Annotated in this window: 90 protein-coding genes, 2 tRNA genes, 1 rRNA gene, 1 other RNA gene and 2 riboswitches (1 of these 96 running past the window's edge); of the genes, 58 read left to right on the top strand and 36 right to left on the bottom strand. The window is 56.0% G+C overall.

Annotation, left to right across the window (positions count from 1 at the left end; genetic code table 11):
- A protein-coding gene (locus WMO26_RS06180) for a pyridoxamine kinase (protein ID WP_349218956.1) crosses the window boundary here: on the top strand, positions 1-824 show its 3' portion. It extends 43 nt beyond the left edge of the window; only the last 824 of its 867 coding nucleotides appear in the window; its start codon lies off the left edge, out of view; its stop codon occupies positions 822-824.
- 148 nt (positions 825-972) lie between these two features.
- On the opposite strand, the gene trxA is transcribed toward WMO26_RS06180, so the two are convergent.
- Positions 973-1302, bottom strand: a complete 330-nt coding sequence (gene trxA, locus WMO26_RS06175; RefSeq protein WP_349218955.1) for a thioredoxin — start codon at positions 1300-1302, stop codon at positions 973-975.
- Between the two features lie 446 nt (positions 1303-1748).
- Here trxA and WMO26_RS06170 point away from each other — a divergent pair, with 446 nt between their 5' ends.
- Positions 1749-5060 (top strand): rhamnogalacturonan lyase family protein, encoded by a 3312-nt coding sequence (locus WMO26_RS06170; RefSeq protein ID WP_349218953.1) that lies wholly within the window; start codon positions 1749-1751, stop codon positions 5058-5060.
- A gap of 539 nt (positions 5061-5599) precedes the next feature.
- The gene (locus WMO26_RS06165) at positions 5600-9376 is read left to right on the top strand and encodes a rhamnogalacturonan lyase family protein (RefSeq protein WP_349218952.1); all 3777 of its coding nucleotides are present in this window, start codon (positions 5600-5602) and stop codon (positions 9374-9376) included.
- A 412-nt stretch (positions 9377-9788) separates the two neighbouring features.
- Here the strand turns inward: WMO26_RS06165 and WMO26_RS06160 are convergent, their stop codons facing one another.
- The 7 genes from WMO26_RS06160 to WMO26_RS06130 form a co-directional block, all read right to left on the bottom strand.
- Positions 9789-13358 carry a hypothetical protein gene (locus WMO26_RS06160; RefSeq protein ID WP_349218951.1) on the bottom strand — a complete coding sequence of 1190 codons (3570 nt, stop codon included), beginning with the start codon at positions 13356-13358 and terminating at the stop codon, positions 9789-9791.
- Positions 13359-13787: 429 nt separating this feature from the next.
- Positions 13788-17270, bottom strand: a complete 3483-nt coding sequence (locus WMO26_RS06155) for a rhamnogalacturonan lyase family protein (RefSeq protein ID WP_349218950.1) — start codon at positions 17268-17270, stop codon at positions 13788-13790.
- Between the two features lie 636 nt (positions 17271-17906).
- Positions 17907-17982, bottom strand: a tRNA-Lys gene (locus WMO26_RS06150).
- A gap of 164 nt (positions 17983-18146) precedes the next feature.
- Entirely contained in the window at positions 18147-19757 is a 1611-nt protein-coding gene (locus WMO26_RS06145; protein ID WP_349218949.1) for an ABC1 kinase family protein, read from the bottom strand.
- Positions 19723-20070: a phasin family protein gene (locus tag WMO26_RS06140; RefSeq protein WP_349218947.1), complete on the bottom strand. Its 348-nt coding sequence runs from the start codon at positions 20068-20070 to the stop codon at positions 19723-19725. The genes WMO26_RS06145 and WMO26_RS06140 overlap by 35 nt, the downstream gene beginning before the upstream one ends.
- 229 nt (positions 20071-20299) lie before the next feature.
- On the bottom strand, positions 20300-21853 hold the full coding sequence (locus WMO26_RS06135; protein WP_349218945.1) for an oligosaccharide flippase family protein: 1554 nt from the start codon (positions 21851-21853) through the stop codon (positions 20300-20302).
- 106 nt (positions 21854-21959) lie between these two features.
- Positions 21960-22262: an MGMT family protein gene (locus WMO26_RS06130; protein WP_349218944.1), complete on the bottom strand. Its 303-nt coding sequence runs from the start codon at positions 22260-22262 to the stop codon at positions 21960-21962.
- Positions 22263-22373: 111 nt separating this feature from the next.
- Here WMO26_RS06130 and cysK point away from each other — a divergent pair, with 111 nt between their 5' ends.
- Positions 22374-23318 carry a cysteine synthase A gene (gene cysK, locus WMO26_RS06125; protein ID WP_349218942.1) on the top strand — a complete coding sequence of 315 codons (945 nt, stop codon included), beginning with the start codon at positions 22374-22376 and terminating at the stop codon, positions 23316-23318.
- Positions 23319-23593: 275 nt separating this feature from the next.
- Here the strand turns inward: cysK and WMO26_RS06120 are convergent, their stop codons facing one another.
- Together WMO26_RS06120 and WMO26_RS06115 are read right to left on the bottom strand one after the other, a co-directional pair.
- The gene (locus WMO26_RS06120; RefSeq protein WP_349218940.1) at positions 23594-24541 is read right to left on the bottom strand and encodes a glycosyltransferase family 2 protein; all 948 of its coding nucleotides are present in this window, start codon (positions 24539-24541) and stop codon (positions 23594-23596) included.
- A gap of 6 nt (positions 24542-24547) precedes the next feature.
- On the bottom strand, positions 24548-27220 hold the full coding sequence (locus WMO26_RS06115; RefSeq protein ID WP_349218938.1) for a YfhO family protein: 2673 nt from the start codon (positions 27218-27220) through the stop codon (positions 24548-24550).
- A gap of 280 nt (positions 27221-27500) precedes the next feature.
- On the opposite strand from WMO26_RS06115, the gene WMO26_RS06110 reads away from it, so the two are divergent.
- From WMO26_RS06110 to WMO26_RS06065, 10 genes are all read left to right on the top strand, one after another.
- Positions 27501-28043 (top strand): DUF2284 domain-containing protein, encoded by a 543-nt coding sequence (locus WMO26_RS06110; RefSeq protein ID WP_349218936.1) that lies wholly within the window; start codon positions 27501-27503, stop codon positions 28041-28043.
- A 165-nt stretch (positions 28044-28208) separates the two neighbouring features.
- Positions 28209-28325 (top strand): 5S ribosomal RNA (rrf, locus tag WMO26_RS06105).
- 42 nt (positions 28326-28367) lie between these two features.
- Positions 28368-28523 (top strand): hypothetical protein, encoded by a 156-nt coding sequence (locus WMO26_RS06100; protein ID WP_349218935.1) that lies wholly within the window; start codon positions 28368-28370, stop codon positions 28521-28523.
- Between the two features lie 20 nt (positions 28524-28543).
- A complete protein-coding gene (locus WMO26_RS06095; RefSeq protein WP_349218933.1) occupies positions 28544-29542 on the top strand; it encodes an asparaginase domain-containing protein in 999 nt (332 codons plus the stop codon).
- A 191-nt stretch (positions 29543-29733) separates the two neighbouring features.
- Positions 29734-30627 (top strand): dipicolinate synthase subunit DpsA, encoded by an 894-nt coding sequence (gene dpsA / locus WMO26_RS06090; protein WP_349218932.1) that lies wholly within the window; start codon positions 29734-29736, stop codon positions 30625-30627.
- A complete protein-coding gene (locus tag WMO26_RS06085; protein ID WP_349218930.1) occupies positions 30615-31199 on the top strand; it encodes a dipicolinate synthase subunit B in 585 nt (194 codons plus the stop codon). The genes dpsA and WMO26_RS06085 overlap by 13 nt, the downstream gene beginning before the upstream one ends.
- A gap of 182 nt (positions 31200-31381) precedes the next feature.
- Positions 31382-31594 (top strand): helix-turn-helix domain-containing protein, encoded by a 213-nt coding sequence (locus tag WMO26_RS06080; protein ID WP_349218928.1) that lies wholly within the window; start codon positions 31382-31384, stop codon positions 31592-31594.
- A 272-nt stretch (positions 31595-31866) separates the two neighbouring features.
- Entirely contained in the window at positions 31867-32157 is a 291-nt protein-coding gene (locus tag WMO26_RS06075) for a hypothetical protein (RefSeq protein ID WP_349218926.1), read from the top strand.
- A gap of 135 nt (positions 32158-32292) precedes the next feature.
- A complete protein-coding gene (locus tag WMO26_RS06070; protein WP_349218924.1) occupies positions 32293-33015 on the top strand; it encodes an NAD-dependent protein deacylase in 723 nt (240 codons plus the stop codon).
- Between the two features lie 11 nt (positions 33016-33026).
- Positions 33027-33278, top strand: coding sequence for a TfoX/Sxy family DNA transformation protein (locus WMO26_RS06065; protein WP_349218922.1), 252 nt, complete (start codon positions 33027-33029; stop codon positions 33276-33278).
- Between the two features lie 97 nt (positions 33279-33375).
- Here the strand turns inward: WMO26_RS06065 and hflX are convergent, their stop codons facing one another.
- Positions 33376-34632 carry a GTPase HflX gene (hflX, locus tag WMO26_RS06060; protein WP_349218921.1) on the bottom strand — a complete coding sequence of 419 codons (1257 nt, stop codon included), beginning with the start codon at positions 34630-34632 and terminating at the stop codon, positions 33376-33378.
- 217 nt (positions 34633-34849) lie between these two features.
- Here hflX and WMO26_RS06055 point away from each other — a divergent pair, with 217 nt between their 5' ends.
- Positions 34850-36082, top strand: a complete 1233-nt coding sequence (locus tag WMO26_RS06055) for a uroporphyrinogen decarboxylase/cobalamine-independent methonine synthase family protein (protein ID WP_349218919.1) — start codon at positions 34850-34852, stop codon at positions 36080-36082.
- A gap of 183 nt (positions 36083-36265) precedes the next feature.
- Here the strand turns inward: WMO26_RS06055 and WMO26_RS06050 are convergent, their stop codons facing one another.
- The 8 genes from WMO26_RS06050 to WMO26_RS06015 all read right to left on the bottom strand — a co-directional run bounded on the left by WMO26_RS06050 (position 36266) and on the right by WMO26_RS06015 (position 44754).
- Positions 36266-37729 carry a DUF4340 domain-containing protein gene (locus WMO26_RS06050; protein ID WP_349218917.1) on the bottom strand — a complete coding sequence of 488 codons (1464 nt, stop codon included), beginning with the start codon at positions 37727-37729 and terminating at the stop codon, positions 36266-36268.
- Entirely contained in the window at positions 37726-39186 is a 1461-nt protein-coding gene (locus tag WMO26_RS06045) for a GldG family protein (RefSeq protein ID WP_349218915.1), read from the bottom strand. The genes WMO26_RS06050 and WMO26_RS06045 overlap by 4 nt, the downstream gene beginning before the upstream one ends.
- Before the next feature lie 15 nt (positions 39187-39201).
- Entirely contained in the window at positions 39202-39906 is a 705-nt protein-coding gene (locus WMO26_RS06040) for an ABC transporter permease (RefSeq protein ID WP_349218913.1), read from the bottom strand.
- Positions 39906-40856 carry an ABC transporter ATP-binding protein gene (locus WMO26_RS06035; RefSeq protein WP_349218911.1) on the bottom strand — a complete coding sequence of 317 codons (951 nt, stop codon included), beginning with the start codon at positions 40854-40856 and terminating at the stop codon, positions 39906-39908. Before WMO26_RS06035 ends, WMO26_RS06040 begins: the two co-directional genes overlap by 1 nt.
- Before the next feature lie 187 nt (positions 40857-41043).
- Positions 41044-41835, bottom strand: coding sequence for an amidohydrolase family protein (locus WMO26_RS06030; protein WP_349218909.1), 792 nt, complete (start codon positions 41833-41835; stop codon positions 41044-41046).
- 147 nt (positions 41836-41982) lie between these two features.
- Positions 41983-43425 carry a PH domain-containing protein gene (locus WMO26_RS06025; protein WP_349218907.1) on the bottom strand — a complete coding sequence of 481 codons (1443 nt, stop codon included), beginning with the start codon at positions 43423-43425 and terminating at the stop codon, positions 41983-41985.
- A complete protein-coding gene (locus WMO26_RS06020; RefSeq protein ID WP_349218906.1) occupies positions 43422-43859 on the bottom strand; it encodes a PH domain-containing protein in 438 nt (145 codons plus the stop codon). The genes WMO26_RS06025 and WMO26_RS06020 overlap by 4 nt, the downstream gene beginning before the upstream one ends.
- 145 nt (positions 43860-44004) lie before the next feature.
- Complete coding sequence (locus WMO26_RS06015) at positions 44005-44754, bottom strand: hypothetical protein (protein ID WP_349218904.1); 750 nt, start codon at positions 44752-44754, stop codon at positions 44005-44007.
- 240 nt (positions 44755-44994) lie between these two features.
- On the opposite strand from WMO26_RS06015, the gene WMO26_RS06010 reads away from it, so the two are divergent.
- From WMO26_RS06010 to WMO26_RS05980, 7 genes are all read left to right on the top strand, one after another.
- Positions 44995-45900 (top strand): substrate-binding domain-containing protein, encoded by a 906-nt coding sequence (locus WMO26_RS06010; protein ID WP_349218902.1) that lies wholly within the window; start codon positions 44995-44997, stop codon positions 45898-45900.
- Between the two features lie 101 nt (positions 45901-46001).
- Positions 46002-46865, top strand: coding sequence for a phosphate ABC transporter permease subunit PstC (pstC, locus tag WMO26_RS06005; RefSeq protein ID WP_349218900.1), 864 nt, complete (start codon positions 46002-46004; stop codon positions 46863-46865).
- 11 nt (positions 46866-46876) lie between these two features.
- Positions 46877-47761 carry a phosphate ABC transporter permease PstA gene (gene pstA, locus WMO26_RS06000; protein ID WP_349218899.1) on the top strand — a complete coding sequence of 295 codons (885 nt, stop codon included), beginning with the start codon at positions 46877-46879 and terminating at the stop codon, positions 47759-47761.
- A complete protein-coding gene (pstB, locus tag WMO26_RS05995; protein ID WP_349218898.1) occupies positions 47751-48503 on the top strand; it encodes a phosphate ABC transporter ATP-binding protein PstB in 753 nt (250 codons plus the stop codon). The genes pstA and pstB overlap by 11 nt, the downstream gene beginning before the upstream one ends.
- 23 nt (positions 48504-48526) lie before the next feature.
- Positions 48527-49183, top strand: a complete 657-nt coding sequence (gene phoU / locus WMO26_RS05990) for a phosphate signaling complex protein PhoU (RefSeq protein ID WP_349218896.1) — start codon at positions 48527-48529, stop codon at positions 49181-49183.
- A 36-nt stretch (positions 49184-49219) separates the two neighbouring features.
- Positions 49220-49936 (top strand): response regulator transcription factor, encoded by a 717-nt coding sequence (locus WMO26_RS05985; protein ID WP_349218895.1) that lies wholly within the window; start codon positions 49220-49222, stop codon positions 49934-49936.
- A 1-nt stretch (position 49937) separates the two neighbouring features.
- A complete protein-coding gene (locus WMO26_RS05980) occupies positions 49938-51659 on the top strand; it encodes a sensor histidine kinase (protein WP_349218893.1) in 1722 nt (573 codons plus the stop codon).
- Positions 51660-51724: 65 nt separating this feature from the next.
- Here WMO26_RS05980 and WMO26_RS05975 read toward each other — a convergent pair whose 3' ends face one another.
- Positions 51725-52522: a ZIP family metal transporter gene (locus WMO26_RS05975; protein WP_349218891.1), complete on the bottom strand. Its 798-nt coding sequence runs from the start codon at positions 52520-52522 to the stop codon at positions 51725-51727.
- A 281-nt stretch (positions 52523-52803) separates the two neighbouring features.
- Between WMO26_RS05975 and WMO26_RS05970 the strand changes: the two genes are divergently transcribed.
- The 6 genes from WMO26_RS05970 to WMO26_RS05945 all read left to right on the top strand — a co-directional run bounded on the left by WMO26_RS05970 (position 52804) and on the right by WMO26_RS05945 (position 58099).
- Positions 52804-52879 (top strand) — tRNA-Ala (locus tag WMO26_RS05970).
- A 509-nt stretch (positions 52880-53388) separates the two neighbouring features.
- Positions 53389-53874 carry a hypothetical protein gene (locus WMO26_RS05965; RefSeq protein WP_349218890.1) on the top strand — a complete coding sequence of 162 codons (486 nt, stop codon included), beginning with the start codon at positions 53389-53391 and terminating at the stop codon, positions 53872-53874.
- 102 nt (positions 53875-53976) lie between these two features.
- A complete protein-coding gene (locus WMO26_RS05960) occupies positions 53977-54660 on the top strand; it encodes an ABC transporter ATP-binding protein (RefSeq protein ID WP_349218888.1) in 684 nt (227 codons plus the stop codon).
- Complete coding sequence (locus WMO26_RS05955) at positions 54650-55933, top strand: ABC transporter permease (protein WP_349218886.1); 1284 nt, start codon at positions 54650-54652, stop codon at positions 55931-55933. Before WMO26_RS05960 ends, WMO26_RS05955 begins: the two co-directional genes overlap by 11 nt.
- Before the next feature lie 35 nt (positions 55934-55968).
- Positions 55969-56808, top strand: a complete 840-nt coding sequence (locus WMO26_RS05950; RefSeq protein ID WP_349218884.1) for a hypothetical protein — start codon at positions 55969-55971, stop codon at positions 56806-56808.
- 94 nt (positions 56809-56902) lie between these two features.
- Positions 56903-58099: an ABC transporter permease gene (locus WMO26_RS05945; RefSeq protein WP_349218883.1), complete on the top strand. Its 1197-nt coding sequence runs from the start codon at positions 56903-56905 to the stop codon at positions 58097-58099.
- 71 nt (positions 58100-58170) lie between these two features.
- Here WMO26_RS05945 and WMO26_RS05940 read toward each other — a convergent pair whose 3' ends face one another.
- The 6 genes from WMO26_RS05940 to WMO26_RS05915 all read right to left on the bottom strand — a co-directional run bounded on the left by WMO26_RS05940 (position 58171) and on the right by WMO26_RS05915 (position 61135).
- Positions 58171-58566, bottom strand: coding sequence for a TSUP family transporter (locus tag WMO26_RS05940; protein WP_349218881.1), 396 nt, complete (start codon positions 58564-58566; stop codon positions 58171-58173).
- On the bottom strand, positions 58563-58982 hold the full coding sequence (locus WMO26_RS05935) for a sulfite exporter TauE/SafE family protein (protein WP_494338186.1): 420 nt from the start codon (positions 58980-58982) through the stop codon (positions 58563-58565). Before WMO26_RS05935 ends, WMO26_RS05940 begins: the two co-directional genes overlap by 4 nt.
- Positions 58983-59053: 71 nt before the next feature.
- Positions 59054-59257, bottom strand: a non-coding RNA gene (gene ssrS / locus WMO26_RS05930) — 6S RNA.
- Positions 59258-59261: 4 nt separating this feature from the next.
- Entirely contained in the window at positions 59262-59585 is a 324-nt protein-coding gene (locus tag WMO26_RS05925) for a DUF1292 domain-containing protein (protein ID WP_349218878.1), read from the bottom strand.
- Positions 59586-59677: 92 nt separating this feature from the next.
- A complete protein-coding gene (larE, locus tag WMO26_RS05920; protein WP_349218876.1) occupies positions 59678-60520 on the bottom strand; it encodes an ATP-dependent sacrificial sulfur transferase LarE in 843 nt (280 codons plus the stop codon).
- 12 nt (positions 60521-60532) lie between these two features.
- Positions 60533-61135 (bottom strand): cyclase family protein, encoded by a 603-nt coding sequence (locus tag WMO26_RS05915; RefSeq protein WP_349218874.1) that lies wholly within the window; start codon positions 61133-61135, stop codon positions 60533-60535.
- Positions 61136-61318: 183 nt separating this feature from the next.
- Here WMO26_RS05915 and WMO26_RS05910 point away from each other — a divergent pair, with 183 nt between their 5' ends.
- Positions 61319-61771, top strand: coding sequence for a MarR family winged helix-turn-helix transcriptional regulator (locus WMO26_RS05910; RefSeq protein ID WP_349218873.1), 453 nt, complete (start codon positions 61319-61321; stop codon positions 61769-61771).
- Between the two features lie 187 nt (positions 61772-61958).
- On the opposite strand, the gene WMO26_RS05905 is transcribed toward WMO26_RS05910, so the two are convergent.
- Positions 61959-62135: a hypothetical protein gene (locus tag WMO26_RS05905; RefSeq protein WP_349218871.1), complete on the bottom strand. Its 177-nt coding sequence runs from the start codon at positions 62133-62135 to the stop codon at positions 61959-61961.
- 136 nt (positions 62136-62271) lie between these two features.
- Between WMO26_RS05905 and WMO26_RS05900 the strand changes: the two genes are divergently transcribed.
- Together WMO26_RS05900 and WMO26_RS05895 are read left to right on the top strand one after the other, a co-directional pair.
- Positions 62272-62778, top strand: coding sequence for a tRNA (cytidine(34)-2'-O)-methyltransferase (locus WMO26_RS05900; protein ID WP_349218869.1), 507 nt, complete (start codon positions 62272-62274; stop codon positions 62776-62778).
- On the top strand, positions 62778-63671 hold the full coding sequence (locus WMO26_RS05895) for a DegV family protein (RefSeq protein WP_349218868.1): 894 nt from the start codon (positions 62778-62780) through the stop codon (positions 63669-63671). The genes WMO26_RS05900 and WMO26_RS05895 overlap by 1 nt, the downstream gene beginning before the upstream one ends.
- Before the next feature lie 214 nt (positions 63672-63885).
- Here the strand turns inward: WMO26_RS05895 and glgP are convergent, their stop codons facing one another.
- Together glgP and WMO26_RS05885 are read right to left on the bottom strand one after the other, a co-directional pair.
- Positions 63886-65520 (bottom strand): alpha-glucan family phosphorylase, encoded by a 1635-nt coding sequence (glgP, locus tag WMO26_RS05890; protein ID WP_349218867.1) that lies wholly within the window; start codon positions 65518-65520, stop codon positions 63886-63888.
- Positions 65521-65561: 41 nt separating this feature from the next.
- The gene (locus WMO26_RS05885) at positions 65562-67481 is read right to left on the bottom strand and encodes an alpha-amylase family glycosyl hydrolase (protein ID WP_349218866.1); all 1920 of its coding nucleotides are present in this window, start codon (positions 67479-67481) and stop codon (positions 65562-65564) included.
- Between the two features lie 669 nt (positions 67482-68150).
- Between WMO26_RS05885 and rpoB the strand changes: the two genes are divergently transcribed.
- From rpoB to WMO26_RS05780, 21 genes are all read left to right on the top strand, one after another.
- The gene (rpoB, locus tag WMO26_RS05880; protein ID WP_349218865.1) at positions 68151-71891 is read left to right on the top strand and encodes a DNA-directed RNA polymerase subunit beta; all 3741 of its coding nucleotides are present in this window, start codon (positions 68151-68153) and stop codon (positions 71889-71891) included.
- Positions 71892-71909: 18 nt separating this feature from the next.
- On the top strand, positions 71910-75455 hold the full coding sequence (gene rpoC / locus WMO26_RS05875) for a DNA-directed RNA polymerase subunit beta' (protein ID WP_349218863.1): 3546 nt from the start codon (positions 71910-71912) through the stop codon (positions 75453-75455).
- A gap of 235 nt (positions 75456-75690) precedes the next feature.
- Positions 75691-76119 (top strand): 30S ribosomal protein S12, encoded by a 429-nt coding sequence (gene rpsL, locus WMO26_RS05870; protein WP_349218862.1) that lies wholly within the window; start codon positions 75691-75693, stop codon positions 76117-76119.
- A gap of 168 nt (positions 76120-76287) precedes the next feature.
- Positions 76288-76758 carry a 30S ribosomal protein S7 gene (gene rpsG, locus WMO26_RS05865; RefSeq protein WP_349218861.1) on the top strand — a complete coding sequence of 157 codons (471 nt, stop codon included), beginning with the start codon at positions 76288-76290 and terminating at the stop codon, positions 76756-76758.
- 108 nt (positions 76759-76866) lie between these two features.
- Positions 76867-78951, top strand: a complete 2085-nt coding sequence (gene fusA, locus WMO26_RS05860) for an elongation factor G (RefSeq protein WP_349218859.1) — start codon at positions 76867-76869, stop codon at positions 78949-78951.
- Between the two features lie 134 nt (positions 78952-79085).
- Positions 79086-80288 carry an elongation factor Tu gene (gene tuf / locus WMO26_RS05855; RefSeq protein WP_349218858.1) on the top strand — a complete coding sequence of 401 codons (1203 nt, stop codon included), beginning with the start codon at positions 79086-79088 and terminating at the stop codon, positions 80286-80288.
- 408 nt (positions 80289-80696) lie between these two features.
- A riboswitch (FMN riboswitch) is annotated at positions 80697-80841 on the top strand.
- A gap of 106 nt (positions 80842-80947) precedes the next feature.
- On the top strand, positions 80948-81514 hold the full coding sequence (locus WMO26_RS05850; protein WP_349218856.1) for an ECF transporter S component: 567 nt from the start codon (positions 80948-80950) through the stop codon (positions 81512-81514).
- Positions 81515-81594: 80 nt separating this feature from the next.
- A riboswitch (SAM riboswitch) is annotated at positions 81595-81699 on the top strand.
- A gap of 132 nt (positions 81700-81831) precedes the next feature.
- Complete coding sequence (gene metK, locus WMO26_RS05845; protein WP_349218855.1) at positions 81832-83019, top strand: methionine adenosyltransferase; 1188 nt, start codon at positions 81832-81834, stop codon at positions 83017-83019.
- Between the two features lie 308 nt (positions 83020-83327).
- Positions 83328-83771 (top strand): YrvL family regulatory protein, encoded by a 444-nt coding sequence (locus WMO26_RS05840; RefSeq protein ID WP_349218854.1) that lies wholly within the window; start codon positions 83328-83330, stop codon positions 83769-83771.
- Positions 83768-84730: a tRNA (adenosine(37)-N6)-dimethylallyltransferase MiaA gene (miaA, locus tag WMO26_RS05835; RefSeq protein ID WP_349218853.1), complete on the top strand. Its 963-nt coding sequence runs from the start codon at positions 83768-83770 to the stop codon at positions 84728-84730. Before WMO26_RS05840 ends, miaA begins: the two co-directional genes overlap by 4 nt.
- 50 nt (positions 84731-84780) lie before the next feature.
- Positions 84781-85998: a biotin/lipoyl attachment domain-containing protein gene (locus tag WMO26_RS05830; protein WP_349218851.1), complete on the top strand. Its 1218-nt coding sequence runs from the start codon at positions 84781-84783 to the stop codon at positions 85996-85998.
- Positions 85976-86713, top strand: a complete 738-nt coding sequence (locus tag WMO26_RS05825; RefSeq protein ID WP_349218849.1) for a YggS family pyridoxal phosphate-dependent enzyme — start codon at positions 85976-85978, stop codon at positions 86711-86713. Before WMO26_RS05830 ends, WMO26_RS05825 begins: the two co-directional genes overlap by 23 nt.
- Positions 86714-86748: 35 nt before the next feature.
- A complete protein-coding gene (locus tag WMO26_RS05820; protein ID WP_349218848.1) occupies positions 86749-87201 on the top strand; it encodes a cell division protein SepF in 453 nt (150 codons plus the stop codon).
- Between the two features lie 27 nt (positions 87202-87228).
- On the top strand, positions 87229-87990 hold the full coding sequence (locus tag WMO26_RS05815) for a YlmH family RNA-binding protein (RefSeq protein WP_349218847.1): 762 nt from the start codon (positions 87229-87231) through the stop codon (positions 87988-87990).
- A 56-nt stretch (positions 87991-88046) separates the two neighbouring features.
- Positions 88047-88649, top strand: coding sequence for a DivIVA domain-containing protein (locus WMO26_RS05810; RefSeq protein ID WP_349218846.1), 603 nt, complete (start codon positions 88047-88049; stop codon positions 88647-88649).
- Between the two features lie 71 nt (positions 88650-88720).
- Positions 88721-91525 (top strand): isoleucine--tRNA ligase, encoded by a 2805-nt coding sequence (ileS, locus tag WMO26_RS05805; RefSeq protein WP_349218844.1) that lies wholly within the window; start codon positions 88721-88723, stop codon positions 91523-91525.
- Between the two features lie 95 nt (positions 91526-91620).
- On the top strand, positions 91621-92139 hold the full coding sequence (gene lspA / locus WMO26_RS05800; RefSeq protein WP_349218842.1) for a signal peptidase II: 519 nt from the start codon (positions 91621-91623) through the stop codon (positions 92137-92139).
- Positions 92111-93025, top strand: a complete 915-nt coding sequence (locus WMO26_RS05795) for an RluA family pseudouridine synthase (RefSeq protein WP_349218840.1) — start codon at positions 92111-92113, stop codon at positions 93023-93025. The genes lspA and WMO26_RS05795 overlap by 29 nt, the downstream gene beginning before the upstream one ends.
- Before the next feature lie 103 nt (positions 93026-93128).
- Positions 93129-93950 (top strand): Cof-type HAD-IIB family hydrolase, encoded by an 822-nt coding sequence (locus WMO26_RS05790; protein WP_349218839.1) that lies wholly within the window; start codon positions 93129-93131, stop codon positions 93948-93950.
- 121 nt (positions 93951-94071) lie between these two features.
- Positions 94072-94926 carry a transketolase gene (locus tag WMO26_RS05785; protein WP_349218837.1) on the top strand — a complete coding sequence of 285 codons (855 nt, stop codon included), beginning with the start codon at positions 94072-94074 and terminating at the stop codon, positions 94924-94926.
- The gene (locus WMO26_RS05780) at positions 94919-95866 is read left to right on the top strand and encodes a transketolase family protein (RefSeq protein WP_349218835.1); all 948 of its coding nucleotides are present in this window, start codon (positions 94919-94921) and stop codon (positions 95864-95866) included. The genes WMO26_RS05785 and WMO26_RS05780 overlap by 8 nt, the downstream gene beginning before the upstream one ends.
- A gap of 28 nt (positions 95867-95894) precedes the next feature.
- Here the strand turns inward: WMO26_RS05780 and WMO26_RS05775 are convergent, their stop codons facing one another.
- From WMO26_RS05775 to WMO26_RS05765, 3 genes are all read right to left on the bottom strand, one after another.
- Complete coding sequence (locus WMO26_RS05775; RefSeq protein ID WP_349218834.1) at positions 95895-96089, bottom strand: ribbon-helix-helix protein, CopG family; 195 nt, start codon at positions 96087-96089, stop codon at positions 95895-95897.
- Positions 96090-96174: 85 nt separating this feature from the next.
- Positions 96175-96714, bottom strand: a complete 540-nt coding sequence (gene nrdG, locus WMO26_RS05770) for an anaerobic ribonucleoside-triphosphate reductase activating protein (RefSeq protein ID WP_349218832.1) — start codon at positions 96712-96714, stop codon at positions 96175-96177.
- 158 nt (positions 96715-96872) lie between these two features.
- On the bottom strand, positions 96873-99221 hold the full coding sequence (locus WMO26_RS05765) for an anaerobic ribonucleoside triphosphate reductase (protein ID WP_349218830.1): 2349 nt from the start codon (positions 99219-99221) through the stop codon (positions 96873-96875).
- Between the two features lie 1259 nt (positions 99222-100480).
- On the opposite strand from WMO26_RS05765, the gene WMO26_RS05760 reads away from it, so the two are divergent.
- Positions 100481-100738 carry a hypothetical protein gene (locus WMO26_RS05760; protein ID WP_349218829.1) on the top strand — a complete coding sequence of 86 codons (258 nt, stop codon included), beginning with the start codon at positions 100481-100483 and terminating at the stop codon, positions 100736-100738.
- A gap of 280 nt (positions 100739-101018) precedes the next feature.
- Here WMO26_RS05760 and ychF read toward each other — a convergent pair whose 3' ends face one another.
- On the bottom strand, positions 101019-102113 hold the full coding sequence (gene ychF / locus WMO26_RS05755; protein WP_349218828.1) for a redox-regulated ATPase YchF: 1095 nt from the start codon (positions 102111-102113) through the stop codon (positions 101019-101021).
- Between the two features lie 287 nt (positions 102114-102400).
- Here ychF and WMO26_RS05750 point away from each other — a divergent pair, with 287 nt between their 5' ends.
- The 5 genes from WMO26_RS05750 (at position 102401) to WMO26_RS05730 (ending at position 111475) form a co-directional block, all read left to right on the top strand.
- Positions 102401-102625 carry a helix-turn-helix domain-containing protein gene (locus WMO26_RS05750; RefSeq protein ID WP_349218826.1) on the top strand — a complete coding sequence of 75 codons (225 nt, stop codon included), beginning with the start codon at positions 102401-102403 and terminating at the stop codon, positions 102623-102625.
- Positions 102626-102933: 308 nt separating this feature from the next.
- On the top strand, positions 102934-103626 hold the full coding sequence (locus tag WMO26_RS05745; protein ID WP_349218824.1) for an iron-sulfur cluster assembly scaffold protein: 693 nt from the start codon (positions 102934-102936) through the stop codon (positions 103624-103626).
- 21 nt (positions 103627-103647) lie between these two features.
- Positions 103648-104655 carry a GGGtGRT protein gene (locus WMO26_RS05740; protein WP_349218823.1) on the top strand — a complete coding sequence of 336 codons (1008 nt, stop codon included), beginning with the start codon at positions 103648-103650 and terminating at the stop codon, positions 104653-104655.
- 486 nt (positions 104656-105141) lie between these two features.
- Positions 105142-106944 carry a glycosyl hydrolase family 18 protein gene (locus WMO26_RS05735; RefSeq protein WP_349218822.1) on the top strand — a complete coding sequence of 601 codons (1803 nt, stop codon included), beginning with the start codon at positions 105142-105144 and terminating at the stop codon, positions 106942-106944.
- 904 nt (positions 106945-107848) lie between these two features.
- Positions 107849-111475: a rhamnogalacturonan lyase family protein gene (locus tag WMO26_RS05730; RefSeq protein ID WP_349218820.1), complete on the top strand. Its 3627-nt coding sequence runs from the start codon at positions 107849-107851 to the stop codon at positions 111473-111475.
- Positions 111476-111891: 416 nt separating this feature from the next.
- On the opposite strand, the gene WMO26_RS05725 is transcribed toward WMO26_RS05730, so the two are convergent.
- The 3 genes from WMO26_RS05725 to WMO26_RS05715 are packed head-to-tail and all read right to left on the bottom strand — an operon-like array spanning position 111892 to position 115173.
- Positions 111892-113763, bottom strand: coding sequence for a carbohydrate-binding domain-containing protein (locus tag WMO26_RS05725; protein WP_349218818.1), 1872 nt, complete (start codon positions 113761-113763; stop codon positions 111892-111894).
- Positions 113763-114452, bottom strand: coding sequence for a DUF4956 domain-containing protein (locus tag WMO26_RS05720; protein ID WP_349218816.1), 690 nt, complete (start codon positions 114450-114452; stop codon positions 113763-113765). The genes WMO26_RS05725 and WMO26_RS05720 overlap by 1 nt, the downstream gene beginning before the upstream one ends.
- Positions 114445-115173, bottom strand: coding sequence for a polyphosphate polymerase domain-containing protein (locus WMO26_RS05715; protein WP_349218815.1), 729 nt, complete (start codon positions 115171-115173; stop codon positions 114445-114447). Before WMO26_RS05715 ends, WMO26_RS05720 begins: the two co-directional genes overlap by 8 nt.
- Between the last annotated feature and the right edge of the window lie 170 nt (positions 115174-115343).

Below are 115343 nucleotides of genomic sequence, written 5' to 3'. Positions count from 1 at the left end.
GTTTCGGCCGGTGCTCTCTCACGGTGGCCCTTCCCATTCTGTCCGCCGCCGGGGTGGAATGCAGCGTCATGCCCACCGCCGTCCTATCCACCCATACCGGAGGCTTTACCGGCTTTACCTACCGGGACTTAACCGAGGACCTGCTTCCCATCGCCCGGCACTGGCAGTCTCTTTCCCTTGCCTTTGACGCGCTCTATTCCGGGTTTCTGGGTTCCTTTGCGCAGCTGGAGCTGGTGGGGGAGATTTTTGACCGGTTTCGCACAAAGGACAACTTGATTCTGGTAGACCCGGTGATGGGGGATGAGGGAAGGCTCTATTCGGTTTACTCGCCCGCCATGGCCAAAGGGATGGCGAAGCTTTGCGCCAAGGCGGACGTGATTGTTCCCAACCTGACGGAAGCCGCCTTTCTGCTTGAGGAAGAATACCGCCCGGGCCCTTATGAGGAGTCTTTTGTCCGAGAAACCGCGCAGAGGCTTTCGGATCTGGGACCAAAAATGGTGGTGCTCACCGGCGTCAGCTTCGACGATCGGCTTTTGGGTGCCGCCAGCTTTGACCGGGATACCGGAAAGCTGGAGTTTTGCGCAAGGGAAAGGGTGGAAGGATACTACCACGGGACCGGGGATGTGTTCGGCAGCACGCTGCTCAGCGGCCTGATGAACGGCGCTTCCCTGACCGAAGCCACCCGCCTGGCAGTGGATTTTACCCACGGCTGTATCCTGCGCACCAAGGCCGAGGACACCGACCGGCGCTATGGTGTGGATTTCGAGCGGGAGCTGCCCCGTCTTATTGAACAATTGCAGGGAAAAAACGGATTACAAAAGTAAGAAGGCGCTGTATTTGAGTAAGGCGTCCTTGGAAACGAAGGGCTGCTTCCTTAAGACGGCCGGGAATCCTGCCGGAATGAGGAAACGCTTTTCGGGAATTTCAAAGAAAAAAGCCACGGGGCCAAGTCGGTCCCGTGGCTTTTTTCTTTTAGGAAAGCAGCTCGTTGAGGGCTTGCTGGTATTCGCCTTCCGAGCGAGCGCCCACCAGCGTGTTGACCACCTTGCCGTTCTGGAAGAAAAGGAGCGAAGGAATGGTGGACACCCCATACTGCTGGGCGAGCTCCATCTCCTCGTCAATGTTGACCTTTCCCACCACCGCTTTGCCGTCATACTGCTCCGCGAGCCGGTCCACAATGGGGCCCACCGCCCGGCAGGGGCCGCACCAGCTGGCCCAGAAATCCACCAGTGCCGTCTGGGCTGGCAGGATGCGTTCTTCAAAATCCTCTTTGGAAAGATGCAGCGCTTGCATTTCTGACATCGGCACAAACCTCCTATGAATGGATGAGACTAGTGTTCGCGGTTTCGAAGAAAACATACGGAAAAAAGGAGATTGCCGCCGAACGCGAAAAACTGGAAAATGCACCGGTAACAACTCCGATTCCCATGGATCCGCTCAAATCCGCGGCAGGGATAACAGAAAAAGTATATATTGAACACAAATTTAATTAAATAAGTTAAAAAACGTGAAGTTTTGTAGCCGTTGTTTAAGGAAATGGGAAAGAAAAATCCATTTTCGGAATTTTGTCTAGACGTGTTGAATGCGTATTGTGCAATATGTACATACCTGTCGAAAAAATTGGAATTTTTTCTTTGCTTTTGCTTGCATATTGGAAACAATTGCATTATAATTATCCCGTACTTAGGAAATAAGTGGTTTGTTTTGTAAGTACAAATCGCAGCGATGCTTAAGAAGGAGGCAACAAAATGTCAAAGCGTAGGCCAATTGTGAAGGCGATTTCACTGCTTGCAGCGGCAACGATGATGGCAACCGTCACCGCAGGCGCAGTAAGCGCGGCTCCAGGGGATTCCTCTCCCGTGCGGCAGATGGAATTTCTGGACAGGGGTCTGGTTACCATGCAGAAGGCGGACGGCATCTATATGAGCTGGCGCTTCCTGGGAACCGATCCGGATGACGTAAGCTTCAACATTTACCGTGACGGCGAAAAGATTGCAACCGTAAGCGACTGCACCAACTACACCGATCCGGACGGCGACGAGTACTCTGAATATGCGGTGTCCGCGATTATCGACGGCGTGGAAGGCCCGGCGGAAGGGGCTACTTTGCCCATGCTTGCTCAGAATGGCTCTGCAAACGGCAATTACATTGAGCTCAAGCTCGAGAATCCCGGCCCGCGGGCATCCATTCAGTTCCGCAACGCGAGAGCGGACCTGTATGCAGCCACCGGCAAGTATTACTATATGCCGGTTGATCTGAACAGGCTCAACCAGATGCAGACAGTAGTCAAAAACTATAACGAAGGAAGAATTACCAAGGAGGCCTACGATGCGGCAGTCGCGGAATTCCGCGATTATACCAATAAGCTCGGCCTTGACGAGACCGGCGGCGACGGCCCCACTCTGCGGGAGCTTGGCTACACCGAGGAAGGGGTTACGCCTCTTCGCACCGATGCAGAAGGCAAGCTGATGTACCGTACCGCCACTTACACCTCCAACGACATGTCCACTGCGGACTTGGACGGCGACGGCCAGTATGAGCTGATCGTCAAGTGGGATCCTTCCGATTCCCGCGATTCCATGATCTCGTATGAAACCTCTGCTCCCTGCGTGATCGACGCGTACGACATTGTAGACGGACAAGCCGTCCTCATGTGGAGGATCGACATGGGTTACAACATCCGTGCCGGTGCCCATGATACCCAGATGCAGGTCTACGATTTCGACGGCGACGGCAAGGGTGAGATCATCCTGCGCACCGCCGACGGCACCACTTCCGGCACCGTTACCGACGGTGTGTATACCCCGGCTTATGTGGTGGGCAATCAAGATGCCGCCAACATTGAGCAGTACTTGATTCAGGGCAACGCTGAGAAGGTAAACGCTTTGACCACCAACATTTTGAAAAATTATTCCATCGTCTGGGAAGATCCGGTTTACAACAACAATGCCGGTGAAGCAGGCCAGGACGGCTATATCACCACCGGAGCGTATTCCGGCAACTTTATGGATCAGACCTGGTGTAAAGTATTCTGCTATGGTCCAGCTACCGGACCTGGCGATGAATACGTCACCGCTTTCGACGGCGAAACCGGCAAGATCCTCGACTCCATTCCCTATCAGTTCGCCATCACGGAAGACATGTGGGGCATCACGCCTTACTGCCGTAGAAGCGCAGGCTGCTCGGGCAAAATCCAAGAATCCGACAAGGCTCACATTGCGGCGGATCCGACGTATGTTCCCCAGTATTTCTGGGTGGAAAACGACAATGCCAACGACATCGGCAACAACTATATGATGTTCAACGATTCCACCGGAAACCGGGCCGGCCGCTTCCTCGGCGCGGTCGCGACCCTCGACGGGGAGACCCCCAGCGCGCTGATCGTGCGCGGGTACTATGCCAGAACCACCATCGCGGCTTACACCATCAAGGACGACAAGCTGGTACCGACCGCGACCTTTGATTCCTCCGAGTATGAAAATCACCTGGATTACGAATGCCGCGGCAACCATAACATGGGTGCGGCCGACGTGGATAACGACGGCATGGACGAGGTGATTTACGGCTCCATGGCTTGGGATCTGGACGGCAACAAGCTGGTTCCCAAGTACGTAGTCGGCGTCTCGATGCCTGACACGCAAAAGGCTCCGGCTTCCGGAACCGTCATGGACCCGAAGGCTGGCTACAATGAGGACGGCTCCATCAAGGAGGGCTATCGGTTCTCTTATAACTACCATGGCGACGCCATTCACATCCTCCCGATGGACAAGACCAATCGGATGGTCGTTATGACTCCTCATGAAGATTCCGGCGATGCGGTGCGCGGCTGGGCGGCTTCTATGGATGTCCATGACGCCACCACCGGCGAAGTGCTTGCCATGTCCTGGCGCTCTGGCGACCAGGGACGCGGCGCGGCCGGCAATGTGGATCCGTGGAATCCGGATACCATCGTCGCAACCGGTAACATCTCCATTAACCTGAAAACTGGTCAAAAGAGCAGCGTGAGCGCCGGTTCCAACGGCCTCATTTACTGGACTGGTTCTCTGGTTACCCAGATTCTCAACAGCACGATTGATCAGGTCGGCGCCAACAATAAAACCGAACGTGTCATGAGCTTCAACGGCGCTTCCTTCAACAACGGCTCTAAGACCAACCCCGGCCTGCAGGCTGATCTGTTCGGTGACTGGCGTGAAGAGCTGGTTCTGCGCTCCGGCGCCGACACCATCCGCATCTACACCACCAACATGCCCACTCAGTATAAGATCCGTACCTTGATGCACGACCCGGCTTACCGCAACGGCGTTGCCACCCAGAACACGGCGTACAACCAGTGCCCGCATCCAGGCTTTTTCCTGGGTTATGAAGGCGATGTGACCGAGGTCAACAAGGTCAACGGCTCCATCATCCCGAACTCCGATCCGATCATCGCGACCGGCAAGAGAGACGATATCTCCATTGTTACTCCGGAGAATAAGCTCCCGACCACCGCCGCCGCTTCTGCTCTCGCTTACAAGCCCAACGAGAAGATCACTATTACGGTGAATGCGCCGGCCGGTATGGAAAAGGTTTGGCTGGTCAACGAGTGGGGCGGCGGCCTGGCTGCCAATACTACTGTTGCGAAGGAGGCCGACCGGGATATTTGGACCTTTGAGTTTACCCTCGGCACCAAGGGCGACCGTACACTGACGGTTATGGCAGACGGCCTGCGTCAGTGCGAAGTAAGCTTCACGGTCACCAACGAATCGGTTGCACCTCCTGCCCAGGAAGCACCGCAAGCTATCTCCGCCAAAGGAAAGGCTGTCGTTAAGGTAAACGAGCCCTTCGAGGTCACCATCAAGACCAACCAGGCGGTTTCCTTTGTTCGTCTCTTCAATGAGAGCGGCATGGGCCTTGCTCCGATTTCCCTGACTTATGAGGATAATGCGGACGGCACCCGCACCTGGACGTACACCACCAACGTTGGCTCCATCGGCACCCGTACGCTGAACGTACGCGTGGCCGGAGCGGACCGCGTATACGAAGCTACCGATGTCAATTATACGGTGAGAATCACCCGGTAGGTTCGATTTCCAAAAAACAGCAATTCAAACAGCTTTGCTGAAAGCGGCACAGGCGCAGGGGATTTCCCTGCGCCTGTGCTTTTCGTTATGGGAATAATCGGCTTCCCGGCAGCTATACCCTTGCCCACAAAAGGCCGCGTGCCCGGCTGAGTGTTCATGAGTGATGGCCAGTCTCCGATGATCCGGTACAGATATCTAGCGCAAGAAATCAATAGGATTTGAATCTCGGGCATCCCATTGAAAAGGCCGGAAGTATCATATTTTTTAAGAAATTGAAAAAGAAAAAATGTAATAGCAACTATCATAAAAATAATTTAATTATTTCATAAAAACTATCTATTTAATTTATGCCATTTGTCCAAAAACAGACAAACGATGCTATTTGCAAAATTTTGATGCAAGATTCACAAAAAGGTACATACAATTCAAGGCAATCTATCAATTGACTAAATTTTTTAGAATTGATAATATAATTACTGTTCAACTGTGTGCCATACACAGAATATATGAACAAAAAAAGAAAAGGAGATGGACAGAGAATGAAAGCAAAGAAACTCCTGGCAGTGCTCCTGAGCCTGGCGATGATCGCGACTATGTTCCCGGTCGTTGTCTTCGGCGCAGGAGGCACGGACGACCTCCTACCCAGCTACCGGTACGACTTTAATGTACAGTCGTCACCGACTATGGCGGGATGGACAAGCGTCTCCATTGACGCGCAGAAAAATCCGACAGAGGCTGGAAGCACCATGTACTCTGCAGAGAAAGGGTACGGCTTGATTAGCCCCATCAAATCCATGATTGGCCGCGACCGCAAAAGTGCCTCCAATACGTTTTATGCCAATGACATGGAACGGGATTGGATTGGTTCCAAAGACTGGAAATTCCAGGCGGACGTGAAGCCCGGTACCTACAATATTATCGTGTACTGCACCGATATGCTCAAGGGTACCGCAAACAATTTGGATATCAACATCAACGGCACCGACTATGCGAGTATGTCGGCCGTAAAGGTTGATGACAATGAGCGTATGGTATATGCGCTGATCGAAAACGTAACCGTGACGGAGGACAACCCCAGCTTCCTCTTCCACTTTACCTCCAGCAATTCCGGTTATGTCAACGGCATCGAAATCTTCGATCCGAAGGAAGACCGCACCCCCTATGTGGTGAAGGTGAACAATCCTTCCAACGCGGTCATCTATAAGGGCGAATCCCTTCCGACGCCTCCTTCCACTGTAAAAGTGGAGCTGAGTGACGGCACGGAAGTCGATGCTACGGTCGGCGAGTGGACTCTGGATAAGGAGTTCGATCCCAACAACTACACCACCTATACCTTTACCGGAACCATTCCGGCGGCAGAAGGTGTGTTCACCAATGAGAGCAACTTAAAGGCGACCTTCAAGGTAACCTATCTGGAGAAGCCTTACATCTCCACTGTGATGGACACTACCCCCATCGTCCTCACCTCCAGCAACGCCGTCCTGCCGGCGTTCCCGACCGAGGTGGAGGTTCAGCTCAACAACGGCACCATCGCTACCGTCCAGGTGGGCGAGTGGACCTCTGAGAATCCCTTCAATCCGGACGTGTTCGGTACGTACACCTACACCGCCGACCTGGTGGTTACGGATGCGTTCAACAACACAAATAACCTGAAGGCGACCCAGAAGATTAATTATCTCAAAGAGACGCCTGCCTACAATTCCAAGGATCGTTCCATGGAATGGCTGGACCGCGGCGTGATCGCCATGAAGTCCACCGACGGCATCTTCATCTCCTGGCGTTTGCTCGCTTCTGAGTATGGCACGGACATTGCATTCAACATCTACCGCAACGGTACCAAGATCAACGCCGAGCCCATCACCGATAAGACCAACTACGTCGATGCGGACGGCAAGGAAGGCGATCTTTACCGTGTAGAGACGATCTTCGAAGGGAAGAGCACCCTTTCGAAGGAAGTCAGCGCTTTGGAAGACAACTACCTTGAGCTCCCGATCCAGAATCCGGGCAACCATCCGGTGGTTACCGGTGCCGGTTCCGGCGCTACCTATACCGCCAACGACTGCTCTGCGGCGGATGTGGACGGCGACGGCGAGTACGAGATCGTAGTCAAGTGGTACCCCACCAATCAGTTCGACTCCGCGTCCGGCAAGCTGAGCAGCCCGACTATCTTCGACTGCTATAAGCTCGACGGCACCGCCCTGTGGAGAATCAACCTGGGCTACAACATTTCCTCCGGTGCTCACTTCAGCCAGTTTATGTTCTATGATTTCGATCAGGACGGCAAGGCTGAGTTCGTCGTCAAGACGGCGGACGGCACCAAGGTTTACGCGCCTGACGAAAACGGCAAGCTTCCCACCTATGAGGAAGAGGAAGCCGGCAAGGGCCTCATCGGCGTCGTGGGCGACCCGACCAAGAACGGCACCTACATTGCTTACGATGACAATCCTGCCATGCAGGAAGCCATTGCCAACGGCACCATTTCCCGCGGCAAGACCGGCCACGCCTGGGGCGGCCCGGAATACCTGACCGCGTTTGACGGCATGACCGGCGCAATCATCGATACCACCGACTACTATCCTGCGGTACAGGGCGAGGTCACCGGCAACCAGAATTGGTGGGGCGACGCAACCTTTAACCGTGCGGACCGCTTCTGCGGTGCAGTTGGTTATATCCCCAATCCCAACAACGAAGAGCAGGCCATTCCTGCCGCCATTATGCAGCGCGGCTACTACAAGAGAACCGCTATTGCGGCCTATGTACTGATTGACGGCAAGCTGCAGCAGGCTTGGAAGATTTCCACAGAAGACGATCCGTTCGTCTATGGCCGCGGCGTTCATACCTCCGCTGCCGCTGATGTAGACGGTGACGGCTTTGACGAGTACATCACCGGCGCCATGGCTATCGATCAGGACGGCACCCTCCTGTGGGCGCTGGATCCCGATAAGGCAAGTGCCGACCTGCACGGCGACGCCCTGCACATCGCCGCCATGCTTCCTCAGACCACCAACCTGCAGGTTATGCAGCCCTATGAGGCCAAGAACTCGACCTATGACTTCACCGTGACCGACGGCGTTTCCGGCTCCATCGTGTTCGGCGAGCGGAAGTCCGGCAGCTACGACACCGGCCGCGGCTGCGCCGCCAACATCACCCCGAACCCGGGCTACGAAGTCTGGGCCCATCGTCCCAACAGCGAGAATCCGGATCAGAAGAGATCCGGCTCGATCTTCTCTGCGGACGGCAAGGTTCTGGTAGAAGAGAAACCCATGAACTTCCTGTGCAACTGGAGCGCTTACTGGGACGGCGACCTGCTCGCCGAACTGCCGGACGGTCAGGATCCGACGTCTGCCAACGGCGATACCGCCCAGACCGTCTATAAGTACAATTGGGAAACCAATTCCATGGATGTTGTGGAAGTTTTTGAAGGTACCTTCACCAACAACTCCACCAAGAATACCCCGAACCTGTCCGCTGACCTTCTGGGTGACTGGCGTGAGGAAATCGTCGCGAGAACGGAGGATTCTTCTGCTCTGCGGATCTATTCCACCACCATTCCGACTGATTACATGATCTACACCCTCATGCATGACCCGGTTTACCGCCTGGCCGTCGCCAGACAGAACACCGCGTACAACCAGCCGCCGCACCTGGGTTACTACCTGGGCGAGGACAACAAGGATCAGGTTCTGGCTATGGAGCTTCCCACCTATGCGATGCATTACACCAATGCACCGATCGAGGTTGTTGCTTCTGCGGACAAGGAAGCCTATACGCCCAATGAGACCATTACGGTCAATGTCACCACCGATAAGAACGTGAAGAAGGCTTACCTGGTCAGCGAAACCGGCCTGGGTCTGGCCAGCACCCGTACCTTCGTGGAGAATGAAGACGGTTCCATTACCTGGACCCTGACCTTCTCTCTGGCCACCAAGGGCACCCGTACCCTGAGCGTGTACACCGACGGCGTTGACACCGGTGTGGATGTCAGCTTCTATATCGGCGATGCATCGGTTACTCCGGGCGACGACGAGGTTAAGCTGATCGACGCGACGATGGATAAGACTGGCAAGGTCAACGAGCCCATCACCGCGACCATCAAGACCTCTACCAATGTTGCCAAGGTTCGCCTCTTCAACGAGAACGGCATGGGCCTCGCTCCTACCACTTGCACCTATGTGGACGAGGGCGATGTGCGTACCTGGACCTATACTCTCAGCGTTGGTACTCCTGGCACCCGTAACTTTACGGTAAAGGTTGCCGGTTCTGATCTTACCTGGGCGGAGGATACTCTGGATCTGCAGGTTCGTGTTACCCGGTAACAGCGCGCAATATCTTCCCTAGCATAATAACGCCCCGCCAGCCCTTTTCGGGTATGGCGGGGCGTTTTTTGCGGAAGATAAAGTTTGAAATGGGATATCTTCCGATTGAAAGTATGCGAAAACCGAGCATATTTTGCTCCTATGCAAAGACAGCTTCCAATATAGCTGTGATCGCCGGAGAAAATGGTGTTCGCTTTATTAACATATTGTATAATGCCAATTTAGTTATGCTATTTGTACTTGAATTTGGACTTTTCTTGTACATTGGTTTTACCGAATCCTTTGCCAGCCATAGAATGCGTGTTTCATCCGAACGGGGTAAAAAGCCAGGGACCCGGTTCCATATCGAGTGGAACCGGGTCCCTGGCTTTTATAGGAAGAAAGAAACTGACATGAATAAACCTTGATCAGGCTATTTGTACACAGTGGTCGAGACGGAGTAGAGGGTATCCAACCACACATTCTGCGCCCCCTTGATCTTTAAGGCAAGGCTGCGCGAACCAGGGGATCCTACTTTTATGGTATAGGTCCAGGTGCGAACATCTCCCTCGTCCACATAGCTGCTGGTTCCCGCTAGTCCCGCGCCGCTTTCGTTGAAGAGGGCGACCTTGGAAACCGCCGTGTTGGTCTTTATGGTATAGGTCAGCGATTCGTTTACCTGACCGGTATGCGGGCCGCTGACAGAGAAAGCTTCCGGCTCGCTTTCAGACGGGATCGGGGCATAATCACCAATGGAGAAGGAAATCTGCGTTGCCGGTATGCGCGTGCCATTCGTTTCGGTATACACCTGGAGGGTCCGGTCTCCTTTCGACCCCAGAGAGAAGGTCAGAGTAAAGGACGCACCGCCGATACCGTCCTCTGTGCGGGTCTGCTGGACAGCCAAAAAGTTCCCGGCCTCGTTTTGCAGAAGAATCCGCTCCACCGCTTGCGGAGCGGTAACGGTAACGGTGATGGTGTCATCCACCTGGTATGCGTTGCGGTCGGTTTGAGCGGCAACCGGGACGTTTTCTTTCCAGAGAGGTGTCCATTGCGTCTCGCTGCTCTTCTGATAGTAGCCGCTGCCCGAGCCGTCGCCCAGATCGGTAAATCGGACGATGTCGCCGGCTTCCCAGTTGTCCAGGGCAGGCGTTTTCGCGTCGGCCGACTCATATCCCAGCAGGTTGCGCTTGTGAGGTGTGCCGACGATGCCGCCGTAGCTGCCGTTTGCGAGGGTGGTGCCGTTTTGTTCGCTCAATGTTAGGATTCCCTTGAGAATGAGGCTCTCCAAGCGGATATTTTCGCATACACCCTGTACCGAGGCGGTCCCGCCCACGGTGCCGGTCACGGTGATGTTGCGGGAATCGACAATGTCCAGATTGTCCAGGGTACCCGGCATAGAGGCTTTCACAGTTCCATCGGAAGAATTTTCGATGCGCAGCCCCTTGCCGCCGTCTCCGTGGTTGCCGCTGGTGTCGCAGGCAATGGAGAAGCCGTGTACGTCGTTGATTACCATGGGACGGTCATTGCTGGCAAACACCGTACCTTCGATGATAAAGTTGGCGTCCTCTTCAGAATGCTCCACCAGCATGGCGGAGCCCACCAGGAAGGAGAAATAGGTGCCGATGTAGAAATCCTTCCAACGGGTCCCATCCGGCGCGGAAGTGACGACGATCTGGGTGGTAGTATAGGTTTCGTCGCCTAGGGCGAACTTGGCGATATGCACCCGGGAGCAGCCCTCAAAGCGGATACCCGTGTGATCCCATCCGTTTTCCAGATGGACAATGGTAATGTCGTTGACCTTTTGGAATACCGGGCCGAAATCATCCCAGAACAGCCAGGCGTTGGCTATATAGACGCCGCTGACCTCTTCCATCCAGAAGGACTGGCCGCACCGGTTTTTCTTGTCCGAGGAAGACCGGGTTTCCATTTGGGCAAAATGCAGGTCTTTGGTTTCCGGTTCGCCGGGCAGGGCTTTGTCCACCCGCAGCACCCGGCCCTTGTACCGGTCGGCCGTCACTTTGTACACGCCGCCTTGCACGCCCCGCAGATAAAGGCCCTGGTCGCCCCCCTCCGGGTCGCGCTGGGTGTAGTCCGCGGTCTGGCCGCCGTCGCGCAGCCGGAAGTTGACACTGGCGGGATACCCGTTTACAATGCTCACCGCGTTGCCGATGCCGGGCTTGGCTTTGATCGGGGAATCGCAGCGCAGCACAAAGCCGCTCTTGCCGCCTAAGTCAAAGGTGACGCCCTTTTCCAGATAAAGAACGCCGCCGGCTGGTATGTAAACGGTGCCGCTGCCGCCCACGGCGTTATAATAGGCTTGCAGTGCATCGGAATCATCGGTTACGCCGTCGAGTTTGGCGCCGTAGTCGAGAATGCTCACCGAGGTGTCCACCTGGGTGATGCCGCTGGAAGGGATGATGTCGATCTTGGGCGGCTCCAAGGTATCCACCGGGACTTCGGAAGGCGCCGGAGAGGCGGCTACTTTAACCCAGCGGCCCTCTTCGCCCAGAAGGTAGGCCCCCGTTCCCGAGCCGTCGCCGGTATCGGTGAAGCGAACCAGGTCTCCAATTTCCCAGTTGGCGGGATCGGGGCGCTCGGCGTCGGCCGCTTCCGTTCCCTCATACTCCACCTTCCTGGGAGGATTGGTATAGGAGCCGATGGTGCTCGCCTGCACCTCGACTTGATTTTGCGCGGGCAGGTTCACATTGGCCTGCGTCTTTTCGCTGGTGGCGGTGACCCCGTGGAGAAGAACCTTTTGACCCGGAGCGCGCAGGTCAATGTCATACTGACCGGCGGCACCGCTCTGGTTGTTGTCGATAAAGGTTCCCGTCACCGGGACGTTGGAAACATCCGAAAGGATGAGCCCTGTCTTTTGGGCGTTGGAAACGTTGGCGGTCACCTGATTGGGCGTGCCGCCTTCAACAAAGAGCCCAACCTCGTCCCCGTCGGAGTTCACTTCGATCAAACTGTCCAGGCAGCCCACAATGTGGACCCCGTATTCCGAATTGCCGAAGGTTGTGATATTGTTATAATTGTTGTTGAGGCTGCGTTCGCCGCCGTCCTTCGCCACATACAGGCCGGTTTTGCCGTAGGCGTAGGTGCACCGGTTCATAGTGAACTTGGCGGTCCCGAGAACCCGGAACAGATCGATGTTGTTGCCGGGCCCCTCTACCTGGTTTTCCACATCGCTCTTGCTTTTGCCGTAGCAGGTGATGTTGCTGAGGTTGGAGGTGCCCACGTTTAGAAACTGGAAGCCGGTCTTCCCGGTGAAATAGCACACGGCCTTTGAGATGCCCACATCATGGGTTTTCTCAATGATCGGCCCGTAAACGTCTTCCTCAATGTAGATGTCCTCAAAGTCGCCGAAGGCGCTGTCCGCCTTGACGTACATGGACTGGCCGCACTTGACGGTGCGCAGCTTGGAGATGCGCATCATAGAAGTTTTGGGCTGACCGGAAGCTTGTTTGCTGATTTTGACCACCCGGCCCTGGTAATTTTCGCCCTGAATGCGGTACTCGCCGCCGCGCAGAGCCACTAGGGTCAGCGCCGTGGTACCGCCCGCGGGGGCTTCCGCGCTGTAATCGGCCAGGGTGCCGCCGCCGGTTACCCAGAAGTCGATGTACGACGGGTAGCCGTTGGTAATGGTCAGGGCGTTTTGCAGGGAAGCGCTGGTTTTGATGGGGGAGCGGCATTCAAAGGTGAAGCCCATGTCCCCCTGCAGATCCAGGGTGACGGGGTTTTCCAAATAGAGTACTCCGCCTTCGGGAATGACCATGGTCCCGGTGGGGCCGACTGCCGCGAAATACGCTTGTAACGCGGCGGAATCGTCGGTTACGCCGTCGAGCTTGGCGCCAAAGTCCCGTACGGTGATGGACGGGGAAACCACGCCTGCGGGGGACTGGGCGAAAACAGGGACCTGCTGCATCACCAGCAGAGCGATCGCCGCGAGCCACGCAACGAGCGTTCTCCACTTGCATCGGGATGATGTTTGAACGGTCTGCATACTACGTTCCTCCTTCTTTGTGGTTGCATTGTCGAGCGGACTGTATGTCAACGCGTTGCCGTCCAGATCGGAAGGCTTTCGCGGATGCATCCGGCAGGAAGAAAAGAAATGCACAATTTCATAGGTATGCGGGCAAAGGAAACAACAATCCTGCAACAGGGAAGAGAAGAAGGCAAACTCCAAATTCGTCATATTTGTAATATTTTTCTTGATTCACTAAAAGTATACTAGCAATGTTGTGTAATACCATTGCATATTAGGATAAAAGTATTGTAAAAATAGACCTGTTTTCCAAAATACAGATTATTTTCCCATCTGTCTGTTGCTGTTTCAGGGCGGGGATGGCTTCCTCAAAAAAAGCGTGCATCTGGAACTGGTATGCGCCATAAGGGCCATGCTGCTGGCACTGCAAAAAGCAGCGAAGAGGGGTTATCTTGTCAGGCTGAATGAAATGGTATGATCCGAATCCATCCATTTGCCGTCGGCGCCCTGGGCCTTCGCTTTGAGCGTGCGTGACCCGGGCGAACCCAGCGACAGCGTAACCGTCCAGACGCGTTCGCCACCCTGGTCCACATAAGTGGGGGCCGGGGAAGAGGCGAGGCCTGCGCCGGACTCGTTGAAGAACGCCACCTTGGTGACTGCGGTGGTAGTCTTGATTTGGAATACGATGGGTGTGTTTACCTTCATGGTTCCCGATACCAGCTTGACCTCCTTGACTTTCGGATCGTTCCCCACCGGAGGCGCAGCCGGCTTGCTGCCAACCGCAAAGGATACATACACGCCGGATGCAGCCAGAACGCCGTCTTCCCCGGCAGCCAGGACGCTGAGCGTACGGTCGCCTGCCGTGCCCAGTGGGAACTGAAGCGTCCAGACCTTATAGTTGCCCACCGTCTCCACACTGGTAAAGGCCGCCAGGCCTAGGCCGGCCTCCGTCTGCAGTGCCACCTGGTTGACGCTCGTGGGCGTGGAGATGGTAGCGGTAATGGTTTCGTTTACCAGATAGCGGTCTTTGCCGGTCTTCGCGTTATAGACCGTGGAGGAAAGCTTGGGCTGGATAGACTGGAAGTAAACGTCCATGCGCATATCCGAGCCGTAATAGTAGCCCGTGTATGCCGGCTGGTTGTACTCGCCCTGCTGGCGGTTGATTTCCACCCGGTAGCGCCGGTCGGCCATCAGCGTAGCCAGCTTATGGGTGGAATCCTCAGCGTTAAAATAGATGCGCAGCTCAGGCCCTGCTTCATTCGTCGTTCCCAGAACCAGTTCTTCCCGGTAGTCGCCCAGAAGGTCGGCCTTCATTGCAGGCTGGCCCTTTGTGCCGCCGTGGGCGAGGGTATCCTGTGTCTTCAGGATATCGGCAAATTCGCCTCCCTTTCCATCGGAATCCTGCAGGGTGACGTTGGCCGCGGCGCCTAAGGTGGCGTTGGTACCCGCGACCACCTGTGTGGTGAGGTTGGGGCGCCAGTTGATGTTGAAGTTGGTGCCGATGGAGGGGTTATACTGGGATTTTGTACCGTCATGCTGACGCAGGCCGCCCAAAACGCCGATGGGCGTCGTGCGTGTTTGGTTGTTGCTCGCCACAATCTGCCAGCCGGGCTCGTCGGTAAATTTGCCCATGGTGGCGCGCCCGTGGTAGAGGCTTGAGCCAGACCAGGCGTCCTCGGTGCCGTTTGCATCAAAGTAGACGATCTCGCCGGTATTCGCGTTTTGCAAAACCGCGCCGACCCATCCGCCTTCCGCGGCGTCCATCCAGGTCATGGGATCTTCCTGGTCGGGATGGAGATAGGCCACCTGGATGGAGTTCCCGTGCTGAATTTTATCCCAGGTGCCCGGGCCAACGCCTGGCTCCGTGGAGGTGGAACCGTCAGCAAAATGCCAGTAGTATTCCACATGGCGGATGCTGCCGTCGCTGTTATAGGTGACGCCGCCGTGGATGATCTCATCAAAGCCGTCCCCGTCCACATCCATGATGCTCATTTGATGCTGGCCCTGCTCGGTGGCGGAGTAGCCCTTTCCGTTTTCGTCCCGGACCACGTCGCGCGGCTTCGCCGGATCGAAGACATAGGGACCTTCGCCGCGGCCAGGGCCGCCGTGAGTATTGCCATAGGTAACGTTCGGGGAGGTGGTGATGTTGGGCCAGGTACTCCAGTCATATTCGACGGGGCCGTTTTTGAACGGGTTGGGGCAGACTTCAAATCCCGTATCGGCGATAACCTTACTGGTCAGATTTTCGCCGTCCCAGTCATAGCGGGTGAAGGTGGTGCGGGAATAATAGCCGCGTCCCACCAGTGCGCTGGGATTTTGACCGGGGCCGTCCAGATACGCCGCCGAACTCTTGCTGCGCTCCACCCGGTTCATGGGCTCGACGGTGGCGGTAAAGTCGTTCCACAGAATGCCGATGTCCGGGTAATATTTCCCGGTAACCGGGTCTTTCATACCGGCCTGCACGGCATAGGGAATAGTGTCCATCTCCGCGCCCGTTTCGCCGTTGAACACGGTATAGAATTCCGGCGCGTCGATCACATGGCCGCTTACAAACCGATTGGAGGGATTGCGGCTGGCGTAAAAGAGGTGAGCCAGTGCCAGCGCCTCTTCGTCGGTGATTACATGGTTTTTGAACGCGGCGGGATCCTTTGGCATGGCGTTGAGGATGTCCCACTGCTCCTGCGTCCAGCCGGTGTCGGCGGCGCTGGCGACAAAGGTGTTGTACTTTCCGGCGGTCCCCACCGGGCCGGGCGTATCGCCGTTTAGGTCCATCTTCTCATAATCGGCCGGGAACATCCCCAGCATCACCTGCGGGGGATAGGCCCACCAGCCGTAGCCGCCCCGGTCCTCATAGGCGTTGTATTCCAGGTTTGGGCCGTAATAGGCTGCCCGTACCTCGGGGTGGTCCTGCCAGTTCTTAAAGAACTGGACCATCCACTGGAACAGCGTCCCGTCCTCCCGGGTAGCGGGAGTGGTGGTGCCGTCGTTGGTGCGGAAGTCGTCCTCATGGCTCCAGTTGCTCGTGCCGTCCCACCGGGTCTGGCCGGTTTCCACCATGGTGATGTAGGTATAGGGGACGGATTCGTCGTACACGCCGTTTTCAAAGCTTCTCCACTTGGAGCCGGGAGCAGTCTTAACCAAAAATTCAGCCTTGCCGTCTCCGTCCAAGTCCTCCAGGTTTGGCGCGGAGTAGTGTTGGCCGGCGCGGATGTTGATGCCCAGATTAATTTCCCATAGAATCGTTCCATCCATCTTGTAGCACTGGTAAATAACCGGCGTGGTGTAGTCGGGGTTGATCACGTCGGGGTTATGCCCCTGCCACTTGATGACAAAGGAGAGCTCCCCGGAGCCGTCCACGTCAGCGACCTGCATTTCGTCCATGTAATAAGGCCAGGTCTGGGTTTCACCGGCGATGGTACTGTGCGGTAGCGTCACGTCGGCTGGACGATGCAGCGGGAACGCCAGATAGCCGGAGAGGTCAGCGCCGTTGCCGCTGGCGTCGGCGTAGCCGTCGGTCAGCCGGGGGGCAGGCTTAAGCGCTTTGGAGCGGCTGACGTATTTGCCGTCCACTACCGTTACGATCACATACTCGTCGTCGATCGTTCCGGTGGCATCGAGATAGTCGGTGCTGTCGGTAACATCGGCAATCTTTACGCCATTTTTGAAGACAGCGAAGTCGGTCCCTGTTAGACGCTTGGCCTCATCGTCAAATCCAGTGGCTTCCTCGGGGAAAAGACGCCAGGAAAGGAATACGCCGTTGCCCACGGCCGCGCAGAGGAAGCCGCGGTCCATTTCGCTTTTGTAGACGTCAAATACAGCCTCCGGCAAGGAATCGACATCGTCTTCGGCAGCGGCTGTGTTGACGGCGAACAGAGAAAGGCACATGGTCAGCGCCAGGATCAGGGACACGAGTTTTCTGCTTCTTGCCATTTTCTACGCCTCCATTCTTCATTCAGGATGTTTCTTATTCTTCCTCCGGCGTCTTCTCCCTCCTTTCCTACCGCAGATTTGCGGATCTGTATGAAATTCCAGCGTCCGCGTCAGTCGGGCCGGAAATTTATTTTAGGCCGGCGGACATTTGCGGGAAATCCGGTTAATTTGTTTGGTCTGTGCCCAAACGAAAGTTGAGTAGCTGAAAATGCCGGCCTTATTGATAGTTGTCCGTCGCTTTGGCGTAAATCAAGCGTCAATCATTTATTTTTCTCCCCTAAATGAATAAAATCACCTTATATGATCTAGCCGCATAAAGTGTACCAGTTTCTGGATACGAATACTATTGACAATATTCATAAATATAGTGGAATAATTATATTTAATTTGCTGATTATAAATGTTGATTCATGAAGTCTCCAAGTTTACCGATACCGTGGGAGTATATTTTGCTGCGCAAAATATACGATTCATCAAAACAGCGTTCTTAATATCACAAAAGCACCCCGTAAACTTTTGTTTACGGGGTGCTTTTGTGATATTAAGAAAAGGAGAAACGATGTCGTTTGTGTGAGAGCGTATAATACAAATCGCGCACTTGTACAAGTGCGCGATTTGTCCGCGGCGGCGAGCCGCTGGTGACCCATCGGAGATTCGAACTCCGGACACCTTGATTAAAAGTCAAGTGCTCTGCCAACTGAGCTAATGGGTCAGATTCCATTCTCTTGACGGGTCCTTTCTGCAGGCCGCTTGAACTGCCGCATTGGTATCCCGTTGCTTAAGAATATGAGCCGCAAAGCGACTAAAATATTATAGCAATGGAAGAATGGCTTGTCAAGTAGTTATTCCCAGTTTGGCAGGAAGATATCCGTTTCCTCAATGTTTCTTATGGATAAACTTTACAAACAACCAAATCAGCATCACCATTGAGGCACAGTATCCCAGAATCCCAAGAAACGGAATGCCCAGAATCTGCGGCTGCATCTGCGTGGTGCAGATGAGGCTTGAGCCGATGAGAAGAGCCGCGGTGATGATGCCGACGACAATTTTATTGACCATTTTGTCCAGCTGGCCAAGCGGCTCTTCCGAACCGGTAATCTCCAGATTGAGTTTTCCCTGCCCCTTGATGGCCATTTTCAGAGCGTCGGAAATCTGTGCGGGAATGTCCAGAGATTTGCGGGAGGTAGACAGAAAGGAGCGGCCCGCGTGGCGGATTTCCCGCTTGAGATCGAATTCTTCCGCCAGGTTGCCGGAAAGATGGTTGGCCATAATCTGAATAAAATTGACCTGGGGACACACCCGGCTGAGTACCCCTTCGATGGTGACCACCCCCCGGCCCAGCATGGTGATTTCGGCGGGCATGGATATGTTGTGGTCGGCGGCGAGGGTGGTGAGCTCAGTGACGACTTTGCCCAGATCCATACTTCCAAGCTCCATACTGCCGTATTTCGTCAGCATGTCGTCGATGTCGGTATAAAGGCGGGTGTGGTTGATGCGGCCGTTGTGGTTGCCGAGGGTGAGCAGGATGGTTTTGAGCTCGTAGACGTCGGAGGTGACGATGGCTTTGACCGCACGGCGAAAAAGCGCCTGGTCCCTGGGGGAAAGGCGCCCCATCATCCCCAGATCCAGCCAGACGATCTTCCCGCCCCGCACCCGGATGTTGCCCGGATGGGGGTCGGCGTGGAAGAACGCGTCGTCGAGAATCTGCTTGACGTAGTTTTGCGCCAGCTTGATCCCGATTTCCTCCATGTCGTACCCGTGCTGCTCCAGGGCCTTCCCGTCGTCGAGGGAATAGCCTTCGATGTACTCCATCACCAGCAGCTGCGGCGTGGTCAGCTTCCACACCACCTGGGGCCATCCGATATAGGCAATGTCCGCGTTGCACTTGGCGAATTCCCGGATGTGGTCGGCTTCCACCAGGAAATCCATCTCCTGTTGGGCCACGTTCCACATTTCTCCCAGCACCGCCTTCAGGTCGATCACGTCCCCCGCCGGGCCGCTGACGAAATGCAGAAGTCCCACCGCTTTTTGCATCAGACGGATGTCTCTTGACATGGTTTCCCGGATACCGGGCCGCTGCACTTTGATAACCACGTCCGACCCGTCCAGCAGAGTCGCCCGGTGTACCTGGGCGATGGAGGCGGAACCCAGGGGCTTCTCATCCAGAAAGGAGAAGATTTCCTCCACCGGCTTTTCGTACTGCTCCTCAATTACCGCTTTTACCTGTTCAAACGGGAATGCTCTAACGTCGGCGCGCAGCTTCGTCAGTTCCAGACAGTACCGCTCGGGCAGAATGTCGGTGCGCATGGACATGATCTGCCCGAGCTTGACATAGGTAGGCCCCAGATCCTCCAGGATCAGACGCAGCTTTTCGGGGGTCAGCCCTTTGACCACGCCGTGTCTGGCCATGATCTCCAGCATTTCCTTCAGGCGCTGCCGGGTGGGGTTCTCTTTATTCTTCTTCGTCGGTGTCGCATTCGCACGCATCGGTTTTCTCCATCTCGTTGAGCTTCTTTTTGAGAGCCTCCAGCTCCTCGGGGGTCAGCTTGTCCACGGCGTTTAGAAGATCCTCCGCCTTCGGCTCGGCGGCCTCTTGCTTCACCACGGTCACACGGACATGTTCCTTCACCGCTTCATTCACCTTATGCTTGAGCTCCTCGTTGAGTACCTTGCCCTGTTCCACCGTCAGCTCGCCCTTTTTGACAAACTCTTCCACCAAACTGCCGGCTTTTTCCGCCGTGCAGGCTACCGCGCCGATGCCGGCTAACAACACGCGTTTCATTTCTTCCGTAAAGTTCATGAGAAATCCTCCTTATGGCTTTTTTCTTGTGAAGGGACATTCGTCCGGGAATAAACAGAAAGGCGCCCGCGAAACAAGCGGGCGCCTCTTTTGCAATCGACTGGTATCAACCCGCTTAGGAATGGTTCGCGGTATACCGGTATCTGTATGTCCCATTATACCTGTGAGCACTCGCTTTGTCAAACGCCGGGCAAAGGCCCTCCTTTTAGTGTGCGGCGGGAACCCTAAGTTATTCACGGCGCCCGGCGGACGCTTTGAAGATGGACTGGAACCACCTGAGGTCCTCGCCGTTAAAGCAGCCGGTGATGGGCAGCAGCAGGGCGTAGAGCAGCAGAGTAGCCGCGATCTGTTCGATGGCCATGAACCAGGCGGGCTGGGACAGAAAATGCGGGATCAGCCGGAAGGACAGGGAAACCGAAAGGGAAGAGAGGGCCGCGCAGAGCGCGGGCCGCAGGATCCAGCAGGAGACGTTTAGTTTAATCTGAGAGACCTTTACAAGCCGGCTGATGCTCAGAAGGGAATTGAGGACGTTGCTGAAATACAGCACGATCAGATACCCTTCCACGCCCTTCATCGGGATCAGCCACCAGATTAGGCCGATGCGGATGACCGAGTCGATGGTGTTGGTGCGCAGGGTGCTCAGCTGCTCGCCCAGGCCCTTGAGCATACCGTCCACCACGTTGTCGAGATACATCAAGGGTACCAGCGGGGCCAAAAGCTTGAGCAGATGGCCGCAGTCCTTGGAGTTATAGATCGCCAACCCCAGCTCGTCGGAAAAGCAGATGTAAATGCTGGTCATAACGATGGAAAAAAGCAGAGTGATCTGAAAGGCCCGAGAGGCGATGGAACTGATGCGGCGTTTGTTTTTGACGGCGTTTGCCTCCGAAATCTCGGGAATCAGCAGGCTCGTAAACGAGGAGAGAAAGGCGGCGGGGAAGAAGAGGATGGGCATAACCATCCCTTTTAACATGCCGAACACCGACAGCGACCCTTCCGTGGAGGCACCGTGTTTTTTGAGCCCGGCGGGGATCATGGTGTTTTCCAGGGTAATCAGGCCGTTTCGCAGGTAGGAGCTGGCGGACACCGGCAGAATGATGGCGAAAATCCGCTTGAACACCCCGCGCTTGGTGGGCTGGTCGGTCCCGGTCCTGCGCTTTTCGAAGCAGTAGAGAACGAAAACAAAGAGACATGAGAGCACCTCGGAGGCCACCGACCCGATGACGATGGCGCAGCAGGCGTATTCCAGCGAATCGGGCATAAACAGGGTGATGACCAGGATGGTGGCGGCCATTCCGGCGAACTGCTCGAAAATCTGAGCGGCGGAGGATTTGACCACCCGCCGTTTGGCTAAAAAGTAACCGTTAAAGCAGGAGGACACCGCCAAAAACGGCAGGGCAAAGGCCAGCACCCGCAGAGAAAGAACGGTGCGCGAATCGGCAAGCCACTGATTTCCGATGAGCCCCGCCGAACAAAAAAGAACACTTCCCGCCGTCACGCTTAACAGCATGCTCAGGGCCACGCACTTTCGCATAGCATAGCGGGCGGTGTTTTCGTTGCCCTTGGCTGACTCTTCGGTGGTCAGCCTGGTGACCGCCAGGCTGATGCCGGAGGTGGACACGGTGATAAACAAACAGTAAACCGACACGATGAGCTGATAAAGTCCCATGCCCTCCGCGCCGATTTTGTTGGAAATATACACGGTGTAGGAAATGTCCACCGTCTTTAAAAACAGGGCGGTGGCGGTCATGACCAGCCCGCTGATGAGGAACGCTCGTTTTTTCATTGATTCACACCTTCACGATCCCTGTAAGGGTTTTGGTACAAAGGCATCAATCAATGATATGTCCAAACGCGGCGGCTCATGTCAGTTTTGTTAGGATGGGAGTGGTTTACGGGTTCCAGAGATAGATGGAAAGGTCTACCGTGGCGTCCTTTCGCAGTGCGATTCCTTCGGCCAAAAGCCTTCGCTCCTGCTCCCCGGGCAGGCCAAAGGCGCCTTGCGGCGCCATGCCGCCCAGACGGTTGACCACCCGATGGCAGGGAACCGTAGGGTCTTTGCAGCGGCACAGAGCGCCGCCCACCACCCGGGATGCCCTGGGGCTTCCGGCCAAGGCGGCAATCTGCCCATAGGTGGCTACCTTGCCCTTTGGAATGTGGCGCACGGCGTCATATACCGCGTCATAAAAGGTCATTCGGCTCGTCCTTTCTTTCTGAGAAAATTGAAAATTCCGCTTGGGTATGCTACCATGATACCAAAGATCCCGCCGCCTGCAAAGGGCGGCGGTGAAAGGCGGCAGGTAGATATGGAAAGAATCGCGTCCGATTTGACAAAGCTCATCGGGAACACTCCCTTGCTGGAGCTGTCCCGGTATGGCGGGGCGGTGCAGGCAGGCGCCAGGCTCTTAGCCAAGCTCGAGTGCTTCAATCCCTGTTCTTCGGCCAAGGACCGGATAGGCTATGCCATGATTGAGGAAGCGGAGCGGCAGGGTCTGCTCAAGCCCGGCAGCGTCATCATCGAGCCCACCTCCGGCAATACCGGGGTGGGGCTTGCCTTTGTGGCGGCCATCAAGGGATATCCCCTGATCCTCACCATGCCCGAAACCATGTCCCACGAACGCATGGCGCTTTTGGCGGCGCTGGGAGCTAAGCTGGTGCTCACCCCGGGAGAGAAGGGAATGAGCGGATCCATCGAAAAAGCCAAAGAACTGGCGAAGGAATACGAGTCGGCCTTTCTTCCCATGCAGTTCGATAACCCGGCCAATCCCGCCGCCCACAAGGCTACCACCGGCCCAGAAATCTGGCGGGATACCGACGGGAAGGTAGACCTGTTTGTAGCGGGAGTGGGGACCGGCGGCACCCTCACCGGCGTGGGTCAATTCCTGCGCGGGCAAAACCCGCAGGTGAAGCTCATTGCCGTGGAGCCGGCTGGCTCCCCGGTCCTTTCGGGCGGAAAGGCGGGCCCCCACGGCTTGCAGGGAATCGGTGCGGGCTTCGTGCCCAAAGTGCTCGACACCTCTCTGATCGACGAGGTGCTCCAGGTGACCGAGGAGGAAGCCTATGCCGCCAGCCGGACGCTGGCAAGGACGGAAGGGCTTTTGTGCGGGATTTCCTCCGGCGCGGCGCTCCACGCGGCGGCGGAGCTTTCCCGCCGCGCGCAAAACGCGGGAAAGACCATCGTAGTGCTGCTGCCGGATACGGGGGAGCGGTATCTGTCCACACCGCTATTCGAAGAAGAACGCGATAAATAAAAGGAAGAGGAAGGCCCGCGGCACCGCGGGCCTTCCTCTTCCTTTTGTCGTGCGGCTGCAAAAGAACAATCACGCGAGAAGGCGCGGCTCTTTTGAAAATGCGCCGCCTTGGTTGCAGCAAAGGAGAGGCACACATTTCTCCGGCCTTAGTACGGGTTTGGACTTTAGGGAAGATGAATAGGGAAAAAGAAAGAGGCGAAGGCCGGATGGCGTGGACAAGCCGTGTTTGGAGTCTCCGCCTGTTAGACAGGGGACAAAATAAGCCTGAACCCGGTTTACTTTTTCAGGAACTGCTCGATAAAATACTTGGGCCGCTGCTTGACCTCGCTGTAAATCCGGCCGATGTATTCCCCGATGACCCCCAGGCACAGAAGCTGGATGCCTCCCAGCAGCCAGATGGACACCACGATAGCCGTCCAGCCGGACACCGCCGCGCCGCACAGCTTGCTGATGAGCGCGTAAAGCAGGGCGATGATGCTGCAAAAGGCGATCAGAAAGCCCAGGGACGAAATGATGCGGATGGGCTTGATGGAGAAGGAAAGAATCCCGTCCGCCGCCAACGACAGCATTTTGGACAGCGGGTATTTGGACTTGCCGGCAAGCCGTTCGTGCCGCTCGTAATAGACCACCGCGCTTTTGTACCCGATCAAAGGGACGATTCCCCGCAAAAAGAGGTTGACCTCCTTATATTCCGACAGGGCCTCCAGCGCCCGGCGGGACATCAGCCGGTAATCCGCATGGTTGTAGAGAACCTCTACGCCCATCAGGTTTAAAAACTTATAGAACAGTTGAGCAGACCCTCGTTTGAAACGGGTGTCGGTTTCCCGGCTTTTGCGCACGCCGTAGACAATGTCGCACCCATCCTGGTAATGCTTCAAAAATTCGTCGAAGACCTCAATGTCGTCCTGCAAATCCGCGTCCAGGGAAATGGCGCAGTCGCACAGCTCCCGGGCCGCCGTCAGCCCCGCCAGCAGGGCGTACTGATGGCCCCGGTTGCGGGAAAGCTTCAGGCCGCAGACGTAGGGAGTGGACTCGTGCAGCCCGGCGATCAGCTCCCAGGTTTTGTCCTTGCTGCCGTCATCCACAAACAGAATCCGGCTTTCTTTGCTGGCAAGCTCTTTTTCCATCAAGCCTTCCAGCTTGGCAATCAGTCGTTTGGATGCTTCGGGCAGCACTTCTTCTTCGTTGTAACAGGGAACGACCAGGTAAACCACAGCCGCCATACCCAATCACGCTCCTTCCTCATGAGATGGATCGTTCTTCTCCTCTTTCGGAGAAGGCGCCTGCACGTCGGTACCGGTTTCAGACGAGGCTTCCTTTTCGTTTTCCTTCTCCGGCGCTTCAGCCGCAGCGGCAAGATCCACCAAGTCCTCTTCCGCGGGAGCGGACGGATCGTTTGGCGGCTCCTTGGCACGGTCTTCCTCAATTTCCGGGAAGACGATGGAAACGTCCTTGAGATAATAGTCGTACTGAATGCCGTCGCTGCCTTCGCCGTTTATCGGCAGGTCCCTCAAATAGTCGTCGGCCTCCTCGCCCTCCAGTTCAACCAGGAGCCGGCGCTTGCGCCGGTCAAGGGCGCGCATACCGAAAAAGTAGAGAAGGAATACCACCACCGCGCCGCCGGTAATGGCAAGGCCCGGAATCAGGCCGGGGGTCATGTAGTCAAAGCGGATGGTGATGTTTTCCCCGGCCGGGCAGCGCACCGCCATAAAGCCGATATTGGCCTTTTCAATCTGCACCGGTGTTCCGTTGACCTGGGCCGTCCATCCTTCCTCCCAGGGAACTGAGAAGAAGACTAGATTTTCCTTGTCCAGGTCGATGGTGGCGGTAAAGCCAAGGTTATCGTAATCAAAGGTCTTGCAGGTGGTTTCCGCCCGGGCCGCGCAGTAGGCTTCCAGCCCCGCGTCCGACATGGAGAGCGGAGTAGACGCGTCGTAACGGGTTAGGATGTCCTGGTTGCGGGCGACACCGTCCTCCTCCAGTACCATAGCGGCGAGGAGCAGCCGCTGCTGAGCGGCGTCGGAACGGTTGGTAAACTCCTCCCGGGTGATATAGCTGTCGTAGGTAAAGCCCATGGGAATGTAGTTGCGGTTTTCGTAGACGTAATACCCGTTTTCCTGATTACGCAGGTCGTAATGGTAGTAGTCCTCGTCGTCGGGCCCCATTTCCTGCCGGTTAAACAGGTATTTCACCGACAAGAAGCACCTTAGGTCGTAGTACCGCTTTTCCGGGCGGCTGCCTACGTCCCGGGTTACCCCGACCTCCGGGTAGAATTCCATGATGGAAGCGGGGACGATGCTGTGGAAGGCCTGAATGGTGGGAATCTGCCAGAACATAGCCTGGTTGTCCATGCCCAGGTTCTTGCCGTCGAGCACGTCGATGCGGTAATTGTCCTCCCGGGGGATGGTGATGTCCTCCCCGCCGTTAAGGCTGTAGGGGATGATAAAGTCCCGGGAATCGGCAAGGCTCGTTTTGCCAAGAGAGAGCAGGTACACCGAATAGATCACGGAGATGGCCACCACCGTGGCGGTCGCCGTGCGGCAGAAGCGTTTGGGGTTCTTGCGAAAGCCGTGGACGATCAGACCCAGAAGAACTAGGCTGACCACCGCGATGGCCACGTACACCCAGAACCGGTCGGGGTACTTCATCAGGCCGTAGGTTTGCTCCTCGCCCTTCTCCACCGAGGCGGGCAGAAAGCCGATGAGCAAAGCGATGGTGGCGGTAAACCCGGCGGTGATCTTGATGCCGGTGGAATAGTTTTTCAAGTTTTGCTCCATGGAAATGGCGGTAGCCAGCGCCATCATCAGCACCAGCATATAAAACCACCGGGCGTAATAGGAGCTGTTAAAGAGGAAGAAGGCGCTGTTGAACAGCGGCACCAGTGCCATGATAAAGAGAGTGCCCAAAATGCGCTTGAGCCAGTGCCCCCGGTGGTAGGACATGAAGGTGAACACACCGCACATGGAGAAGAGCGGCAGCCACGCCGCCACCGAGCCCCATTTGGCCTCCGAGTCGGGGAAGAAGTTGGGCCGGGCGGGAATGTCCGGCGGGAAGAAGAAGGATTCGATGATGAGCCCGTACCGTTGCACCCAGCCGTAGAAAAGGGCGGAGAATCCGGTGAAATGCTGGTCGGTACGGGGGTTGGAAAGCACCACCAGCACCGAAGGCAGCAGCAGCACGGCGCTGAGCGCTACGCCCAGCACCGCTTCGAACAACAGCCAGAAAAACTTCTTTAGATTGATGGACCAGTCCTTGCTGGGCAGGCGCAAAAACCAATAGAGGATGACGAAAATGACTTCGCCCGCGAAGAAGAAGTAGTTGACAAAGCAATTTAAAAACACGGCCAGGCAGAAGACGCCCCGCTTGCCGTTTTGCATGAATTCCTCCAGCCCGATGAGAAGGAGAGGAAAGAAGGCGATGGCCTCATGAAAGTGGTTAAAGAACACGTTATAGGTGGTAAAGCCGGAAAAGGCGTAAAGGAGCGCGCCGATGACGGCGTAATCCTTGTTGCGCACGAAGCGGGCGATATAGGCGTAGGAAGTCAGGGCGGCCACCGCCGTTTTGAGGACCAGCAGCGGCGCCATCAGATAGGGAACCACCTCGCTGGGAAAGGGAAGGGTCAGCCAGAAGAAGGGGCTGCCCAGGTTATAGAAGCTGTAGGAACCGATGAAGTTGGCGCCCAAGTCGGTGGTGGGGCTCCAGAAAAGGTTCCCTTCCCGGATGGCGTCGTGAGTCATCTGGTAGAAGGGAATCTGCTGGACGTTAAAGTCCCCATAGTAAATGAAATACCCCTGGTCGATGAGAACGAACGGCAGAAAAATGACGGCCGCCGTCCCCAATGCGATCAGGAAGACCCGCAGGTACCGGTTTGGCTCTTTGACAAGAGGGGAACCCTGCTGCATGGTGGTTGACCTCCCTACTCCGAACAAAAATTTCCGCGAAAACAGGCGGATACTGGATAGTAACTGGCAGTTTGCCTAAAATTATAGTTGCGATTGTCCTTATTATACCATGACACAGAGAACCCGGCAATTCTTTTTAGCCGGGTCGCAGCAGAAAGACCCGGATTCGTTTGCTTTTTACGCAGGAATGTGGTAAAGTAATGCCGAAAATCCCATGGACAGGGTACCAAAGTCTGGCTGAAAAACCTGCCGAAATGGGCACAGAGGAGAGAAAAGGCGGATGGACGAACAAGAGCTTTGCAAAAAGGCGATGGAGCTGGGCGCCACCGGCGCGGGCGTCATCTCCTTGGCGGAAGTGACGCCGGACCCTCAGTTTCGCGACCTGTGCGCCCTCAACTACTGCGGCCGGTACCAAAAAAGCTGGACCTGCCCGCCCGGCTGCGGTTCCTTGGACCAGTGCGCCGCCCGCCTGCGGGAGTATGCTAGGGCGGTGGTGGTACAGCTCATCCACCCGCTGGAAGACAGCCTGGATGTGGACGGCATGAACGAGGGCCAGCAGGCTTTTGACCGGCTGATGCGGAACATGCAAACGCTTATGATGAGAGAATGCCCCGGCGCGCTGCTGCTGGGAGCGGGATCGTGCACCTTATGCGAGGCCTGCACCTATCCCGATGCTCCCTGCCGGCATCCGCAGCTTGCCATTCCTTCGGTGGAAAGCTACGGCCTGGATGTGCAGGCGCTCACCGCGCAGGCGGGGCTTCCTTGTTCCTGGAGCGAACCGAAGGTGTACTTTTGCGGCTTAATTTGCATTAAGGAGGAGTAAGCGCGCAGGAAAAGGCGGCTTTGGTGCGCTTGTATGGCCGCAGGAACCAGCGGCATAAAGAGGAAAGAGAAAAAATCGGAAAATTTTTTTGAAAAAAGCTTGCAATTTCTGAAAGCCTGTGGTATAGTAATATGCGTCGCCTCTGATAAGAGAAACGACGCATTGGTTGGTGTTAATGACGATGAGGGTCCACCCGTTCCCATTCCGAACACGGTAGTTAAGCTCATCGGTGCCGAAGATACTTGGCTGGCGACGGCCTGGGAAAATAGGACGATGCCAACTCCATAAAAAGCCTCATCCGAAAGGATGAGGCTTTTTTTACGTTTGGCTATAAAGCGGCCTTTGCTCGATAACGCATTCGACCCCCGTCTGCGGATGAAGAGCAGGCGGGAGCTGCCCCGCGCGCAGAAGAAAACGGGCGGTATCTTGCCCGGGTTCGACGAAATCCCCTTGTACCGGGAAGAAAACCGGGTATCCTAGAAAGACAGGAGGAGAGGATTATGAAGCAAATTGCCGTGTTATTTACCGGCGGCACCATCGGCAGCCGCCGCCTGGACGAACACCGGGTCAACTTAGGAACCGCGCCCTATACCTTATTAACCCAGTATGAGGAGGAATGCCCCCAAAGCGGCGTCGCCTTCCTGACCGGCGAGCCGCTGAACCTACTCAGTGAGAACATGCACCCGGAGCACTGGATCGTTATGGACAGGGCGGTGCGCGCCCTGCCTCTGACCGCCCTGTCCGGCGTGATCCTGACCCACGGGACCGATACGCTGGCTTACTCGGCGGCGGCTCTGTCCCTTTTGTTAAGCGACCTGCCCATCCCGGTGCTGCTGGTGTCCAGCCATTACCCACTGGAGGACACGCGGCAAAACGGCCGGCGGAATTTTCGCGCCGCCGTGGATTTTGTAAAGCAAGCCGGCGTTCCCGGAGTATACGTCCCCATCTGCCAGCAGGGGGACACCGCCTATTACGAGGGCGGCGCGCTTCTTCAGGCCCAGGGCCTCACTCATGTTTTCCGCAGCGTGGACGGCCCCTTCGGCAGATGGGAGGAGGGAACGGTTCGGCTTATCCGGGCTGCAAAAGCGCCCAAAGCCCCGGTTTTCGGCCCAAATCCCCAAGCGAGCGGGGACATTCTGACCATCCTGCCCCATCCGGGTCTGAACTACCGCCGCTTCGACCTGGACCGCTGCCCACCCAAGGCTGTGCTCCACCTGCTCTACCATTCCGCGACCGCCTGCCTGGACGGGGGACGAGGCGGAGAATGCGATTCGGCTGCGTTTATCCGTGCCTGTGTCAACCGGGGCATCGACGTGTATCTGGCCCCCATCGGCAAAGACGGCGGGGTCTACCCTTCTACCAGCGTCCTTGAACAAGCCGGCGCCATACCGCTGCCGGGCCTAATCGAAGAAGCCGCCTTCACCCGCCTTTCCCTTGCCTACGGCACTTTCGAAAAGGACCGCAAAGCCGCCCGACAGGCCGTTCTTAACGCCCAATAAGCGGGAAAACCGCCCCCAAATCCATATGCACATTTCAAAGAAGCCCTCCGTATGATGTAGTACAACACATATGGAGGGCTTTTGCTGTGCAAAGGCGCGGTTTTCCCGCTTTGTCCCGGGCCGCGAGGCCGCCGGGAAGCGGCTCCTGTGGGTTGGACTTTTCCGATCATTGGAGGTGTCAATCCATTACGATGCATAACCATATAACCGAATCCTGCGCGGTCGTGGGCGGCGACATGCGCATTGCCAAAGCGGCGGGCCTGCTGGCGGAGAGCGGATTTGAGGTAAAGGTGTTTGGACTGGACAACGGCATTGAGCTGGGCAGCGCCATCAAGCGGGCCAGCAATGTGGAGGAAGCGGTGGTGGAAAGCCGGTTCGTCCTGCTGCCCATCCCCCTATCCCAGGATTCCCTGACCATTACGGCCCCCCTGTCCTGCCAGCCGGTTTACTTACACGAGCTCTTTTCCGCCGCCGGCCCCGGCCAGCTCCTGCTGGGCGGTATGGTGACCCCCGCCCTGGCCCAGAAGGCCCGGGAAAAAGGCCTGAAACTGATTGATTACTACAAGCGCGAAGAGCTCATCGTGCGAAACGCCATCCCTACCGCCGAGGGCGCCATCCAGATTGCCATGGCGGAAACCACCGTCACCCTCCACGGCGCCAAGTGCCTGCTCACCGGCTTCGGCCGGGTGTCGAGGGTGCTGGCGGCGAAACTGGCGGCGCTGGGCGCGAAGGTGACGGTGGCCTCCCGCCGGGTGAGCGACTCCGCCTGGTGCGACGTGTACGGCTACCGGCATGGGAACATCGCCTGCCTGGCCGATGCGGCGGCCAAGGCGGATGTGGTCTTCAATTCCGTCCCGGCGCTGCTGTTCGACCGGCCGGTACTCAAGAAGATGAAGCGGGATACGGTCATCGTGGACTTAGCGTCCAAACCGGGCGGCGTGGATTATCCCGCGGCGGAAGAGCTGGGGGTCAAGAGCATCCTGGCCTTGTCTCTGCCCGGCAAAGTCGCCCCCGCCACGGCGGGCGCCATCATCAAGGACGCGGTGATGAATATTTTGGAGGAGGAGACACCATGTCAAAGCTGAAAGTAGGCTTTGCGATGTGCGGGTCGTTCTGCACCTTCGCAAAAGTCATCCCACAAATGCAGGTGTTGGTGGACGCGGGCTATGAGGTGGTGCCGGTTATGTCCACCGTGTCCTATTCCACCGATACCCGCTTCGGCAAGGCCGAGGACTTCCGCGACCAGATCGAGGCCATCTGCCAGAACCCCATTGTCCACACCATCCCCCAGGCGGAGCCCTTCGGCCCGAAAAAGGTGGTGGACGCCATGATCGTCGCCCCCTGCACCGGCAATACGTTGGGAAAGCTGGCAAACGGCATCACCGACACGCCGGTGACGCTGGCGGTCAAGTCCACCCTGCGAAACGAGCGGCCGATTTTGATTGCCGTTTCCACTAACGACGCTTTGTCCGGGTCGGCGGCCAACATCGGGACGCTGTTAAACCGCAAGCATTTCTATTTTGTCCCCATGCGGCAGGACGATTTTGTCAAGAAGCCCACCTCGATTGTGGCGGACTTCACCCAGATTCTTCCCGCCTTCGAGCAGGCCCTTCTGGGCAAGCAGATTCAGCCCATCCTGGTGCGGGACGACGCGTGAAGAAAACGAAAAAGGCCCTCCGGCGGAACCGGAGGGCCTTTTTGTTTATAATTACGGATGGCATCTTGATAAGCTTGAAAACAAAAAATACTGCTTACATAGGAACTCACACCAGTATTACTGATATGGGTGGGTTCCTGTTTTTATTTTTGGATGTCATAATTAAGACGAGGTGAAAGCTTATGGTGACGTTGAATGTAGACGCATTGCTCAAGAGAGAGGGAAAAAGCCGGTATTGGCTGTTTCAGCAGCTCAATATGAGCTATCAAAGCTTTTCCCGCATGATTAACAATCAAACCCGTTCCATCAGCCGGGATAATATCGAGGCCCTCTGCCATATTTTTCACTGTACGCCTAATGAGCTCTTCACCATCTCGGATTCGCCAGTTCCGTAAGCGTTCAGGACTCTTTTTGGGTGTTCATTTCTTTTGCGCTGCCAAAAGAAACGAACCAAAGAAAAGGCAGTTCAAGGGGGAAAAAGGCGCTAGGGACGGGGACACAAATTTTTCCCCCTTGAAAATCCCCCTCTGATCGGAGGAGGGCAGAGGGAAGAAAACAAGCCTTGATGAAATATATTCACCAATCCCAGGCGACCGGCAAAGTTAGTTGTGAATCTATTTCACCAGCCCGGCTGAATGCCTAGAGGGATTCTTAAGGGAGAAAAACCTTGCCCCCGAACTTTATGCCGTTTTTCTCCCTTAAGCCGCCCTTTCTTTGGTTCGTTTCTTTCGGCGGCGCGAAAGAAATGAACACGTTATCAGGTGGGAATCGAACGGATAAGGCCGACGGCGGCAAAGCGGAAAACGGATTCTTTGCAAAACCCGGTATAAGAAAAGCTGGCAAATCCCAGGGCTGTTCTTTCTCCCTGAAACTCACTTTTCGAATGATTTTTAGAATGCCTCTTTCTTTTGCTCCGCCAAAAGAAAGAGGCGAAAGAAAGGAACACGAAATCAGGTAAGAACCGGACGGAAAAGGCCGACGACGGCAAAGCCGAGGAAGCATACGACAACGATTCCCCAATTCCCGCCTTTTCGCATTGCGCCCGAGCCCCAACGGTGCTATCATGGCAGTAGAACCGAAGGGAGGAATCGGCATGACCGGACTCGACCAATTGCACGCGCTCCTCGAACAGAGCGACAATATGGTGTTCTTTGGCGGCGCGGGCGTCTCCACCGAGAGCGGAATCCCGGATTTTCGCAGCGTGGACGGGCTTTACCACACCCATTACCGTTACCCGCCGGAGACCATCCTGAGCCACAGCTTTTTTGAAGCCCATCCCGACGAGTTTTACACCTTCTATCGGGATAAAATGCTCTGCCTTGACGCGAAGCCTAACGCCGCACACAAGGCGCTGGCCGCGCTGGAGCAAAAGGGAAAACTCAGAGCGGTCATAACCCAGAACATCGACGGCCTTCACCAGAAGGCGGGAAGCCGCAAGGTGCTCGAACTGCACGGCTCCATCTACCGAAACTATTGCACCCGCTGCCATACCTTTTACCTGCCCGAGACGGTCCGGGACAGCGCGGGCGTGCCTGTCTGCTCCTGCGGCGGGATCATCAAGCCGGACGTGGTGCTCTATGAGGAATGCCTAAACGAAGGGGTGCTGGAGGAGGCGGTGTGGCACATTTCCCGGGCGGACGTGCTGCTGGTAGGAGGGACTTCGCTGGCTGTCTATCCGGCGGCGGGGCTACTGCAGTATTATTCCGGCAAGCACCTGGTTCTCATCAACAAATCCCAAACCCCGGCCGACGACAGCGCCGACCTGCTGCTTCACGAAAGCATCGGCAAGGCGCTCGCGCCTTTTTGCAACGAATAGGAGGAAGAACCATGGAAAAACTCACCGACCTGCCCAACATCGGCGCGGTTTTGGCCCAGCGCCTTTGCCAGGTGGGGATCGACACCCCGGAAAAGCTCCGGGAAGCAGGCGTGCAGGAAACGTTTCTGCGCCTGCGGGAGAAGGACCCGGGCGCCTGCCTGCACGAGCTGAGCGCGCTCCAAGGGGCGGTGCTGGGTGTGCGCAAGCAGGATCTGCCCGACGAAGTCAAGGCCGGGCTGCGCGCCTTTTTCAAGAGCCTGTAATATACGGTTATGTTCTATCAAGTGAATACAATCGGTATAATAAGCGGAAATATATACAAAACACCCCGGCTGTGCAGCTAGCCGGGGTGTTTTGTGGTTATTCAGTCACATAGTCCTTGATTTCGTGGTAAATGCGGATGTCCGCCATCGCTACCAGCACAAGGCCGTCGGGGGTGTACTCCTCGTACTCCACCACCCCGTCCCTGCGGATGAGGGCGGCAAGGCCCGCTTTGTTGAAGGGCAAAAGGAGCTTGACCCGCCGGCGCATGGGCGGAAGGGCGGCTTCGATGGCAAAGAGCAGGGCGTCGAGCCCTTGGTGATTCAAAGCGGAGATGCGCACGGCGTTGCCCACCACCGGCAGCTCGTCGAGTCCGCCCACCTGGTCGCACTTGTTGAGCACCGGGATGACCGGCGTATCCCCGCAGCCCAGGGAATCGAGCAGGTCCCGGGTGACCTCCAGGTGCACCGCCGCCTCGGGGCTGGACGCGTCGCACACATTCAGAATCACATCGGCCAGCGCCGCTTCCTCCAGGGTGGAACGGAAGGCGTCCACCAGATGATGAGGCAAGCGGCGGACCAAGCCGACGGTGTCAATGAGGATGACCGACTGCCCGCCCGGCAGCTTGAGGGCCCGGGCGGTGGGATCCAGGGTGGCGAACAGCTTATCCTCCACCAAAACCCCTGCGTCGGTAAGGGCGTTCATCAGGGTGGACTTGCCGGCGTTGGTATACCCTACCAGCGCCACGGTGGGGGTGCCCGCCTTTTTGCGGTGGGTGCGCAGGCTTTCCCTGCGGTGCTCCACCTCGCCCAGGCGGCGCCTGAGGCTGTCGATACGGCGGCGGATGTGGCGCCGGTCGGTTTCCAGCTGGGTTTCGCCCGCGCCGCGGGTGCGTGTCCCGGCGCCGCCGCCGATGCGGGACATTTCCACGCCCCGTCCGGTCAAACGGGGGAGCATGTAGCGCAGGGTGGCCAGCTCCACCTGTAACTTTCCTTCGCTGGTGTGGGCTCGGGCGGCGAAAATGTCCAAAATCAGCATGGTCCGGTCGATGACGCGAAGGCGGGTGTCCTTTTCCAGGTTGCGCAGCTGGGTGGGGGTCAGCTCGCAGTCGAACAGGACGATCTGCGCCCCGTCCGCCTCGCACAGCTGCTTTAACTCCGCAAGCCGTCCGCTGCCGATGCAGGTGGCGGTGTCCGGCGAGGAGCGCTTCTGGATGATCCGGGAGACGGGACGAATGTCCGCGCTTTTGGCAAGCTCGGAAAGCTCGTCGAGGGAAGCGGACACGTCGTAATCCCCGCAGTCCACCGCGACCAGGACGGCGGCGGGCGGGGTGAATTCCTGAGTGGTTTCGATCATAGTGGTTCTCCTTTAAGGTTGGCCGCGGCAGACGGCGGCGGGAAAAATAACGGTGTTTTCCTTATTGTACCCGGATTGGGGCCGTTTTTCAACGAATGGGTGAAAGAGCGGACCATTTTTTGCAAAAAAACGCAACGAAAACGCTTAAAATTGCAGTTGAGAGGGGAGAGCGGGTTTGATACAATGAGGGTAACCCAATGCGAAGGAGGAACTTTCGATGATTTCGCAAAAAGACCGGGCGCTGCTGCGGGAGCTGGCAAAGCAGCAGATGGAATACGCCAACTTACCGGTGATGGCCGAGCGCAAGCAGCGCTGGTACGATTTTAATGACAACAAGCGCTCCGTGACCCCCATGGTTACCTTTGAACCTTGGACCTTTTATGACGACATTCGTCCCGCCCTTGCCTGTGAAACCGAAGAGGGACGCCGCATCGAGGAAGAAGTCCGCAAGCAGATCGTGGTCCATGAGCTCATCGGGGACGACCGGGTGGTGCCGGACTTTTTCCTGATTGAAAACCATGCCGAATTCGTCCCCTTCGGCCTGCCCTTCAACCGGCAGGAAAGCGAAGAGAGTGTGGGGTATCATGTGATTCCCGTGATCGAGGATTTGGAGGATGATTTTCATAAGTTCAAAAAATCCACCTGGACCTTTGGCACCAAGGAAGCGGATGCATGGAAAGCACAGGTGGAGGACGTGTTCGGGGATATCCTTCCCGTTCAGGTGCAGACGCCGCCGCCCTACGCGGTGCTGACCCAGTGGCTGCTGCGGTACATGTCCATGGAGACCATGATGTTCTCCATTTATGATTATCCGGAGCTGGTGCACGAAATGATGGACCGGCTCAGCAACGACTATCTGGAGTTCCTTATGGACCTGGAGAAAAACGGGATGCTCACCGTCAACAACCATAACCTTTGGCTGGGGCAGGGCACCTGGGCGTTTACCCATGAGCTGTCCGCCGAGCCCGGCAAGGTGACTTTAAAGGACACCTGGGGCTTTATGGACTCCCAGGAGACGGTGGCCATCAGCCCGGACATGTTCGCGGAATTTTTCTTCCCTTACTATCGGCGCATTGGAGAGAAGTTCGGCCGGCTCAACTACGGCTGCTGTGAGCCGGTGGACCCGGTGTGGGAAAATTGTGTCAGCAAGCTTGAGAACCTATGCAAGGTATCGGTGTCCCCCTGGGCCGACGAGGAGAAAATGGGTGAGTTTTTGCGCGGCGGCAGGGTGGTTTACCACCGTAAGCCCAGCCCCAACTTTATCGGGGCGGACGACGTGTTCGACGAGGAAGGCTTCAAAGCCCATATCTTAAAAACCATCCGTGCTGCCAAAGGCTGTCGGCTGGAATTTTCCTTCCGGGATATCTACACCCTCAAAGGAGACCTGGGGCGGCCCCGCCGGGCGATGGAGATCATCCGCAGTCTGCTCGAGAAGCATTGGGAGGAATAAAGCCCTTCTTTTGAGCCGCCGGTTTTGGATAAGTCTCCCGCCGCTGCGCGGCGATGCAAGGAAGCCCTTAGCCTGGGCCCTGAGAGTGGGAAATACGGCTGATCCTTTCGCGTATCCCACGCCAGCCCAAGAGAAGAACAAAAGGCCGGAACGTCATTGACGTTCCGGCCTTTTGCCGTTGTATCAGTCGGTAGCGCTGGGAACGACCACCTCGCCGTTGAGCGCTTTCTGGGTTTTGTTCAGGAAGGAATCGATGGCCTTGCGCTGCATGATGTAGTTGGGCGCGTTTTCCAGGCCGTTGACCTTCACGAGCACGGTGCGCGCCGTGTCGTAGTAATAGTCCACCGTGATCGGAGCGGTAGCCCCATCCGAGAAGCGGTAGGTGACCGTCATCAGCCGTTCGCCGGCCGGCTCCCGGTCTGTGATTTCGTCGGCAGACAGCTTTCCGAGGCTTTCGTACAGCTTCTTGATGCAGTCGGCGGAAACGCCGTTGCCGTTGGCCACGCCACCGGTGACGGTTTTGGAGCCGTTTTCCTCCGTGACCACCGGCTCGAACTTCGCCGTTACCTGGGAAGCGTCGATGTCAAAGGAGGAGAGAAGCTGAATGTTGATAAGCACGGGAATCGGATATAGAAGCTGGCGGTCGGTCAGCTCCATGTAGGATACGTTGTCGGCTTTGACCACATAAACCACCCGTCTGTCCGCGGTGGTGGCGTAATAATTGCCTTCGTCGTTCTTCGAGCCGATCCAGAGGCTTCCGTTATACGTCTCATCTCCCGACTGGAAGGAGAACGAAAGGGTGGAGTAGGGTTGATCGAGCCCGTACTGGGCAAGCTGCGCCGGGTCGGTAACGACAGCCTCCACGCTGGAGGCGAGAATCTTCGTAAGACCGGAGGGAAAGGCGTTGTCCACACTCACGCTGGCCCCTGCAAAGTAAGGGGAGGTGATGGCCTTGTCCACATAGCCGGCGGGATGGGTCTCCACATTCTTATAGGGGTTGCTTTCGATGACGATGGGCTGCGGATGCAGGGTGCCGCCCAGCTCCGCCTTGACAAACACCGCCTCGTCCTTTTGTTCTTCCGTCAGCCCTGCGTCAAAGATCACGTTGGAGACGAACTGGTTGACACCGTAGAAAAAGGAGTCGGTGGTTTCAGTGAGAAGATAGACCTTGGTTTCCCCAGGAATGCGGGCATACCGGCCGCCGGAGGCGGAGGCATTGCCCAGTTCAATGGAGAAGGTGCTTCCGTCGGTATAGGTAACCGAAACCTGGGCAGCTGCCGGATCTAAGCCAAAGTCAGCCGGATGGGACGGATTTTCTTCAATAAGACGCTCGGCGTAAAAGCCAGATGCGGCCACCGCCAGGTTCTCAAGCTCAGTGCTGTTGGTGGCAAGTCCGCTGAGCAGGGAGATGGTCAGGGCATCCTCCTCGCGCTGAGCGGTGAATTCCCCTTTTTCGTTCTGGACCGTCACGCTCTGTACATCGTCACTGGTCTTATCCACAAAAGTCGCCGCCAGCTCGTGCTGGGAAGCGGAGGAGGAGCTTTCCCCCCCGCCGCCTGAGCCAAACAGGAAAAGTGCTCCAGTGGCCAGAGCCAGAACGACAATGACCACACCCACGATGATTAGGGTCTTGACTTGTTTCCTCATAGATGTCTCCTTCGCAGCCAGATCACGACACCCGCGATTAAGAGAAGAAGCGGAACGGTTACCGTAAAGAGCACAATGCCGATCCAGACCGCCTGGGTATTGGTTACGCTGATGGCCGTGTCAGACACGGTGCGGGTGCTGATGGCAACATCCTGGCCTTCCCGGCCGCTGATGGAATTGTAGATTTTCATGATGATGTCGTCGTTGATGCAGGAGAAGATGGACGACGCGTTAAAGAAGTCGTTGGAACCCACCGCAACCACATTGGCGTTAAACTCCGTGGTCCCTTCGTAACGGGTGTTCTTAGACACAGTGAGCACGTCGTAGGCACGGGTCCCCGTCTCGTCCGGGTTGCCGTCGGCGTCCACGGTCTGTGCGGTGTTGGAGGTGGTGACCACCGACTCGGTGGTCACGTTTCCTTTGCTGGTAAAGAGCAGCTCAATGGGCTTGGAATTGGCCACAACCGGCGGCACCTGGCTGGAGGCAAAGGAAGAAGCGTATTCACTGGAGCCCAGATTGCCGATGGCAATGTTGGGGCTGTTGGTAAAATAGCGGTTTTGCTGGGTTTCCACCAACATTCCGTCGCCCGCCTTGATGCCCCACTCAGAGAGGAACGCATCGAAGTTGTCAAGGGGCGCGTAGGAAGCGCTGAAGGTGACCATCAGGGTGGGATTGTTGGCGTCCTTCGCCAGGAAGGCGTCAAGCACCTTTAGTTCTTCCGCCGTATAGTCGAGCTTGGGCGCCGCGATCACCACAAAGTTGGTGTCTTCGGGAATGCCGTCGGAGCCCAGGCTGATTTCGTTGGTTTCATACCCGTTGTCCGATAAGAGCTGCTTGAAGGCGGCAAGGGAAGCGGTATCTTCGTTGTGACCGGTGACAAAGGAGACCTTAGGCACGGTGTCCATAGCGCAGGAGAGGATTTTCGATACCAGCGTCAGCTCGATTTTTTCCCCGGTCACGCTTTGGGTGCCGGTGGTAGGGCTGGTCTGGATGTCGAATAGGTCGTAAACGCTGATGGTAAAGTGCCGTTTGGCCGATTCGATGATGATATGCAGCTGGGAGAGGGTCTCTTCGCTGTATTTCTGGGCAAAGGTGGGGTTGGCGTCCAGGTCGATGTATTCCACCTTGATGTGGTTGTTGGCCTTGGAAATCTCGTCGGCAATGCGGGGCAGACGGTTGAGCGGAACGCCGGTGCTCTCATCGTAGGCCTCATAGGTTTCCCGCGGAGAGAGCATGTAGATGACAACGTCCTCATCCACGTCGGCAAGATAGTTGACTGCCTCCTCGGACAGGGTGAATTTCTGGTCGCTGGTCAGGTCCACCCCCAGCGGGAACCGCTCATATAGAGTGGTGGCCAGCACGTTTAACAGCACCACCACCACGATAAAGCCCGCGGTGATGGCGGTCGCAATTCCGCCGTACCGGAAGGAACGGCTTTTTGAGAATTTCTGTTTCATAAAAGTCATCCCTCCTTAGCTCCATCTCTTTTTGTCAAGCACGCGGATGGTCAAAAATAGGAAGACCGCCGCAACGCTCAAGAAAAAGACGATGGCCGAATAGTCGATCACTCCGATGGTAAAGGGGTAATAGCGGTTGTTGAAGGAAAGCCACTCCACCACCTTGTTCAGAGCGGTGGAAGAGAAAAACGCAGTGACGCCGTCGAGCAGGATGAGAATGAAGGATACGGCAAAGGTTAATATCGCCGCGATCAATTGGCTTTCGGTCAGGCTGGAGATAAACAGACCGATGGCGATGAAGGCTGCGCCCATAAAGAAGGAGCCTAAGAGGTTGCCGATGATTACCATCCATTCCGGCGTGGTGAAGGCGGACAGGACGATGCCGAAAAGGACGTTGATGAGGATGGCAAGCCCGTAGACCGCCAACGCCGCCAGGTACTTGCCCACCACCAGAGAGAAAAGGCTCACCGGCGACGTCAGCAGCAGCTGGTCGGTTTTCTGGCGCTTGTCCTCACTGAGGAGCTTCATGGTCAGCAGCGGGATTACCATTAAGGAAATGGTGAACATGGCGGAAAACACCGGCGTCAGGTCGGCGTTTAAAGAGGCCAGGCAGTACAGATAGAAGAACAGGCCTGAGAAAAAGCAGAACACCGCCAGAAACACAAAGCCGATGGCCGAATGAAAATAGGAATTGAATTCGCGTTTGAAAACCGATAGCATCAGCGGCGACCTCCCATCTGTTTTTCTCCCGTCAGCTGCAAGAACACGTCCTCCAGCGTCAGGTCGTTGGTGCGCATGGCCATCAGAGGCCAGTGCCGGTCGGAGAGGCGGTTGAAGATTTCCTTGCGGATGTCGGTGCCCGCTTCGGTTTCGATGGAATATTCGAAGACGCCCGGTTCCTTCTGCCCGTTACGGGTGATCTCCACCAGATGGGGAAGCTTGGAGAGCATTTTATAAACGTCTTCGCTGGGCCCGGCCACCCGGATGATCAGCTTGTGGTCGGCGGTCATAGCGGTGGACAGGTCGTCGGGAGTGCCGTCGGCCACGATCTGGCCGTTGTTGATGACCACCACCCGCTCGCACACCGCCTGCACTTCGGTGAGGATGTGGGAGCTGAGGATGACCGTGTGTCCTTTGCCCAGGTGCTTGATGAGGTTTCGGATTTCAATGATCTGCTTGGGGTCCAGGCCAACCGTAGGCTCGTCCAGAATCAGCACGTCCGGGTTTCCAAGCAGAGCCTGGGCAACCCCGACTCTCTGCCGGTATCCCTTCGAAAGGTTGCCGATAAGACGGCCGTACACGTCTTCAATCTTCACAAGCCCGCAGATTTCCTGGATGTGTGCCCGCTTGGGAAGGGACACCTTCTTGAGCGAATAGGCGAAGTCCAGATAGTCCTTCACCGTCATGTCCAGGTACAGAGGCGGCAGCTCCGGCAGATAACCGATGTGCTTTTTCGCCTCAATGGGGTTTTCCAGAATGTCGATCCCCGCCACCGAGGCCGATCCGGACGTGGCCGATATGTACCCGGTGAGCATATTCATGGTAGTGGATTTTCCTGCGCCGTTGGGCCCGAGGAAGCCGAGGATTTCCCCTTCCTTCACGGAGAAGGAAATGTCCTCAACGGCATAGTTCTTTCCATACCGTTTGGAGAGGTTTTTCACCTCTATCATATGTATTCCCTCCTATTTGTCTGCGATGGGTCTTCGTATTCAAAGCGCAAAAAGCGCTGAAAACCGGATGCTGTGCGGCAGGATTGCCGCACAAAAAGGGCAATTGCCGGAATAGCAATATTCTATCAGCAATTGCCCTAGCATGTGTAAACATTTCATTACGAAAGAATGACCGCCAGGAAATCCCTTACCGGCTAGTCAGCCGTTTGGCATTTTGCGAGAAAATCAGGTCGCGCTCTTCCTGAGACAAATCCATTTCTTCCAGATAGGCAAGCTCGTCCTTGGCGTCCCACATGGGAAAGTCGGTACCGAACAGCACATGATCCGCCCCGTAGTGGCGGATCAGCTCCTGGGCTCGTTTGACCCCGATGAAAGCGATGGAACTGCACGTGTCGATATACACCTTTCCCTTGGGCAGAACCGCCTGGGCCTCGTCCCACCGGCGGTACCCGCCGAAGTGAGCCGCTACCGCCGTCAGGTTCGGGAAATCGGAAAGCACTCTTGCAAGCCGCGTGGGACTGGAGAAATCGTACCGGTCGTCTCCGGTGTGAAACAGGACCGGCAGCTTGCCGGCGATCATTTCGTAAAAGGGGTACATCTTCCGGTCGTCGATGTTAAACTTCTGAAAGTCCGGGTGCAGCTTGACGCCTTTAAGCCCCAGCTCCTTAATCTGGTCGAGGGCCTGCTGGGCCTGAGCCGGCGTTAAGTCAGGATGGAAGGCGCCGAAGCCGGTCAGCTCCTCGTGCTCGAGGCACTGGGAGGCGATGAAGGAATGGATGGAAGGTACCTGCTCGGGCGTGGTGGCCACCGAGTGGACCACATAACCCGTCACCCCGGCCCGGCGGCCCACCGCCAGCAGGGTGTTCACATTCCCCACGTTGTCCATGGGAATGCCGTAGAAGTGGCCGACGTTTTCGGTCGCCTTCCGGGCGATTTTATCCGGGTAAATGTGCGCATGAAAATCAATGATTTCTTGCATACCGAATCATCTCCGCAAAAGAATGGGCTAGAATCACCAAAAATGACCTTACAGATGGAAGGCAGTTTATACTATATTATAACGCCCCAGAGCCGCCTTGTCAAAGAAAACTGCGGCTTTGGGGCATTTTTGTAGGATTTTTCGGCTTTATTTGGGTTCTTCTCCGTAGAACCTGCGGATGGCCGCGCGGGCCTCTTTTGCCGGCAGATGCCGAATGACGTAAGAAGTCCCCCGCTCTCCCACCACGGTCACCCGCAGGTGGCAAAGCCCCGCCTGCTTTTGAAACGGGGTTTGGGTGAGGGCCAGCCGCTGCACTTTCTCCGCCGGCACCAGTACTTCGTGCAGCGAAAAGCGCTTGCGGCAGGTAAACCGGCATACCGGCTTTTCGAGAGCGACCCCCGCCTCATAGTAGGACAGCAGGGAAAGCACCATCATCCACAGACATAAAATTGCCAGCACCGCGGCGAGAAAAGGGACTAGGGCGCTGAACGGAGAAAGGAGAATTTGAACCAGATAGGCCCCGGGAGGAATGAGGAGCAGCCCTACGCAGGGGTAGAGAATGTATCGGCGCAAAGTACCCTTTTGAGGGCGCAGAGAAAGCTTTTTAGGCCCTGCGAACTCGGGGAGGATTTCCCCGCAGGACTCCCGTGCTTTCCGTTTTCGCACACAGGGAAGGAGTACCGCCTTTTGCCCCTCCTGCTTGCCGTATCCCACACAAATTACGTTGACGCTGGCAAGCCCCATCAGATGAAGGAGGAGGCCCTGGCGGATGTCCACCGCGCAGATGTGCCGGGTCCCCAGCACCGACCGGTACCGGCCAACGGCGCCTGAGGACACCGTCAGCCGCCCCTCCGTGCGGCGCAGAGAAAAACGCACGTACCGCAGAAAGACCCGGACAAATGCAATGAGCCAGCCCACCGCCAAAATGGTGGCCAAAAGCGCGGTGGCGGGGGGGAGGACCGCCACCAGAAAGGTGGCTAAGGTGCCGATGGTGCCGAGAATTTGGGCCTCGATTTCTTGCCCGAGTAGCTGGCCGATCCCCTTGACCACGGGAACGGCGAAGAGAATGCCGCCGGCTGCGTTGGAAGCGGAGGCGGCCATTACCGCCACGAAAAATGGATTTGCCCGGTAGCTCGAGGAAATGGCCGGTGCCCGGCCGTGACCCTTGACCATGGCCGCGATGGAAAGGGCGCGGCGGTTGGGAAGATAGAGCTCCACGTCCGCCTTGCGCCGGCTGCCTGCGGCTGTGTCCAGCCGCAGCCGGGCGCCGCCCAGGATGATAAGCCATAAAGGGCGTTCCACGTCGGCCGAGGACACATCCCGAAAACGCAGATGTACCTGTTTGTGAAGAAAAATGCCGCTTTCCACTAGGATTTCCCCGTTCTTGACGGTGTACCATAGCCTTGCCCAGCGCCAGACCGCCAAAAGCACCACCGCCGAGGCCGCAAACAGCTCCTGCCACAAGAGCAGCGACCAGGCCCAGGGCTCAAAGGGAAGGCTGAGCAGTTGCTGGGCTACCGGCAGCAGCAGCAAAAACACGTAGCGTTTGAGCTCGGTGGCAATCCGGGCCGGATGGGTGCGCCTTCTCATGGCCGCCTCCTGTACGTTTTCCACAGGCGCAGCAGCTGCTGCGCGTCGTCCAAAGAAAGGTCGGGCAGATGCAGCCGGGAGCCGGGCAGACACAGCGTCACCGACGCAATCCCCATCAGCCGCTGAAGCGGGGTCTGGTGCAGCTGCAAAAGGAGGACGGCGCACAGGGAGGCACTGTGCTCCAGGTGCAGGAATACCCCCCGGCGAAGAGAAAGGCGGCCTGCTTCCAGCTGAATCTGAAAGGAAGAATGGTATCCCGGGATCCAGAAAAAGAAAAGCCACAAGGCGATGGCGCCCAGGAAAATTCCCGCCGCTACCGCGCCGTTCCCGAGAAGGGGGAAGAGCGCGTAAAAAAGAACGCCGGCCGCCGCGCAGATCAGCATAAGCCAAATCCGCCACAAAAGCAGCGCCTTTTTCGCCAGGGAAAGCTTCATCGCATAGCCGCCTCCTTTCTTCATGTTACCCATATGCGTGTTCGTTTTATGACATGTATATGCATAGGATTACCGGAAACGAAAAAAATACCACACCGCCATTTGCCTTCACAGCGGTGTGGCATTGCAGCCATCGTACAAAGCTTTATTCGATCCAGTTGTCGTTTCCTTCGTCCACATCCACGACGATGGCGTTGCGCTTTTCCTTGGCGGCCCGCTTGCGGCGGCCCACAATGTTGACCTTGGTAAACAAAAGCAGCGCGCCGGAGCTGACGATGCCGCACAGGATGATGGCCAGCACCGTGTAAAGCACAAAGCTGTTGTACCCTTCGGCAGAGGGGAAGAAGCTGTTTGCCATAAGCGCGAGCACCAAAGTGACCACGGCGGTAAAGAGACCCGCGATCATGCTCACGGTGTTGAGGTCCTTGCGCTTGATTTCCGACAGGCGTTTTTTATGCTCGATGTCGCTTACCTTCGCGTCAATTTCCGCGGCAGTCTTTTTGTCCGTCTGACGGTTTAGGTCTTCAATAAAGGTGCGCAGGTCGTTGGAGTAACGCTTCTTTTCCTCCCAGGAGAAGTAGACGTTGGAGGTAATGTCCTTAATCAGCTCCTCGCAGAAGATCTGCACCGTATACATATCGCTGGCCTTTAGCAGGTATTTTCTGGCGGTAGACGCGATCATCGCTTCGATGATCTCCTGGTCGGGCAGGCCCTTGTCCGCAATGTACGGTTTCAAGGAGAGGAACACCTCGTCGTTTGCCTGATAGATTTTCTTAATGTACTCATTGTTCCCCTTGCTGGAGATGGCGCACCGGGTCAGCAGCCAGACGATAATGCCGCAGACGATGCCGCCCACAATGCCGATGACCCAGGGGTTTTGGATAAATTCCAACATGCTTTCACATCCTCACTTTTCACTCGATTTCTGCTCGTGCTGCAAAGATTTATATGGGTCTAATTATACCGATTCCCTATAACTTTGTCAAATTCTGTCGTGTATTTTTCCATTTCTATCTGTGAACACTACTTACAACTGGGAAAATGCGGTTTTACACGATCTTTACACACGGTATATTCCCGCTATACACGCCCCTTTTATGATGGATCCTGTAAGAAATACAGTGAGGTGTAACAAATGAAAAAATTGCTTTCTCTTGCGACTATGGTAATCCTGGCCGTATCCGTTTTGGCCGGCTGCGGCGGCAACGGCGATTCAAGCACGGGTTCCACCGGCTCCACCACGGCTGCCGGCAAGTTCGACTCCACCAAGGACATCACCGTTATCTCCCGGGAAGCTTCCTCCGGTACCCGCGGCGCATTCGACGAGATTATGGGCCTGATTGAAAAGTCTGGAAACAGCGAGGTCAACAAGCTCTTCTCTGAAGCGGTCATCGCCAGCTCTACCGACGAAGTCCCCGCCAAGGTCGAGGTCGACAAGTACGCCATCGGCTATACCTCCATCGGCGCGGTCAACGACAGCGTCAAGGCTTTGAAGGTGGACGGCGTGGAAGCCACCGAGGAAAACGTGAAAAACGGTACCTATAAGGTGTCCCGCCCCTTCATCATCGCCTCCAAGGGTGAGGCCAGCGGTATCGCGGCGGACTTCATCCAGTATGCCACCTCCACCCAGGGCCAGGAAATCGTCAAATCCCTGGGCTTCGTGACCATCGACGGCGCCAAGGAATATACCGCCCCCTCCACCGCCCTGTCCGGCAAGCTTATCCTCAGCGGCTCCACCTCCACCGAGAAGGTCATTGAGAAGCTCAGAGAAGAATACGTCAAGCTCAATCCCGGCGTGAGCATTGAGGTCACCTACAACGGCTCCGGCGCCGGCATCAAGGACGCCCAGGAAGGAAAATCCCAGCTGGCCCTCTCCTCCCGTGAGCTTAAGGACGAGGAAAAAGCCGCTCTGACTCCTACCGTCTTCGCCAACGACGGCATCGCGGTCATTGTCAACAAGGATAACACCACCACCGAGATGACCACCGAGCAGATCAAGAAGGTCTTCACCGGCGAGGTTCGCACCTGGGACAAGGTGTAAAGGATGAACGGTCAACAAACCTTCTGCAATAATATTCCCAAAGGGACGGACGCAAAACGTGTCCGCCCCTTTGCGGCGGATCGAGACAGGAGCTACCAGATATGAGAAAAAAGGCAATCCTGGAAAAAGGGTCTAAGCTCTTTTTCTTTTTGTGCGCGCTCTTTTCCATCGGCGCGGTACTGTTTATCTGTTACTTTATCTTTGCAAACGCCATTCCCGCCATTCAGCAGGTGGGGCTGTGGGAATTCCTATCCGGAAACTCTTGGCAGCCCAACAACGTCCCTCAGGAATTCGGCATTTTCAATATGATCGTGGGCAGTGTCTACGTGACCGCCGGCGCCATTGTCATCGGCGTGCCTATCGGGCTTTTGGGCGCCATTTACCTGGCGAAGTTCTGTCCGAAAAGGATCTATCCGGCGCTCAAGCAGGCAGTGTCCTTACTCGCCGGAATCCCTTCCATCATCTACGGCTTTTTCGGCATGATGGTGATCGTGCCCTTTATCCTGGAAAACTTCGAAGGAAACGGCAACAGTGTCCTGGCGGCCTCCATCGTGCTGGGCATTATGATTTTGCCCACCATCATTTCCATCAGTGAAACCTCTCTTCGTGCGGTTCCCAAGAGCTACGAGGAGGGGGCCTTGGCGCTTGGGGCCACCCGGGAAGAATCCGCCTTCAAGGTCATCTTGCCCGCGGCCAAATCCGGCGTGGTCACCTCCATTGTCCTTGGCATCGGCCGGGCCATCGGCGAAACCATGGCGGTGGTTATGGTGGCCGGGAACTCGAACATACTCCCCTCCTCCATTTTCAAATCGGTGCGCACCCTGACGGCCAACATCGTGCTGGAGATGAGCTATGCGTCGGGTCTGCATTACGACGCCCTCATCGCCACCGGCGCAGTGCTCTTTGTGTTTATCCTGCTTTTGAATATGGCGCTGGGGCTCTTGACCAGTAAAAAACGGGCGTAGGGGGCGATTGTATGAAACTGGCTGTCAAGCACTTTAAGGATCAGCTTCGCATCTACCGCAGAAAGCCTCTTTCGCTGGCGCTTTTTCTGCTGGTGAACCTGGCCATGCTGCTGACCATCGCGTCGCTGATTTTCGTCATCGGCTATATCTTTGTAAACGGCGTTTCCCATCTTACTCCGGAATTGGTATTCGGCGCGTACTCGTCGGACAATCCGTCCATGTCCTTCGCCATCGTCACCACCATCATCCTGGTGATCGTAGCACTGCTGCTGGCGGCGCCCTTGAGCATTTTCTGCGCCATTTACCTGACTGAATACGCAAAACGGGGCAACAAGATCGTTAAGCTCATCCGCCTGGCGACCGAGACGCTGGCGGGCATCCCCTCCATTGTTTACGGCCTGTTCGGCTCCATCTTTTTCGGAACAGTGCTCGGCTGGGGCTATTCCATTCTCACGGGCGCTTGTACGGTGGCCATTATGGTGCTGCCGGTCATCATCCGTTCCACCGAGGAATCCATTCTCTCGGTCCCGGACAGTTACCGGGAAGGCAGCTACGGCCTGGGCGCCTCTAAACTGCGCACCGTTTTTAAAATCGTGCTGCCCAGCGCCATGCCGGGCATCCTTTCCGCCGTTATTTTGAGCGTGGGACGCATTGTGGGCGAGACGGCGGCCCTCATCTTCACCCTAGGGTCGGTGGCCAAAATGCCGGGGAGCCTGTTGGACTCCAGCCGTACCCTGGCGGTACACATGTATATTTCCACCCGGGACGGGGGCATGGCGGGGCGTAACACCGCCTTCGCCACCGGAGTGATCCTAGTGAGCATCGTGCTGGTCATCAACCTGCTCGCATCCTATCTTGCCAAGAAAGTAAGCGGAGGAAACACAGATGGAGAGTAAAATCAGCATCCGCAATATGGATTTGTATTACGGGGACTTCCAGGCATTAAAAAACGTCAATCTGGAAATCCTGCCCAATGAGATCACCGCCTTTATCGGCCCGTCCGGCTGCGGCAAATCCACCCTGCTAAAGTCGCTAAACCGCATGAACGACTTGGTAGAGGGCTGCAAAATCACCGGGCAGATCACCCTGGACGGGGAGGATATTTACGGGAACATGGACGTCTCCCTTTTGCGCAAGCGGGTGGGCATGGTGTTTCAAAAGCCCAACCCCTTTCCCATGAGCGTCTATGACAACATCGCCTTCGGCCCGCGCACCCACGGCATCAAAAAGCACCACGTGCTCGATGAGATCGTGGAGGAATCCCTGCGCAACGCCGCCATCTGGGACGAGGTGAAAGACCGGCTCAAAAAGCCTGCCCTGGCTTTGTCGGGTGGCCAGCAGCAGCGTCTTTGCATCGCCCGGGCTCTTGCCGTGCAGCCCGAAGTACTCTTGATGGACGAACCCACCAGTGCGCTCGATCCCATCTCCACCACCAAAATCGAGGACCTGGCGACGGTTCTCAAGGAGAAGTATACCATCGTCATTGTGACGCATAATATGCAGCAGGCAACCCGGATTTCCGACAAGACGGCTTTCTTCCTGCATGGGGAGATCGTCGAGTCCGGGGATACCATCTCCCTGTTCTCCCACCCCAAGGAGAAGAAAACCGAGGATTACATCACCGGCCGGTTCGGTTAAAAGAAAAAGCAGGAGGAATTGCATTGAGAAATAAATTCGAGCAGGAATTGGACGAATTAAACCGCGATCTGGTCAAAATGGGCGGCCTGATTGAAACTGCCATCTCCAAGGCTATGACGGCGCTCAAGGAAAAAAACATTGCCCTTGCCAAAGAGGTCATAAGCAGCGACAACGTGGTGGACGAGCTGGAAAGCGCCATCGAACGCAAGTCCCTGCGCATCCTTTTGTCCGAGCAGCCGGTGGCCAGAGACCTGCGTTCCATCTCCACGGCCCTCAAAATGATCACCGACATGGAGCGCATCTGCGACCAGGCGGCGGACATTGCGGAGATCATCGTGCAGTTTGAAAAGCGGGAATATGAAGATATCCCGGCACAAATTTCGCAAATGGCGCAAAAATGTGTTACAATGGTCTCGAAAAGCATCGACGCGTTCATCACCTCCGACCTGGAGCTGGCAAACGCCGTGATCGCGTCGGACGACGAGGTGGATGCCCTGTTTGACTCCTTTAAGGAGCGGCTCATTTCTCTGATCCAGCAGGACGCCAGCAAAGGCGAAGAAGCGGTGGATCTCTTAATGATCGCCAAGTATCTCGAACGCATCGGCGATCATGCCACCAACATCGCCGAGTGGGTGGTCTTCAACATTACGGGCAAGCACAAGGGCGCGCGCATCCTATAACGCGCGCCTGCAACGAAGAAATGCAGGTGAAACGATTTGGCAACGGCAATCTGGGTGGTGGAAGACGACGAGAACATCGCCGAACTGATTAAAACGGCGCTTTTGTCCGCCAGCTACGAGGTGCGCGTGTTTGACTCCGGTGCGGCCCTCTTCGAGCGGGGGGACACGCAGGTGCCGGACCTGATTTTGCTGGACATTATGCTGCCCGGTATGAGCGGGTACGACATCCTAAAAAGGCTGCGCGCTTCTAAGGACATGCCCGATGTCCCAGTCATCTTCCTCACCGCCAAGGGCACCGAGTTCGACAAGGCCATGGGGCTGGAGCTGGGGGCGGACGACTATATTCCAAAGCCCTTCGGCGTGCTTGAGCTGCTTGCGCGCATCAAGGCGGTGCTGCGCCGGTACACGAAAGGCCGGTCAGTATCGGCCGGACCGAAGGAAAGCGGCAGATGCCGGTATAAGGACCTGGAGATCGATGCGGCGAGCCGGGAAATCCGTAAGGACGGGGTCCCGGTGAAGTTCACCTTCAAGGAATTTGAGCTTTTCCTATATATGTATCAAAACCGCGGGGTGGTTTTGAACCGGGACAACCTGCTTGAAAAGGTATGGGGGTATGAATACGCGGGGGACACCACCCGCACGGTGGATATGCACATCAAGTCCATCCGCCAGAAGCTCTCAGACAGCCCGGACGCGCCCAAATACATAGAGACCATCCGCGGCTACGGCTACAAGTTCTTAAAGGAATCGTAAGATGAAGAAACGGCTGAGAATTATTCTGACGGTGCTCACCCTGCTCGCCATGGTCTGCGTGCTGGCCATCTGCTTTGTGTGGATGTCCCAGTTTCGGGTGCAGGACCTGCGAAGGGACCTTTCCAATGTGATGAATACCGCCTCCTACCTGACAAACGTGGGGGACACCAGCGATTACGACGCCTACGCCAAGCGCCTGGCCCGGGACCTGCATGGGGACATCCGCGTGACCATTGTGGCAGTGGACGGGAAGGTGTTGGGGGACTCGTATGCGGATTATTCGGCCATGGCCAATCACCTGGACCGGCCCGAGATGATAGAGGCCATACGCGACGGGTATGGGGAAGACGTGCGCAAAAGTGAGACCACCGGGGAGGACAATTTCTACGCCGCCATGATTTTGACCGACGGGATCTATATCCGGGTATCGGCGCCGGTTGCGGTGGCCTACAGCTTTATTCTCCAGGTGCTTCCGCCTGTGCTTCTTTTGTGCGTGGCGGTCTTTTTGGTAATTCTCTTCCTCTCTCGCCGGGTATCCGCCCGTTTTACCAGGCCCTTTGAGGAACTATCCGGAGCAGTGGAAGGTCTCATCATCGACGGCAAGCCCGGCGAAATCTCCGCGCCTCCCTATGACGAGCTGGTTCCCGTCGTGCGCAACATCCGGGATCTGAGCGGCCGGCTTCAAATGTACATTGCGGAAATCAAGCAGAAATCCGCGGAAATTGAGGACATCATTTCCGCCACCGACGACGGGGTGGTGGTGCTCGACGGGTCCATGCACATCATCACCATCAACGAGCGGGCCAAGGAACTGTTCGGCGGCGCCGGCGACGCGAAAAGCTTTGAAATGGTCTGCCGGGACATAGCGCTTCTGGAAAAAATCAAAAAGACCTTCCGCAGCGGAAAGGAATCCCACGCGGAGCTGGACATGCGCAACAAAAACGGCCGCGTTTACCGCTGCATCGTCAGCCCCGCCAAAAGCAAGGAGGGGCTGACCACAGGGGCCGTCCTCTTTTTGTCCGACGTGACCGAGATCATTCGCCTCGAGCGGGTGCGTTCCGACTTTGCCGCCAATGTTTCTCATGAGCTGAAAACTCCTCTGACCGCCATCAAGGGCTTTTCAGAGCTTATGGACGCGGGGCTTGTGGCCGACGACGAGAAAAAGCGGGAGTACATCCGTCTGATTATGAAGGAAAGCGACCGGTTGATGGGGCTCATCAATGATATCCTCAAGCTGGCCGAGCTGGAAAACGCCACGGAAGAGCCCCAGCGGCTGGAAATCGTGTCATTAGGGAACATTGTCAAAGAAGTGCAGGTGGTACTGGAGGGCAAGGCGAGGGAGCGGCAGGTAACGCTGTCGGCCTGTGGGGACGGTTCGATCCGCGCCGACCAGGAGCGCATCCGGGAAATGGTTATCAACCTGGTGGACAATGCTGTCAAATACAACCGCCCCGGCGGGCGGGTGGACGTATCAGTGAGACAAATGGACGGCAAGGTGATCCTGACAGTGGCGGACACCGGCATCGGCATCCCGCTCGAACACCAGGAGCGAGTATTTGAGCGGTTCTATCGAGTGGATAAAGGGCGCAGCCGCAAGTCTGGCGGAACGGGATTGGGCCTCTCCATCGTCCGGCATACTGCCGAACATTACGGCGGTGTGGTTGCCCTGGAAAGCGAGGAACAGGTGGGGACCCGGATCACCGTCACCTTCCCCAAGGCTTGAATACAAAGAGGCCGCAGCGGGTCCCAAACCGGTTGGGATCCGCTGCGGCCCTTTTGTTTTGCGGCCTAACCCAGGGCGACGTCCAGGATCATCATGACCAGGAAGCCCATTACGATCCCTAAGACGCTCAGGTTTTTGTTGGAGTTGATGGATTCCGGGATGAGTTCCGCAGATACCACGCTGATCATGGCGCCGGCGGAGAAGGAAAGAAGGAAGGGCAGGATTTCCCGCATGGCCATGGCTGCGACGACGCCGATCACGGCGGCGATGGGTTCCACCAGACCCGACGCCTGGCCGTACAGGAAGCTTTTGAGGCGGCTGTACCCCTCTCTTCGCAGGGGCAGAGCCACGCTGGCGCCTTCCGGAAAGTTTTGCAGCCCGATTCCCACCGCCAGGATACCGGCGCCCATCAGGGTTGAACCGGGTACGCCCATGGCGGCCCCGCCGAAGGCGACCCCTACCGCCATGCCTTCGGGGATGTTATGAAGGGTGACGGCGCTGACCAGCAGGATGCTGCGCTTGAGAGACGCGCTTTTGCCGGCCGCGGCGGTGACGAAGCTGGATTTATCCAGCAGCTTATCGGCTACAATCATAAAGAGCCCGCCGGTTACAAAGCCCAAGGCCGGCAGAACCCATTGGGATTTTCCCAGTTCCCCGCATAGCTCGATGGCCGGTGCCAGAAGAGACCAGAAGCTGGCGGCGATCATCACGCCGGCGCCGAAGCCCAGCATGATGTTGAGCACCTTTTTGTTCACGTCGCGGAAGAAAAAGACGACCGCCGCGCCCAGGGCGGTGATGGCCCAGGTAAAGAGGGTGGCGAGAAGTCCTTGCACCACCGGGTTTATGTTTTCAAAGAATTCCACTGTATTCCCCCCGAATCAATTTTTTCAGGGTGCCGTTAGGGTGGGGCCTATGCGGATGACACCCCATATTCAGGGTATGCGGACAGAGTGAATGGGTGACGCGGACGCGAACCGGCTGGAAGAAAGGGCGTGGACACAGCGATGGAGAACCGGAGAAAAGGAAGCAAAACAGCATGTCTTTTTTTATAAAAGAAATTGCAAAGTTTTCCCGAAAAAGTGATTGACAAGAACAAGGGAATACGATATAATAGCCTTCGTTGCAGCAAATGTGACAACAATCTGGGGCATTAGCTCAGCTGGGAGAGCGCTACACTGGCAGTGTAGAGGTCAGCGGTTCGATCCCGCTATGCTCCACCAAGGTCAGGAACCAAAGTCGTATGATTTTGGTTCCTTTTTTCATCTGGAATGCTCGATATAGGTCAATCGCTTTATGGACTAGAACATTTATGCGCGCCGCTTATTGAAATTAACGCTTATAAGGAAAGAAAAAGGGACAGGGAGAAGATTCTTCTCCCTGTCCCTTTTTGTGCATAAATCCGGCATCATGGCTGCGGCTGTTTCCTGTACGCCGGGATGCAAAAGAAGGCTGCCCGATTGCCTGCGTTTCTTCGTCCATCTGCAACGGTTATAGAGAATACCAAAAATTACTGTATACAAATAAAATTTGAAAATATAATAATTAAACAAAATGCGGCATAATTATGTTAAAAATTAGAAATTCTCTTCAAAAAAATAGAGATGATGATTGAAAAATATTTATATTATGTTAGAATTTTATATAATTAGTACATAAAATATGAAAAGAGAAGGATTCCAATGGGCCATACAGCAGGACGGTTTCGTCAATTAGATGGAAGGAAATACAAATGAAACAGGAAAGGGGTATTTCTATGCGCAAATTGGTAAAAGTCATCAGCTTCCTCTTGGTGGTTACGTTGTTGTCCGTCCTGTTCGTTCTTCCGGCTTCAGCTGCACAGATTCAAACAAGTAAAAACATTCATGTCGGTCTTGGAGTTATAGGCGTTATTCCGGAACGTAGCTGGCCTTATGCATATCAGTCTTCCTACTTTGATTCGTGCGTGATTCAGGCTGGACATACGAGCACGCCTGCAAATGTTCAATGTGTGGTGGGGACAGAAGTAAATAACACGGTATACTGTGAATACAATATGACTGCAAGCATTGTCCCAACCTCTTCTAGTGTATATTACGCAGGACCATACTATTTTCGTGTCAGTTTTAATGCGGTAGGCCAGTCTTATGATACCACAGCATTCCAGGTTTGTTCCGACACGACCAATCCATACCGTCCCGATGGATGGCAAGGCGCCGGCTACGGCAGATCAGCGTAACATTCAACGCGACAATGTAAAAAACCAAGCATAAACCATTACCGGCAGGGTGCGCCGGAGCAGTTCCGGCGTACCCTGCTTACAACTGGGAGGGAACGACAGATGCAAGACACCGTGATCGAAGCGAGAGACCTTGTGAAAACCTTCCGAAAGACCTTTCATGCGGTGGACGGGGTATCCCTTGCCCTTGAGCGGGGGAAATTCTATGCGGTCATGGGGCATTCCGGGTCGGGAAAAACCACGCTTCTGCAGATCCTCGGCCTGCTGGACGACGCATCCTCCGGCAGCATCTTGGTAAACGGAGCGGACGCCTCCCATCTCAAGGAGAAAGAAAAAGCACAGATCCGGCGGGATACCATCGGGTTTGTCTTTCAGGCATATTATCTTAATCCCAAGCTTAAGGCCTATGAAAACGTAATGCTGCCCATGTACATCAATCCACAGATTGGGAAAGAGGCAAAGGAACGGGCAAAGGAACTATTGGCCGGGCTGGGGCTCGAAGACCGGACGAACCACTATCCCAAGCAGATGTCCGGCGGGGAGCAGCAGCGAGTGGCCATTGCCCGGGCGCTGGCCAACGACCCGGACTGCATCTTTGCTGACGAACCCACGGGCAACCTGGATGAGGAAAACGAACGGCTGGTGTTCGATACGCTCAAAGGGCTTGCAAAGTCCGGCAAATGTGTGCTGGTGGTCAGCCATAACGAGGTGGTCAGGGAATATGCCGATTGCTTGCTTTTAATGGAAAAGGGAAAGCTCAAGGAGGCGGATGACCGTGAAGCTTAGCCGATACCTGTCTCTTTCCTATGTCAATCTCACCCGGCGCAAGGGCGGTGCAGCACTGTTTATATTGACCCTGACTTTGACTCTGGCTGCGCTGATGACTACCCTATCCCTGACAGAGGGCTGGGGGGACTACTACCAACGCAACTATACTGACAATCTTGCCTACCGGCGCATGTTTATTAAGTATTATGGAACCCGGTATACCGACGAGGAGCGGCTGGCTCTGGTAAAAGCACAGGAGCACGTGCTTTCCGCATCGTTTGGAAATGGGGTCTTTACGCTTGCTTTGCCAGAGCTAACTGGATTTGGCAATGAGCAAAGCGGACAGCTTATGTTTTGGGAGGTGGAAAATACAGTCCTCCCAGAAGTGATGGCAGGGCGGCCCTATGAAGAAGGGGAAACAAACGCCATCGTCATCCCCAAGTATTTGAGCACAAAGGTGATGGCGGATACCGATGGGGCCATCCCGGAGGAGGAAATCATTGACGGAGAGCAATTTTTGGGTCAAGTAAAGGAATTCGAATACTATGGAACCAATCCGCAAACAGAGGAATATGAGGTTTTGGAAACTTTATCCTTGAAGGTCGTGGGCGTGTACGACAATTATAAGTATTTCACTCTGGCAAACGAATGCTATGCGGCCCCGGGAACCGTCACCGACCTTTTGCTCCAGCAGCATAAGGAGGCGGAAGAGGCCAACGCAGATCAGCCGGGATATTGGCCGCAAAACATCCGGATCCTTGCGTATTCGGATAGTGTTGAAAACAATATGGCCATCCGAAACGCCCTGGGAGAGGTGGGCTTGGAGGTTGGCTGGGGGGTCCAGTATGACCAAACCGGCGTGGACATGAGAAAGGTAATTGGGCATTACGGAATGCTTTTTTTCTGGATTTTGTTTGCCGTAACCGTGCTGGCCTCCTCCATGACCATGTTTTTATCGGTGCGATCCCGCCGGGGCGAGCTGGGGCTTTTAAAAGCAGTGGGGTACCGCAATCGGAATATCTGGGGAATGGTGGTAACCGAAGGGGTCCTCCAGTGCCTTGTTAGCCTGGCGCTGGCTGTATTGCTTACCGTCGCAGCCTTAGCGGTGACTCATTGGCTGGTGGTGGTTCCAAACCAATTTTTGAACCACCGGCTGTTTTTATCCTTGAGCGGACAAAGCGTTCTTGTGGCGTTGGCCGTGAGTTTTGGTGCCCCTCTGCTGGGAATTGTGGCGTCGGTTGTAGAGGCGGTTCGGATTCCGCCCACCGAGGCGCTGAAAGAAGACGGATAAAGTTTAGCTTTTGTTGTGAGAGGAGAGGGTGCTCAATGAAAAAAGCAAATGGGTGGCTGGCATTGCTGTTGGCGGTTTGCCTGGCGGCGGGTTGTGCTACCTCCTGCAATTCCAAGGGGGACTATGGCGCCGCTCTGGCAGCGCTGGACAAAACCTTGGCGCTGGAAACCTTCCAAGTAGACGGAATTATCGACTCCTGGTTTGAAGGAGACGAATTTGGAATGGACCCGGGAGAAATCGGCATGGAAGATGCAAACTCACATGGGATCATTGAATTTACTGAATCCTTTCTTACGGAGCAGGGAGAAACCAGATATTACGTCGAGAGTCTCCTTAAATATGAAAGCCCGGTTTGGGCACAAACCAAAGCGCGTTATTGGTATGAGGATGGTTTTGTGTATGTCATTGCAGACCCCACGCAGTTTCGTGACGGGGAATTCAGCGCAACAAAAACGACCGCGACAAAATTTGAGCGAACCCTGGAAGAAGTGCTTGTTTCCTTTGATTTTCGTCAGTTGATCGCTCGGTTTGACGAAACGCAGATTATTCAGGGGAGCTTTACCGAGCAGGAGGACGGCAGCGCGGTCTACACGGCCACCCTGAAAGGAGAATCTCTTCTGCCGGATAGCATGGATTGGAGTCTCGGAGGGCAAGAGTGCGAGGATACACAAGCGGTGATTAAAATTGTGGATGGTTATGCTACAGAGCTTACCTTCCACTATGTCTTCAATAATGAAGAGCAGGGAACCAAATCGAATATGAAGGTTCAATTTGATTTCAGCAAGCTAGGTTCCGGTGTGGAAATTCCAGAAAGGCCTCAGGAGAATTATGTGATGGATAAAGACCATCCCACCGGACGCTTTGAGCTGTTTTGACGCCGTTGCACAAGCGCGTGAAAAATTCGATCGGGATACTGCGCGCAGGGAGTAAACAAAGCCGTGTAATCCAGCGGTTTAAGGAGGCGGTAGCATGACGGTTGGACGCATGATAGGTATTTCTGGAAGGAGCGTCATACGCAGCCGCGTAAATTCCGTGATATTCATACTGATCCTTGCTGTTTACACGTGTGCGGTAGACATTTCCTTCGGAAGCCTTTCCATTCTGCAAAACCAGCAGCAGGCGCTGAGTCGTCTCCTGATTAATTTGGAGCTGCTGGTGGAAGTGGCGGAAGGAGAAAACGCAGCTAAAGGGACCAATGAGACGTACTTGGATCGGTTATCCGCTCTTCCCTATGTAGCCATGGCATATGATGCGGCTGACGACCTTTCCGTTGCGGGAGAGGACCGGGAAAAGTTTGCACCAAGGGAGGTAGTGCTCACCAGCGCGCCGAAAGGGTTTGTCCCAAAGGCAGTGGAGGGAAGCGGCATTTCCAACGAAGATTCCCAGGTAGCGCTGGTACCCGACCGGGTGGAATATACCAGCGGGTTCATGGCCAGACAAGTATGGAAGGGCGCCGACCTGATCGGCCAGACGCTTACCTTCCAGGTCGGCGAAGAAATCTACCGCTGCCGGGTTGTGGGAACTTATGAAAACAAGGAATCCACCACACAGATCTATATTCCCCAGCGAGAACTGCTGGAGCTCCAGCCCAGGAAAAATGGAGACGGATATTACCGGTTCGGCGTGGTGGCGGAGGAACAAAAATGGGTAAAGGTGGTTGAGGATCAGGTGGACGCCTTAAGGTTAGAGGGATTCAGCGTCCAGCTGCGGGACACTTCCGGCCAAGGCGAGCTGCGTTCCATTGCCTCCATGACTCTGATCTACCAGATTGCCGTGGCTATTTTATCGGCGGTGGCGTTTTTCCTGGTATTCGCCCTGATTGCCGCGAAGCTTTCCAGCCAAAGAAAGCAAACGGCGCTGATGAAGGTGTTCGGATACCGCAATTCTCACCTATTTTTCCTCAACTGGTTGGAGACGGGGATCGTCGCGCTGACCGGCTTTGTGATCGGGGAAGCGGTGTCGCTGCTCTTGTTTCATCAGTTTGTCTTTTCCTTTTTATCCACACAATTTCGCGCCTCCAGCGTGGGAGAAATTGTGGTCCCGCTCTTTTCCATGCGGCAGGTGGAAACCTTCCTGTGCTTATTAGGCATCGTGCTGGTGTCCAATTTGTTTTTAGCCTTAAAAACCCGGAAAATCTATCCGGTGAGCATTTTAAAGGACCGCTGATCGAAAATGGAAAAGAGCCGGGCCTTGTACCTTTCTTGGTACAAGGCCCGGCTCTTTAATAGGAAAGGAAGCTATTGCTCATGCGTCTGGCTTCCCGGTTTTTTTCGTTTGACCTTCGGAAAGAGTTCACGAAAGCCGATGAAGAGAAGCCCTGCGGCGAAAATCTTTTGTAACACGGCCCCGTCGATCCAGCCGGAAAGAATGGTGCCGGCAGCGGCGCCCGCCAGCCCCAGCAGGGCGATGGCAATGGCGTCCTTCCAGGCAATCAGGCCATTCCGTCCGTGCAGCACCAAGGCTAAGACCGCAATGGGCAGAAAGAAAATCAGGTTGATTCCCTGGGCCGTCAGCTGGTCTACGCCGGCGAACAGGGTCAGGTATAACAGGAGCACCGTTCCGCCGCCCAGTCCCATCGACCCCGCCATTCCCGACAGGATACCGGCCAGCGCGATCCCAAACCACCCGTTCATCGCAGCAGCAGCCGGATGGCCGCCCACAGGATGAAGATTCCGAACACCCTACGCAGAAGTCCGGACGGAATGCGGGGGAGAAGCCAGGAGCCCAGCAGCGCACCGCCCAGTCCCCAGGGAAGGTAGACAGCCGCGTCCCAGAAATTGACGCGTCCGTCCGCCAAGTAAAGGGCGGCGGAAAAGGCGGAGAGGGGAAAGATGACAGCGATAGAGGTTGCGTGGGCTTTTTGGGTGGGAAGGCCGGAGGCGGAGAGGAGGGGGACCGCCAGCATTCCGCCGCCCGCGCCCAGCAGGCCGTTGATAAACCCGACGATAACGCCGCCGATGCGGGAAAACAGCTTTTTCATATGTCCCCTCCTTATTTGTGTTCGGCGCGCAAGCCGCATGTTCCTAGCTTTCCACAAAGGAGAGGAAATTATTCGAAAAGTGAGAAAATAAGAAAAGGCATCCTGGCCGGAAACTCCGGTCGGAATGCCTTTTTTCTTAAAAAAGCCCCGCTTTGCCGTAATATGATTTGTATAACCTGCCTACGAAAAAGCAGGTGGGTGCCCGCCTGCCGGTTTCACGCTCCCTTCATCCAATCCTGCACAAAGGCAGGACCGGGAGGTCTGCAATCCCCCGGCAGAGCTAAGCTCCCGAGAATACATTTGTAGGGTTAAAAAACCATAGTCCGCGAACAAAGCAGGAAGCCGTTCTTATGCTTCTTCGTCCGTCCCGGGCGTTTCCATTTCTTCGATCTCGAACAGGTCGGCCAAGCGCTCTTCGAAAATCGCCGCGATGTTGTCAAACATCTCGTCGCTTTCAATAGGAACCAGCGTTTCTTCGCCGTTTTCCTCTCCCACTTCCAGGATAATCAACTCGCCGTCTGATTCCACCATTTCTGCAGGATCGTCAATCACCGGAAGCAGCGCCACATAACGCCCGTCATCCGTCTCGATTGCGTCAAGGAGCTCAAATTGATGCTCGTTGCCGTCGTCATCCAGCACGGTAATCAGGTCGGGGCCGTACTCTTCTGCCATCGATACTCACTCCATTTCATTTTGGTAACCTATAGCCATTGTACCTGTTACCCCTACATTAGTCAACAAGATTCTGTAAACTGTACTTGAATTTATCGAATATTTTCCAGCCGGGGATTGTCCCGGTTTTCCCGGAGAATTTCGTTCATGCTACCCATACGATACCCGGAAAGATCAGCGGTTATGTATGTAAATCCCAGGGAGCGCAGCATGGGAACGATACCGTTTGTCCTGCATGCTTCCATGAGCCCTTGCAGCTCTTCAAATGGGACCTCGATGCGGGCAAGATTTTGATGTGCCCTCACCCGCAGCTGAGAAAAGCCGAGGGAACGAAGGAATGCTTCCGCCTGCTCCACCCGCCTGAGGGCTTCTATGGTCAACGGCTCTCCATAGGGAATGCGGGAGGCGAGACAGGCGCTGGCCGGTTTCTCCCAGGTGGCAAGGCCGTATTCTTTAGAAAGGGCGCGGATCTCGTCTTTTTTCAGCCCCGCTTCCTGCAAAGGGCTTAAAATTTGAAGCTCCCGGACCGCTTTTGCGCCGGGCCGGTAATCTCCCGCGTCGTCGGCGTTGCTGCCGTCTAAAAGGCAGGGAAAGCCTTCCGCTTGGGCGCGTTGCTTCAGCACGGACAGGAGCCGTTTTTTGCAGTGGTAACACCGATCGGGAGGGTTTTGGCGAATGAGGGGGTCCGAAAGCGGGTCCGCCGATACGAACACTTGGCGAATGCCAAGGTTTGCCGCCAGGGCACGGGCGCCTTCTGCCTCCTCCCGGGGAAAAAAGGCCGAGTCGGCCGTCAAAGCAAGCACATTTTCTGCGCCCAGGGCCTCTCTGGCGGCGAAGAGAAGAAAGGCGGAGTCGGTTCCTCCAGAGAAGGCAACGGCTGCCCGGGAAAGGGCCTTGAGACGGGAAAGCAGCCGATTGTAGACAAAGAAAGACACAGAGAAACCTCCTTATGCGTCGTTGGAAAAACAGAAAAATTGATCAAGCAGCAGCGCGCGCACCGGTGCGCCGTCCGCCTGAGCGATTTTAACAGGCGGAGCAATGAGAAAATAGGCCCCGTCCTTTACTTGAGAAAGGGACAGCCCTTCCAGGATCATGACACCCGCACCCAGCAGCTCTTTGTGAGGCGCGGCCTCGTCCTCCTGGGAGCCGATGGAGGGCGCATCGGTGCCCACCAGCCGTACCCCCAGGTCCGCAAGGACAAAGGCGGCGCTCTGGGTCAGAAAGGCTTTCCCAAGCCCCCGCAGCAGCAAACGCTTGCAGCCTGTAGGCACCAGCCGTTCCATGTCTGCGCCGGTCAAAAGCCCTGTTACCGTCATCACCTGGCAGGTGCCCAGAAAAGGCTCTAACGGAAGGGAAGCAATGTCGGCCTCGTCCTCTAGAAAGTGAAGGGGGGCGTCGGCATGGGTGGCGTTGTGCAGGCAGAGGTGGGCGGCGGTCAGATTGCAAGCGTCCCCCAAAGCGATGCGGGAAAGGGGCTCCAGGGAGGGGACGGGATCACCCGGATAGACGGGCGCCTGTAAAAGTTCATGGGAAATGTCAATAATCTTCATAGAGGATCCCTCCTGTGTGTGATTGGGGGCATTGGAATTATCAGGAAAGCGAAAGCAAAATAGACCAAATTGGAACGATATTTGTCAAAAATATACGCAAAAAAAGAAAGAATTTGCTTGACAGAAAAATAGGAATTTGCTATATTGAATTGCAGTTCCAATTGATGCGAAATAGGAGGATGTATGAAAGCAAATCCCGAGATGCAGCCTTATTATGACATCTGGTTCGGTCTCAAGCATCTGTATGAGCAGTGGGCCAAACGATTTGGTTTGACCTCGCATGCGATGTTTGTCTTATATTGTATTGCTCAAGGAGAAGGCAGATGTACCCAGAAGCAAATTTGCGAGCAGCTTCTGCTTCCCAAGCAAACGGTGCATACCATTCTCAACGGCTTTGAACGCAAGGGATGGCTTGTCCGGCAGGTAATGGAGCTGGACAAACGAAATAAAAACCTGATGCTCACTCCTGAGGGAGAAGAATATGCCGACACAGTTTTAGGAGAGCTTGCCAGGCGGGAGGAAAACGCCATGTACCGTCTGCGCCCGGAACAGCGCAGGGCAATGATGGAGAATAACCTCCGCTTTTTTGAAAACCTCTTGCAAATCATGGGAGAGGATGAGCCGCCGCAGGAATAATCCGTTTTTCTTATCATAGCACAGCTAGGGAAAAAGGAAAAGCAGAGGCTGGGCATGACGCCTGCGGGGCAGAGAAGGAGCAATTCCGTCCGGTTTTGCGTCACCTGTCTGCCGGCGTGGAAAAAGAAAGCAAAATGCGCGCAAAGCAGGGAACTGCTTTGCGCGCATTTTGCTTTCGAACAGGGCCTTATTTCATCATATACTGTACGCTGCTGATGACGCCGTTCAGCGTCTTGAGCGCTTTGCCGGCCTTCTTCTTGATGTTCTTGTTGTTGCGCATCATCGTGCCGCCAACCATGCCGGCAACCGCGCCGACCGCCATACCGGTGACCACACCTTTGACCATACCAGAGCTCGATCTCATGCTAACACCTCCGTTTATTTGTGTGGTCTTATTTTTTCCACTTGCAATGTCTTTACTCCTGTGATATATTGGTAGTAAATAGTTTGACATTCTAAGTAATTTGTCGTGGCTTAGCGGCGAAAGGGGTCTTACTGTAGTGGCTGTCTTGAATATCGTGCTCGTGGAGCCGGAAATTCCCCAGAATACAGGGAACATTTCCCGCACCTGCGCAGCCACGGGTGCCCGGTTGCATCTGGTCAAGCCCTTGGGCTTTGCCATTGATGACCGCAAGCTCAAGCGGGCAGGCCTGGATTACTGGCACTTTCTGGATATCACCTATTATGACAATTTGGAGGATTTCTTTCAGAAGAATGCCGGCCCGTTTTTTTATTTTACCACCAAGGCCCCGCGGATTTACACGGATGTTTCCTACCCGGACGGGACATATCTGGTGTTTGGTAAGGAGACGGCTGGGCTGCCGGAGGAATTGCTCGTGCGCCATCCGGAAAGCTGCGTGCGCCTGCCCATGATTGAGGGAGCGCGCAGCCTCAACTTGTCCAATGCGGTGGCGGTGGGTGTGTTTGAAACCCTGCGGCAATGGGGATTCCCGTCGCTGCAGTCTGCGGGAAATTTGACGAAATACCGTTGGGAGGATTCCATTTGATGGAAAATCAGACAATCGCTTTTTTAACTGATTCCGCGTGCGATATCCCGGAGGATTTGGCGCGCCGGTATTCCATTACCGTTATGAGTATTCCCATCAATGTGGAAGGGAAAGAATACTTGGAGCGGGTAGATTTTACCAACCAGGAGTTTTATGACATCCTGGAAAACTGCAAAAGCATTCCCAGCACCTCGCATGTGCCGTCGGTGGCCTTTGTGGAGGAATACAAGAAGGCCATGGAGAACAAAGTCACCGATCTGATCCACGTGACCATCAACTCCAAGGGATCGAATATGTACCACGCGGCGCTGCTGGCCAGGGAGCAGTTCTATGAAGAATGTCCCCAGGCGAAGGAACAGCTGCGCGTTCATGTGCTGGACTCGCGGACGTATACCATTGCGTACGGCTGCGGCATTGTGGAAGCGGCAAAGCTGGCCGAGGAAGGCAAGGATGCCGAGATGGTGCTGGCTTTCCTGGAAAACTGGTTTTCCAGCATTGAGATTTATTTTTCCGTCTATTCGCTGGACTTTGTTAAAAAATCCGGCCGGGTCAGCGTGGCGGCTGCCTTTGTAGGGGAGTTGCTGGGTCTGCGCCCCATCATCCGCATGCTTGACGGAGACCCGGTGATTATCGACAAGGTGCGGGGAGACAAGGCGATTTTGTCGCGGCTGCTGCGCGCGGCTAAGGAATCGATGGAGAAAAGCGGATTAGAAAAGCCGGAGTATTACATTATTCACGGCTCGCCTGTGAAAGAAGCCCGGGAGCTGGAAAATCTTCTGGAGCAGGAGTTCGGCTATCCTTCTTCCGGAAGTTACGAGGCGGGCGCTGCCATCAGCATCAATTCCGGACCTAGGGTCATCGGTGTGATCCTCAAAGGGAAAGACCGCAGATAACCGATACGTCCGGCCGTAACCGAGCGGCCGGACTTTTTGCGCCTGGAAAGGCGAAAAGGAAGGGTGGCCCTCGCTCCAACCACAAGAACAACCAAGCGGTTAAGAAGGCGTGCTAGGTAGTCAACAGGCTGTAAAAAGGCAATGCCGACGCGTCCAAAGGAAAAGCGAACAGCAAAAGAGGCCTGGGGTTTTCCCCGGCCTCTTTTTATTAGGCTTATGCTTGCGTTTTTACCGGCTCCTCCGGCGCAGCCTGGTACATAGTTTCGTAATAGTCGCGAAGCATCCGCGCGGCGGAGAACCGGTCGGTCGCCATCTGCACACTCATGCGCATCATGGACTCCCAGGTGGCCGGATGCTGGTACCAGGCGGGCATCACCTCGTCGAACAGGGCCTTATAAAGGAAGTCTCGATCCCGGTCGTTCTGCTCTTCCCCTTCGCCCTGGGTACCGTCTCCGATCTGCCAGCCGTTGACTCCGTTTATGCATCCCTCTGGCCACCAGCCGTCCAGGATGCTCAGATTGAGCACCCCGTTCATCGCCGCCTTCATGCCGGAAGTGCCGGAGGCCTCCAGCGGGCGTAGGGGCGTATTGAGCCATACGTCGCAGCCGCGGGTAAGCAGGGCGCCCACTTGCATGTCGTAATCCTGCACGAACACGATGGCAGAGGGGTATTTCTTTGCCATTTGGACCATTTTACTAACGATTTCTTTGCCGGTCAGGTCGTTTGGATGGGCTTTGCCGGAGAAGATCAGCTGCAAGGTGCCGTTTTTCAGCAAGGGCTCGATCAGCTCCATTTTCCCGAAAATCAGGTCACCCCGTTTATAGGGGGCGGCGCGCCTGGCAAAGCCGATGGTCAGGGCCTCGGGGTTGAGACGCACACCGCAGCGGCGTGCAATTTCACTCAAAAGATGCATTTTCAGCCGCTTATGCACCGGCATCAGAGGCCGGCCAGCTAGATAAGCATCCCGGATGGCTTTGTCCTGCCAAGTGCCGTTGTGCACTCCGTTGGTAACGGCCAGGATGGGAGCCGCGTCCTCTACGCCCGCCCACATCTTTTGCGCCGTCTGGGCGTGCAGAGCGGCTACGCCGTTGGCGAGCCGGGCCATGCGAAGGCCGGCCACCGTCATATTAAACGGATCGCCGCCGATTTCCTTGACCTGCTCGTAGCTCAGGCCGTTGTAAGCGCCCATGTATTCGAGCAGCTTGTGCTCGTGTACCTCATTGCCCGCGGCCACCGGCGTGTGGGTGGTGAACACGATGGATTGCCGGACCTTGGCCCGGGCTTCTTCAAAGCTGCGTCCCGCCTTCATTTCTTCGCGGATCAGCTCAAAGGAGGCAAACATGGGATGGCTGTCGTTAAAATGATATAGGTCCGCCTGGATCCCCAACGCCCGCAGAGCCCGTACCCCGCCGATTCCCAGAATGATCTCCTGGGCGATCCGTTCTTCGTGAAACCATCCGTATAATTGGCCGGTAATCAAGCGATCGGAGTTTTCCGCAAGGTTCGCGTCCAGCAAAAACAAAGGGGCATTCCCAAAGCAGTCACACAGCCAGACCTTCAGGGTAATCGGACGCTCCCGTACCGAGACGCGGACGGTGACGCCGGTATCCTTGAGAAAGTCGTACCGGTATTCCGGGAAGCAGTCCATCGGCCACCCGTTTTCGTGAATCACCTGCCGGGTGCTGCCCTGGCGCCAGAGGATTCCAATTCCTACCACCGGTTTTTTCAGATCCTTGGCGGCCTTTAAAAGGTCACCCGCCAGAATCCCTAAGCCGCCCGCGTAAATCTTGAAATCCGATTGCAGGCCGTATTCCATACAAAAATAAGCGACGGTTGGTTCCTTTTTCATGAGACCATACTCCTTTTCTGTACCGTGTGGGAACAGCATAATTATGTGGACTGTCCACGTGTGAACACCAAGCAGCCGCCGGGAGAAAGCGAGAGAAGCCCGTCTTTTTTGCAGACGCCTTGAGAGAGAACCGGGTGCTCAAAAGAAAGGCGGGCGGCGAGAGAACCAAATTCATCCGCCGGGGATACCGTAAGTGCCGCCTCTGCAAAAGAGAAGAGGGCACAGAGAACCCGTTCCCCGTCCTGGTACGCCAGCCGGACTAGAGGGCCCGGCTTTCGCAGAAGGTCCGGGCGGAAAGCGCCCGGTTCATGAAGCAGAGAAAAGCAGGTGCGGCGCAGGGCGGTTACTTGTTTGATCCAGTCAAACACCTGCGAATCGCTTGCCCAGTGAAAACAAACCCGGTCGAAAAAGGCGAGTTTGCCGTACATGGGATCCTCCTTTGGAAGGACAAAGCGTCCGGCTTCGTCGTTGAGAAGACCCAGATTCATCGGCTGGTGCTCGCCGCATTCCTGTCCGTTGTTGATGAGTAGATAGGCGTTTGGCAGCAGGGCCGCCAGCAGGAAGGCGGCGTTGGCCTTCTCTTGGGAGCCAGTCATTACCGGGGCCCGGGGAGAGTCGGACAGCTCTGCGGCGGCCACCACCGGCAGCGCCGCTTCCACCGACGCGGCCAGCGTTTGCCCCAGCAGCATAGGGGAAACTGTTTTCCAGGCCGACCAAACGTCTCCCAGGATCAAGTGATACCCTTCCTCCTTGGCCTTTTGGGCCTTGCCGGGGGAAAACTCCTCCGACCAGAAGAGGAAATCCGGGTCGGCCTCTTTGGCGGCGCGTATCAGTTCCTTTCCCAGCGGGACGGGGAGAGCATGGGCCATGTCGATGCGGGCTCCGTCGATGCGGTACCGGCGGATAAAGGCGGGAATAATCCCAGCGATTTTATTCCAGAGAGCCTGATTGGGCTTTTCTCCGGGAAAGACGCTGCACTTGACTCCGTCCTGCGCGATGAAGGGCGGGCGGGACTCCAAATTCGGCAGCGCCTTGGCGGCAGGGGAAGGGTCAAAGTAGAACTTTAAGTAGGTTACGTCCGTCCAGGGAGGCTGAGGATCGTTGATGGTGTCCGCAAAGCCGGGAAGGGTGCAGATTCCCCATTCTTTTATGGCTAGATCCATGCAGTTTTCCCCCGTTTCGTCCGCCCGGCGGCAAAGCGCACGCCAGGCCGCCGGGTCGGGCGGGGGAACAAAGCCGTCCAGAAAGGCCGGCATCTCGTCGGAGGCATAGAGAAGGTTCACATTGTCCGGCGAGACCACCGCGTGGCCTAAGCCCTTTACGCCCGGGGCCGCCAGGGACTGAGCCCGCTCTGCCTTGATCCAGTAAAACCAGTCCGGATGCTCCCGGATAAACACATGGTCTCTGGCGGCAGTGCGAAAGACAAAGTCCAGCATGACCCGCATCCCCAGCCGGTGGCAGGCTTCCACCAGCGCCGCAAACTGCCGCTCGAGCGGCAGCCCGCCCGCGAAAGGATCGTCCAAGTCCGGGTCGAAGGCTTCCATGTCCTCAATGGAATAAGGACTGGGGGCGCCGCCTTTCTGAAAGGCGCGGCTGGAACGAAAGACCGGAAGCAGGTAGAGAAAGTCCACTCCCATCTGCAAAAGCAGGGGGAGCAGAGCGATGCACTTGAGAAAGCTCCCGGACTGCAGGGAACCGGTATGGTTCCAGGCGGAAAAGGCCCGGGGCAGCATAGAGTAAAGTACGCCGCAGGTCGTTTGCTTGGGCGGCACTTTTGGCGTATTCAGAATAAAAGCGAGGCAGGCTCGGTAGAAGGCGCATGGATCCACCGCCACCTCGTTCGGCCGGGAAGAGTCTGTCCGGTCAGGGACGGAGAGATAATTCCATCCGGCGGGAATGAAGTAAGGTTCTTTTCCCTCCGCCGAGGGGATCGCTTCATACAGGTCCTGTAATGCATGCATAGCGGACTCCATTCCGACGGATCGGATCCGGACAGAAAATACGCTGGGAAACGGCCGAATCCGTCAAAAAATATAATCATTCGATGTAAAATACTTGTTTATCTGTGTGAATTGCTTAGATTTATTATAAAGCAGGAGGTATAACAAGTCAACTGAATTGGATGAAAGTATCAAGTTTGTTACCATTGATGGGGCGGGCCGCAGTGGGCTTGTGACGAATATTCATAGAAGGCAAAAGGCGCCGCTAGGAGAGATTTCTTTTTGCGCGGGTTCTTTTCTTGACAAGGACAAACACGCGGCAAAGGGGCCGGTCAGAGCAGCCGGGAAAATCCCGGTAAATGGGTTTGAAACCGCGTAGATGCGCTGATGAAGCTCATGCACAACTTTTGCACAAAAAAAGGCTGCACAAATCCGTCTGGTTGTGCAACCTAGAGAAAATCAGCAAAAAAGGCGAAAAAGTTTGACTTTTTCGCCCATCTGTCGTATAATCTCACAATGCTTTATAATGGAATAGTATACCTATCTTTTAGACAGAGGATAGCACAAAAGAACCAAAAAGGCAAGGAACATAAGGACGATTTTTAACTCCGCTACCGTGTGTTTCGGAGTGAAAATAGGGAACAAAACATGCGATGTCACGATCTTTAGGAAATGGAGTGGTGTAAGCCTATGGTGAATGTCAAACAGGTGAAACTAGGCAACAATACCCGCATGAGCTTTTCGCGCATCAATGAGGTTTTGGACATGCCTAACCTGATTGAGGTGCAGAAGAATTCGTACAATTGGTTCCTGGAAGAGGGCCTCAAAGAGGTGTTCCGGGACGTGTCCGCCATCACCGACTACACCGGCAATCTTGTCCTCAATTTTATTGATTACAAACTGGACGAGAAGGCGAAGTACACGGTCGAGCAGTGCAAGGAGCGGGACGTGACCTACGCCGCCCCTCTTCGGGTGCGCGCCCGCCTGATCAATAAGGAAACCGGGGAAATCAAAGAGTCCGAGGTGTACATGGGCGATTTCCCGCTGATGACCGAGAGCGGAACCTTTATCATCAACGGCGCCGAGCGTGTCATTGTTTCCCAGCTGGTGCGTTCCCCGGGCGTTTACTACGGCATGAACTACGACAAGACCGGCAAGAAGCTTTTTAACGCCACCGTCATCCCCAACCGGGGCGCCTGGCTCGAATACGAGACCGATTCCAACGACATTTTCTATGTCCGCATCGATAAAAACCGCAAGCTGCCGGTGACTACCTTCATCCGGGCGTTGGGCCTTGGCACCGACGCGGAGATTCTCGACTTTTTCGGTGAAGACGAGCGCATCATCGCCACCCTTGCAAAGGATACCGCCAAAACCCGGGAAGAGGGTCTGATGGAGGTCTATAAGAAGCTGCGCCCGGGCGAGCCGCCCACGGTGGAAAGCTCCCAGGCCCACATCGACGGCCTGTTCTTCGACGCGCGCCGTTACGATCTTTCTAAAGTGGGACGCTATAAGTACAACAAGAAGCTGGCCATCGGCGGCCGGCTGACCGGCAAGGTATTAAGCCGCCCGGTGGCAAACCCGGTGACCGGCGAAATCATGGCTGAGGCGGGGGAGACTGTCACCCGCGAAAAGGCCCAAGAGATCGAGAGAAGCGGCGTTTCCTGCGCCTGGCTCGACTTAGACGGCCGGGAGTTCAAGGTGATTTCCAACGGCATGGTGGACCTGCGGGACTTCCTGCCTTTTGACTTAGAAGAGCTGGGCATCCATGAAAAGGTACGCTTTTCGGTGCTCCAGGAAATCATGGAGAACGCCGCCGGCGAGGAAGAGGCCATCCGCGAGGCCGTAAAGACCCGCATCGACGAGCTGATCCCCAAGCATATCATCCTAGACGACATTCTTTCTTCCATCAACTATATGAGCGGCCTTGCTTTGGACGTGGGCGTCACCGACGACATCGACCATCTGGGCAACCGCCGCATCCGTTCGGTGGGCGAGCTGCTGCAAAATCAGTTCCGCATCGGCTTCTCCCGGATGGAGCGGGTGGTGCGTGAAAAGATGACGCTGCAGGCCCAGGAGATGGAGTCCATCACCCCCCAGAGCCTCATCAACATCCGCCCGGTGGTGGCGGCGATCAAAGAGTTCTTCGGCTCCTCGCCCCTGTCCCAGTTCATGGACCAGACCAACCCCCTGGCGGAGCTGACCCACAAGCGCCGCTTGTCCGCCCTGGGCCCCGGCGGCCTGTCCCGTGACCGGGCGGGCTTCGAAGTGCGCGACGTGCACTACAGCCATTACGGCCGCATGTGCCCGATTGAGACCCCGGAAGGACCCAACATCGGCCTGATTTCCTATCTGGCCACCTATGCGAAGATCAACGAATACGGCTTTGTGGAAGCACCCTTCCGCCGGGTGGACAAGGAAACCGGCGTGGTGCTCGACGAAGTCATCTATATGACCGCCGACATGGAGGACGACTACATCGTCGCCCAGGCCAACGAACCTTTGGACGAAAACGGCCGCTTCATGAACGCAAAGGTCAACACCCGCTACCGCGATGAATTCCTGGAAATCGAAGCGAACAAGGTGGACTTTATGGACGTGTCCCCCCGGATGGTGGTCTCGGTGGCGACAGCCATGATCCCCTTCCTGGAAAACGACGACGCCAACCGCGCGCTGATGGGTTCGAACATGCAGCGTCAGGCGGTGCCGCTTCTGAAGCCCCAGTCTCCTGTGGTGGGCACGGGTATGGAATACAAGGCGGCGGTGGACTCGGGCGTGGTGGTTCTCGCCAAGCGCCCGGGCGTGGTGGAATCGGTCAGCGCGGATAAAGTGGTCATCCGCGCCGACGCGGACGGGGAGCTGGACGAATACCACATCATCAAGTTCCTGCGCTCCAACCAGGGCACCTGTATCAACCAGCGCCCGGTGGTGACCAAGGGCCAGCACGTGGTTGAGCATGAAGTCATTGCCGACGGCCCGGCCACCGACAACGGGGAAATCAGCCTGGGAAAGAACGCCCTGATCGGCTTTATGACCTGGGAGGGCTACAACTACGAGGACGCGGTTCTCATCAACGAGAAGATCGTCCGCGACGATGTGTATACCTCCATCCATATTGAAAAGTACGAAATCGAAGCCAGAGACACGAAGCTCGGCGCCGAGGAAATCACCCGCGACATCCCCAATGTGGGCGAGGACGCCCTCAAAGACCTGGATGAGCGGGGCATCATCCACATTGGTGCGGAGGTACGCGCCGGCGATATTCTGGTCGGTAAAGTGACGCCCAAGGGCGAAACGGAGCTGACCGCAGAAGAGCGCCTTTTGCGCGCCATCTTCGGCGAAAAGGCAAGAGAGGTGCGGGATACTTCTTTGCGGGTTCCTCACGGCGAATACGGCATCGTGGTGGACGTGAAGGTGTTCACCCGTGAAAACGACGACGAGATGAGCCCGGGCGTGAACATGGTGGTCAAATGCTACATCGCCCAGAAGAGAAAGATCTCGGTGGGCGACAAGATGGCGGGCCGCCACGGAAACAAGGGCGTTGTTTCCCGCATCCTGCCCATGGAGGATATGCCCTTCCTGCCGGACGGCCGGCCGTTGGACATTGTGCTCAATCCCCTGGGCGTTCCTTCCCGCATGAACATCGGGCAGGTGCTGGAAGTGCACCTGGGCTACGCGGCCATGGCGCTGGGCTGGAAAATCATGACGCCGGTCTTTGACGGCGCGCACGAAGAGGACATCCGGGAATGCCTGAAAATGGCGGGCCTGCGGGAAGACGGCAAGACGCCGCTGCGCGACGGCCGCACCGGCGATTGGTTCGATAACCCGGTCACCGTGGGCTATATGTACTTCTTAAAGCTGCACCATTTGGTTGACGATAAGATCCACGCCCGTTCCACCGGCCCCTACTCCCTGGTCACCCAGCAGCCGCTGGGCGGCAAGGCCCAGTTCGGCGGCCAGCGCTTCGGCGAAATGGAAGTGTGGGCGCTGGAAGCCTACGGCGCCGCGTATACGCTGCAAGAAATCCTTACAGTCAAGTCGGACGACGTGGTGGGCCGCGTAAAGACTTACGAGGCCATCGTCAAGGGCCAGAACGTGCCCCAGCCGGGCGTCCCGGAATCCTTCAAGGTGCTCATTAAGGAGCTGCAGTCGCTGGGTCTGGATGTGAAGGTCCTCGACAAGGACAATGAGGAAATTGATCTTAAGCAGACCTTTGACGACGACGAGGACGACGTGCACATCAGCGCTGTGGACGACGAAGCTTTCTCCGACGTGCGCGACGAGGGCGACCTTGCCGGCTACAGCATCGAGGACGCGGAAGACGTGCTCGCCGACGACGCCGACGATGAGGACAGCCTGCTTGCTGACGAGGAAGCGTCCTTCGACGACGGGATGGGCGACGCGGCGGACGACGAGAGCGAAGAAATATAGCGGGAAAGGGGTCGTATCATGGAATTTAACGTGTTCGAATCAATTAAAATCGGCCTGGCTTCTCCGGAGCAGATTCGGGAATGGTCCCACGGAGAGGTCAAGAAGCCGGAAACCATCAATTACCGTACCCTGAAACCCGAGCGCGACGGCCTGTTCTGCGAACGCATTTTTGGCCCGACCAAGGACTGGGAGTGCCACTGCGGCAAGTATAAGCGCATCCGCTTCAAGGGCAAGATCTGCGACCGCTGCGGCGTTGAGGTGACCCGCGCGAAGGTCAGAAGAGAGCGCATGGGCCACATTGAACTGGCGGCTCCGGTTTCCCACATCTGGTATTTTAAAGGCATCCCGTCACGGATGGGCTTGCTTTTGGATATTTCCCCCCGCCTTCTGGAGAAGGTGCTGTACTTCGCCTCCTACATCGTGACCGATCCGGGCACGACGCCCCTGGAGAAGATGCAGCTGCTCACCGAAAAGGAATACCGGGACATGCGCGAGCGTTACGAGGATGACTTTGACGCGGGCATGGGCGCGGAATCCATCAAGAAGCTTCTTTCAGACATCAACCTGGAAACTCTTTCCCAGGAGCTTAAGGAGGAGCTGGAGAACGCTTCCGGCCAGAAGAAGGTGCGTATCTTAAAGCGCCTGGAGGTCGTGGAGGCCTTCCGCGTGTCCGGTAACCGCCCGGAATGGATGATCCTCGACGTGGTGCCGGTCATCCCGCCGGACATCCGTCCTATGGTTCAGCTGGACGGCGGCCGTTTCGCCACCTCCGACTTAAACGATCTTTACCGCCGCGTCATCAACCGCAACAACCGCTTAAAGCGGCTGCTGGAGCTGGGCGCGCCGGATATCATTGTGCGCAACGAAAAGCGCATGCTCCAGGAAGCGGTGGATGCCCTCATCGACAACGGCCGCCGCGGCCGTCCGGTGACCGGGCCCAACAACCGCCCCTTAAAATCCCTGTCCGACATGCTTAAGGGCAAGCAGGGCCGCTTCCGCCAGAACCTGTTAGGCAAGCGCGTGGACTACTCGGGTCGGTCGGTTATCGTGGTCGGGCCGGAGCTGAAAATGTACCAGTGCGGCCTGCCCAAGGAAATGGCCATTGAGCTGTTTAAGCCCTTTGTCATGAAGCGGCTGGTGGAGACTGGCGCCGCCGGCAACATTAAGTCCGCCCGCAAGATGGTGGAGCGCGCCCGCGGGGAAGTGTGGGACGCGCTGGAAACCGTCATCAAGGACCATCCGGTTCTCTTAAATCGCGCTCCCACCCTGCACCGCCTGGGCATCCAGGCCTTTGAGCCGGTGCTGGTGGAAGGCCGCGCTTTAAAGCTGCATCCGCTGGCCTGTACCGCCTATAACGCCGACTTCGACGGCGACCAGATGGCCGTGCACGTGCCCCTGTCCGCCGAGGCTCAGGCCGAGGCGAGAACGCTGATGCTGGCGGCAAACAACCTTTTGAAGCCTTCCGACGGACGGCCTGTTACCGTCCCGACCCAGGACATGGTGCTCGGTTCCTACTATCTGACCCTGGAAAAGCCCGGCGAAAAGGGCGAGGGCAAGATTTTCCGTGACTTTAATGAAGCGCTCATGGCCTATCAGGAAGGCGTGGTGGGTCTGCATGCTCCCATTAAGGTGCGCCGCACTGTGGAAGTGGATGGCAAGCCCTATACCGGCATCATCAACGCCACCGTGGGCCGCATCATCTTCAACGATCCCATTCCCCAGGACTTGGGCTATGTGGAGCGCTCCACCCCGGAATCCATGCTGGAGCTGGAGATCAACTTCCTTGTTAAGAAAAAGCAGCTCGGCCAGATTATCGACCGGTGCATCAAGGTCCACGGCACGCCGATTACCGCCGACGTGCTCGATAAGGTCAAGGCCCAGGGCTTTAAGTATTCCACCAAGGGCGCTTTGACCGTGGCCGTGGTGGACGCCACCATTCCCGAGGAGAAAAAGCAGATCATCGCCGATTCCGAGGCGCAGATCGACACGGTGGTCAAAAAGTTCCGCCGTGGTCTCATCTCCAACGAGGAACGTTCCCACATGGTCACCGATATCTGGAACGCGGCCACCAACAAGGTTACTGCTGCCCTGGAATCCCATCTGGATACGGTTAACAACCCCATCGCCATGATGGCTGACTCCGGCGCCCGTGGTTCCATCAGCCAGATTCGTCAGCTCGCTGGTATGCGCGGCCTGATCGCCAACACCTCCGGTAAGGTCATCGAGGTTCCGATCCGCGCCAACTACCGCGAGGGCCTCAACGTACTCGAATACTTCATCGCCTCCCGCGGCGCCAGAAAGGGCCTGGCCGACACCGCTCTTCGTACTGCGGACTCTGGTTACCTGACCCGCCGCCTGGTGGACGTGTCCCAGGATGTGATCATCCGGGAGGAGGACTGCGGCACCCACGAGGGCATCGAGGTCTTCGACATCATGGACGGCAAGAGCGTCATCGAACCGCTGGGAACCCGTCTGGTGGGCCGGTATTTAGCTGAGGACTTTGTAGACGAGGCGACCGGCGAGGTGCTGGTTTCCAGGGATAAGATGATGAACGACAAGGACGCGGCCATCATTGTGAACGCCGGCGTCAAGCGCATCAAGGTGCGCTCGCTCCTCACCTGCGAATCCCGCCACGGGGTCTGCGTCAAGTGCTACGGCTCCAACCTGGCTACCGGCGAACCGGTTACGGTGGGCGAAGCGGTGGGTATCATCGCGGCCCAGTCCATCGGTGAGCCGGGCACCCAGCTGACCATGCGTACCTTCCATACCGGCGGTATCGCCAATGCTGAGGACATCACGCAGGGTCTTCCCCGCGTTGAGGAGCTGTTCGAAGGCCGCAAGCCCAAGCATCTGGCCATCATCAGCGAAATCGACGGCGTGGTCCGATTCCAGGAAATCAAGAAGAACCGCCACGTGGTGGTGACCAACCACGAGACCAAGGATGAGAAGGCTTACCTGATCCCCTTCGGCTCTCGTCTGCGGGTGCAGGAGGGCGACGTGGTCAAGGCCGGCGAAATGATCACCGAGGGCTCGGTTAACCCCCACGACGTGCTGGCCATCTCCGGCACCGAGGCGGTGCACGAATATATCATCCAGGAAGTCCAGCGCGTTTACCGGCTGCAGGGCGTTGAAATCAACGACAAGCACATTGAAGTCATCGTCCGGCAGATGATGCGCAAGGTCCGGGTGGAAGATGCGGGCTCTACGAGCCTCTTCCCGGGCGCGATGGTGGAGAAGTCGGAATACCTGGCGGAGAACGCCGCCATCCGCGCGCGCATCGCCGCGGGCGAGGAGGGCCTTTCGGAGGCCACCTGCCAACCGGTGCTTCTGGGTATCACCAAAGCGTCTTTGGCTACCGAATCCTTCCTGTCGGCCGCTTCCTTCCAGGAAACCACCCGCGTGCTCACCGACGCCGCCATCAAGGGCAAGGTGGACCCGCTGCTGGGCCTGAAGGAAAACGTCATCATCGGCAAGCTGGTTCCGGCCGGCACGGGCATGAAATGCTACACCGATATTGAAATTGAGAAGGCGGACGAAGTATTGACAAGCGATTCAGCGGTGTGATATAATAACAAATCGTCGGGCGTGGGGGAACCTGCGCCCGGCGAACCTGCAAATCCGTAAAAAAATCGGCAATTTTCCCGTGTTTTCTTAGGAAAATCGCCGCTTTTGCGGTGTCTGCAGGTTTTGGAATGGTTGAAAGAAAATTCCTTTTGAAACGTTTGACCATATTTTTTCGTTCGGTATGCGGCGTTTTTACAAACGCATCATATACAGTATTATTTAAGGGGGTGTCACATTGCCGACATTCAATCAGTTAGTCCGTAAGGGCAGGGAAACGGTGGAGAAAAAGAGCAAGTCTCCGGCATTGCAGAAGGGGTATAACTCCAAGAAGCAGGCGCAGACCGATCAATCTTCTCCGCAAAAACGAGGCGTTTGCACGACGGTCAAGACCATGACCCCGAAGAAGCCGAACTCTGCGCTGCGTAAGGTGGCGAGAGTGCGTCTGAGTAACTCCATCGAAGTGTGGGGCTACATCCCGGGCGTGGGCCACAACCTGCAGGAGCATAGCGTGGTTCTGCTGCGCGGCGGCCGTGTCAAGGACCTTCCTGGTGTACGTTACCATGTCATCCGCGGTACGCTGGATGCCCAGGGCGTCGCCAAGAGAATGCAGGCCCGTTCCAAGTACGGCGCGAAGCGTCCCAAGGCGGGAGCCGCCAAGAAGTAATCAGACGAATACCCGTGTGAAAAGCTACATTGACAGCTTAATTTGCCAATGCGAAAGCCGTTTTTATACGTTTTTATATAGATGTATGGACGCCTTTTGCTTGAGCCCGCGGAAGTTTGTCGCTTTCGAGTACCAATGAATTCATTTTATGTGAAGGAGGGAAGCGAAGTGCCGAGAAGAGGTTCCATTGCAAAACGTGACGTTTTGCCTGATCCGCTTTACAATTCCAAAATCGTCACCCGTTTGATCAACAACATTATGTACGACGGTAAGAAGGGTGTCGCCCAGAAGATCGTCTACGACGCGTTCGAGATCATCCAGGAGAAGACGGGCAAAGACCCGCTGGAAGTGTTTGAGGCATCGCTCGAGAACATTATGCCGCTTCTGGAGGTCAAGGCCCGCCGCGTGGGCGGCGCCACCTACCAGGTTCCGATCGAGGTGCGCCCCGATCGCCGTCAGACCTTAGGTCTGCGCTGGCTGACCACCTATTCCCGTGCCCGCTCTGAGCGCACCATGCGCGAGCGTCTGGCCGGTGAAATCTTAGATGCGCTCAACGGAAACGGCGGCGCAGCGAAAAAGCGCGACGATACCCACAAGATGGCGGAAGCCAACCGTGCTTTTGCCCATTACAGATGGTAATCGGCGCAAGTTTGTATGTTTCATTGGCTTTGGTAAGCCCAGTTCAGCCTCGTGATCTGCTTAACTGTTTAGAGTATGGGCTGAACCGACAAGAAAAAGGAGGACAATATGCCAAGACAGGTATCTCTTGAAATGACGCGCAATATTGGCATAATGGCTCACATCGATGCCGGTAAAACGACCACAACCGAGCGCATACTCTTTTATACGGGTAAAACCCATAAAATTGGTGAAACGCACGAAGGCGCGGCGACGATGGACTGGATGGAGCAGGAGCAGGAGAGAGGCATCACCATTACCTCCGCTGCAACCACTTGCTTCTGGAAAAACCATAGAGTCAATATTATCGATACCCCCGGCCACGTGGACTTTACTGTTGAAGTAGAGCGCTCTCTGCGCGTGCTTGACGGTTCGGTCACCGTGTTCTGCGCCAAGGGCGGCGTCGAACCCCAGTCGGAAACCGTTTGGCGCCAGGCGGACAAGTATATGGTTCCGCGCATGGCGTACGTCAACAAAATGGACATCATGGGCGCCGACTTCTACCGTGTGGTGCAGATGATGAAGGACCGGCTCAAGTGTAACGCCCTTCCGATCCAGATCCCGATCGGCTCGGAGGATTCCTTCCAGGGCCTGATCGACCTGATTGAAATGAAGGCGTACTACTATACCAACGACCTGGGCACCAACATCGAAGTGAAGGACATTCCGGACGACATGAAGGAGCTGGCGGACAAGTATCACGCCGAACTGATCGACCATGTGGCCGAGCAGGACGATGCGCTGCTGGAGAAGTATCTGGGCGGCGAGGAGCTCACCATCGACGAGATCAAGGCCTGTATCCGCAAGTCCACCATTGCCAATACCATGGTGCCGGTCACCTGCGGTACCTCTTACCGCAACAAAGGCGTGCAGAAGCTTTTGGACGCCATCATCGACTATATGCCCTCTCCCATCGACGTTCCGGCTATCAAGGGCGTCAACCCCGATACCGAGGAAGAGGATGTACGGCATTCGTCGGATACGGAGCCCTTCTCTGCGCTGGCCTTTAAGATCGCCACCGACCCCTATGTGGGTAAGCTGTGTTTCTTCCGCGTTTACTCCGGCACCATCAACGCGGGTTCCGGTGTGTACAACTCCACCAAGGGCAACCACGAGCGTATGGGCCGCATTCTGCAGATGCATTCCAATCACCGGCAGGATATCGAAACCGTTTACGCGGGCGACATTGCCGCGGCGGTGGGCTTAAAGAACACCACCACCGGCGACACCCTGTGCGACGAGGATCATCCGATCATTCTCGAGTCCATGGAGTTCCCGGATCCGGTTATCCGCGTGGCCATTGAGCCGAAAACCAAGGCCGGCCAGGAGAAGATGGGCATTGCCCTCTCCAAGCTCGCGGAAGAAGACCCCACCTTCAGAGCTTACACCGACGAGGAAACCGGCCAGACCATCATCGCGGGTATGGGCGAGCTTCATCTGGAGATCATTGTCGACCGCCTGCTGCGTGAGTTCAAGGTGGAAGCCAATGTGGGCAAGCCCCAGGTTGCGTACAAGGAAACCATCCGCAAGATGGCGGATGTGGATCACAAATACGCCCGCCAGTCCGGCGGTAAGGGCCAATACGGCCACGTCAAGATCAAGATCGAACCCAACGAGTCCGGCAAGGGCTATGAGTTCATCAACGCCATCGTGGGCGGCGCGATCCCGAAGGAATACATCCCGGCGGTTGACCAGGGTATTCAGGGCGCAATGCTTTCCGGCGTGCTCGCCGGCTACCCGGTAGTCGACGTGAAGGTAACGCTGTACGACGGCTCCTATCACGAAGTGGACTCCTCGGAAATGGCGTTTAAGATCGCCGGTTCCATGGCCTTCAAGGAGGCCATGCGCAAGGCGGATCCGGTTCTCTTGGAACCGGTGATGAAGGTGGTCGTCATTGTTCCGGAGGAATACATGGGCGATGTCATCGGCGACATCAACTCCCGCCGCGGCCAGATGCAGGGCATGGACGCCATCCCCGGCGGCCAGCAGATCAACGCATTCGTTCCGCTGTCCGAAATGTTCGGCTACGCGACCGACATGCGTTCGAAGACCCAGGGACGCGGCCAGTATTCCATGGAGCCCAGCCACTACAGCGAAATTCCGAAGTCTGTGGCGGACAAAATCATTGCCAGCCGTGTGAAGAAGGAAGACTAAGGTTTCTTTCTCACCATTTTTGGCAGAATTACAAAAAATGCTTGAATTTTGATGCATTCATTGGTAGAATGGGGTTATTATCCCGGACCAATTGAACGGAGAAAAGAAAGCGTATATAAAAGGAGGATATTCCAATGGCAAAGGCAAAGTTCGAAAGAAGCAAGCCCCATGTAAACATCGGTACCATCGGCCACGTTGACCATGGTAAGACTACTCTTACTGCGGCGATCACCAAGGTTCTCAACCTCGAGGGCGATGCGGATTTCGTCGATTACGCCAACATCGATAAGGCGCCGGAAGAGAGAGAGCGTGGTATCACCATCAACACCGCTCACGTTGAGTATCAGACCGACAAGCGCCACTATGCGCACGTCGACTGCCCCGGCCATGCCGACTATGTTAAGAACATGATCACCGGTGCTGCTCAGATGGACGGCGCGATCCTGGTCGTGTCCGCTGCGGACGGCCCGATGCCTCAGACCCGTGAGCACATCCTGCTCTCCCGTCAGGTGGGCGTTCCCTACATCGTTGTGTTCATGAACAAGGTCGATCAGGTTGACGATCCTGAGCTGCTTGAGCTTGTCGAGATGGAGATCCGCGACATCCTCAACGAATACGAGTTCCCGGGCGACGACACCCCGATCATCAAGGGTTCCGCTCTGGTGGCCCTGGAGTCTACCTCCAAGGATCCCAATGCTCCCGAATACAAGTGCATTCACGAGCTGATGGATGCGGTCGACGAGTACATTCCGACTCCGGAACGTAAGGCCGACCTGCCCTTCCTGATGCCGGTTGAGGACGTCTTCACTATCACTGGCCGCGGCACCGTTGCCACCGGCAGAGTGGAGAGAGGCCAGCTCAAGCTCCAGGAAGAAGTCGAAATCGTCGGTCTGGCTGACGAAAGCCGCAAGACGGTTGTTACTGGTATCGAAATGTTCCGCAAGCTCCTCGACTATGCCGAGGCTGGCGACAACATCGGTGCTCTGCTGCGCGGTATCCAGAGAAATGAAATCGAGCGCGGCCAGGTTCTGGCGAAGCCCGGTTCCATCCATCCGCATACCAAGTTCAAGGGCCAGGTTTACGTTCTGACCAAGGATGAAGGCGGCCGTCACACCCCCTTCTTCAACAACTACCGTCCTCAGTTCTATTTCCGTACCACCGACGTGACCGGCGTCATCTCTCTGCCCGAGGGTGTTGAGATGTGCATGCCCGGCGACAACGTGGACATGGACGTGGAACTGATCACCCCCATCGCCATCGAGGAAGGTCTGCGCTTCGCTATCCGTGAAGGCGGCCGTACCGTTGGTTCCGGCGTTGTTACCGCCATCAACGAATAAGTTTCGTTTGTGCAGGGAGCTGTCTCATTAGAGACAGCTCCTTTTTTGTGCTGATAGAAAAGGACGGCACACACTTGGCCTATTGAAGAATATACGGGTCCTGGCAGTAGGCGCAATGAGAACAGGGAAGGAGACTGGCAGGCCCAGTGAAACATGGATACCGTCTATCCGGGCACCGAGGATAGGGATATCCCACCATGTCGGATCTGAAAACGTGCAGAAAGAATGTCCTGCTTCATGATGGAGCCCGCTGCTGTCCATACCGGGTCTGAGCAGCATGCTTTCGGACGTGTTGGCGTACGGAAAACGGACATCCGGGTAGCCGCAGATGCAGAAACAGTCGGAAAAGGACAGGCCGGGTTCTTGACAGGGGTTCACGTGGGTGCTATTATAATAAATAATAAAAGAAGCTGTCTTCGGGGCGGGGTGTGATTCCCCACCGGCGGTAATGCGGCAAGGTTGCCGACAAGCCCGCGAGCGGCGCCGTTTACGGCGCGGTTGACTCCGGTTGGATTCCGGGGCCGACGGTATAGTCCGGATGGAAGAAGCGGCGCTTTCTTTGTAGAAAAGCGTCTTTGCGCCCCGCGGAACATTTCCGCGGGGTTTTTGCTTTCCAATCTCAGGCAAGACGGCTCCTTCTAATGTAAGGAGTGGTAACAATGCAAACGGCAACCAAATCCAATGTGACTAAAATTTCCGTGATGGCTATGCTCTGCGCTTTGTCGGTGGTTCTGGTCCTGCTCATCCGGTTCCCGCTGTTCCCCGGCGCGCCTTACCTAGTGTACGACATGGCGGACGTCCCGGTGCTCATCGGAACCATCATCTACGGGCCGGCGGCGGGCCTGTGCATTCTGCTGGTGGTCAGCACCATCCAGGCGTTCCTGTTAAGCCCCGACGGCTGGGTAGGCCTGGTGATGCATTTCTGTGCTTCCGGGGCGATGGTGCTGGCGGCAGGGCTGTTCTACCGGTGGAAGCCCAAGACCGGCTGGCTGGCGGTTGGCCTAGTGATCGGATGCCTGGCGAGGACGGCGCTGATGGTACCGCTCAACCTGATTTTCACCGTGCATTTCTATGGAAATCCCTATGAGGTGGTCCGAGACGCGCTGCTTCCCTTCATCATTCCGTTCAACCTTATCATTTCCTCCGTCAATTCCGCCATCGCTTTCCTCATTACATTGCCTTTGGCCGGGTACATCCGCCAGCTGCGGGAAGGCAAGACGCGGTAATCCGATGAAACCGGCATTTCCAATGCAGATGCATTGACAGGGACGGCTATTTGTGCTATACTGTCGAAACAATTGAATACGACTTATCAAGAGCGGCTGAGGGAACAGGCCCGGTGAAGCCCGGCAACCTCCGTGTTGAAACGGAAAGGTGCCAAATCCTGCGGTTATAAACCGAAAGATGAGGAAATGCGTCCGCTGGTTTATGGCGGACGCTTTTTTGTTGTCAGAAAAACGACGGTTTTTCGTAAGAAAGCCGAGAGACGAATGGGGTAGACTAAGTGCGGTTTACCAAGGAAACATATATGGGAGGTACAGCAATGAGCAGAAAATTATTTACGTCCGAATCGGTGACTGAGGGGCATCCGGATAAGCTTTGCGACCAGATTTCAGACGCCATCCTGGACGCCATGCTCGCGAAGGATCCTATGGCGCGCGTAGCCTGCGAAACGTCGGCAGTGACCGGGATGGTGCTGGTGTATGGCGAGATCTCCACCAACTGCTACGTGGATATCCCCAAGCTGGTGCGCGAGGTAGTCAACGAAACCGGATACCAAAGCAGCGACTGCGGTTTTGACGGCAATACCTGCGCGGTGCTTACTGCCATCGACGAGCAGTCGGGCGATATTGCCCAGGGGGTAAACGCCGCCATTGAAGTGCGCGAGGAGGGCCAGACCGGGGACGACGACCGCATTGGTGCGGGCGACCAGGGCATGATGTTCGGTTATGCCTGCGACGAAACCAAGGAGCTGATGCCCCTTCCCATTTCCCTGGCCCACCGGCTTGCCAAGCGGCTTTCCGATGTGCGCCGTGACGGAACCCTTACCTACCTGCGCCCCGACGGCAAGACCCAGGTCACCGTCGAATACGAGGACGACCGCCCGGTTCGGGTGGACACGGTGGTGGTCTCCGCCCAGCACGATCCGGACGTGACCCTTGAGCAGATTCGCAAGGACGTTGTGGCCAACGTGATCGAACCGGTTCTGCCCAAGGAGCTGTTGGACGGGGATACCCGGTACTTCATCAATCCCACCGGCCGCTTTGTCACCGGCGGTCCCAACGGGGACGCGGGCCTCACCGGCCGCAAGATCATTGTGGATACCTACGGCGGATACGCCCGCCACGGCGGCGGCGCCTTCTCCGGGAAGGACCCCACTAAGGTGGATCGCTCGGCTGCATATGCGGCCCGCTGGGTAGCCAAGAACATCGTAGCCGCCGGCCTTGCGAAGAAGTGTGAAATCCAGCTGGCATACGCCATCGGGGTGGCTTCTCCAGTGTCCGTTCTGGTGGATACCTTCGGCACCGGCGTAGTGTCCGACGAACAGCTCGAGCAGGCGGTGGAACAGGTGTTTGACCTGCGCCCGGCCGCCATCATCCGCGATCTGGACCTGCGCCGCCCCATCTACCGCAAGCTGGCCGCCTTCGGCCATATGGGCCGGGAGGATCTGGATGTACGCTGGGAGCGCACCGACCGGGTGGATGCCCTGAAAGCGGCCCTAGGCCGGTAATTGTCACAGGAAGACGGATTGACAGGGAAGCCCGTCGGCTTTATAATAAGAAACAGGGAAAACCATGTTGTTTTCCCTGTTTCTTTTTCATGATCGGTGAGAAGACTTGTCCGGCAGAGCGGCTTTCAGAGAGACGCTGGATGCGCAGCAGATGGAAAGCCCCCAACGAATTTCCCCGCTGGAGAGCAGGGATTGGTAAAACATAAGAGGAAAACTTTGCGCATTGCAAGAAACAGATTGATTTTATATAAGGACAAACAATTTTGGTCCATAAAAGACAAGGAAAATGCGAGAGGGGAGGGATCGGGATGAAACGAATAAGGCAATGGCTGCCGACGGTGCTGCTGATATTTTTGCTGCTGGTGGTATTAATCGCGGTGGTAACGGTTCTTGGAATCGGCGTTTTTCACCTGCTGGGCTATACCTATACCAGCTTTCCCTCCGTGCTTTTGTATTTCGGCTGCTTCGTGCTCTTTGGCCTGCCTATTTCCGTGTTCATCCAGGCATTGGTACGCACACTTTGGCGAATGGGCCTGATCCGTACCTTTCTGGTGAAATGCCTGTGGTTCGGTGTTCTGGACGTGCTGACCAGCATGCTGCTTCTGGAGATGCTGGACTTGTTCATCGGCGGCATTGCCGTAAAGGAAGCCACCATTTTCCTGTTTGCCCTGCTGTTTTGTATTATCCAGCTGGTGGCGCAGCACTGGGGCAAGCCGGGTCCGGATAAAACGCAGGGAGGAACCAGCGGATGAGAGAGAAAATCCTGGTGGCCGGGGTGGTGGGTCCCACCGCGTCCGGAAAAACCCGTCTGGGGGTCGCGCTGGCCAAGCGGCTGGACGGGGAAGTGATCTCGGCTGATTCCATGCAGGTATACAAAGGTATGACGGTAGGGACAGCAAAGCCCACCCAAGAGGAGATGGAGGGAGTCCCCCATCACCTGCTGGATTTTCTCGACCCCGGTGAGGCGTTCTCCGTGGCGGCCTGGTGCGATTTGGCCCGGGAGAAGATCGCGGAGATCACCGGGCGGGGAAAGCTGCCCATTTTAGTGGGCGGCACCGGGCTATATATCTCCTCCCTTCTCAACCACATCCAGTTCGCTCCGCTGCAAAGCGACCCTGCCCTTCGCGAGGAGCTGCAAAAGCGAGCCGAAAAGGAGGGCGGGGAAGGGCTTTTAGAGGAGCTTCGCAGCTTTGACCCTTCTTCTGCATCCGCTTTGCATCCCAACAATCTGGGGAGAATTATTCGGGCCATCGAGGTGTACCGGCTGACGGGGGTACCCATGTCCCGCCAGCAGCAGGAAGCCAGGGCAAAGCCGTCTCCCTATCATCCCGCTGTGGTGGGTCTCGCCTTCCGGAATCGGGCCTTGCTCTACGAACGAATCGACCGCCGGGTGGACGAGATGCTGGAAAACGGACTGTGCGAAGAAGCTCGGGAGATATACCGGAGCGGCGGGAAGACGGCGCTGCAGGCCATCGGTTATAAGGAACTGTTTCCTTATTTCGAAGGGGAATGTTCGCTCACCCAGGCAGCGGACAAGCTGAAGATGGAAACCAGGAGGTATGCCAAACGGCAGATGACTTGGTTTAAACGGGAGCAATGGGTACACTGGCTGTATTTGGATGATGAGAGGAATTTTCAGGCAATTGCCGATGAGGCGGCAAAATGGGTGGAAATGCAGGGCCTGCTATGCTATAATAACCAACAAGTATAACAAAACGGGACAGCCCCCAACGAAGGGGAAAGGAGGCGGGCTTTCGCAGAATGGGAAAGGTGATACCGAGGGTTTTGCTGGGCCTTGCCGCCCTGCTTTTGTGCGTGTACATCGTCTTTCAGATTTACAGCGCCAACAGCTCGAAAGTCGGGGTGGAGACCGCCCTCTCCATGGAGATGGAAGATACCATTACGGTGGAAGGCCTCGCTCTGCGGGAGGAAACGGTGCTTTCTTTCACGGGCTCCGGGGAAATCTCCTACGCGGTGGAGGACGGGGGACACGTTCCAGTGGACGGAACGGTGGCCTATGTCTACAACAGCGCCCAGGAGGCTCATGCCCGTTCCACCGCCGAACGGCTCGAGCGGGAAATCAAAGAACTTAAGGACATTCAGAATTCCACCGGCAAAGGCGTCATCACGGTGGAGAACATCGATAAGCAGATCAAGGAACGGTTGCTTTCGGTCATCGGCCAGGCGGACAGCGGGCAGTATTCTGCCCTGGAGGAATCCAAGGAGCAGCTTTTGAATCTATTAAACCGCCGTCAGCTGATTACCGGGAAGGCGGAGAATTTCAACGAACGTATTTCTGATTTGACGGCGCAGCTCGACTCGCTTTCTTCCAAGTTTTCCGGAGAAGCCCAGACGATCACCACGACTCAGGCGGGCTTTTTCTTTTCAGAAGTGGACGGCTATGAAAACCTGACCGATCTGTCCACCCTTACCTCTATGACGACAGAAGAGATCGGAAACCTGATTGCCACGCAGCGTTCCGCCGGGAACGGGAACGCCATCGGGAAGGTGGCCGAGGATTCCGACTGGTACTATCTCTGCCTTCTGCCCGAGGAACGGGTTCAGACCTTGACGGCTGGAACTACTTTGGTGATGCAGGTGCCGAGCCTTACCACCACGGAAATTCCCGTCACGGTGCTTTCCATCAGTCCCGCGCAAAACGGCCAGTCGGCGGTAGTGCTGCGGGCCAACACGATTTCCGCGGACCTGTCCACCTTCCGAAAGCAGCCGGTTACCCTGCGTTTTCGCACCATCTCCGGCCTGCGGGTGGACACGAACGCCGTGCACTTTGTGGACGGGAAGATGGGGGTCTACATCCTGGAAGGGATCACCGCTCATTTTGTTACCATCGAGCCGGTTTATACGGCGGATACCTATATGATCGTACGTTCCGACGGAGGCGCCGGAACGCTGGAACTTTACGATGAGATCATTGTTTCGGGAAAGGAGCTAGCCGATGGAAAGGTTGTCCAACGATGAACGGGAAGCAGTCTTTCGCCGGGTGGAGGAAAACATCCGGGTACTAAAAGAAAAGGTAGGCGAGGCGGCAGTCAGGTCGGGCCGTGCGCCGGAGGATATTACCATTCTCGCCGTGACCAAGACGGTGCCGGTGGAGATCATCAACCACGCTATCCACTGCGGCATGACCCATATCGGGGAAAACCGGGTGCAGGAATTTTTGGAAAAGTACGACCAGTTGGATCTGTCCAACTGCAAAGCCCAGATCATCGGCACTCTGCAAACCAACAAGGTGCGCAAGGTCATCGGCCTGGTGGAGATGATCCAGTCGGTGGACAGCGCTCACCTGGCCCAGGAAATCAACCGGGTAAGCGTGCAAAAGGACGTGGTGACCGACTGCTTGGTGGAGGTAAACATCGGGCGGGAGGAAAACAAAGGCGGCGTTCTGCCGGAGGCGTTGGATGAGCTATTGGGAAAAATCGGCGAAATGCAGGCGGTGCGGGTGCGCGGCCTGATGGCGATTCCGCCGATTTGTGAAACCGCAGGGGAAGTACGTCAATATTTTTCGCAGATGACCCAACTGTTCCTTGACAGAAAGGACAAAACATCCGATAATATTTCCATGGACTTTTTGTCCATGGGCATGTCGGCGGATTATGAGGAAGCGATCCTGGAGGGCGCTAACTACATCCGGCCGGGAACGGCTCTTTTTGGACATCGAACGTATTCAAAATAACGATAGAACAAAGGAAACGACAGGAGGCAGACAGCATGGGATTCATGGACAAGTTTCGCAATATTATGGGCGCGCCGGACGAAGAGTACGACGACGATTATGAGGATACCCCTGAGGACCTGGACGAGTTCGTCACCAAGCCCGAGGAACCCCACCGGGAAACGGTGACCGAAGCAAAGCGCGGCAACAAGGTGGTCAACATCCATGCCACCGCCCAGCTTCAGGTGGTGCTGGTCAAGCCCGAGCGGTTTGACGACGCTTCCTCCATTGCCGACCATCTCAATTCCAAGCGCACGGTGGTGCTCAACCTGGAAGCCACCAATAAGGAGGTTGCCCGCCGCCTGATCGACTTTTTGAGTGGCGTAGCCTACGCCAACAACGGTCAGATCAAACGGGTGTCCACCAATACGTTTATCATTACCCCCTATAACGTAGGGATCATGGGCGACCTGCTCGACGAGCTGGAGAGCAACGGCGTCTATTTCTAAAGGCTGACGGCCTTTTGGAGGTTTCGTTTGCGGCGAACAGAGAACAACACAGATGAATTGCTTTTGGCCCGTGTAACCGACGCGGCGCGGCTTTGTGCCAAACGGACAAAGCCGTGCTTCGTCGGCTTTCTGGACGAAAGGCAGGCGGCGGTCGCGTCGGCGGCGATCCGCCGGGAGCATGAGGTACAGGCCCACCTGTTCGGCGGCTATGAGGGCGCCCTGCGGGTGGTTCTTGGCATCTTTCCATGGGAAATTTACCCAGAGGAAGATTTCTTTCCCGTTGTCCCCCTAACGGTGCGTTACCGCCCGAGGGATACCCTGACCCACCGGGATTTCCTAGGCACGCTGATGGCCCAGGGTATCCGGCGGGACTGCGTGGGGGACATACTGGTAGGCGAAGGGCTGGCTGTTTTGTTTTTACTCAAAGAGATCGTCCCCTTTGTTTTGAACCAGATGGAAAAGGTCGGGGGCGTGGGCGTGCAGCTCATCGAGGGTTTGCCCGACGGGCTCCCGCAAGGAAAGGGAACCAAGGAGCTTACCGATACGGTTGCTTCCCCGCGGCTGGACGCGGTGGTGGCGTCCGTCTGCCGGGTTTCCCGGGAGGAAGCCGCCCGGCGGATTGCAGCGGGGCTCGTTGCGGTCAATCATCTGCCGGTTACTGCGGTCAGCGGGACGGTAAAGGAAGGGGATACCCTGTCGGTCCGGGGAAGCGGCCGGTTTCAAATCACCCAGGTGGGACCACTTACCAAAAAGGGTCGGCTTCGTCTGAAGGCGGAGCAGTATTTATAAGAGGTTTTTCCGGCGCTATGCCGGATTTTGATCAGAAGGCAAGGGAGGAAGATACCATGCTTACCATTGCACAGATTCGGGATTACGCTATCGGGCGTTCCACCTTCGGTGGCTACAAGTCGGACGATGTGGATGTGTTTCGGGAAGAGGTTTTGGAAACCTGCGAGAAGCTGTTTAAGGACAACCAGGAGCTGATTCAGAAGCTGCAGGTGCTGGCGGCCAAGATTGAGGAGTACCGCAGCGAGAGCGATGAAATACGCGAAATCATGGTCTCCGCCAAGAAGACCGCCAAGGAAGTGCTGGACCAGGCCAATGCCGAGGCGGATAAAATCAAGGGGGACGCCCAGGCCCAGGTGCAGGAAATTATGAAGGAGGCTACCGTGCAGGCGGATGCCATCATCGGCGATACCAACCGCCAAATCGAGCGGGAAAAGGAGCAGCTAGCGAACCTCCGCCAGGAGGTCAGCGGCTTTAAGGCGCGGCTCATCTCCATTTACCGGGAGCACATTGAGCTGATTTCCTCTCTGCCCGACGAGGAAGCACCCAAGGAAGAGGCCGGGGAAGCGGAACCGGATACCCAGGCGCAGGCGCCTGAGGAAAAATCGGGTTCCGAGGCCGATCTCCACGATCCCGACGGGATGAAAAACGAATCCTATTAAGGAGAGTAGAATCTGTTTGCGCAGGAGAAAGGAAGATTTCCCTGCCATCCAATAAAGGAGCGAAAACCGTAATGCCTCAGGACTACAACAAGACCCTAAATTTGCCCAAGACCGACTTTTCCATGCGCGCAGGTCTTCCGAAGAAGGAACCTGCGATGCTCGAAGAGTGGGAAAAGAGCGGGCGCTATGAAACGCTGATGAAAAAGAACGAGGGCAAGCCTCTCTTTGTTCTCCACGACGGCCCTCCCTACGCCAACGGCGACATTCATCTGGGCACGGCCATGAACAAGACGCTCAAGGACATGATTGTGCGCTATAAGAACATGGCGGGCTTTCAGGCGCCGTATGTCCCCGGGTGGGACACCCACGGCCTGCCCACCGAGCTCAAGGCGCGCAAAAAGGCGGGTGTGGAGAACTCCACTACCATTTCGCCGGTGGAGCTTCGCAAGATCTGCCGGGAGTTTGCTTTGGGGTACTTGGACGACCAGCGCAACCAATTCAAGCGTCTGGGGGTCCTGGGCGAGTGGGACCATCCGTATATCACCCTGGTGCCGGAATACGAGGCCAAGCAGATCGAACTGTTCGGCGAGATGGCGCTCAAGGGCTACATCTATAAGGGCTTAAAGCCGGTTTACTGGTGCCCGGACTGCGAGACGGCGTTGGCGGAGGCGGAGATCGAGTATGCAAACGATCCGTGCTATTCCATTTATGTGAAGTTCGCCGTCAAGGACGACAAAGGCAAACTCTCCGCCATGGGAGTAGACCCGGCGAAGACTTCGGTGGTTATTTGGACTACCACTACCTGGACCATTCCGGCAAATGTGGCCATCTGCTTAGGACCGGACTTTACCTATGCGGTCATCAAAACCGGGGATGAATACCTGATTATGGCCGAGGAGCTATATAAGAACGCCATGAAGGCGGCGGGCATAGAAGAATATGAAGTGGTGGGTACTCTGCCGGGCAGAGAGCTCGAATATGTGGTGACCCAGCATCCGTTTTTGGATCGGGAGTCCCTGGTCATCCTGGGCGATCATGTCACCCTGGAATCGGGTACCGGCTGTGTACATACGGCGCCGGGCCACGGCGTGGAAGACTACGACGTATGCAAAAAGAACTATCCCCAGCTTCCCATTGTGGTCCCAGTGGACAGCAAGGGCCGCATGACCAAGGAAGCGGGCGAGCCGTTCGCCGGCCTTTCCACCGACGAGGCCAACAAGGCCATCGCCGCGGAGCTGGAGCAAAGAGGCGCTCTTTTTGCGATGGAAAAAATCCACCACGATTATCCCCATTGCTGGCGGTGCAAAAAGCCGGTGCTGTTCCGGGCGACCGAACAGTGGTTCTGCTCGGTGGAACAGTTTAAGGAACAGGCGGTCAAGGCCATCGAGGAGGTCACCTGGACCCCCGCCTGGGGCCAGGACCGGATTACCTCCATGGTGCGTGACCGGGCCGACTGGTGTATTTCCCGGCAGCGCAAGTGGGGCGTGCCCATACCGATTTTGTATTGTAAGGACTGCGGCAAGCCCATCGTCACCAAGGAGAGCATTGAAAAAATCGCTTCCGTCTTCCGTATGGAAGGGTCGGACAGCTGGTTTGTGAGAGACGCGGCGGATTTCCTGCCCGAAGGCTTTGTCTGTCCGGAATGCGGCTCCAAGAACTTTGAAAAAGAAAAAGACATCATGGACGTCTGGTTTGATTCGGGCGTTTCCCATGCGGCCGTCTGCGACGCGAGAGACTATCTGCAGTGGCCGGCGGACCTTTACCTGGAAGGCGCGGACCAGTACCGCGGCTGGTTCCAGTCCTCTTTGCTGACCTCGGTGGCCTGGCGTGGCAAGGCGCCCTATAAGGCGGTGCTTACCCACGGCTGGGTGGTGGACGGCAAAGGAGAGAAGATGAGCAAATCTCTCGGAAACGGCATTCTGCCCTCTGAGATCATCGAAAAATACGGCGCGGATATCCTGCGGTTGTGGGTAGCGTCTTCCGACTATCAGGTGGACGTGCGCATTTCGCCGGATATTTTAAGCCAGCTTTCCGAAGCCTACCGCAAAATCCGCAACACCGCCCGGTTCATTCTGGGCAACCTGGGCGACTTTGACCCGGATAAGGACGCGGTGGCGGACAGCGCTCTTGAACCCATCGACCGCTGGGCGCTCATGCGTCTCGATGAGCTGATCGGCGTGGTCAGAGACGCGTACGATTCCTACGAGTTCCACCGGATTTCCCATGCGGTGCAGAATTTCTGCGTCATCGACCTGTCCAACTTCTACCTGGATGTGATCAAGGACCGGCTTTATGTAGAGAAGATCGACAGCCCCTCCCGCCGGGCGGCCCAGACGGTGATCTATCGGGTGCTCGACGCCATGACCCGGATGCTCACCCCGATTTTGGCCTTCACGGCCGAGGAAATCTGGCAGGCCATGCCTCACGATGCCTCTGCCGACAAGGAAGCCGCTATCTTCAATGACTTCCCGAAGGTTTCCGGCCTTGTCCACGACGAGGAGTTCCTCTCCCGCTGGACGAAGATCCACGCCATCCGGGAGGATGTGAAGAAAGCATTGGAACTGGCACGTAGCAGCAAGGTAATCGGCGCGTCACTGGAAGCGAAGGTGACGTTGACCTGTGACGGGGAATTATACGACTTCGTCCGCTCGGTGGAAAAAGAACTTCCGGCGGTGTTCATCGTTTCCAAGGTGCAGGTGCAAAAGGGAAGCGCCGGCGGCTTTAAGGGCGAAGAGGTGGACGGCCTGTTCGTCACGGTGGAGAAAGCGGACGGCGAAAAGTGCGAACGCTGCTGGACCTATGAAGAATCGGTGGGCAGCGATTCGGAGCATCCGACCCTGTGCGCTCGCTGCGCGGCTATCCTGAAAGCAGAATAACGAATTTCGGTCACGGTGCGCTGGGGGATTCTCCCGGCGCGCCGTCCCTGTGTTTATGAAATACCCTTGCGTAAAGCGGGGAAAGGAGCGTTCGTATGCCCCTGATTGTAATTGCGGCGGTGGCCCTGCTGGTGGGAATTGACCAGCTTATTAAGCTGTGGGCTTCCCAGACGCTGGCGGCGGTGGGAAACATCCCGGTGATCGAAGGCGTGTTCGAGTTTTCCTATGTGGAAAACCGAGGGGCCGCCTTCGGCATTTTGCAGGACCAACGCTGGATTTTTATTGTACTGACCATTGCGGTGGTGATCGCGGCCATCTGGCTGCTTTTTTCCGGCCGGGCCAAAAGCTGGCTGGTGCGAACCCCTATCATTCTGGCATTGGCCGGCGGTGTGGGCAACCTGATCGACCGGATTTGGCACGGCTATGTGGTGGACATGTTCTACTTTAAGCTCATTGACTTTGCCGTCTTTAACTTTGCGGACGTCTGCGTGGTGGTGGGCTGTATCTGGCTGATTCTGTCCATCCTGTTCGTGCCCGATGCCATTCGGTGGCGCAAAGCGCCCAGTATCCCAGAAGGAGAAAACGGTGGAGAAACACACGCTGATTCCAAATAGAGAAGAGGACGGCCAAAGGCTGGACGTGTTTGTGGCCGCCCGGCTGCCGGACCTGACCCGCTCTGCTGTCCAGAAGCTGACGGCCCAGGGGCTTTTGACAGTGGCGGGGAAACCTGCCGGGAAGAACCTGCGGGTGCAGGAAGGCCGGCCAGTGGAGATAACGGTACCAGACCCAGTGGAACTGTCCGCCGAGCCGGAGAACATCCCTCTCGACATCGTTTACGAGGACAAGGACCTGCTGGTAGTCAACAAGCCCAAGGGTATGGTGGTCCACCCGGCTCCCGGCAATCCGGACGGTACGTTAGTCAACGCCCTGCTGTTTCACTGCAGGGACGGCCTTTCCGGCATCAACGGGGTGCTCCGCCCCGGTATCGTCCACCGCATCGATAAGGACACCAGCGGCCTTTTGATGGTGGCGAAGAACGATTTTGCCCATCAGTCCCTGGCCGCGCAGATTCAGATTCATTCCTTTACCCGGGAATACGAAGCGGTGGTTTACGGCAACGTAAAGGAGGACGAGGGCACTGTATCCGTCCCCATCGGACGGCATCCGGTGGAACGAAAGCGCATGGCGGTGGTCAAGGGCGGCCGGGAAGCGGTCACGCATTTCCGGGTCCTGGCCCGGTACCAGGGTTTCACCCATCTGCGTCTGCGGCTGGAAACCGGGCGCACCCATCAAATCCGGGTGCACATGGCTTATCTGGGCCATCCGGTGGCGGGGGACCCGGTTTACGGCCCCAAAAAGGTCATCGAGCGGCTGTGCGGCCAGTGCCTGCACGCAAAGGTGCTGGGCTTTGTACATCCGCGCACCGGAGAGGCCATGCGGTTTGAAAGCGAACTGCCCGGGTATTTCACCGGCTTTTTGCATACCCTGTCTCCCTTATAGGAGAGGGAAATGCCAATGTGGCGCCTGCCTGAATTTTGCCGAGAGGCGGGCGAATTTTTCGCAGAACCTGGCCGCCGGCGGCAGCGGCAAAGAGAACCATTCTATGCAAAAACCATTCGAAGGATTTTTACTGGCGTCCGACCTGGACGGCACCCTTTTAAACGACCAGGGCGTCATCTCCCAGAAGAACATCGACGCAGTGCAGGAATTTGTGGATGGCGGCGGCCTTTTCACCATCGCCACCGGCCGGACGGTCAGCTCCGCCCAGCAGTATGTGGAGAAGCTGGCGGTCAACGCCCCGGTCATCGTGACAAACGGCAGCCTCATGTACGACTACCGCACGAACACCATTCCCTGGGACGCGCCTTTGCCCGAAGAGGCACGAGGCCTTGTGCAGGCGGTCTTGGACCATATGCCTCACGTGGGGGTGGAAATCAGCTCCGGGCGGGAGCTGTACGTCCTGAGAGCAAACGCCACCACCCACGAGCACCTCAAGTATGAGAACATCGACGCGGTTTTCTGTACCATGGAGGAGCTTCCTAACGTGTGGCACAAGGTTCTCTATGAGCTCCCGCCGGAACACCTGCAGGAAATCATTGATTTCTGCGAAAAGGTTCCCTACCGGGAGGTCGAGTACATGCGCTCGGCGAAAATCTTTTATGAGATGATCCCCAAGGGCGCTCACAAGGGCGCGGCTCTCCATGCCCTGGCCGCAAAACTGGGGATTTCACTTGACAAAACCGTCGCAATCGGCGATTATTATAATGACTTGGGATTCATAAAAGCGGGCGGCATTGGGATCACGCCCCAAAACGCCCCCGATGACATCAAGAAGCTGGCTGACGTGGTGGTGTGCTCGAATAACGAGGGCGCCATCGCGGGAGCGGTTTCCTATCTCAGAGGGCTCGTCTCACAAAGCGCGTAGAAGAAGGGAACGGCGTTTTTCTGAGGCGGAGGGTTTCCCGCTTTTTGAACGCTGCGGCAGTCCGAGGCTTTCTACAGCCCGCGCCCGCCGCACATATATTACTTAGGAGGAATGCGTAACCATGGACGATGCAAAAAAAACACAGCTTGCCGTTACGGCGACCCGCGTCCGGATGGGCATCCTGGAAGGCGTTTACAACGCCAAGTCCGGCCATCCCGGCGGCTCCCTTTCCATTGCCGACTATTTGACCTATCTCTACTTTGAGGAAATGAACATCGACCCGAAGAACCCTAAGTGGGCCGACCGGGATCGTTTTGTCCTTTCGAAGGGCCATTGCGCGCCGGCGCTTTACTCGGTGCTGGCTCACCGGGGCTATTTCCCGGTGGAGCACCTTTCCACCCTGCGTAAATTAAGCTCCAACCTCCAGGGCCACCCGGACATGAAGGGTACCCCGGGGGTGGACATGTCCTCCGGCTCTCTGGGCCAGGGTATCTCCGCCGCCGTGGGCATGGCGCTGGCCGGCAAACTGGACAAGAAGGATTTCCGCGTCTACACGGTTCTGGGCGACGGCGAAATCCAGGAAGGCCAGGTTTGGGAGGCCTGTATGTTCGCCGCCGCCAAGAAGCTTGACAATCTGGTGGGCTTTGTGGACAACAACAATTTGCAGATCGACGGCACCGTGGAGGAGGTCAACTCCCCTTATCCGATCCCCGAGAAGTTCGCCGCCTTCGGCTGGCACGTGATCGAGATCGACGGCCATGATTTTGACCAGATCGAAAAGGCCCTGGCGGAGGCCAAGACCGTCAAGGGCAAGCCCACCATGATCGTCGCCAAGACCGTCAAGGGCAAGGGCGTCTCTTATATGGAGAACAACGTCTCCTGGCACGGCTCCGCGCCTAAGCAGGAGCAGTACGACATCGGGATGAAAGAACTCGGCGACGCGCTCGCCGCATTGGAGGTGCAGGTCAATGGCTGATGTGGTGAAGAAGGCAACGCGCGACAGCTACGGCGCGGCCCTTGTGGAACTGGGTGCGAAAAACCCGAATCTGGTCGTTTTGGACGCAGACCTGGCCGCCGCCACCAAGACCGGCGGCTTTAAGAAGGCCTACCCCGACCGCTTTTTTGACTGCGGCATCGCGGAAGGCAATATGATTTCCCTGGCAGCGGGTTTAGCCGCAGCGGGCAAGCTGGTGTTTGCCAGCTCCTTTGCGATGTTTGCCGCCGGCCGCGCCTTTGAGCAGGTGCGCAACGCCGTGGGTTACACCCACCTGCCGGTGAAGATCGGCGCCACCCATGCCGGCCTCTCGGTAGGCGAGGACGGGGCGACCCACCAGTGCTGTGAGGACATCGGCCTAATGCGCACCATCCCCGGCATGACTATTATCAACCCCGCCGATGACGTGGAAGCCCGCAAGGCGGTGTTTGCAGCGGCGGAGTTTGACGGCCCGGTTTACATGCGCTTTGGCCGCTTGGCGGTGCCGACTTTGTTTGACGAAAACTATGATTTCCAGATCGGCAAGGGCGTGCAGCTGGCCGAGGGCAACGACGTGACCATCGTAGCTACCGGCTTGATGGTAGGCGAAGCCATCAAGGCCAGAGAGCTTCTGGCCAACGACGGCATTTCCGCTCGCCTGATCAACATCCACACCATCAAGCCCATCGATAAGGAGATCATCATCAAGGCGGCCCAGGAAACCGGCGCCATCGTCACCACCGAGGAGCACAACATCATCGGCGGCCTCGGCAGCGCGGTATGCGAGGTGCTTTCGGAGGCCTGCCCGACGCCGGTCATCCGCAACGGCGTGGAGGATACCTTCGGCAAGTCCGCTCCGGCGCTGGAGGTGCTCGAGTACTTCGGCCTGACGGCCCAGAAGATCGCCGCCCAGGCGAAGCAGGCCATTGCTCTGAAGAAATAAAAATAGTTGCAAAGAGGCTGACGCGTATTTATGCGTCAGCCTCTTTTTCTTCGTCTAGGTGCTCAAGAGCATATTCCAGTGCCAATCGAATGACTGCATTTCGTGACATTCTGTGTTGCTTTGCTAAACATTGTAGTCTCTCGTCCAGTTCTTGACTGATGCGAATGCTGATGCCGACGTTCTTTCCCTTCGGTTTGGATGTAATCAGAAATGATTCCGACACAGAAAACCCTCCTTTTGCTGCAATGATACCAGTATAAAGGAAAATCCGCCGATCGTCTGCTAGATTATAGACAGCAAATACGCTCTTATAGAGCGTATTTTTCTTCCCACTCCCGTTCGATTGCCTTTCCCGCCTCAAGCGAAGCGGGCACGTCGATGACCCGCTGGTTCCTGCTCCCGCGAAACTGCAAAGACAGGCTGCGTTCCTCCAGAACGAACTTCCCGTCCACCAGAATGTCCGTTTCCCGCAAAAGGGCCTCCCAGCCTTCGTGAGTCTCAAACCCGGCCAGGAGCTCCTCAAAGGTGTAGCCCGTGTAGGTGATGATGTCGTACCCCGCCTCGTGGGCGGCCTTCGCCAGCCTGGCAAACCCTTCTGCCTGGAAAAACGGGTCCCCGCCCGACAGGGTCAGACCCTTTAGAAGCGGGTTTTTCTTCGCCTCCCGCAACAGGTTTCCCACCGTGGAGCCATACCCGCCCGCCGGGTCGTGGGTTTCGGGGTTGTGGCAGCCCTTGCAGCGGTGAGGGCACCCTTGGGCGAACACCACCATGCGGATGCCCGGCCCGTCCACAATGGACTCCCGGATCACCCCCGCCAGCCGCAGCGGCGTTTCTTCCAGCGTCTGCATTTTGATTGCTCCTTTGCGTCCTGGACGGTCACGCCGTCCAGTTTTTTTACGCCATAAGGCGGGCAGGAGAGTCCTCCTGCCCGCCTTTCCCTTCTTATCTTAACGGCCCAATCAGCCGCCCCTTTTCGCAGCGAAAAAAGAAGAGTCCATTCCGTCACTTAGATCTGTTCCATTTCGCCCGTACCGGTGCCCAGCGAGTGCTTTTTCCGGTCCCGCACCTCGGCGGCCTTCGCGTCGTTAAACCGGTCGAGAGTGCCCACCAAATATCCGGTGATGCGGCGGATGCGCTCGAAGTTGGGGTTTCCGTCCCCTTCCTTGCGGCCGCACTTGGGGCAGGTGTCCCCGATGATGCCGGTAAACCCGCAGACCGGGTCCCGGTCCACCGGATGGTTGACCGAGCCGTACCCGATGCCGGACTCCTTCATGCAGCGGATGACCGATTCAAAGGCTTCCAGGTTCTCGCAGGGATCGCCGTCGAGCTCCACATAGGTAATGTGCCCGCCGTTGGTAAGCGCGTGATAGGGGGCCTCCAGGCGGATTTTATCGAAAGCGGAAATGTCATAATACACCGGGATGTGGAAGGAGTTGGTATAATACTCCCGGTCGGTAACTCCTTCGATGACGCCGTAGCGTTCCCGGTCCATCCGGACAAAGCGGCCCGACAGACCCTCGGCGGGGGTGGCGATCAAGGAGAAGTTGAGCCCGTACTGCTTGGTGGCCTCGTCCATCCGCCGGCGCATGTACCCGACGATGTCCAGCCCCAGGTTCTGCGCTTCCTTGGACTCACCGTGGTGCTTGCCGGTCAGGGCCTTGAGGGCCTCGGCCAGGCCGATAAAGCCTAAGGTCAGCGTGCCGTGCTTGAGCACCTCCCGCACATAATCCTCCGCACCTAGCTTGTCCGAATCGATCCAGATGCCCTGGCCCATAAGGAAGGGATAGTTTTTCACCTTCTTGTTGGCCTGCAGCTCGAACCGCTCGAGAAGCTGGCGGATGACCAGGTCGATTTTGCGGTCCAAGTCCTCAAAGAACATGTCCACATTCCCGTGAGCCCGGATGGCCAGACGGGGGAGGTTTACCGACGTAAAGGACAGGTTGCCCCGGCCGTTGACGATTTCCCGTGAGGGATCGAAGGAGTTTGCCATGACCCTCGTGCGGCAGCCCATGTACGCCACCTCCGTCTCCGGATGGCCCTCCTTGTAGTACTGCAGGTTGAAGGGCGCGTCGATAAAGGAGAAGTTGGGGAACAGGCGCTTGGCGCTCACCCGGCAGGCCAGCTTGAACAGGTCGTAGTTGGGCTCGCCCGGGTTATAGTTGACGCCTTCCTTGACTTTGAAGATGTGAATGGGGAAAATAGGGGTTTCCCCGTTGCCAAGGCCCGCCTCGGTGGCCAGCAGCACGTTTCGGATGACCATGCGGCCCTCCGGCGACGTGTCCAGCCCATAGTTGATGGAGCTGAAGGGAATCTGCGCGCCGGCGCGGGAATGCATGGTGTTGAGGTTATGGACGAACGCCTCCATGGCCTGGTAGGTGGCCCGGTCGGTTTCCGCCACCGCGTGCTTTAAAGCAAACTTTTGGCATTTCTTCGCCGCGTCTTCCCCCACCACTTCGCTCAAAAGCGGGAATTCCGCCTCACAGTAGCCGTTGTCGTTGGCGAGGACGGGGGAGAGGCCCTCTTGGGCCTTTACCGTCTCCAGAAGCTTCTTCGCCACCGGCTCGCCGCTTTCCACATCGGTGAGCATTTCAATGGCCCGGGCCAGGTTCTGCCGGTAGATGCGCCGATAGGTCTTGGCCACCCCCTTGGCCATGCCGTAGTCGAAGTTGGGGATGGACTGGCCGCCGTGCTGGTCGTTCTGGTTGGACTGGATGGCGATACACGCCAGCGCCGAATAGCTGGCAATGTCGTTTGGTTCCCGCAGATAGCCGTGACCGGTGGAGAAGCCGCCTTCAAACAGCTTCTCAATATCGATCTGGCAGCAGGTGGTGGTGAGCATTAAGAAGTCCAGGTCGTGGATGTGGATGTCCCCTTCCCGGTGGGCTCTCGCGTGCTCCGGATGAAGCACGTACATCTCGTAGAACTGCTTGGCCCCCTCCGAGCCGTACTTGAGCATGGTGCCCATGGCCGTGTCCCCGTCGATGTTGGCGTTTTCCCGCTTGATGTTGTTCTCCCGGGACTCTTTGAAGGTCAGGTCCTCGTAGGTTTTCATCAGCCGGGTGTTCATCTCCCGCACCCGGGTGCGTTCCGCCCGGTAAAGGATGTATTCCTTCGCGGTGCGGGAATGGCCGTTTTCAATCAGGACCTTTTCCACCACGTCCTGAATCTGTTCCACAGACGGTTCCGTCAGATGCAACACATGGTCCATATACCCCACGACTTCATTGGCAAGCTCAATAGCTTCTTCCTTTGATTTGCCGCCGGTCACCTGAAAAGCCTTGTAGATCGCTTCGGATATTTTGTCCATATTCAGCGGGACCTTGCGCCCGTCCCGCTTGATGATGGTTGTGATCATGGGGCACCCTCCTACACAATATCTTGTATTCATTGTTGCGAGCAGGACTAATTATAGAGCATATATAGGAGAGTGTCAAGACAAAATCTCCCTTTGCAAGTGAAAAATAAATCGACCAAACTTGTCATTTTTTGCACCAAACGGGAAGTTGCGTTAACGCATCCGTTTCCTTGTTTGACCAAAGAATCCGTGACCTGTACCCGGGTACCTGTTTCACCATATTTGTCCATTTGAGCGGCTTTTTAGAAGAAGCCGGACACGAAAAAGATACCCCTTGCCGTATCCCCTTTGCAGAAAAAACAAGCTGGCTTCCATTGCATATCGTCAATGAAAGCCAGCTAAACTATTGAGTTGTTAATAATGTTTCTCTCCCATTCTTAACAAATATTCGAAAAACAAAATCCGTTTGCAGAATCTAACACCTAAATCTTGAACCAATCGCCAAACTTATTTAAAATGTTGGACATTGCTTGCTGCGTTTCCCTTTTCTTTCTCAAAAGCAATTCTTGCTTCCACTGCGAAATGCAAAGAATCCTCGTTCCATGTTGCTCGCCGTCTTCTTGCGCCTGAACACACACCGTTTCCTTGAACCTTGGATTTCTCCCCCTTGTCAGCAAGCCGTTCGCCTTTTGATGTCCATTTCTCTGCGCCTTCTGCCTAACGACGGTAACACACCTTATTGTTTGTTTCATGCACCCTCAAGCGACCGCTTCCGGTTCAACTTTGAGGGATTACCCAAACCGGGTATCTGCATAAGGGTTAGCGTCAATGAAACATGGCCGAGAAATGTTTTCCTGCAAGGGAACGGAATATATTTTGCTGCGCGTCTTTTTTGCAATGGCACCAAATATAATATTGTTTCCATTCAAAGCCGCAGGACCGATTGTGTGCGTATCTTTTTTCTGCGTTGCGCTTCGTCTTGGCACATGGATTCAAACGCTTACTCCGAACTACCTCCTCGGAGCCTCTTCCAAATCACATTGCCGTTTGAGAAAAGAACGTAGGGACTTCCCGTTTTCTGGAGCACAAGCTGTCCGGATACCCGAAAATTTGCATTCAGTTCACTAAATGTTGAAATGGCAGCTAGTTTTCCATTTCCAGTTTTTGTTGTTTACCGGATCCGTTTTCTCACGAATGGTACTCTTCTCAAAAAGCCACCTACAGAAACGGAATACTATACATACCGACACTGGGGATGAACACCACAATACCCGATACGTTTTCGGCAGTCATACCTCTCTGAACCGGAAGAAAACGAAATGGATTGGGAAAAAGCACTGCGTTTCTGCAATGGAACCGTTTTAACGCCTTCAATGAGAAATGCGCTTTCGATGCCTGCCGATTCCTACACTACCTTTTCATCCCCGCAAACGCTTTCCTGTTTTAAAAGACATTTGCCGTCCTCTTTCAAAGGGGAAGCTGTCGATCCGATAAACCTGATGCATGGAATGATGCTTCCAGATTACATTCTGTCCCTCGCAAAAGCAACTCCAAGGGTTAGGGCGATTAAACCATGATCTGTGGTAGCTTCTGCGGTTTCCTCACACCACATTGGAATCACCTCCTGTCTTTATTATATGCAATCCTGGGAAAATGTCAAGTGCTTTTAGCAAAAAACTTTTAAAAATTTATAAAGTTTTCAGATATAATACCTACAATTCGAATTTTTTTGCTTTTGCTTCTTATTTATGCCGTTTGCGGCTTAAATATGTTTGAATTTCGAAATTTAATAAAAAACGCGCCCGCCGTTTGCGCTGGCGGGCGCGTCTGTGTCTTTCTGTTATAGGGCGGGGCTTATTATACGTTGAAGCGGAACAGCACCACGTCGCCGTCGTGCATCACATACTCTTTCCCCTCTGAGCGTACCAGGCCCTTCTCCTTCGCGGCCGTCATGGAGCCGCAGGCCACCAGATCATCGTAGGAGACGATTTCCGCCCGGATGAAGCCCCGCTCAAAGTCGGTGTGAATTTTGCCCGCCGCCTGGGGCGCTTTGGTTCCGTTCGTAATGGTCCAAGCCCGCACTTCCTGGGGACCCGCCGTCAGGTAGGAGATGAGCCCCAGCAAGTGATAGCTTTTGCGGATAAGCCGGTCAAGACCGGAATCGCTAAGCCCCATGTCGGACAGAAAGAGTGCCTTTTCCTCCGGCTCCATCCCGGAGATCTCCGCCTCAATTTCTGCGCAGATGGGCAGAACCTCTGCATTTTCCGCCTTGGCGATTTCCTCCACCGCCGCGTAATGAGGATTGTCCGACAAGTCTCCCTTAAAGTCGTTCTCGCTCAGATTTGCCGCATAAATCACCGGCTTATTGGTCAACAGGGCCACGGAGGAAAGAATCTCAGCCTCCTCCGGCGTGCAGGCGACGCTTCGGGCGGGACGCCCCTCTTCCAGCTCGGCGGCCACCCGGGTCAAAAATTCCGCCTCGGCAAGATAGGACTTGTCTCCCTTGGCTAGCTTTTTGGCCTTGTCGATACGCCGCTCCAGCATCTCCAGGTCGGAGAAAATCAGCTCTAAGTTGATGGTCTCGATGTCCCGCTTGGGGTCCACGCTGCCGTCCACATGCACAATGTCGTCGTTTTCAAAGCAGCGTACTACGTGCACCACCGCGTCTACCTCCCGGATGTTGGCCAGAAATTTGTTACCCAGGCCTTCCCCCTTGGACGCGCCCCGTACCAATCCTGCGATGTCCACAAATTCGATGACCGCCGGCGTATATTTTTCCGGATGGTACATGTCCGCCAGTACATCCAGACGCTTATCCGGCACCGCCACCACGCCCACGTTTGGTTCGATGGTGCAAAAGGGATAGTTGGCGCTCTGTGCGCCGGCGTTGGTAATGGCGTTGAACAGCGTGCTTTTGCCTACGTTGGGCAGGCCGACAATACCCAGTTTCATTTGTATTCCAAGTCCTTTCCTTCTGACAAGTCAATATAAAATTTATTATACCGGCTCTTGGGCACGAAGGCAAGTTTTTTCCCGGAGAAGGATATGTTTAGGCGTACTCTTCCTAATCTGGAAAAAATTTCGATGAAATTGAAAAAGAAACTTGTTTTAAAGGAAAAAATGTTCTATAATACAACTAAGGTGAATAATTTTCACAAAATATTTATAAAATTTGTTCCGGCCTGCGGCAAAAGCAGAGAACCGGTTCTTACCGCGAGGCGGATGATAGGAGGAAGCATATGCCGATTATTGTGAATTTGGATGTCATGATGGCGAAACGAAAAATTGGACTGACGGAGCTTTCCCAGCGGGTAGGAATCACTCTTGCAAACCTTTCGATTCTCAAAAACAACAAAGCCAGAGCGGTGCGTTTTTCCACACTGGAAACCATCTGCCGGGAGCTCAAATGCCAGCCGGGTGATATTCTGCAATATGTAGAGGATAAATCGGAAATCTGGGATTGAAGATGGATTTTTCTAAGCGCGGCAAAACGGAAAGGAATGGATTCTTCTTTTCGTTTTGCCGCGCTTTTTTCGCTTGGGGAGGCCGCTTTGACAAAAGACTGGGCTTTTTGACTAAAAACTGTGGCGAAAAAACCGCCGATTTGTCCGGCCGCCCGGGCAGCGGCACTTGCGCAACTGCCCGGCTCTGATTATAATAGGAGAAGTATACGCGCAAGCCGCAGTCATTTGTTCGGAAAGGGACAAGCCGTCCTTTCATTCCCAGGCAAGGCAGAAAAGCGTTCGTATTTACAACCGAAAGGAGTACCGCTATGAATTATTCCCGTGAAGTGGAAAACATGTGTGTCGTCGCAAAAGGTCCCCATCATGGTCCGGCTCCCATCCCGGAAGAGGGAAAGTGGGTCAAGGCCTATGAAATTAAGGACATCTCCGGTTTAAGCCATGGTATTGGCTGGTGCGCGCCCCAGCAGGGCACCTGCAAGCTGACTCTCAATGTCAAGGATGGTATCGTAGAGGAGGCGCTGGTGGAGACCATCGGTTGCTCCGGTATGACCCATTCGGCCGCTATGGCCGCCGAGATTCTGCCCGGCAAGACCCTTTTGGAATGTTTAAACACCGATCTGGTGTGCGACGCCATCAACGTGGCCATGCGTGAAATCTTCAAGCAGCTGGCCTATGGCCGTTCCCAGACCGCGTTCTCCGAGGGCGGCCTGCCCGTGGGCGCCGGCCTTGAGGATCTGGGCAAGGGCCTTCGTTCCCAGGTGGGTACCATGTATTCCACCCGCGCCAAGGGCGTGCGTTTCATGGAAATGGCGGAAGGCTATGTCCTTTCCATCGCGCTGGATGAAAACGACGAGGTAATCGGCTACAAGTTCGTGCGCCTGGGCAAGATGCTCGAGGACATCCGTCACGGCGTCGCCCCGAACGAGGCGTATGAAAAGAACATCGGTCAGTACGGCCGGTACGACAACGCCGCCAAGTACATCGACCCGCGTGAGGAATAAGAGAGAAGGAGGACAACCCACATGGCAAACGAGGTAATGTTTGAAGGCAAAGAAAGACGCATGCAAAAGATCGAAAAATGTCTTGCGGAATATGGAATCGCCAGCCTGGAAGAGGCCCGTGAGCTTTGCGTGAGCAAGGGCTTTGACCCGGGCGCCATTGTCAAGGATGTTCAGCCCATCGCGTTTGAAAACGCCGCCTGGGCGTATACGCTCGGCTGCGCGGTTGCGATCAAGAAGGGCTGCAAGTCCGCGGCGGACGCGGCGGAAGCCATCGGAATCGGCCTGCAGGCGTTCTGCATTCCCGGCTCGGTGGCCGAGCAGAGAAACGTGGGCCAGGGCCACGGTAATCTGGGCGCCATGCTCCTTAGAGAAGAGACCAAGTGCTTCGCCTTCCTGGCGGGCCATGAGTCCTTTGCGGCGGCGGAAGGCGCCATCGGCATCGCCCGCACCGCCAACAAGGTGCGCAAGGACCCCCTGCGCGTCATCCTCAACGGCCTGGGCAAGGATGCGGCTTATATCATTTCGAGAATCAACGGCTTTACCTTTGTGGAAACCGATTATGATTTCTATACCGGCGAGCTGAAGGTGGTCAGCGAGAAGGCCTTCTCCGAGGGCGAGCGTGCCAAGGTTAAGTGCTACGGCGCCAACGACGTGCTTGAGGGCGTGGCCATCATGAAGCACGAGGGCGTGGACGTGTCCATCACCGGCAACTCCACCAACCCCACCCGTTTCCAGCACCTGGTGGCGGGCACCTATAAGAAGTGGGCCAACGAGAACGGCGTGAAGTACTTCTCGGTGGCTTCCGGCGGCGGCACCGGCCGCACCCTGCATCCGGACAACATGGCGGCGGGTCCGGCTTCCTACGGCCTGACCGACTCCATGGGACGCATGCACGGCGACGCCCAGTTCGCGGGCTCTTCCTCCGTGCCGGCGCACGTGGAAATGATGGGCCTCATCGGCATGGGCAACAACCCCATGGTCGGCGCGACGGTGGCCTGTGCAGTCGCGGTGGAAGAGGCAATGAAATAAGGCGCAAAGCCGCATAAATATTAGATTTTTAACGATAGGGTGCTTGGTGTGATTTACACCAAGCACCCTATTTTTTCATCTAAACCCGGTGTTGTCTGCCATTTACCAACGCAGGAATAAGACGCTGTGAAATTTGTTTGTCCAACATATGCCTCCGGTACATGCTTTTAGAACATTCCATATTTTTTCGTTCATCCTCCCTGTTCAATGCAACTCGTATTTCGTAATAATCTGCAAGTCTCCATACCCGAGCTGCTGAAATAACAAATCGAATGAATGGATAGATATGAAAAACAATGACATAATAATCAAACGTAAGAAAAACAATCCGGTAAGAAAGGCGAGGTGGACGGTTTGCTGCCAAGCATACGCACTGCCCCAAATGGGGACGGAACGCATACTCTGATTTTGAATTTTCCAAGAGAGGACGCGGAATTTGCCAAAGAATTCTGTCGAAGCCAAGATCGTAGGAATAAGTCTACGGATTTGAAAGAAAAGATCTTGGAACAAGCCAAAAAGTTTAAAATCACAAGTGTAAAAATTCTCATATCCGGTGTGCTGGTAGCCACCTTCGCTTTTTCTTCTTTGTTATCGGCATTTGCTGCCAATGACCGGTATACCATGGGTTATCTTTACAGCGGGACGGATGTGCAGCAGATTGAATATGTTAACCAGGCCAATCATGCGTTGGATACGGTTTCTCCCAGCTATTTTGATATCCAGGAAGACGGCAGCCTGAAGCTCAACTATCTCAGCCCCTTTTTTATTAAGAGCATGCATGAAAAAGGGATAAAGGTAGTCCCGTTCCTGAGCAACCATTGGAATCGGACGGCGGGTATCAATGCATTGGACGATGTCGAATCGCTCTCTGACCAGCTGGCAGATTATATTGAGGAATACGATTTGGATGGCATCAACGTGGATATTGAGAATGTCACTCATGAGCAGCGGGATTCGTATACCGAGCTTGTGCGGTTGCTGCGGGAAAAAATCCCTGCGGATAAGGAGGTCTCGGTAGCTGTTGCAGCCAATCCGAACAACTGGCAGACTGGTTGGCATGGCTCCTACGATTATACGGCTCTCGCTCGATATGCGGATCACTTGGTGATTATGGCGTATGACGAACATTATGAGGGAGGAGAAGCAGGGCCGGTAGCCAGTATGGATTTTGTGGAAAGCTCGATCCAATATGCCTTGAGCAAAACGACTGCGGATAAAATTGTTATTGCCGTTCCATTTTATGGACGAGTATGGAGCCTGGACGACGGCCGGATTGCGGGAAAAGGCGTCAGCAGCAAAGTCATTCAGAAGATTCTTGCAGATTGTAAGGCGACCGTCCAGTATGACGAAGCCAGCCAGTCCGTGAAAGCGGAGGTTATAGTCACCGAAGCGGACGGAAAATACACCGTCGGCGGAAATTTTGTTCTGCAGCCGGGACGGTATGTCGTATGGTTTGAAAACGACCGGTCTTATGAAGAAAAACTGGGACTGATTGAGAAATATGACTTGAAAGGGGCCGGCGCCTGGTCGTTGGGGCAGGAGGATACCTCCATATGGGATCGCTATGAGGAATGGGTCAACGGTGATGAAACGGATGCAGGGGATCCCCCTTCTGCCACGCCCCCGCAGCCGGAACCGCCCGTTTTGCCGGAACCGCCTGTTCCCCCTGTGGATGACGAGGCGGAATTCGAGCCGCCGACGGAAACTCCATTTATCACTGCCTATATCAAACGGGATTACACCAGTGTGTCGGTGTATCAAAATCCCAATTTAAGGGGAAAGGTAATTGCCGCCTTGTCCGCAGGAGAAACGATCTCCGTCCGGGAAAGCAAACCTGGTGTCTACCAGGTGCGGCTTTCCGACGGGCGCATGGGCTATTTGTCCGCCACCTATATCACCTTTGAAAAAGAACCGGAAACACCGGCTCCGGTGCCTCCTTCCCAGGAGTATTTTCTCCACCGGGTGCAGCCTGGAGAGACGCTATGGAAGCTTGCACAGCAATATCTGGGGCAAGGCAGCCGTTACACAGAGATCGTGCAGCTCAACGGACTGACAAGCGACCGGATTTATCCGGGTATGGAGTTGAAGATACCTGGGGCCTCAGAGGAGCCGCCGGTAAAGCCGGAAGCCTCCTATCAAGAGTATACTGTCAAACGGGGAGACTCTCTATGGAAAATTGCCCGAAAGTATCTTGGTTCCGGCAGTCGGTATACAGAAATCATAGAGATAAACGGTTTGAAGAGCGAGACGGTTCATCCTGGACAGATTCTCAAGCTGCCGGTCTCCTGATCCTCTTTGTCTGAGAATCGCCGGCGCTCTTTTAAAAAAGCATGGGGAACAGCAAAACCGCCGTTCCCCATGCTTTTTCTATATACCAAGCCTATCGCTTGCCAGCATCGGCATCCTCGCTGTTTACGGATACTTCCCGCGTCTAGTCCCTGCTTTTTGCGGGATACTCTCGTCCTGAAGCGCCGGAAAGCCTTTGCTGTTGAAGATGGCGGACGTCTGCGAGGAAAACGCTAGCCTTGCCATATAAAAAGGAAGAGTCCATTTCATGAAAAACAACCATACGGGGGTTGAATCATGAAGCGGAGGCATTTTATTTAAATTATCCGGAAGCATAATTCTGTATACCGTCAAAAAGATGTCGCAGCCTATTCCGTATAAACCAAGTCCGCATGTATTCCCTAAATCAGAGCAGGGCTGCTTCCTACACGGAAGTTAGGCTCTTATAGAGCCTGCAAAGAGACGCTGGAACGGTTTTTAGCAGAATGAAGGACGGAATTTGACGGATCCAAATTGGGACAGCCTGATTGGGCGAAAGATACCAATTGGACGCTATTTGCCGAGAAACGAACAAGAAGCACGAAAAGCAATGCAATGAATGTGTAAATAAGATGCATAAATATGGATAAATCATGAATTTTGGGTCAAGAAAAAATAGACATGAAAATCATAAAAAAGGAAAGATTTTAGGCTGTTATTGTAGTAGAAAAAGCGAATAGCCGGAAATACAAGATAAAAGATAAGCGGAAAACGGACCATAGCATAAAGTTGTACTTACATATAATTGATAAATTTTTTTATTATTATGAATAATTTTTGTTAATTTTTTCTTGCATCTTATAATTTTTGTATATATAATTAACTCGTATCCACTTGTTGGATACCAAAAATGAAGGGAGATGTTAGAATGAGAATGAAAAAAGCAATGGCAGTTGCGATGGCGGCTGCCATGCTTGCCGCAGGAAGCACAACGATGGGCTTTACCGCGGCGGCAGAGCCGGCAGCGTCCTACCCGTATCAACTGGTGGACTTTACCGACTTTGAAAACGGCGATACCTGGGGTTTTGTATCGACCGACCAAAATGTCGCTCCGGTCACCGTCGTGGACCAGACCGATGCGAACAAGGCTTTGGAATGGGCCATCAACCGCAGCCGCAGCACTCGAAACGGCGGCATGTACAATGTGGAAAAACGGTTTGACACTCCCATCTACGGCGAGCAGGTCAAGGTGGAATTTGACTGGCGGCCCGGCGAGACCGACTATGTCAAGAGAGAGGGCCTTGTGCATCTTGCGCAGGTGTCCCTGATCGACGAGGACCGCAACGTTATTTTCTCCATCAACAACAACGTCCTGCACGACGGTTACCTGAGCTATACCGTGGGCGAGGGCGGAACCTCCAACGGTTCCTACCGTAAGATGCTCCCGTTCAGTGATATCTGGGCGTGGTATCATGTGTCCATCGAGGTGGACTTTGCCAAGGACGAGGTCAACCTGGTGATTTACGACAAGGCCAATCCCGAGGCGGTTACCACCGTTTCCGGCATCGACCTGTCGGTTTCCAACCAGCTGGGGAACCTGGGTCACATCGACCTGCGTATGATCCGCCCCGGCGGCGACTGCATGATTCTCGACAGCATGCTGATCGACAACATGGCTGTCTATAAGACCGCGTCGACCGAGGATACGGCGGTTTCCACTCCTGCTGAGTACGACTTCACCACCGTCTATGTGGGCGCCGCCCCGACTTTGGCGGATGTGAAGCTGCCAAGCGTCGTGGATGTGAAGCTTGCCAACGGCAACACCGTTTCCGTACCAGTCACGTCCTGGTCCTGCCCGGATTATAACAATGCCGTGTCCGGCATGTACCTGGCCACCGCTACCCTGGGCACGGCTCAAGGTGTGACCTTAAGCCGCGATCTGACCGCTCACATGTGGGTGTACGTCCGCGAGACGGTGGAGAACCGCCTGGAGGTTTCCCGCTTGGTGGAGAACCTAGACCGGGGCGTGGTGGCGCTGCAGGCGGATGACGGCATTTTCGTCAGCTGGCGTCTGCTCGCTTCCGAGTACCAGGCCGACATCGCTTTTAACGTCTACCGCAATGGAAGCAAGATAAACGAAACTCCCATCACCACCAAAACCAATCTGCTCGATCCGCTCGGGAAACCCGGCGACGAATATGTGGTGCAGACCATCAAGCCCAACGAGAGCGAATGGAGCGAGGCGGTTACCGCTTCGAGTGAGAACTTCTTAAGCATTCCGATCCAGAAGCCGGCCAACACCACGGATGTGTCTGGCAAACAAAACATCTCTTACAATGCCAACGACATCATGACCGCCGACCTGGACGGCGACGGCCAGTATGAGTACATCGTGCGCTGGTATCCCAGCAACGGCGTGGACTCCGGCTCCAACGGCCGCCTGACCGGCCCGACCATTTTCGACGCTTACGATACCGACGGCACCATCCTGTGGCGCATCAACATCGGTTATAACATGACCTCCGGCGAGCACTATAACCAGCTGACCGTTCAGGATTACAACGGTGACGGCAAGGCGGAGGTCGCGCTCTTAACGGCGGACGGCACCACTGTTTACGCGCCCGACCGCGCCACCAACACCATTGATATGGATTGCCCTCTCGCGGTAATCGGTGACCCGACGGCGGATTACGTCATCCGTACCAATTCCGAAAAGAACAATTCCGCCAACCGCGTCGGTCATATCAGCGAAGACGCCACCATCTTCTTCACCATGTTCGACGGCGCTACCGGCGCTCCCATCGACACGGTGGACTATTACGCCCAGACGGTCAACGCCGGTTTCTGGGGCGACTTGGACTACAACCGTTCCGACCGCTATAAGGCCACCTCCGCCTTCATTCAGGATGCGGACGGCGCCGCCACCGGCCACAACGCGGCTTTGATGTGCAGAGGCTATTACGAGCGCACCACTGTGGCGGCCTATTCTCTCGATGAGAACAATAAGATCCGTCTCGACTGGGCCCATGACACCTGGTACTATGACGAGGAAGCGCAGACATGGAAACCCAAGGACGGCAACAATTTCTATGAATGCCGCGGCGCGCACTCCACCACGGTTGCCGACGTGGACAACGACGGTTTTGACGAGTTCATCGGCGGCGCCTATTGCCTCGACCAGGACGGTACGGTTCTTTGGTCTGCTGACGGTCTCTTCGGCCGCCCGAATCTGGCCCACGGCGACGCCCTGCACGTGGGCGCCTTCCTGCCCGGCGTGGACGGCCTCCAGCTGATGATGCCCCACGAAGAGCTGCAGGACCGCACCAACTCCGTTTCCTTCCTGGATGCGGCTACCGGCGAGTGCCTCTCCGGTAACGATACCAACACCGGCGACGTGGGCCGCGGCGTCATCGCCAACATCGACCCGAACCCGGGCTTTGAGTATTGGGCCTCCGGCTATCCGGTCTATTCCGCCGTTGACGGCTCGGTGGCGTATGAATCCCAGGGCGGCATGCCCACGAACTTTACCGTCTATTGGGACGGCGACCTGCTCACCGAAAATCTCGATAAGACCAACGTGACCAAGCCGGTTGTCGGCGAAGTGGACGGTAAGCCCGCCATTACCGGCAACACCACCCTGCTGAGTATGACCGGAACCACCCACGGCAACGGCTCCAAGGGCGTTCCCGGCCTGACGGCGGACGTGCTGGGTGACTGGCGTGAGGAAATCATTATGAGAACCTCCGACAATACCGCCATCCGCATCTACTCCACCACCACTCCCACCGACTACATGATTTATACCCTAATGCACGACAGCGCCTACCGTATGCAGTGCGCCGGCCAGATGGGCGCTTACAACCAGCCTAATCACCTGAGCTTCTATCTGGGCGAAGACGTCCGGGATCAGATCCTCAATATGGAGCTTGTGAAACCCAATACCTACACGGTGGAATACAGTGCGGTGGCGGAAGCCTCTGCAACGCCCAATCCCGTTTCGCCCGACGAACCTTTCACCGCTACCATCGTGACCGATCTGACGGTGGATTGGATTGACCTGTATAACGAGGCGGGCAACGGCCTGGTCAGCACGAACAGAAGCATGGTCGAGGCAAACGGACTTCGCACCTGGACTCTGACCACTTCTCTGGGCACTGCCGGCGAGCGTACCCTCTCCATCGGAACCACCCTTGCGGACGGCAGCTTTGTGATGTCTTCCAAGCAGCTGAACGTGAAAGTGGAAAAGACCATCTCCGGCGATCCCGATTCGTTCCGGTTTGTCAAGGTTACGCCGAAGTTTGACGTTGCGAAGGTAAACACACCGATTACCTATGAAGTCGTGACTGAAGGCGATGTGGAACGTCTGGCCTTCTTCAACGAATCCGGCGCCGGTCTTACCACGGTTAACACTGTGGTCGAGCAAGGCAATCAGAAGGTCTGGACCATCAGCGTACCGCTGGGCACGCCCGGTAAGCGGACCCTGTCCATCCGTGCGAAGCTGCCCGGAGGCGCGTGGAGCGACGGCTATGACGTTTCCCTTACCATCGCACGCTGACCCGCACAGCCGGATGCGAGCAATTGACTTCCCTGCTGGCTGATGTTTGCCCCACAATGGACGGGCTTTCCCTGTAACCGGCAAAAACGGCCCGGGATTCTGAAAAATCAGAATCCCAGGCTTTGTTTTTGCGTTTTTTCTGTATCTGAAAAGATCCGCTTCATACGCGTACATGCCGTACGGGAAGCTCCCGGTAAAAGCAATCCGAACCAGTTTGCTTCCAAGGCCAGAGAGGAAAAAGTCCGTATTGCGTAATTCGCTGGACGGCATCCCGCTATAGGAAGCCGAAGCGGAAAAGACACTTTTTTCTTTTTGCTGCAAAAGCAAAGGCGGCAGAGAATCTTAGGGTCTATGCCGCCTTTGCCCATCGAAAGGGGGGACATATGAATGTCCGATCCTTTTTAGAAAGGAAGCGGTTACCAGCGTCCGACGCCGGGCTGCTGGCCACCCATACCTCCGCCGCCCATGCCGGAGTTCCCCTGGGTGGTCACCATTGCCGACAGGGTGATGGACTGAGACTGGTTGCCTGCCGACAGGGTATAGGTTTCTCCCTGGATCATCTGCGGGCAGCTGATCGCAACGCACTGGTAGGATTTAGCGGGCGAGTAGGCCGCTAGTGTGTTTCCCTGGCTGTCCGTCAGGGTAACGGCGGTACCGGCGGGGAGGGTGGAGGAGAAGCTGTACAGGACGGAGCACTGGGCCGAAGAAGTCGAGAATCCCTGGGCCATTCCGCTCATCCCGGCCGCGATGATGGTGCCGCCGGTGACTTGGGCCGAACCGTCGTAGTCGAGAGCGCTGTTGCCGTCGCTGGAAGAACCGCTGACGTAGACCGTGCCTCCTTCCATGTAAAGGTTTCCGTTGGAATCCAGACCGTCGCCGGAGGCGTTGACGGTGAGGGTGCCGCCGGTGATGCGGATGAACATATCGGAATCGGCGGCGCTTTTGAAGGCGCTTTGTCCGGGCCGGCCGGGCATGGCGGTGTCGCTTCCGCCGGCCGCGTTGACGCCGTCGTCGCTGGCGGTCACCTGGATATCCCCGCCGCTTATGGTAACGCTCAGGCCCTCCAAGCCTTCGTAGCTCTTCTCGATGGTGATAAAGCCGCCGTCGATGGTAAGCGCGCCGTCTGCGTGAACGCCGTCGTCTCCGGTTTGAATCAGGTAGGTGCCGTTATGGAGATGCATGGTGCCGTTGCAGTGCAGGGCGTCGTCGGAGGAATCTATGTCGAAGCCGCCGCCGGAGATCACAAGTTCGGACCCGGCTTTGAGCCCTTTGGCGCTGTCGGAAGAGTCGGTAGAATCGGAGGACGGAGTAGCCGCGGCCCCCATTCCGCCCGGACCCCATCGGCCCCAGGTGTCATTTGCGTTGCCTTGGGAGTCGATGCTGGCGTTTTGGCTGCCGCCGCCGGTAATCAGGGCAAAGTCGCCCCCGTCAATGCGCAGCACCGTTTCGGCCTGAATGGCGTCGGTGCCCGCGGTGATGGTAAAACCGCCGCCCGCGATATAGACATAACCCCGGCCTTCTTCCTCGGCGTTGCTTGCCTGGATGCCGTCGGTGCCGGTTTCCAGAAGGAAGGTGCCGTCGGCGATTTTGACGCAGTCCTTGCCGTAAAGGCCGCCCTTTGCTGCGGTAATCTCATAGGTACCGCCGGTGATCACCAGGTCGTCCTTGGACACCACTGCGTGCTTGTAAGCGGCGTTGATGGTCAGCTTCCCATTCCCGTTAAAGGTCAGGTCCGCCCGGCTGAACACTACCCCGTCCACATTGCTGTCTTCCTCCTCCAGCGTATAGACAGCGCCGCTTTGCAGAAAGTTCTCGGTTCCCTGTGCCAGAGTGACGAACACCTTGTCGGCCTGTTTGACAAAGAGGGCCGCATGGTCTTTGCAGGTGATGGACGCGCCTCCCAGCACAAGCTGGATTTTATCGGTGTCCGCTGCGTCTACCACGAGCTGCCCGTCGGTCAGGGTTCCGCTGACCAAATAGGTTCCTTCGGCAAAAATGGTTACCACCCCGTCCGCGTAAGAGGCGCCCGCGCCGGACAAAGAAACCTCCGCTCCGTCCAGGGCGATTTTCGTGGCGGCGTTTTCCTCATAGCCCACGTCCAGGTCCCGGGAGGAAAACTCGATGTCGATCCCTTCGGCGGAGGTAGACGTTGCCGTGTTGGCGGCCTGGGTGGAACTTGCCGCGCTCTTAGAGGAGGATGAGGGACTTGGCGCAGAATCAGAAAGGCTGCAGCCGGAGAACATAAGCAGGAGGGCGGCGAGAAATAGCATCAAAAACAACCTTTTCATCAAAGCTCCTCCTTTCCAAAGGCAGGATGCCCGCAGAAGATTTCCAGGTTCCCGTTGCGGCAGCGCAGCGCGTCGATCAGCTCTTTTTCCGACTTCGGGTCCCGAAGCACGATCTGGTAGGTCAGTTTAAAAAGGCTCCCCATGTTGCAGGTGCGCACTTCGGTCAGCTTGCATGAAGCGGTATACTGCTGGAAGAGATCGTCGAATACGTCGTTGTAATCGAGGCTTTCCGGAATGGTAATGCGAAGCTCCTTCGCTCCCTTAGCCGCGTCTCCGAAGGAAGTCAGGGAGAAAACCAGATTGGCGCATCCGAGGATCACTACGAACACCGCCGCCGCTGCCAGATATCCCATTCCGGTGGCAAGCCCCACCGCCATGGCTAAAAAGATGCTGGCAATTTCTTTGGCAGACCCCGGAACCGACCGAAAGCGCACCAGACTGAAGGCGCCCATTACCGCCACGCCGGTGCCCAGGTTGCCGTTTACCAGCATGATGACCAGCTGCACTATGGCCGGAAGCAGGGCTAAAGTGACCACAAAGCTTTTGCTGTAGGTGCTTCGAAACATGTAAAGGACGGCGATACTCACCCCCAGCACCAGAGACGCCGCCGTGCAGATAAAAAAGCCTTCCACCGAAAAGCTGGAGGCAGTACTGGTGGAAAGGACGCTGGAAAACAGATCGTTAAGCACAAAAAACCACTCCTCTTTGTTCTTGTGTGTCGTGCAAGGCCGTCAGATACCCGCGCCCGTATTTAGAAAAGGACAAAGGGCGGATTTCATACGCGTCGAGCAGATGGGAAAGCCATAAGGGCATGGCGCCCGGGATTTTGATTTCCATCAGTTGCTGCCCTGGGGCGAGAAGGGGACGCCCAAAGCTGCCCGAGCACAAGTCCAGATCGCTTTCCCGCCAGAGAATCCGGCTGTCGAAGGTGATGCGCAGGTTGGGGTCCTCGGTCCCATAGGCGGCGACCCGGTCGTAGGACAGATACATGGCGGGGCAGAGGCCAGGATAAAACCCCAGCGCCCAGTTGATTTCCCGTTCGATCTGGGAGGCCTGCCCACTCCGGCGCTCCCTTTTCAGAAAACGCATGGCCTCGGTCAGCGGCATGGCGACGCGCCGCTTATAGACGACGCCTTTGTATTTCTTTTTGAGCTCTACGAACACCTGGCTGTCCAGCTGGGGGATTCCATAGCTGCGCAGCCGCAGCTTTTCTTTGTAAACCGGTTTTTCCAGAGAGGCGCGGATGAGCCGGTAGTCGGGCGTGTCGTAGTAGAGGTTGCAGATGGTGGTTTTTCCGTAGTCGTCCTCTTTTATATGGTGCGCAAGCTGTGTGACAAAGGGCTGGTAAACCGCCCCGTCGAGCAGATATTTTTTTTCATAGCGGGCAAACACGTCTTGGTAGCTGTTCATCAAAATTTCCCTTCCTTTCAACCAAAAGGGCATTCCCAAAGAACCCTCCCTTTGTTTGAAATCAGAATACGCCCTTTACTTAAAAGTTACTTAAAAGATACCGGCGTTTTTCCGTATTCCTTTGTGAACGTTTTGAAAACGGAGGCTGCCTAGATAAGAAAAGGGGGGGG

Source organism: Solibaculum intestinale, from assembly GCF_040096205.1.
In the GTDB taxonomy this organism is placed as follows: Bacteria; Bacillota; Clostridia; order Oscillospirales; family Acutalibacteraceae; genus Solibaculum_A; species Solibaculum_A intestinale.
Note: the sequence above shows the minus strand (reverse complement) of the source record. Positions and strands in the feature narration are given on the sequence as shown.

Excerpts from the sequence above, each read along its gene's own strand:
- trxA (WP_349218955.1), bottom strand. The coding sequence starts at position 1,302 with ATGTCAGAAATGCAAGCGCTGCATCTTTCCAAAGAGGATTTTGAAGAA.
- WMO26_RS06170 (WP_349218953.1), top strand. The coding sequence starts at position 1,749 with ATGTCAAAGCGTAGGCCAATTGTGAAGGCGATTTCACTGCTTGCAGCG.
- WMO26_RS06165 (WP_349218952.1), top strand. The coding sequence starts at position 5,600 with ATGAAAGCAAAGAAACTCCTGGCAGTGCTCCTGAGCCTGGCGATGATC.
- WMO26_RS06160 (WP_349218951.1), bottom strand. The coding sequence starts at position 13,358 with ATGCAGACCGTTCAAACATCATCCCGATGCAAGTGGAGAACGCTCGTT.
- WMO26_RS06155 (WP_349218950.1), bottom strand. The coding sequence starts at position 17,270 with ATGGCAAGAAGCAGAAAACTCGTGTCCCTGATCCTGGCGCTGACCATG.
- WMO26_RS06145 (WP_349218949.1), bottom strand. The coding sequence starts at position 19,757 with ATGCGTGCGAATGCGACACCGACGAAGAAGAATAAAGAGAACCCCACC.
- WMO26_RS06140 (WP_349218947.1), bottom strand. The coding sequence starts at position 20,070 with ATGAACTTTACGGAAGAAATGAAACGCGTGTTGTTAGCCGGCATCGGC.
- WMO26_RS06135 (WP_349218945.1), bottom strand. The coding sequence starts at position 21,853 with ATGAAAAAACGAGCGTTCCTCATCAGCGGGCTGGTCATGACCGCCACC.
- WMO26_RS06130 (WP_349218944.1), bottom strand. The coding sequence starts at position 22,262 with ATGACCTTTTATGACGCGGTATATGACGCCGTGCGCCACATTCCAAAG.
- cysK (WP_349218942.1), top strand. The coding sequence starts at position 22,374 with ATGGAAAGAATCGCGTCCGATTTGACAAAGCTCATCGGGAACACTCCC.
- WMO26_RS06120 (WP_349218940.1), bottom strand. The coding sequence starts at position 24,541 with ATGGCGGCTGTGGTTTACCTGGTCGTTCCCTGTTACAACGAAGAAGAA.
- WMO26_RS06115 (WP_349218938.1), bottom strand. The coding sequence starts at position 27,220 with ATGCAGCAGGGTTCCCCTCTTGTCAAAGAGCCAAACCGGTACCTGCGG.
- WMO26_RS06110 (WP_349218936.1), top strand. The coding sequence starts at position 27,501 with ATGGACGAACAAGAGCTTTGCAAAAAGGCGATGGAGCTGGGCGCCACC.
- WMO26_RS06095 (WP_349218933.1), top strand. The coding sequence starts at position 28,544 with ATGAAGCAAATTGCCGTGTTATTTACCGGCGGCACCATCGGCAGCCGC.
- dpsA (WP_349218932.1), top strand. The coding sequence starts at position 29,734 with ATGCATAACCATATAACCGAATCCTGCGCGGTCGTGGGCGGCGACATG.
- WMO26_RS06085 (WP_349218930.1), top strand. The coding sequence starts at position 30,615 with ATGTCAAAGCTGAAAGTAGGCTTTGCGATGTGCGGGTCGTTCTGCACC.
- WMO26_RS06080 (WP_349218928.1), top strand. The coding sequence starts at position 31,382 with ATGGTGACGTTGAATGTAGACGCATTGCTCAAGAGAGAGGGAAAAAGC.
- WMO26_RS06070 (WP_349218924.1), top strand. The coding sequence starts at position 32,293 with ATGACCGGACTCGACCAATTGCACGCGCTCCTCGAACAGAGCGACAAT.
- WMO26_RS06065 (WP_349218922.1), top strand. The coding sequence starts at position 33,027 with ATGGAAAAACTCACCGACCTGCCCAACATCGGCGCGGTTTTGGCCCAG.
- hflX (WP_349218921.1), bottom strand. The coding sequence starts at position 34,632 with ATGATCGAAACCACTCAGGAATTCACCCCGCCCGCCGCCGTCCTGGTC.
- WMO26_RS06055 (WP_349218919.1), top strand. The coding sequence starts at position 34,850 with ATGATTTCGCAAAAAGACCGGGCGCTGCTGCGGGAGCTGGCAAAGCAG.
- WMO26_RS06050 (WP_349218917.1), bottom strand. The coding sequence starts at position 37,729 with ATGAGGAAACAAGTCAAGACCCTAATCATCGTGGGTGTGGTCATTGTC.
- WMO26_RS06045 (WP_349218915.1), bottom strand. The coding sequence starts at position 39,186 with ATGAAACAGAAATTCTCAAAAAGCCGTTCCTTCCGGTACGGCGGAATT.
- WMO26_RS06040 (WP_349218913.1), bottom strand. The coding sequence starts at position 39,906 with ATGCTATCGGTTTTCAAACGCGAATTCAATTCCTATTTTCATTCGGCC.
- WMO26_RS06035 (WP_349218911.1), bottom strand. The coding sequence starts at position 40,856 with ATGATAGAGGTGAAAAACCTCTCCAAACGGTATGGAAAGAACTATGCC.
- WMO26_RS06030 (WP_349218909.1), bottom strand. The coding sequence starts at position 41,835 with ATGCAAGAAATCATTGATTTTCATGCGCACATTTACCCGGATAAAATC.
- WMO26_RS06025 (WP_349218907.1), bottom strand. The coding sequence starts at position 43,425 with ATGAGAAGGCGCACCCATCCGGCCCGGATTGCCACCGAGCTCAAACGC.
- WMO26_RS06020 (WP_349218906.1), bottom strand. The coding sequence starts at position 43,859 with ATGAAGCTTTCCCTGGCGAAAAAGGCGCTGCTTTTGTGGCGGATTTGG.
- WMO26_RS06015 (WP_349218904.1), bottom strand. The coding sequence starts at position 44,754 with ATGTTGGAATTTATCCAAAACCCCTGGGTCATCGGCATTGTGGGCGGC.
- WMO26_RS06010 (WP_349218902.1), top strand. The coding sequence starts at position 44,995 with ATGAAAAAATTGCTTTCTCTTGCGACTATGGTAATCCTGGCCGTATCC.
- pstC (WP_349218900.1), top strand. The coding sequence starts at position 46,002 with ATGAGAAAAAAGGCAATCCTGGAAAAAGGGTCTAAGCTCTTTTTCTTT.
- pstA (WP_349218899.1), top strand. The coding sequence starts at position 46,877 with ATGAAACTGGCTGTCAAGCACTTTAAGGATCAGCTTCGCATCTACCGC.
- pstB (WP_349218898.1), top strand. The coding sequence starts at position 47,751 with ATGGAGAGTAAAATCAGCATCCGCAATATGGATTTGTATTACGGGGAC.
- WMO26_RS05980 (WP_349218893.1), top strand. The coding sequence starts at position 49,938 with ATGAAGAAACGGCTGAGAATTATTCTGACGGTGCTCACCCTGCTCGCC.
- WMO26_RS05965 (WP_349218890.1), top strand. The coding sequence starts at position 53,389 with ATGAAACAGGAAAGGGGTATTTCTATGCGCAAATTGGTAAAAGTCATC.
- WMO26_RS05960 (WP_349218888.1), top strand. The coding sequence starts at position 53,977 with ATGCAAGACACCGTGATCGAAGCGAGAGACCTTGTGAAAACCTTCCGA.
- WMO26_RS05950 (WP_349218884.1), top strand. The coding sequence starts at position 55,969 with ATGAAAAAAGCAAATGGGTGGCTGGCATTGCTGTTGGCGGTTTGCCTG.
- WMO26_RS05945 (WP_349218883.1), top strand. The coding sequence starts at position 56,903 with ATGACGGTTGGACGCATGATAGGTATTTCTGGAAGGAGCGTCATACGC.
- WMO26_RS05940 (WP_349218881.1), bottom strand. The coding sequence starts at position 58,566 with ATGAACGGGTGGTTTGGGATCGCGCTGGCCGGTATCCTGTCGGGAATG.
- WMO26_RS05925 (WP_349218878.1), bottom strand. The coding sequence starts at position 59,585 with ATGGCAGAAGAGTACGGCCCCGACCTGATTACCGTGCTGGATGACGAC.
- WMO26_RS05915 (WP_349218874.1), bottom strand. The coding sequence starts at position 61,135 with ATGAAGATTATTGACATTTCCCATGAACTTTTACAGGCGCCCGTCTAT.
- WMO26_RS05910 (WP_349218873.1), top strand. The coding sequence starts at position 61,319 with ATGAAAGCAAATCCCGAGATGCAGCCTTATTATGACATCTGGTTCGGT.
- WMO26_RS05905 (WP_349218871.1), bottom strand. The coding sequence starts at position 62,135 with ATGAGATCGAGCTCTGGTATGGTCAAAGGTGTGGTCACCGGTATGGCG.
- WMO26_RS05895 (WP_349218868.1), top strand. The coding sequence starts at position 62,778 with ATGGAAAATCAGACAATCGCTTTTTTAACTGATTCCGCGTGCGATATC.
- glgP (WP_349218867.1), bottom strand. The coding sequence starts at position 65,520 with ATGAAAAAGGAACCAACCGTCGCTTATTTTTGTATGGAATACGGCCTG.
- WMO26_RS05885 (WP_349218866.1), bottom strand. The coding sequence starts at position 67,481 with ATGCATGCATTACAGGACCTGTATGAAGCGATCCCCTCGGCGGAGGGA.
- rpoB (WP_349218865.1), top strand. The coding sequence starts at position 68,151 with ATGGTGAATGTCAAACAGGTGAAACTAGGCAACAATACCCGCATGAGC.
- rpoC (WP_349218863.1), top strand. The coding sequence starts at position 71,910 with ATGGAATTTAACGTGTTCGAATCAATTAAAATCGGCCTGGCTTCTCCG.
- fusA (WP_349218859.1), top strand. The coding sequence starts at position 76,867 with ATGCCAAGACAGGTATCTCTTGAAATGACGCGCAATATTGGCATAATG.
- tuf (WP_349218858.1), top strand. The coding sequence starts at position 79,086 with ATGGCAAAGGCAAAGTTCGAAAGAAGCAAGCCCCATGTAAACATCGGT.
- WMO26_RS05850 (WP_349218856.1), top strand. The coding sequence starts at position 80,948 with ATGCAAACGGCAACCAAATCCAATGTGACTAAAATTTCCGTGATGGCT.
- metK (WP_349218855.1), top strand. The coding sequence starts at position 81,832 with ATGAGCAGAAAATTATTTACGTCCGAATCGGTGACTGAGGGGCATCCG.
- WMO26_RS05840 (WP_349218854.1), top strand. The coding sequence starts at position 83,328 with ATGAAACGAATAAGGCAATGGCTGCCGACGGTGCTGCTGATATTTTTG.
- miaA (WP_349218853.1), top strand. The coding sequence starts at position 83,768 with ATGAGAGAGAAAATCCTGGTGGCCGGGGTGGTGGGTCCCACCGCGTCC.
- WMO26_RS05830 (WP_349218851.1), top strand. The coding sequence starts at position 84,781 with ATGGGAAAGGTGATACCGAGGGTTTTGCTGGGCCTTGCCGCCCTGCTT.
- WMO26_RS05825 (WP_349218849.1), top strand. The coding sequence starts at position 85,976 with ATGGAAAGGTTGTCCAACGATGAACGGGAAGCAGTCTTTCGCCGGGTG.
- WMO26_RS05820 (WP_349218848.1), top strand. The coding sequence starts at position 86,749 with ATGGGATTCATGGACAAGTTTCGCAATATTATGGGCGCGCCGGACGAA.
- WMO26_RS05810 (WP_349218846.1), top strand. The coding sequence starts at position 88,047 with ATGCTTACCATTGCACAGATTCGGGATTACGCTATCGGGCGTTCCACC.
- ileS (WP_349218844.1), top strand. The coding sequence starts at position 88,721 with ATGCCTCAGGACTACAACAAGACCCTAAATTTGCCCAAGACCGACTTT.
- lspA (WP_349218842.1), top strand. The coding sequence starts at position 91,621 with ATGCCCCTGATTGTAATTGCGGCGGTGGCCCTGCTGGTGGGAATTGAC.
- WMO26_RS05790 (WP_349218839.1), top strand. The coding sequence starts at position 93,129 with ATGCAAAAACCATTCGAAGGATTTTTACTGGCGTCCGACCTGGACGGC.
- WMO26_RS05785 (WP_349218837.1), top strand. The coding sequence starts at position 94,072 with ATGGACGATGCAAAAAAAACACAGCTTGCCGTTACGGCGACCCGCGTC.
- WMO26_RS05780 (WP_349218835.1), top strand. The coding sequence starts at position 94,919 with ATGGCTGATGTGGTGAAGAAGGCAACGCGCGACAGCTACGGCGCGGCC.
- nrdG (WP_349218832.1), bottom strand. The coding sequence starts at position 96,714 with ATGCAGACGCTGGAAGAAACGCCGCTGCGGCTGGCGGGGGTGATCCGG.
- WMO26_RS05765 (WP_349218830.1), bottom strand. The coding sequence starts at position 99,221 with ATGATCACAACCATCATCAAGCGGGACGGGCGCAAGGTCCCGCTGAAT.
- WMO26_RS05760 (WP_349218829.1), top strand. The coding sequence starts at position 100,481 with ATGGATTGGGAAAAAGCACTGCGTTTCTGCAATGGAACCGTTTTAACG.
- ychF (WP_349218828.1), bottom strand. The coding sequence starts at position 102,113 with ATGAAACTGGGTATTGTCGGCCTGCCCAACGTAGGCAAAAGCACGCTG.
- WMO26_RS05750 (WP_349218826.1), top strand. The coding sequence starts at position 102,401 with ATGCCGATTATTGTGAATTTGGATGTCATGATGGCGAAACGAAAAATT.
- WMO26_RS05745 (WP_349218824.1), top strand. The coding sequence starts at position 102,934 with ATGAATTATTCCCGTGAAGTGGAAAACATGTGTGTCGTCGCAAAAGGT.
- WMO26_RS05740 (WP_349218823.1), top strand. The coding sequence starts at position 103,648 with ATGGCAAACGAGGTAATGTTTGAAGGCAAAGAAAGACGCATGCAAAAG.
- WMO26_RS05730 (WP_349218820.1), top strand. The coding sequence starts at position 107,849 with ATGAGAATGAAAAAAGCAATGGCAGTTGCGATGGCGGCTGCCATGCTT.
- WMO26_RS05725 (WP_349218818.1), bottom strand. The coding sequence starts at position 113,763 with ATGAAAAGGTTGTTTTTGATGCTATTTCTCGCCGCCCTCCTGCTTATG.
- WMO26_RS05715 (WP_349218815.1), bottom strand. The coding sequence starts at position 115,173 with ATGAACAGCTACCAAGACGTGTTTGCCCGCTATGAAAAAAAATATCTG.